This window comes from Amycolatopsis sp. cmx-8-4 (genome assembly GCF_046548675.1).
Lineage (GTDB): Bacteria > Actinomycetota > Actinomycetes > Mycobacteriales > Pseudonocardiaceae > Amycolatopsis.
In genome coordinates this window covers 52,796-143,322 of the sequence record NZ_JAEBDZ010000022.1, presented here as the reverse complement: position 1 = coordinate 143,322, position 90,527 = coordinate 52,796, and the positions used below count along the sequence as shown (strand labels likewise).

The following is a 90,527-nucleotide window of genomic DNA, read 5'->3' as shown; positions in this document are numbered from 1 at the left end:
CGACTCCGCCAGACCCACGCCTACTTCCGCAACCGCACCACCGAACAAACACTCACCACCGCAGCACCCTGGACCAGCCCCTGGCTACCCGAGAATTTCGGACAAGACTTCTGGCCAGGTGCTTAGCGGGCGGCGACCCACTCGGCGACGGTCGTGACGTCCGCCTGGTGCGGAAACACCTTCTCGGTCAGCACGCGGTGCACCTCGGGGTCGGCGTCGAGGCAGCCGTCGGCCAGGACGGTGAGGCCGAAGTCGAGGTCGGCCGCCTGGCGCAGGGTGGACAGCACGACGCCGCTGGTGGCGATCCCGGTGAGGACCAGGTGGTCGATGCCGCCCGCGCGCAGCACGACGTCCAGGTCGCTGCCGGCGAACGCGCTGACCCGGCGCTTGGTGACGACGACGTCGCCGGCTTCGGGGGCGACGTCCGGGTGCACCCGGGTGAGCTTCTCGTCGAACGGCGCCCCGGAACCCGCGAGCGCGCCGAACATCTTGTTGCGGGAGCTGATTTCCGGGAAACCGGGGCGGAACCCGACGACGACGTAGATCACGGGCGTGCCGCTCGTCCGGGCGGCCTCGATCGCTTCGCGCAGGCGGGGCAGGTAGGCGGGATCGGGGTACCGGTCCACGACGACCGGCTGGACATCCATGACGAGGAGAGCGTGCTTGGCCATCGTCGGCCCCTTCGTGCGTTAAGTCATCAAGTGATTACTTGAAGTCTAGTGGTGCCGCCGCGCGGCCACCGGATGGGGCTTTGACGCATTTCGAGTGTTGCTTGCGTACTAAAGGTTTCCGGACACGGCAGCCCGAACGCGGCCACGGCGTGCGAGCCTTCGTGGAACTCGCGGCGGCTTGAGTCCGGTCAGCCGATGCCGCGCAGGCCGGCGTCGAACGCCCAGCCCGCTTCCGTCGAGTATTCGGGAAGGTCGCCCGAGAAGTACCGCGGACCACCGTCGCAGGCCGGCGCGGGCGGGAGGAGCAGGCCGCCCCAGCGGTCGTGGAAAGCGACGGCCCGGTCGATCTCCGCCGCCGGGATGCCCAGCGGGAGCCACTTCTCGCGGTACGGCTCGATCGACGGCAAGGGAAGCCGGATTCCCTGGGCCTGCACGACGTACTGGCCGGGCCGCCCGGGAGCCGCGCGCTCCCGGACGGCCCGGGGCTCAGCTCACCTGCAGGTCGATGCAGGCGTAGAACGCGTTCACGGTGTCCGCGATGTTCCAGACCGCCAGTACCGTCTGGCGTCCCGTGCGGCCACCCAGATCCACCTGGTGCGAAACGGTGGCCGGCGGCTGCTGGTTGTTGCCCGGGACGCTCGCGATCTTCTCGCTGCCGATGTAGTAGTCGTAGCTGGCCGTGCTGTGGCGGGCCGTGAAGGTCCACGTGAACGTCACCGACCGGCCGACCGGGGCGGCGTTCCAGCCCTTGTTGTTGTCATTGAGCTCGGCGAACTGGGCGTTGCCGCCGTTGCAGGAGGTCAGCCCCTTCGGGCCTTCGACGCTCTGCGGTTCGTACTTGATCTCCCCGCAGGACACGGTGCCCTGGGCGCACTGCGCCTGCCGGCTGGCCGGAGAGTTGACGTAGCCGTGCGCGCTCGCGATGCCGGCCGGGTTGACCAGCACCAGCACCGGCGCCAGCAGCACACCCGCGGCGGCCGCGACCAGTTTCCGGTTCGCTTTCATACCAGCTCCTTCGGGGACGGGCTCGCCTTCCCGCCGCCGGGCACGGCGAAGTCGCGGTCCGGACCCCGCTGGGAGGCCCGCCCGCACCGGGAAGGTGTTCGAGCGAAGGAAATTTGTGGTCTAGACCATACGATGGAAACGGACATGGGTCAACAGGTGGCGACTCTCAAGTCATGTTGGTAAGACGCCAACCATCCGGTAATGTTCCACTGAGCGGGACTCACCCGATCGTGGCGGACCGGACCGGGCGGCGGCGCGCGCCGCGCCTACCACTAGGATTCCGCCCGTGACCACCTACGACGTCGATCCGTTCGAGCACCTGGACGCCACCGCCCTGCCCGAGCGGCAGCAACGGATCCTGGTGGCGATCCGGGACTGCGTGGTCCACCACGGTTACTCGCCGAGCAGCCGGGAGATCGCGGAGATCGTCGGGCTGCGGTCCTCGTCGTCGGTGTCGAAGCACCTGGCGGCCCTGGAGGACAAGGGCTTCCTGAGCCGCGGCGGCTCGGTCGCGCGCCAGCTCGACGTGCGCGCGTTCCTGCGTGACAGCGGCCCCCGCGAGAACGCCGACTCGGTCGCCGTGCCGGTGGTCGGCGACATCGCGGCCGGCACGCCGATCGCGGCCCAGGAGCACGTCGACGACGTCCTGAACCTCCCCCGCGACCTCACCGGCCGCGGCACCGTCTTCGGCCTGCGCGTGCGCGGCGACTCGATGATCGACGCCGCCATCTGCGACGGCGACATCGTCGTGGTCAAGCAGCAGAGCGAAGCCCACTCGGGCCAGATCGTCGCGGCGATGATCGACGAGGAGGCCACGGTCAAGGTCTTCCGCCAACGCGACGGCCACGTCTACCTCGAGCCCCGCAACCCGGCCTACGAGGTCATCGACGGCGACCGCGCGGTCATCCTCGGCACGGTCGTCTCGGTGCTGCGCAGCTTCTGACCGCACCCCCGGGCTCGTCGCTTCCGTGACCGGCGAGCCCGCCGGCTGCTACCAGGTGACGGGCAGCTCGTAGACGCCGTAGACCGACCCGTCGTGCTTGAACGGGACCTGGCCGACCTCGGTGGCCAGCGCGAGCGTCGGGATCCGGCGGTACAGCGTGCTGTAGACGACCTGCAGCTCCAGTCGGGCCAGCGGCTGGCCGAGGCACTGGTGGACGCCGAAGCCGAACGCGATGTGCCGGTGCGCGTCGCGGCTCAGGTCGAGGCGGTCGCCGTCCGGGAACACCTCCGGGTCGCGGTTGGCGATGTCGTTCGCCATGATCATGCCCTCACCCGCGCGCACGGTCTCACCGGCGATCTCGATGTCCTCCAGCGCGAGCCGGCGCCGTCCGTTGTGCGTGATGTTCAGGTAGCGCAACAGTTCCTCGACGGCCGAGGCGACCAGCTTCGGGTCGTCGGCCTCCCTCAGCAGCTTCAGCTGGTCCGGGTGCTCCAGCAGGGCCAGCGTGCCGAGCGCGATCATGTTCGCCGTGGTCTCGTGTCCGGCGATGAGCAGCAGGACACCCATCTGGGCCGCCTCCACCCGGGTCAGCTCCCCCGCGTTGACGCGGGTGGCGAGCCCGGAGAGCAGGTCGTCGGCCGGTTCGGCCAGCTTCTTGCCCATCAGCCCGTCGAGGTAGCCGATGAGCGCCCGGTGCCCGGCGGCGCGCTCCTCGGGCTTCGCGTCCCGGCGGATGATGACCTTGCTGTTCTCCTGGAAGAAGCCGTGGTCGGCGTAGGGCACGCCGAGCAGCTCGCAGATCACCAGCGACGGCACCGGCAGCGCGAACGCCTCGACGAGGTCGACCGGGTTGGGGCCGGCCAGCAGGACGTCGAGCTGGTCGTCGACGATCCGCTGCACCGCCGGGCGCAGCTTCTCGGTGCGCCGGATGGTGAACGGCGCCGTGACCATCCGCCGCAGCCGGGCGTGCTCGGGGTTGTCCATCAGGATGAAGCTGATGCCACTGCCGCCGCCCTTCGGCAGCGGCGCGGGGCTCGGGTACCCGGGCCGGGAGACGTCGGCGCTGACCCGCGGGTCGGCCAGCAGCGTGCGCTGCTCGGCGTAGCGGGTCACCAGCCACGGCGTGGAGCCGTCCCACAGCTTCACCCGCTTGAGCGGGGCCTCCTCCTGCAACGCGCGCGCGGCCGGCGGCGGGTCGAACGGGCAGCCCGCGGCGCGGGTCATCGGGAACTCCGGGATCCCGAGCGTGCTGGTCATCCGGTTCCTCCACAGTGGACGCGGGCGCGGGTCTGCTTGGGCGTGTTCCAGCCGAGGACCACCGTGCATCCTCCTCGTGGTGCGCCGTCAGTACGTCAGCAGTCAACCGAAGGCTGCTACGCTAGTCAAGCGGTTGCTTTAAATCGACCCGAACGCCCGATGCGTCCCCATTCGCGTCCCCGTTGGAGGACCCCGCCCGTGTCCAGACCTTCCGCCCCCGCCGGGGAAACCGCGCCGAGAGCGAACCTCGTCGTCGCGGTCCTCGCGTTCGCCGGCATCGTCGTTTCGCTGATGCAGACGCTCGTGATCCCCTTGATCCCGGCGCTGCCCGGACTGCTGCACGCGTCCGCCTCCGACGCGACCTGGGCCATCACGGCCACCCTGCTGGCGGGCGCGGTCGCGACGCCGACGGTCGGACGGCTCGGCGACATGTACGGCAAGCGGCGGATGCTGCTGGTCAGCCTCGGCGCCCTGGTCGCCGGCTCGGCGATCGGCGCGCTGTCCGACACCCTGGTGCCGATGGTCGCCGGGCGGACGCTGCAGGGCCTCGCGGCGGGCGTCATCCCGCTCGGGATCAGCATCATGCGCGACGAGCTCCCGGCGGAACGGCTCGGCTCGGCGACGGCGCTGATGAGCGCGTCCCTCGGCGTCGGCGGCGCGCTGGGGCTGCCCGCGGCCGCGCTGCTGGCCGAGCACGCCGACTGGCACGTGCTGTTCTGGACCTCGGCCGGGCTCGGCCTGGTCGTCACCGGGCTCGTCGTCGCGCTGGTGCCCGAGTCGCCGGTGCGCACCGGCGGCCGGTTCGACGTGCCGGGCGCGGCCGGGCTGTCGATCGCCCTGGTGTGCCTGCTGCTGGCCATCTCCAAGGGCGCCGACTGGGGCTGGGGCAGCGCGCCGACGCTCGGCCTGTTCGCCGCCGCCGTCGTCATCCTGCTGCTGTGGGGCCGCTGGGAGCTGCGGACCCGGCAGCCGCTGGTCGACCTGCGCACCACCGCGCGGCGCCAGGTGCTGCTGACCAACCTCGCGTCCGCGGTGTTCGGCTTCGCGATGTTCGCGATGTCGCTGGTCCTGCCCCAGCTGCTGCAGCTGCCGGCGGCCACCGGGTACGGCCTCGGCCGGTCGATGCTGGTGGTGGGCCTGGTGATGGCGCCGTCCGGTCTGGTCATGATGGCGCTCGCGCCGGTGTCCGCGCGGATCTCGCGCACCCGCGGCCCGAAGACGACGCTGATGCTCGGCGCGGTGGTCGTCGCGATCGGGTACGCGATCGGCATCGTGCTGATGAGCGAGGTCTGGCACCTGGTCCTGATCTCGTGCGTCATCGGCGGCGGCATCGGCCTCGCCTACGGCGCGATGCCCGGCCTGGTGATGGCGGCGGTCCCGGTGTCGGAAACGGCCGCGGCGAACAGCTTGAACACGCTGATGCGCTCGATCGGCACATCGATCTCCAGCGCGACGGCGGGTCTGGTGCTGGCGCAGCTGACCGTCCAATTCGGACCGGCGACGCTGCCCGCGGCGAGCGGTTTCCGCGTGGTGCTGGCCATGGGCTCCGGCGCGGCCCTCATCGCACTGGCGATCGCCGCGTTCCTGCCCAAGCACACGCGTGCCGCCACGGCGCCCGCGACGCCGGAACCGGTTGCGGCGGCACAAGGCTGACGCGCCTCGGTGCCGCCACACGAGCCGGCGCGCCGGTACCGGCCCCGGTTCGGTGCCGTCGCGTCAGTCGGCGCGGCGATACCGGCCCGGCTCCGCGATGCCGACCGCGTACAGGACCGCGTCTTCCCTCGAGTGGAACCCCGCCTTGGCGAAGAGGTTGTTGATGTGCGTCTTCACCGTGGCTTCACTCATCACCAACCGCCGGGCGATCTCCTGGTTGCGCAGACCTTCGCCGATGAGGTCGAGGATCTCGGTCTCGCGACCGGTCATCGTGAACTTCGCTGTGACACGCCAGCCGTTGCTGATGACCGGGGCTTCCTTCAGACTCACAGAGGCGTCATCGGCGCGGGAAGCCCAGTCGTTACACCAGGTTCCGGATGACCGGAGCGGACCTGTCGAAACTGTCGAACACCGTCCACATGGGACTGAACGTCACGGGACGAGGATCAGCCGGATGGGGTTGCCCGTCTTGTCCGCGAGCTGCTTCACCGCCCGGTCCGCCTCCGCCAGGGGGATGTGCGCGCTGATCGACCGGGACAGGTCGAGCCGGCCGTGACGGGCCAGCGAGACCAGTTCGAGCACGTGCTCGCCCGACGAGCCGAAGTGCCCGAGGATCCGCTGGCCGCGCACGCTCAGCCCGGCGCTGTCCGGGAGGTGCAGCGGCGCGTTCGTGAGCCCGGCGAGCACCATCGCGCCCTGCGCGCCCAGCACCGCGGCCGCCTGCTCGCGCACCGCCGCGTACCCGGCGAAGTCGAACGCGTAGTCCAGCCCGCGGCCACCCGTCAGCGCGCCGATCCGCTCGGCGAAGTCCGCCGCGGCGGGGTCGAGGGCTACGTCCGCGCCGAACGACAGGGCCCGCTCCCGGGCCGCCGGCAGCGGGTCGATCGCGACGATCGGGGCCGCGCCCGCGAGCCGCAGCACCTGCAGGCCATGGACGCCGAGGCCGCCCGCGCCCCACACGCCCGCCGAGTGCGCCGGGCGCACCTGGGCGGTCGCGACGACCGCCGCGTACGGCGTCGACACCGCGTCCGGGATGATCGCCGCCTGGTCGAACGGCAGGTCGTCGGGGATCGGGACGACCGTGTCGGCGCGGGCGAGCGCGTACTCCGCCCAGCCGCCGTCGTAGTGCACGCCCCGCACCCGCGAGCGCAGGCACGGCTGCCGGCGCAGGCAGCGGTCGCAGACCTCGCACGACTGCCCGGCCTGCAGCGTGACGCGCAGGCCGACGGTGAGGTGGGCCGGCACGTCCGGGCCGAGCGCCTCGACCGTGCCCGAGACCTCGTGGCCGAGGGTGACCGTGCCGGTGCCGGGCAGGGTGCCGTCGATGAGGTGCAGGTCGGACAGGCAGACGCCGGCCGCGGCGACCGCGATCCGCACCTCCCCCGGTCCGGGTACCGGAATCGGCACCTCTTCGACGCCGAACTCCCGCTTGTCCAGATCGAGCCGGCCCGCCAGCATCGTGTCGCCCATGCCGTCGATCACACCACAGCCGCCGCAGGAAAGCCGTGAAGGCCTCCTTACCGGCCGTAAGAGCCGGTAAGGAGGCCTTCACGGACAACGACGCTCGGCCTCGGTCCAGGTGATCGGTTGCTTGTGCGGGCCGGTCTCGATGTGGACGGCCGCGTCGAGCGCGATGGTGGGGTGAGGGGTCCGGCATGGCGGGCTCCTCACGAACGCGGGAAAACGGTGCCGTCGAACAACTTCCGTGCTGTGCGGAACACCGTCGAGCGTGCGACTCGCGGTGGCGTCACCGTGGTGTCGAACTCGATCCCGACGCCGAGCGTGCCGCTCGCGTGCTCGATCTCGATCGGCTCGCCGGCGGGTGGGCGGACCAGCAGTTCGTGGCCGACGGCGCCGTCGAGCAGCAGGGCCGTGACGACGCTGACCCCGCCCAGCACGCCGATCGCGGGGTGCGGCTTCACCGGGATGAACGTCCGGGTGGCGATCGCGCCGCCGGCGCGCGGGGCGGCGACGAGCGTGGTCTTGGGGACGGAGCTGCCGCGCACGTCGCCGAGGCCCATCAGCTTGCCCGCTTCGACGCGCAGGGCGTCGATCCGGTCGGCGAGGCCGGCCAGTTCTCCGACCGGTTCGTAGCCGGTGATGCCGAAGTCGGTGGCCCGAGCCACCACGACCGGCATCCCGTTGTCCACACAGGACACTTCGAGGCCGCCGACGTCGTCGCGGACGTGGCCGGTGGGCAGGAGACGGCCGCACACCGAGCCTTCGGTCCCGGTGAAGTCCAGTTCCACGGGCGCGGCCGTGCCGGGCACGCCGGAGATCGCGAGCGAACCGGCGTAGTCGACCTCGCCGCCGGGCGTGGCGAACGTCGAGACCGCGATCGAGCCGGTGTTGACCAGCAGCACGCGCACGGTGGTGCGTTCGCCGGCGGCCGGAACCAGGCCGCGTTCGACGGCGAACTGGCCGACCCCGGCGAGCAGGTTGCCGCAGGTCTGCCGGTCGGAGACGGTGGCGTCGTCGACACCGAGCTGCAGGAACAGGTAGTCGACGTCGCGATCGGGCCCACCCGGCGGGGACACGATGGCCACCTTGCTGGTGACGGGCTGCGCGCCGCCGAGGCCGTCGATCTGGCGCGGGTCGGGGCTGCCCATGATCCGCAGCAGCAGGTCGTCGCGTTCGCCCGGGTCGGCAGGTAGGTCCTCGGCGAGGAAGTAGGCGCCCTTCGAGGTGCCCCCGCGCATGAGCATGCAGCGCACGCCGGTCATCCCTGCTCCTTCTCGTACTCCTCGGCGGTGAGGTAGCGGACGCCCAGGGCGTCGAGCTTCTCGCGCAGGCCGTAGCGGTCGAGACCGAGTTGTCCGGTGGCGAAGGCTTCGCGTGCGGCGGCTTCCTTCTCCAGCCGGGCCTGGGAAGCCGTCAGGCCCGCTTCGACGTCCTGGCGCCGGACGCGCAGCACGCCGTCGTCGTCGGCCAGGATCGCGTCGCCTGGGTGGACGACCTGCCCGCCGAGCACGACCGGGACGTTGACCGCGCCGGCCGTCGCCTTGACCGTGCCCTGGGCGCTGACCGCCGCCGACCACACGGGGAAGCCCAGCGCGCGCAGTTCGGCGACGTCGCGGACGCCGGCGTTGATGATCAGGCCGCGCACGCCGCGGTGGCGCAGCGCGGTGGCGAAGAGTTCGCCGAAGAGGCCGTCGCGGGACGGCGAAGTCGTGGTGACGACCAGGACGTCACCCTCGCGGCACTGCTCGACGGCCGCGTGGATCATCAGGTTGTCCCCCGGCCAGCACAGCGCCGTGACGGCGGTGCCGCCGATCCGCGCGCCGTCCTGGATCGGCCGCAGGTCCGGGCCGAGCAGGCCGCTGCGGCCGAGCGCTTCGTGGACCGTGGCCACGCCGTACTCGGCCAGCCGGGTCACCTGCCCGGCGTCGGCGCGCGGCGGGTTCGTGACGATCACCGGGTTCATGCCCTCGACGCTAGATAGCGTCGACGAAATTGTCAACAATCTTGGCGACGACTGTCCCTCAGTGGAGGTGGGACACCTCGGCGGCGTCGGCCTCACGCAGGGCTTCGATGACGCTCTGCAGGTGGACCCGCGCGGCTTCGGCGGCCTCGACCGGGTGATGCGCGCAGACCGCGTCGATGATCGCGAGGTGCTCGGGCAACGAGACCTGCGGCCGGCCGGGGCGCATGGCCAACCGGAACTGGTGGCGGACGCTCTGCCCGCGCAGCCGTTCGAGGACCTGCGCGGCGGTGCGCTGCCCGCCGATCTCGCGGACCCGGCGGTGCAGCCGCTGGTTGAGCCCGGAGTAGCCGACGACGTCACCACCCGACACGGCGGCGCACATCGCCTCCCCCAGCTCGCGCAGCTCGGCGATCTCGGCGTCGGTGATGCGCTCGGCGGCCTTCGCCGCGCACAGCGACTCAAGCATCATCCGCACCTCGGAGATCTCGACGGCCTCTTCCAGCGAGACCGCGCGCACCCGCGCGCCGCGGTTCTGCACCCGCTCGACCAGGCCTTCGTTGGTGAGCTCGATGAGCGCGGACCGCACGCTGGCGCGGCTGGCCGCGAACTGGGCGGACAGGTCGGCCTCGACCAGCCGCTGGTTGGGGACGAACTCGCCGCGGACGATGGCGTCGCGGACGGCGGCCACCACGGATCGTTCCCCCGGCCCCTGGTCCGCGGCAGTCTCCGTCATACTTCCACCCCTGTTTGTTGACAATTTTGTCGAGCAGATCGTCTACTCGATCGTAGGTGTCCGGAAAGGATTGTGCTATGCGCGGAACCATCGCGGTACTGGGGCTCGGCGAAGCGGGCGGCGCGCTCGCCCGCGACCTGGCGGCGGCCGGCGCGGTGGTCCGCGGTTACGACCCGGCCGTCCCGGCGCCGGCGGGGATCGTCGCCACCGGCTCCGAGGCCGAGGCCGCGAGGGGCGCGGACGTCGTGCTGAGCGTGAACAGCGCGTCGGCCGCCCACGACGCCCTGGCCGCGGGTCTCGCCGGCCTGGAGCCGGACGCCCTCTGGGCCGACCTGAACACGGCGTCCCCCGGAGCGAAGCGCCGGCTGGCCTCGACGGCGGCGGCGCACGGCGCGGGCTTCGCGGACGTCGCGATCATGGCGCCGGTGCCGGGCCGCGGACTGCGGGTCCCGATGCTCGCCACGGGCCCCGCGGCTGCCGCGGTGGCCCGGACACTGAACGAGCTCGGCGCGGCGGTGGAGGTCATGCCGGGCGAGCCCGGGCTGGCCGCCGAGCGGAAGCTGCTGCGGAGCGTGTTCTTCAAGGGCATGTCGGCGGCGGTGGTCGAAGCCCTGCACGCGGCGCGGGCCGCGGACTGCGAAGACTGGCTGCGGCAGCTGATCACCGACGAGCTGACGGCCGCCAACGAGTCCACAGTGGAGCGACTGGTCACGGGCTCCCACACCCACGCGGTCCGCCGCACGGCCGAGATGGCGGCAGCAGCCGAGATGCTCACCGAGCTGGGCGTGCCATCGGACATCGCGGGCGCGGCACGGGACCAGCTGGCCAAGTTGGCGAAGGCGCCGGAGTAAGAGGTCGTGAGTGGTTAGGAGGGTTAGAACCCTCCTAACCACTCACGACCCCCGCGCCGAAGCCGGCGAATCGGCCCCTGCCGCGTACCGGAGCGGCCAACTCACCGCCCAGAGCGGCCAACACGGTGCCCGAGGCGGCCAACACACCAGCCGCAACGGCCAACACGCCGCCAACTGGGCGCGTTGGCCACTCCGGTCGCCGTGTTGGCCACTCCGGTCGCCGTGTTGGCCGCTCCGGTCGCCGTGTTGGCCACTCCGGTCGCTGTGTTGGCCGCTCCGGGCAGCGAGTCAGGCGGCGTGAACGAAACGCCGCGCGAGGATCACCCTCGGGCGGCAAGCCCGTCGAGGTGGACGGCGCCGTGGTGCTCGGCGACGAACTCCGGCCCCTTGACGACGAGCCGCGCCACGGCGGTGGCATGCCCGTGCCCCAGCCCGTGCTCAGCCTTGAGCCAGGCGACGATCTCCCCCTGCTTGGTCAGCCCCTGACCACCCACCAGCTCCAGAAAGCCCCGAGGGGTGATGCCAGTCTGCTTCTCGGCATTGTCGAGGTAGGCCTGAAAAGACACGTCCACTCCCAGAAGTCGAGGTCCCGTTACCCACAACACTCCCACCGACAACTTTTCTTGTCAAGCCCCGACCAGCACAAACCCCAAAGACAGCGGCCACAATATCCACAGTGGACACCATCGAGAAGGCACGAAAATGACCCGAAAGGGGGAACAACAAAAGCGAGCCACCAACCCAACGGAACCACACGCGGGGGGTCCGGGGGCTTGCCCCCGGCGGGGGTGTGGGGGCTCGGCCCCCACAAGACACAACGAGAAGAGCCCTGTTTGCGCAGTCCGCAAACAGGGCTCTACCGCGATTCGGGTGGGCGATACTGGGATCGAACCAGTGACCTCTTCGGTGTGAACGAAGCGCTCTCCCCCTGAGCTAATCGCCCGCGGTACGACCTCCGCTGTGAGGGTTGGGGAACCCTGGTGCGCGATACTGGGATTGAACCAGTGACCTCTTCCGTGTCAGGGAAGCGCTCTCCCGCTGAGCTAATCGCGCGCTCCGGAAGTCCGTACTCGCAGAAGCATATCGGACGGTGATGCGGGGGTCGCAGGGGGTTCCCCTTGCGCCGGAGTGACTGGGACCACGGCCGAAACCGCCGTGACACCGGGGCCGTGAGCCAGGCAGACTGGACGAGAGACCAGCGCACTTACCCCGACCGTCGCCGGCGCGGTGACCAGGAGTTCCCACCTCGATGACCGACACCGTGCACACCGCACCCACCGACGACCGGACGGACGCTCCGGCGGGCTCGGGGCTCCTCATCGGGGTACTCGTGCTGTCGGCGTTCGTGATGATCCTGAACGAGACGATCCTGAGTGTCGCGTTGCGGGACCTGACCGTCGACCTGCACGTGCCGACGACCACCGTGCAGTGGCTGACCAGCGGGTTCCTGTTGACGATGGCCGTGGTGATCCCGGCGACGGGGTTCCTGCTCGAGCGGTTCACGCCGCGGCAGGTGTTCCTCGTGTCGCTGACGGCGTTCAGCCTCGGCACGCTGATCTGCGCGCTCGCGCCCGGGTTCGGGGTGCTGATGGTCGGGCGTGTCGTGCAGGCGTGCGGCACGGCCGTGATGCTGCCGCTGCTGATGACGACCGTGATGCGGCTGGTGCCGCCGCAGCGGCGGGGCGCGACGATGGGCACGATCACGATCGTCATCGCCGTGGCGCCGGCGATCGGGCCGACGATCGGCGGCGCGGTGCTGTCGGGGCTGGGCTGGCGGTGGATGTTCTGGATCGTGCTGCCGCTGTCGCTGGCGGCGCTGGTGATCGGCCTGCTGCGGCTGCGGCTGCACAGCGAGACCCGCCGGGTGCCGCTGGACGTGCCGTCGGTGCTGCTGTCCGCGATCGGTTTCGGCGGGCTGCTGTACGGGCTGTCCTCGACCGGCGAGGCCGCCGGGGTGGAGCCGCCGGTGCCGGCGTGGCTGCCGATCGTCGTCGGGCTGATCTCGCTGGCGGTGTTCACGTGGCGCCAGGTATGCCTGCAACGCCGTGACCGCGCGCTGCTGGACCTGCGGCCGTTCACCCACCGCCCGTTCGTGGTGGCGCTGGTGCTGACGGCGTTGCTGTTCGTCTGCCTGATCGGCGCGGCCGCGATCCTGCTGCCGCTCTACCTGCAGACGGTGCTGAAGACGAGCACGTTCGTCAGCGGCCTGGCGGTGCTGCCGGGCGGGCTCGTGCTGGGCTTGCTGGGCCGTCCGGTGGGCGCGTTGTTCGACCGGGTGGGCGCACGCCCGCTGGTCATCCCCGGCGCGGCGGCCATGGCGCTGTCGCTGTGGCTGTTCACGCTGCTGGGGCCGGCGTCGCCGCTGATCGCGGTGATCGGGATCCACGTGCTGCTGATGGCCGGGCTGGGCCTGATGATGACGCCGCTGATGACGGAGTCGCTCGGCGTGCTGCCCGAGCACCTGTATTCCCACGGCAGCGCGATCCTCTCGACGTTGCAGCAGGTGGCGGGCGCGATGGGCACGGCGTTGTTCGTCAGCGTGGCCACGCTCGGCACCGCGGACGCGACGGCGGGCAGCCCGGACGCGTCGGGGCTGCGGATGGCGTTCGTCGTCGCCGGGTGCATCGGCCTGGTGGCCTTCGCGCTCAGCTGGCTGATCCGCCGCTCCAGTGGCACGTCCACCGAGCCGGCAGTGTCCACTTCGGACTGATTCCCGCTCGGCGAAAGCCCGGAGCGGCGCGGGTCAAGGGAGCATGCGGCCGAGGAGCGCGCCGAGCCGGTGGCGTTCGGCCGGGGTGAGGTCGCGGGTCAGCGGCGCCAGCAGCCCGGCGATCTCCGCCTCCAGTTTCCGGGCGAGGTGGTGCGCCTCTTCGGTCAGGCCGACGCGCACCGCGCGCCCGTCGTCTTCGCTGGCCGCCCGCCGGACCAGGCCGCGCTTGACGGCCCGGTCGACCAGACCGGTCACCGACGAGCGGTCCAGCCCGAGGTAGTCCGCCAGCTCCGCCATCTTCGGCGTGCGGTCGCGCAGGATCGCCAGCGCGCGCAGCTGCGTCAGCGACAGGTCGTGCGCGGCCGCCGCGCGGCTGAGCAGCGCCATCACCGTGAAGGACACCTGGACCAGGTGGTCCAGCACCTCGTCGGGCCCGGGTTCGGTCATGCCGCCACACTACCTTGAACTAGTTGGTAGTACCAGCTAATCTACTTGGCACTACCAACTACTTCTCGAGGAGTCACCATGCGCGCAGCGGTCGTCACGTCGTTCGGCACACCGCCGAGCTGCCAGGACTTTCCCGTCCCCGCGCCGGGAACGCCGGACGAGGTGCTCGTCGACGTCGTCGCCGTCGGCCTGCACCCGCGGGTGCGCTCGCAGGCCGACGGTTCGCACTACACCGAGTCCGCCGAGCTGCCGTTCGTGCCCGGCATCGACGGCGTGGGCCGCGCGCCCGACGGCCGCCTGCGCTACTTCGTCCTGCCGGACACGGCGATGGGCGCGCTGGCCGAGCGGACGGTCGTCGACCCGCGCCGCAGTGTCGTGCTGCCCGACGGCGTCGACCCGGTGCTCGTGGCCGCGGGCATGAACCCGGCGATGTCGGCGTGGATCGCGCTGCGACAGCGGATCGAGTTCACGGCCGGGCAGGACGTCCTGGTCCTGGGCGCGACCGGCAACGCGGGCCGGCTGGCCGTCCAGGTGGCCCGGCACCTCGGCGCCGGGCGGGTCGTCGCCGCGGGCCGGGACCCCGGCCGCCTCGCGACGCTGCCGGGCCTGGGCGCCGACGTCGCGGTCCCCCTCGCCGACGTCGGCGCGGCGGGCGCGGACGTCGACGTGGTCCTGGACTACGTCTGGGGCGAACCGACGGCCGAGGCGATGCGCGAGATCGTCACGCACCGCGGCGACCGGGCCCGCCCGCTGACGTGGATCGAGATCGGCTCGGTCGCGGGCCGGACGGCGTCGCTGCCCTCCGCCGCGTTGCGGGCCGCGCGGCTGCAGCTGGTGGGCAGCGGCCAGGGTTCGGTGCCGACGCGGGACATCGTCGCCGAACTGCCCGCCCTCGCGGCGGAAGTCGGCCGCGGCACCTTCCGGATCGACACGCGCACGGTCCCGCTGGAGGACGTCGAAGCGGCGTGGAAGGACGACGGCGACGACCGGCGCGTGGTGATCGTCCCCTGACCGCCGGGGCCGTAAGCCGTGAATGGCACATTGAGGGACTCTGAGTCCCTCAATGTGCCATTCACGGGCTTCAGGCGACCTTCGGGGTGGCTCGGACTCCGCTGTGCAGGTACCGCTCGCCCGTCGGGAGCTGGTAGAACGTCACCGACTGCCATGAGCGCGTGCCCGCCGGGCGCAAGGCGAACTGGGTCGCGCTGATCGGGATCAGGTCGTCCTCCGTCGTCGGTTCCGGGACCAGCTCGGCGAGCGGGCCCGTGACCGTCTGGCGGATGCGTAGGCCCGAGTCCGTGCTGAGGATCTCCGTCCGCACCGACTCCCGCTCGTAGGTCCCGAGGTACTCCGAGACGTCGACCGCGGGCGGTGTGGCAGCGGGCGAAAGCGGTTGCGGCATCGCCACTCCCGCCAGTTCCGCGAAGATCTCGCGGTACAGCTCCTCGTACAGGTCGTGCGTGCCACCGCCGTTGGCGAGCAGCGTGACCGCGAGGCCCTGGTCCGGCAGGATGCGGAGGAACGCCGCCTGGCCGATCGTGTTGCCGTCGTGGCCGTAGACGCGGTGGCCGTCCCAGTCGAAGCGGATCCAGCCCAGGCCCCACGAATCACCGAGCGTGTGCTTGTCCGGCATGTCCGCCTGCCACTGCGTCATCGCCGTGGCGGACGCCTCCGAGAGGACGCGCGTGCCGTCCGGGCCGAGGCCGCCCCGCAGGTGCAGGCGGGCGAACGCCAGGACGTCCGCCGGGGTCGCCGTGATCAGGCCGGCCGGGCCCGCCGAGCGCGGCAGGCCCCAGACCGGCGCCGGCCGCGGCTCCTCGTCGCCCGCCGCGACGTGGCCCATCGCCGCGCCGAACAGCAGCGCCTCCTCGGGCAGGGTGCCCGTGTGCGTCAGGCCGAGCGGGGTGAACAGCCGCTCCCGCAACGCCGCGTCCCAGGTCTTGCCGGTCAGCTTCTCGATGACGCGGCCGGCCAGGATGAAGCCCGAGTTGCAGTAGGACAGCGTCGCGCCGAGCGGGTGGGTCTGGGCGGCCTGGTCCAGCACGGCGACGTACTTCTCCACGCAGTCGTCGCCGCGGCCGGTGTCGGTGAAGACGTCGCCGTCGATGCCGCTGGTGTGGGTCAGCAGGTGCCGCAGCGTCACCTGCTTGGTGACGTCCGGGTCGGCCAGCCGCAGCTCCGGCAGCACGTCGGCGATCGGCGCGTCCAGGTCCAGCAGGCCCTCGTCGACCAGCTGCATGGCGACGGTCGCCGTCCACACCTTGGTGATCGAGCCGATCTGGAACACCGACTCGCCGGTGACGGCGACGCCAGTCGCCTTGTTCAGCACGCCGGTGTGCGCGAAGGCCTGCTCGTCACCGTCGAGGCGCAGGATGCCCAGGGTCGCGCCGGGGACGCGGTACTTGCGCGCGAGCGCGGTCAGCCGCCGCTGCCAGTGCGCGCCGTCGAGTGGGACCCGCCCCGGCGAGCCCGCGTACTGCTCGACCCAGTCGACGACGCGGCGGTTGAAGTCCGTGCGGTGCGAGGGTTTTCCCTCCAGGATGAACAGGTGTGACGCGCCGGGGTAGAGCACCAGCCGGGTCGGCACGCCCTGCTCGCGCAGCGCCGTGAACCACTGCTCGGCCTGCCCGACCGGGCAGCGGTCGTCGTCGGCGCCGTGCACCACGAGCGTCGGCGTGCGGACCTGCCCGACCCGGGCCAGCGGCGACGACGCGCCGAAGTGCGCCTCGTCCACAGAGGACGCTCCGCCCAGTTCGACGACGCCGAGGTAGTGCCCGCTGTCGGACGTGCCGGCCATGCTGACCGCGTCGCTGACGACGCCGCCGGCGACGGCCGCGGCGAACCGGTCGTCGTGGCTGGTCAGGTAGCACGTCATGAAGCCGCCGTAGCTGTAGCCGGAGACGGCGAGCCGCTGCGCGTCCGCGACCCCTTCGGCGACGAGCGCGTCCAGTGGCTCGAGGAAGTCCTTGGCGTCGGCGACACCCCAGGCGCCGACGGCCGCGGTGTAGAACGCTTCGCCGTAGCCGTCGCTGCCGCGCGGGTTGAGCAGCAGCACCGCCCAGCCGCGCGCGGCCAGCTGCTGGTGGTAGCTGTGGACGGCGTCGGCGGTGCCGCTCCACGCGTTGTGCGGGCCGCCGTGGATGTCCAGCAGCAGCGGCCGCGGGCCGGTGCGGGCGGGGTCGCGCACCAGCCAGCCGTGCACGACCGTGCCGTCCGAGATGGTGAACTCGCGCTCCTCGCGGGTGAACAGCTCGACCTCGGCCCCGCTGCCGTGCGTGGTGAGGACTTCGGGCGCTCCCCCGGCGACGGCGACCGTCGCGATCTCGCCGTACGACGTCGGCGTGGACAGGACGACCGCAACGGTGTCTCCGGCGACGGACACGTCGGACAGGGTGTTCCCGGTGCCCCCGGCCACCAGCCGCGGTTCGCCGCCATCGACGCCGACCGCGTAGACGTGGGTGTACCCGCGGTCGCGAACGCAGAACAGCACGGTCGCGCCGTCCCCGCTCAGCACCGGGATCGCGCCGGGGTAGCCCGGCCCGCCGGGCATCACGTTGCGGTCCAGCGGCGCGGCCAGGTCGACGGTTTCCCCGCCGTCCACGGGAATCCGCAGCAGGCCGAGGTGGCCGGGCGCGGTGTCGCGGCGGCCGGCGACGAGCAGCGCGGCGCCGTCGGCGGTCCAGGTGACCGTGCCACACATGCCGTCGCCGGAGCCGACCGGGCGCGGCTCGGCGAGGCGGTTGCCGGCTTCGAGGACGTAGGCGCCGGAGCGGAACGTCAGGTCGGCGTCGGCCTCCGGGCCGGCCGGGAAGGCCAGCAGCGCACCGTCCGGCGACCACGCGGGATCGCCCGCGTGCCAGTCCCCCGCCGTCACCTGCCGGACGTCGCCCGAGGCGACGTCGAGGACGTGGACGTGCTTGCGCAGGGTCCGCAGCAGCCCGGCGCCGTCGGCCTTGAAGTCGAGCCGGTCGGCGACCACCGGGGCACCCGCGCGGCGGCCGCGGGCGGCGTCGTCGTCACCTTCGTCCGCGGCCAGGTCGACCGGGGCGGAGAAGGCGATCTCGGCGCCGTCCGGCCGCCACACCGGGCTACCCGCGCCGAGCGGGAGCGTGGTGACCTGCTCGGGTTCGCCGCCGTCGGCGGGCAGCAGCCACAGCTGCGCCGGGCCGTCCGCGGCGCGCAGGAACGCGATCCGCGTGCCGTCGGGCGACCACACCGGGGCGAGGTCGGCGGTCCCGCGGGTCAGCCGGCGCGCCGGGCCGCCGCTCGTGGCGACCAGCCAGAGCGACCGGGTGTCGCGGTCCGCGTCGCGGTCGGCGGTGCGCACGACGTAGGCGATCCGCGTGCCGTCCGGGGAGAGCGCGGGCTGTTCCGGGAACTCCAGGGCGTACAGGTCGTCGGCGCTCAGGCGGCGGGTCATGCGGATCTCCTCGTGGGATTCGGCGCAGTGGGAATCGGTGCGGTCGTGGCGAAGTGGCACGCCGCGGCGTGGGGCCGTTCCGCGGCCGCGGCGGCCGGGTCGGCGCTGAGGCAGACGGTGCGGTCGGGGTGCACGAGCGGGCCGATCGGGCACCGCGGGTGGTAGTGGCAGCCGGACGGCGGGTGGTGCGGGTCGGCGGGTTCGGTGTCGGCGAGCGCGTCGACGCCGGGGTCGTCGAGCAGGCCGTGCGTCGCGGACGGCGCGGCGGCCAGCAGCTCCCGGGTGTAGGGGTGCCGCGGATCGGTGAGCACCTGCTCGGCCGGGCCGGCCTCGACGATCCGGCCGAGGTACATCACGGCGACGAAGTCGCTCACGTACCGCACCACGGCGAGGTTGTGGGAGATGAACAGCATCGACAGCGCGAGGCGCCGCTGGACGTCGCGGACCAGGTTGAGCACGGCGCCCTGCACCGAGACGTCCAGGGCGGAGGTGATCTCGTCGGCGATCAGCACCTTCGGCTGCCCGGCGAGCGCCCGGGCGAGGGCGACGCGCTGGCGTTGCCCACCGGACAGCTGACCGGGCAGCGTCGTGGCGCGTTCCGGGTCCAGGTTCACCAGTTCGAGCAGCCGCGCCACCTCGGCTCGCCGGGCAGCCGCGCCGCGGTGCGCGCCGCGCGGCATCGCTTCGGCGATGGACTCGCCGACGGCCATCCGCGGGTCCAGCGAGGAGTACGGGTCCTGGAACACCATCTGCAGCGGCTTGCGCCGGGGCAGGCGTCGCACGTCGACGCCGTCGAGCAGTACCCGGCCGCCGCTGACCGGGGCCAGCCCGACCGCGGCCCGGGCCAGCGTCGACTTGCCGGAGCCGGACTCGCCGACCAGGCCGACGACCTGTCCGGACGGGACGGTCAGGCTGCCCCCGTCCACCGCCGTCAACCGGCCGTATCGGACGCTCACCGTGTCGAACCGCAGCTCGCTCACGCGGCACCATCCTTTCGCGACTGTCCGGAAAGGACACTCACGGCGGTTTCGTGCGGGTGCCAGCACGCCACGCCGTGGCCGTCTTCGGTCCGTTCGAGCACGGGATCCTCGGTGAGACAACGATCGGTCGCCATGGGGCACCGCGCCGCGAAGGCACATCCGACGGGAACCTGGTCCGGCTCCGGTGGCCGGCCGGGGATCACGGCGAGGGGCTCGTCGCGGTCGGTGCCGAGGTCGACCGTGGTGGCCAGCAGCGCCCGGGTGTACGGGTGGCGGGCCGCGCCCGGGAGGTCCGCCGTCGGCAGGTCCTCGACGACGCGGCCGGCGTACATCACCAGCATCCGTTCGCACGTCTGGGAAACCACCGCGATGTCGTGGCTGATCAGCAGGATCGCCGCGCCCTCGGCGTCGCGCGTGCGGGCCAGCAGCCGCAGCACCTGCCGCTGGACCGTGACGTCGAGGGCCGTGGTCGGCTCGTCCGCGACGATCAGCTTCGGCGAGCCCATCAGGCCCATCCCGATCATCGCGCGCTGGCGCATGCCGCCGGAGAACTCGTGCGGGTACTGCCGGGCGCGCCGCCGGGCGGCCGGGACGCGCACCGCGGCGAGCCGGTCCACCGCGCGCTCGAACGCCGCGCGCCGCGACAGGCCGTGGTGCTGCTCGGACACCTCCGCCAGCTGCCCGCCGACGCGCCGCGCCGGGTTGAACGAGGTCATCGGGTCCTGGAACACCATGGCCAGCGACGTCCCGAGCAGGCCGCGCAGCTCGCGGTCGGACGCGGTGAGCAGCGACGTCCCGGCGAACTCCAGCCGGTCCGCCGTCACCACCCCCGGCAGCTCGATCAGCCGTGACACGGCCAGCGCCGTCAGGCTCTTGCCGGAGCCGGACTCGCCGACGACGCCGATCGCCTCGCCGGCCCGCACGGTGAAACTCACGCCACGCACCGGCACCGTCCACCCACCCGCTCGCGGGAACGCCACCTGCAGGTTCTCGACGACGAGCACCGCGTCGTCCGCCGGCGCCTCGACGACCGCGGGCCGCGGCACGGGCACCGGGCCGGACGCGCTCCGCGCGGCGCGGGAGCGGACCCCGACCACGGCGGCGACGGTCTCCCCGACCAGGTTGAACGCCAGCCCGGCGAGCACCACGGCGACGCCGGGCGCGATCGCGGCCACCGGCGTCACGTAGATCCCGTCCAGGCCTTCGCGCAGCAGCCGGCCCCAGTCGTAGTCCGGGGCCTGCACGCCGATGCCGAGGAACGAGAGCCCGGCGAAGGCGAGCAACGACGACCCGGCGCCGATGGTCGCGTTCACGACCAGCGGTTCGCCGATGTTCGGCAGCACGTGCCGGGCCAGCAGCCGGATCCGGCCGACGCCGGACACCCGGGCCGCGGCGACGAAGTCCCGCCCGGCCACCGACGCCGAGAGCGTCTGGACCAGCCGGGCGAACGCCGGCGCCATCGCGAACGCGATCGCCAGCACCGCACCGTGCGTGCCGACGCCGAAGATCACCGCGAAGAACAGCGCCAGCAGCAGCCCGGGGAACGCGACGGCGATGTTGATCGCCGCGGTGAGCAGCCGGCCGGCCCACCGGGGCAGCACCGCCGGCAACGACCCGAGGAGCACCCCGGCGCCCACGCCGATCACGGTCGCGAGCACCGCGAGGCCGACCGACAGCCGGGTCGCGACGAGCGTGCGCAGGAAGATGTCGCGGCCGAGGGAGTCGGTGCCGAACGGGTGCGCCGCGGACGCGCCCTGGCCGATCGCGTCGGTGTCGACCACCGCGGCGCCGTCGCCCCAGAACAGCGGCGCCAGCACGGACAGCGCGATCACCAGCACCAGCAGCACCGCCGAGCACGCGCCCACCGGCGTGCGCACGGCCGTCGTCCACACCGAGCCGCGCTTCTTCCCTGAACCACGCCGTGCGCGCATCGCCGTCACCTCAGCTCTCCCGGATCGTCGAACGCGGGTCGAGCAGCCCGAGCACGACGTCGACCAGCAGGTTCACCAGCAGCACGCCGATGCCGTAGACGAGCACGATCCCCTGCACCAGCGGGTAGTCCTTCTGCAGGATCGACTGCACGATCGTCGAGCCGAGCCCGGGCCAGGCGAACACGTTCTCCACCAGCACCGTGCCCGCCACCAGGCCGGTCAGCATCAGCCCGCCCAAGGTCAGCGTCGCGGTCAGCGCGTTCGGCAGGGCGTGCCGGACGTACACCAGCCGCGCGGGCAGCCGTTTCGCCCGCGCGGTGCGGACGAAGTCGGCGCCCAGCAGCGAAAGCAGCTCCACCCGGACGATCCGGGCGAGCACCGCGGCCGGCCCGATCGTGAGGGCCGCCACCGGCAGCACGTACGCGCCCGGGCCGTCCCCGCCCGCGACCGGGAACCAGCCGAAACCGACCGCGAACACCGCCACCAGCCCGACCGCCAGCAGGAAGTCCGGGATGGCGGCGAGCAGCACGCTCCCCGAGGTGAACGCCAGCTCACCGCCACGGCGACGACCGCCGCGCGTCAGCACCGCGAAGCACACCCCGACCGGCACCGCGACCACGACGACCACCACGAACGCCAGCACGGCCAGCTGCAACGTCGCCGGCAGCCGGTCGCCGATCACCTGGGTCACCGGCTGCCCGCTCGCCATCGACGTCCCGAAGTCGCCGGTGACCAGCCCGCGCAGGTAGTGCCCGTACTGCGTCCACAGTGGATCGTCCAGGCCGAGCTCGGCGCGGCGGGCCCGGACCAGGGCGGCGGGCGCGGTCATCCCGAGCGCGGCCCGCACCGGGTCGCCGGGGACCAGGTGGATCATCAGGAACGCCGCGGTCACCAGCGCCCACAGCGACACGGCGAACCGGGCCAGCCGGCGCCCGGCGAACGCCGGCCACGGGCTGCCCCGCAGGCCGGCGGGCGCCGTCGCCGTGGTCATTTCGCGTACATCCGGATCGAGGACGGCAGCACGGCGCCCTGGCTGAGCGTGAACTTCGTGCCGCTGCCGTAGATCGGGATGACGGAGTCGACGTAGGGCACCACGTCCACCCGCTTGATCAGCGCCGTCTCCGCGGCGATCCAGGTCGGGCAGCTGGCGTCGCCGCTCGTCGCGGCGGCCTGCTTCACACCCTGGTCGTAGGTGGGGTTGGCGATGTGCGCGAAGTTCGTCCCGTCCGGCGCGGCCGGGCCGGACACGAACGGCACCAGCTGGCTGGGCAGCGCGAGCCCGAGCGGGCCGAGCGAGACCTCCCACTCGCCGGTGCCGAACAGCACCTGGGACAGGCCGGGGCTGTCGACGCCCTTGAGCGTGACCTCGGCGCCGAGCGCCTTCCAGGTCTGCTGGAACAGTTCCGCCGTCGGCGCCATCGTCGGGCCGAGCTGGGTGCCGTAGATGACGTTCAGCGTCAGGCGCTTGCCGTTCTTCACCCGGACGCCGTCCCCGCCGGCCTTCCAGCCCGCGGCGTCCAGCGCGGACGCGGCCGCGGCGGCGTCGTGGGCCGGCAGGTTGCCGGTGATGGTGTCACCCGCGCACGCCTTGGGGTCGGCCGTGACCATGCCCTGCGACGGCTTGCCCGTGCCGCTGGTGAGCACCTTGCCCAGCTGCGCCAGGTCGAGCGACTGCGTCAGCGCGCGCCGCACGGCTTCGTCCTCGCCGGGCCGGCCCGCGGCCTGGTTGTAGTAGATCTCGCCGAGCGGCGCGTTGTAGTCGGCGTGGAACAGCTTGCGCGCGTCGAGGCGCTGGCGGTCCGGGCCGGTGATCGCCGCCGCGTTGAGCTCGCCCGAGAGCAGCAGGTTCGCCGCCGTCGAGGTGTTGGAGATGACCCGCAGGACGAGCTTGTCGGGCAGGCCCGGCTCGGCCTTCCAGTCCCCCGGGCCCCAGGCGTAGTCCTTGCGGCGGGTGAACGTGTAGTGGTCGTTCGGCACGGCTTCGGAGACGGCGAACAGGCCGGTGCCGCTCTCGCCCTTCGCGAGCAGCTTCCGGTCGGCCAGGCCCTTGCCGCAGACGATCGGCAGCGCGCCGATGTTGCGGAGCAGGAACGCGTCCGGCGCGCCGGAGGTGACGGTGATCGTGCGGGTGGCCTCGTCGGCGGTGGCCTTCGTGCCGGGCGCGATCGTCAGGCCGGCGAACGGCGACTTGTTCACCGGGTCGCCGACGAACACGATGTTCGCCGCGACGTCGGCGGCGGTCAGCGGGGCGCCGTCCGCGCAGGTGAGCCCGGGACGCAGGGTGAAGGTCGCGGCGATCGTCGAGGTGGCGGCCCACTTCTCGGCCAGCTCCGGCAGGGGCTTGCCGTCCGCGCTCAGCTCGAGCAGCGAGTCGTAGAGGAACTTGTCGACCTGGCCGGTCACCGACAGCACCGACATGTGCGGGTCGAGGTTGCCCGGGTCGGAGCCGATGGCGAAGGTGAACGTTCCGCCGTCGACGGGGGTCTGGCCCGAGCCGGTGTCTCCCGGTCCCGCGCAGGCGGTCGCCACGAGGGCGAGCCCGCCGAGCAGGACCACCGCGGTCCGTGTGGGGGTCATGGGGTTTCCTTCCGCAGGTGGTCCACGGCGAGGCGGGCGGCCGCGCCGATCGCGGCGTCGACGGCGGGCTGCCGTTCGTCGAGCGAGTCCGCGCGGGTGAAGACCGCGACGGCGAACCGGCGTCCGTCCGGAAAGGACAGCACGCCGGCTTCGTTGCGGACCGCCGGCAGGGTGCCGGTCTTGGCCGCGATCGTGACGTCCGAACCGAAGCCTGAGGAGATCCGGTGCGGCCAGATCTGGCGGGCCATCATCGAGCGGACGCGTGCGCAGGCCGCGGGTTCGGCGGCGCGATCGGTCCAGACGGCGTCGAGCAGGGTGGTGACCTCCCGGGGCGTCGACGACGTCGTGCGGTCCGGGTCGAGCACCGAGAGCTTCCACGTCTGCTCCGGGGTGGCCCCGGCGAACGCGGCGTCGAGATCACCGTCGGCACCCAGGTCGGCCATGACCGACGCGAACAGGTCCTCGCAGCAGCCGATCAACCGCGTCCGATTGAGGTCCAGGTCGGCGAGCACGCGGTCGACGGCGTCCTGACCGATCCGGTGGTAGATCACGTCGGTGGCGGCGTTGTCGCTCATGGTCAGCATGAACAGCGCGAGGTCGCGCCAGCTCATCTCGACGTCGTCTGCACAGCCGGCGGTGCCGATCCCGCCGATGCGGTAGCGCTGCCCGACGCGGGTGCGCTCGGTCTCGTCGAGACGGCCCGCCGCCACTTCCCGGGCGTAGGCGACGGCGACCGGGATCTTGAACACCGACGCCAGCACGACCGGGTCGTCCGCGCCGAGCGCCACCTCGCCCGGGCCGCCGCCGATCTCCCGCGCGTGGACGAAGCCCCGCGCGCCCGCCGCGGTGAAGGCCGCGGCGATCTCGTCTTCGACACCGGTCATGCGCGCACCCGCCGGTCGGCGCGGCCGGTGTGCAGGTACAGCGCGTGGCCGGTGCCGTCGTCGCCGACGAAGGCGTGCGGGATGTACATGCCCTGCATCGGCTCGGCGAGGATCAGCGTGTCGCCGTTCATCGCGACCAGTTCGCTCTTCACCGGGCCGCTCAGCTCGGCGAAGATCCCCTTCGGGACGCGCTCCACCCAGACGCGGCCGCTGTCGTCCTGGCTGACCACGATGTCCGCGACCGTCGAGGAGTACTCGCCGACGTACCGGGAGGCGTCGACGCGCGGCGCGGCCGGGTCCGGCACCGGCGGCGGGGTCAGCTCGATGCCGGTCAGCTCCCGCAGGACGTGGCCGATGATCTCGGTGTAGAGCGGGATCGGGTCGCCGCCGTTGGTCAGCAGTGCGACGGCGACGCCGTGGTCCGGGGCGACCCGCAGGAACGACGCCTGGCCGATCGTGTTGCCGTCGTGCCCGACCAGGGCACCGCCAGGTGAGTCGAACAGCGACCAGCCGAGCCCCCACGCGTCGCCCATCAGGCCGAGGTCGGGCAGCTCCACCAGGCGTTCCCGCATCGCGCGGGCGCTCGCCGCGCTCAGCACGCGGGTGCCGTCCGGGGCCTCGCCGTCACGCAGGTGCATGCCGGCGAACGTCGCGAGGTCGCGCGCCCGCATCGCGAGCATCGACCCGGCCGGCGCGTTCGACGGCGCCAGCGCCCAGATCCCGGCGGGCTCCGGCTCGGCGCCCGGCTCCGGCGTCAGGTGGCCGAGCGCGGCGCGGAAGCGGATCGCCTCGTACGGGCTCTGCGCCGCGTGCGTCAGTCCCAGGGGGACGAACAGGTGATCACCCAGGCACTGGTTGTAGTCCTTGTCCCGCAGCACTTCCACGACGCGGCCGAGCACGCAGAGCGCGGCGTTGTTGTAGGAGAACATCTCGCCGGGCGGGAAGAGCTGGGGCACGTCGTGGAGCGTGGCGACGTACTTCTCGACGCAGTCCTCGCCGCGGCCGGTGTCGGTGAAGATGTCGCCTTCGAAGCCGGAGGTGTGGCACATCAGCTGCCGGATGGTGATCCGCGCGGCCGCGTCGTCGTCGGCGAGCGCGAACCCGGGCAGGTACCGGCGGACGGGCTGGTCGAGGTCCAGCTTCCCCTCGTCGACGAGCTGCATCGCCAGCGTCACCGTCCAGACCTTGGTGACCGAGCCGATCTGGAACACCGAGTCGGCGTCCGCCTCGACGCCGGTGGCCTTGTTGAGCACCCCGGCCGCCCGGTCGAGGATCTCGCCGCCGGCGTACACGGCGACCGACGCGGCCGGCACGTGGTTTTCGGCCAGCAGTGCGGGAAGCCGGCTTTCGAGCCAGGCCCCGAGCTCGGTGAGTTTCGCCATGATTGCCTCTCGTCCGATGGTGAACCGGCGTTGCCGGGGATGCTATGACCTGCGCTTACCCCGCCGGTTCGTCGAATCCGACGAGACCGGGGGAAACTTTCATCGCGGCGGACGAACCGGTCAGGCCAGCCAGCTCTTCGCCGTGGTCACCTCGGCGAGCCGGCCCGCGATCGGCGTCACGCCGAGGCCGGGGCCGGACGGCACCGGCAGGTGCCCGTCCGCCAGCACGAACGGTTCGGTGATGTCCTCGGTGTAGAACCGGTCCGACGCCGAGGTGTCGCCCGGGAGCGTGAAGCCGGGCAGCGACGCGAGGGCGACGTTGGCCGCCCGGCCCAGCCCGGTCTCGATCATCCCGCCGCACCAGACCGGGATCCCGTGCGCGGCGCAGACGTCGTGCACCCGCCGCGCCTCCAGGTAACCGCCGACCCGGCTGGGCTTGATGTTGACGATCCGGCACGCGCCCAGCGTGATCGCGTCGGCGGCCGAACGCGCGGAGACGATGGACTCGTCCAGGCAGATCGGCGTCCGGATGTGCTTGGCCAGCTCCGCGTGCCCGAGCACGTCCTCCTCTTCGAGGGGCTGCTCGATCAGCAGCAGCTCGAACGGGTCGAGCCGGGCGAGCTGCGGGATATCCGACAGGGTGTACGCGGTGTTCGCGTCGACCTGAAGCAGGATGTCGTCGCCGAAGCGTTCCCGGACCGCGCGCACCGGCTCGACGTCCCAGCCCGGCTCGATCTTGAGCTTGATCCGGACGTACCCGTCGTCGAGGTAGCCACCGACGACGTCGAGCAGGTGCGGGACGGTCTCCATGATGCCGACGGACACTCCACACGGGACAGAGTCCTTTGTGGACCCCAGCGCGGCCGCGAACGACACGCCGTGCGCCCGCAGCTCGGCGTCGAGCACGGCCATCTCCAGCGCGGCCTTGGCCATCCGGTGGCCCTTGAACTTCGCCAGCAGCGGCGCGACCTTGTTCGCCGTCAGGTCGCCGGCCGCGGTGAGCGCCGGGACGAGGAAGGTCCGCAGCACGTGCTCGACGCCGTCGACGTACTCCGAGGAGTAGAGCGGGTCGACCATCGCACCGCACTCGCCCCAGCCCTCGCCGTCGGAGGTGACCGCGCGCAGGACCAGCAGTTCGCGCTCGGCCTGCGTGCCGAACGACGTCCGGAACGGCGCCACCAGGGGCATCCGGACACGCAGGAGCTCCACACCACTGAGTTTCACGGCTTCTCCTTGGCCAGAACGTAAAAACCGGCACGATCGAACCCGACGACCGCGGCGCCGCCGGCCATCAGGCCGCCCAGCACCTCCCGCAGCGCCACCCGCCACGACCGGCCCCGGCCGGGGTCGGTGCGGCGCAGCGCCTCGATGTCCGGCGGCACGGCGACGAGCACCAGCGGCCCGTCGGCGCTCCCGGTCACGGGCCCGCCGTCCGGGCCCACCGCCAGCGCCGTCGACGCGCCTCGCGCTCGCAGCGCCGCGGCGTCGAACCTCGCCGGCTCGCCGAGCGCGGCGGCGCGCACGGCGGGACTCGCCAGCTCCCAGGCGACCATGATCCGGTCGGTGTCACCCGAGCCGTTGATGCTGTCGTGCATCGGGCCGTAGAAGTCGGGCAGGTACTGCGCCGGGCGGGCGCCGAGCTTGGTCACGTTGAAGTGGGCGTTGCGCCGCACGAGCGGGTCGAACGTCCAGGAGATCACCGGGACGTCCTGGTGCAGCGCCCACGCGCGCTGGTGCAGCTTGAGCGCGAAGCCGAGCCCGCGGCCGAGCCCGGCCGGGAGGACCCCGGCGATGTGGCTGTGCAGCCCGCCTTTCGCGGGCCGGCCGAAGAACCCGAAGCAGGCGCCGAGCAGCCGGGGGCCGTCGAAGGCGCCGGCGACGTAGTTGCCCGCCGCGACCATCGCCTTGAGCAGCTCGGCGTTCACCGGCTGGCTGCCCGGTTCGGGCTGCCAGATCGTCTCGAAGAGCAGGGCCACCGCGTTCAGATCGGGGATCTCGGCGAGCTCACGGACCTCGGCCCCCGAAGCCGCGGCGGCGGCGGTGGCCGTGAGGGCCGCCTCGTCCCGCACGGACGGGACCGTGTTCGTCACAACGTCAGTCACGGGACCATCCTTTCCGGACCCGGCCGGCGCGTCACCGTTGTCCCGCACCGGATTCGCCCCCGGTGTTGGTCGTGGCGGACGAAGTCCCGTTCGCCAGCACGGTTTTGGTCAGCGAGACGAGCAGCGCGGTGCGCGGGAGCAGCTGGTCGACGACGACGTGTTCGTCGTCGGCGTGCGCGCCGCCGCCCACCGCGCCGAGGCCGTCGAGGGTGGGAATCCCCAGCCCGGCCGTGAAGTTGCCGTCGGACGCGCCGCCGACCGACGCGGACGTGAGCGTGCCACCGGCGAGGGAGTTCGCCAGGTCGAACAGATCCGCCGACGCGACGGCGTCGAGCGGCGCGCGGTTGATGCCGCCGGCGATCCGGAGCTTGGAACCGGGCAGCACCGGTTTCAAGCTCCGGACAGCTCGGTCGACGCGGTCCTGCTCGGCGGTGTCCCACACGCGTGCGTCGACCGCGACGCTGGCGGCGGCGGGCACGGTGTTGGTCGTCGTCCCGGCGGACAGCGCGGTCGGGACGACGGTCGTGCCCCGCTCGGCGTCGGCGAGCGCGGCCACCGCGAGGATCTGGTGGGCGATCTCGATCCCGGCGTTGACGCCCTTCTCCGGCTCGAGCCCGGCGTGCGCGGCGCGGCCCTCGACCTCGATCCAGTACCGGGAAACGCCCTTGCGGCGGGTCTTCAGCGCACCGCCGTCGGCGGCGGCTTCGAGGACGAACACCGCGTCACAGCCGCGGGCCTCCTCCTCGATCAGCGAGCGGGACAGCGGTGAGCCGATCTCCTCGTCGCCGGTGACGAGGATCGCCAGGCCGCTGCGGTCGGCCAGCGCCGCGGCGGCGTGCAGGGCCATCACCACGCCGGCCTTCATGTCGAAGCAGCCGGGGCCGCGCAGGACGCCGCCGGTGATCGAGAACGGGTGCGTGCGCAGGGAACCCAGCGGCCACACGGTGTCGTGGTGCCCGAGCAGCAGGACGCGGGGCGGGCCGTCGCCGAACCGCCAGCGCAGGTGCGTGCAGCCGTCGGTGACGATCCGGTCCGGCTCGGCGCCCAGCAGGCGCCGGCCGATCTTCGCGACGGCTTCGGCGCTGCGCGCGAGGGCGTCGTGGTCCTCGGACGGCGACTCGCACCGGACGAGCGTCTCGATGTCGGCGAGGAGGTCGTTCACCGCGGCTCACCCCGCAACGGCTTCCCCGGGAACGCGCCGGTGCGCAGTTCGCCGTCGCCGACCACGGCGACGCCGCCGACGAACAGGTGCCGGACGCCGTGCGACGGCCGGGTGGGATCGGCGTACGTGGCGGCGTCGGTGATCGTCGCCGGGTCGAGGACGACCACGTCGGCGTCGGCGCCCACCCCGAGGTGGCCCTTGCCGCGCGCCGCCGGAGCGACGTCGTCGAGCAGCCGCGACGGCAGGTAGGCGCAGCGGCGGAACGCTTCGAGCCACGTCCAGGCCCCGGTCTCGCGCACCATCAGGCGCAAGGTCTTGGCGAAGGTGCCCGCGGTCCGCGGGTGTGTGGTGCCGCCCGGCGGGAGCGGCCACTCGGTGCTCTCGGTGCGGCCGTCCGTCCAGTACACCGGCATCGCGTCGCTCGCGACGATCGAGTCGGGGAACGCGAGCGCCCGGCGCAGCGTCGCCCGGTCGCGGGGGTTGTCCTCGTCGAGGAACTCCAGCAGGCACGGCGCGCCGGGGTCGGCTTCGCGCAGCTGACGTAGGCGGGCCTCGTCCGCGACGCGCTCGCCGGTCTCGAGGATCACCACGCTCGACGGCGAAAGTCCCTTGAGCCGCAAGCGGTCCGGCTCGATGAACGCGGCACCGACGGCGGTGCTGCCGGCGCCGTACGGGTAGGCCTCGACGGTGACGCGGGAGCCCGCGCGACGGGACTTCTCCAGGGTGGCCAGGACGCGGTCGAGGTGGTGGCCGGAGGTGCTGTTGACGTGGCAGTGGTGCATCGCGGCGCCGGTCTCGGCCGCGGCGATGACGATCTCCTCGGAGCCGTCGACCGGGATCGCCGGGTCGACCTCGACCAGCTCGCGGACGTGGGTGTAGGTCGGCACCCCGGCCTTCGCGGCGAGGTGCGCGACGGCCAGGAACTCGCCGGGCTCGGTCGCGGGCGCGTACCCCATCAGGACGCCGATGCCGAGCGCGCCGGCGGCCAGCTCACCCTCCACAAGGGACAGCCAGGCCGCGAGTTCGTCCGCCGACGACGACCGTTGCCACGCCGGGTTGCCCAGCACGGCCAGGCCACTGTCGATCCGCGCGTCCGGCTCGATCCCGGCCAGCACCCGCGCCCGCGCGGCGGCCCAGCAGGCGGAGAAGCCGTAGTTCAGCGGCCGCCCGGCCGCGGCGGCCTCGGCGTAGGCCCGTTCGAGGGGCATCAGGCCGGCTTCGAGGTCGAGCGCGGTGGTCACGCCGTCCAGCGCCTGCAGCCGCTGCCCGGCGACGGAGTGCACGTGGCTGTGCAGGTCGACGAACCCGGGCCCGACGACGAGCCCGCTGACGTCCACCACGGCGGGCGCGTCGAGCCCGGTCCCGACGGCGGCGACCTTGCCGTCGTCCAGGAGCACGTCGGCGACGCCGTCGAACCCGGTCCCGGGGTCGACGACCCGCCCGCCCCGCAAGAGTGTCCGCACCGCTGCGCCTCCTCGTCGTCACGTACTCCGGTCGTGGCGACGATAGGAGGGATTCCGGCGGAGCCGTTGGTGCGCGGCGACGAACCGGGACGGTCCGGTCCATCCGCGCGGACGAACCCGCAGCTCCCGGTCGTGAGTGTTCAGGGCGGTTCTAACCGCCCTAAACACTCACGACCGGTGCGGGAGGGTCACCGGGGCCAAGAGCAGGCCGGTCACCGCGTCGATCAGGCCGGTGCCGGCGTCGTACCAGGTCGCGCGGGGCGTCGCGGTGTCCTCGGCCAAGGCGCGCTCGCGCTCGGCCGTCATGTGGATCATCAGCTGACGCGCCATGTCGCCGCGCTCGGCCCGGACGTCCGGCGGCAGGACCGAGAGGGTCCGGTTGAGCCCCGCGACCACCTTCGCGAGGCCCGGGGAGGTCATCGACTCCTCGGCGATGATCGCGCGCAGGGCCGGGTCGGTCAGCACCTGGGCGGTGAAGCGCGCGAACCACGTCGGGGAGCCCAGCTCCTGCAGGTACGTCGTGGTCGGCCGGATCAGGCAGGCCACCCAGTCGCGCAGCTCGCCCGGTCCGTCGATGGCTCCGGCGAGCTCGGCGCGCAGCTTCTCGACGCGTTCGGAGTGCTTGCGCACGATCGCGCGGACGAGGTCGGTCTTGGTGCCGAAGTGGTAGTTGACGGCGGCGTTGTTGCCCTGGCCCGCGGCCTCGCTGATGTGCCGGTTGGACACCACCTGCACCCCGTGCTCGGCGAACAGCCGCTCCGCCGTGGCGAGGATGGACTCCCGCGTGGCGCTCGCGCGCTCCGCCCGGACGGCCTTCACGTTCATCGGTGCCACCTCGTCTCCCCCGTGCTCGGCTGCCTTCACCTTACGGAGCCCCCGCCCCGGCCCGCCGGACGTCCCTGGCCAGCACCTCGACGATCGCCGTGCGGGCTCCCCGGCTTTCCGGCGACGTCAGGCGAACCCGCCCAGCCACGCCCGCGCGGTGGCGAGGTAGCCCCGGACGATGCCGGTGTCCGGGGCCCAGGACTCGAACCCGTGCGGCGCGCCCGGTTCGACGTGCACGGTCGTGCCGACGCCCGCCGCGCGCAGCCGGCGGGCGTACTCGACGTCTTCGTCGTGGAACAGATCGATGTCGCCGACGCCGATCCAGGCCGGCGGCAGGCCGGTCAGGTTCTCGCGGCGAGCGGGCGCGGCGTAGTGCGGGAGGACCGCCGCCCCGGGGTCCTGGCCGAGGTAAGCGCGCCAGCCGAAGCGGTTGAGGCGGTTGTCCCAGCCGCGGAGACGCCGCGCGTCGAGGTCGCGGCGGGCGGCGGTGCGGTCGTCGAGCATCGGGCAGAACAGCCACTGCGCGAGCGGCCGCTCCCCTTCGTCGCACAGGCGCTGGACCAGCGCGGCCGCGAGCCCGCCGCCGGCGCTCTGCCCGCCGACGACCACCCGGGCCGGGTCGGCGGCGTGGTCCCGCGCCGACTTCCAGGCGGCGTGGCAGTCGTCGAGCGCCGCGGGGTACGGGTGCTCCGGGGCGAGGCGGTACTCGGCCGACACCACGGTGATCCCGAGCTCCCGCGCCGTCTCCCCGCCGAACGCGTCGCCCTGCACGGTGTTGCCGATGACCAGGCCGCCGCCGTGGATCCACAGGAGCGTCAGGTCGGACCGCGGCTCGCGCGGCCGGTAGATCCGCAGCCCCGCGGTGACCTCGATGGCGACGTCCGGGACCGCGACGGGCCGCATCCGGGCCAGGGTCCGGCGCACCAGCCACAGCCCGAAGGGCCGGTCCAGCGGCAACCGGGGCAGCCACCGCGCCTTGCCCCGCAGCTCGGGCGCGATCTCCGAGAGCTTCACTGGGCCGACCAGCCGCCGTCCGACGGCAGCACGACGCCGTTGACGTTCGCGCCATCGTCGCTGAGCAGGAACGTGATCGACGCGGCCAGCTGCTCCGCCGTGGCGATCGGCGGCATCAGGCCGAAGAACGCGCCGAGCCGGCCCTGCCCGAACTCCGACGGCGTGCCGTTCCGCGCGATGCCGGTCGCCACCCCGCCGGGCGCGACGGCGTTGACGCGGATGCCGTGCGGCCCGTACATCACCGCGCAGTTCCGGGTGATCCCGACGACCGCGTGTTTCGAAGCGGTGTAAGCGATCCCGGCCGCCGAACCGCGCAACGCGGCTTCGGAGGCGATGTTCACGATGGAGCCGGAGCCGGCCGTCAGCATCGCCGGGATCACGGCGCGGATGAGCCGGAACGTGCCGTCGACGTTGACCGCGAAGACGCGCCGCCACAGTTCGTCGCTGACCTCGTGGGCCGGCGAGAAGTCGTCGGCGATCCCGGCGACGTTGGCCAGGCCGTCGATCCGCGTCCCGGCGGCGGCCAGGATCCGCTCGACCCCGGCGGCGTCGGTGATGTCCGCCGACACCGGGACCAGTGCGGGCGTCTCGGCGGCGAACTCGTCGAGCCGCTCGGCCGAGACGTCGACCGCGACCACCCGGCCGCCCTCGCGCGCGATGCGGGACGCCGTCGCACGGCCGATGCCGGACGCGGCACCGGTCACGACGACCGTGCGGCCGTCGAACCGGCCGGGGACGGTGCTCAGCGGAGCGCCGGTCGCGGCCGGCACGACACCGTCGTTGACGCGCGCCACCAGGTCGTCGACGACGTCCTGGCCGAGTTTTCCCTGGCTGAGCGCGACGAGCTGCCCCAGCGGCACCTGGCTGATCGGCGCGAGCACGCTTTCGTCGAAGCCCGCGGCGGCGAGCAGGGCCCGGATCAGCGGGCCGCCTTCGGGGTGGGCCACCCACTCGCCGATCGGCGTGTCCGCGGTGATCATGGCGCCAGCGTACCCCATATTAAATCACCTGCTTGACCGAAGTTCCCGAACTGGGTTTGCTGGAGGTGAGCCGATCACCGAACCCGGAAGGGCACCCATGTCCCCCACCTCGCCCCTGCCCGCCGAACTGGGCTTCGACCCGGACGCCCTGCGCGCGAAGTACCGCGCCGAGCGCGACCGGCGCCTGCGGCCGGACGGCAGCGCGCAGTACCAGCGGCCCACCGGCCGGTTCGGGTACTACGCCGAAGACCCGTACGTCGAGGGCGACCTCGTGCGCGCACCGCTGCGCGACCGCGTCGAGGCCGTGGTGGTCGGCGGCGGGTTCGGCGGCCTGCTCGCCGCCGCGCGGCTGCGCCAGGCCGGCGTCGGGACCATCCGCGTGATCGAGAAGGGCGGCGACTTCGGCGGCACGTGGTACTGGAACCGCTACCCCGGCATCCACTGCGACATCGAGTCCTATGTGTACCTCCCGCTGCTGGAGGAGGTCGGTCACGTCCCCGGCTGGAAGTACTCGCCGGGCGCGGAGATCCTGGAGCACGCCCGCGCGATCGGGCGGACGTTCGACCTCTACGGCGACGCCTGTTTCCGCACCGCGGTCCGTGAACTGCGCTGGGACGACGGCGAGTGGCTCGTCCGCACCGACCGCGAAGACGAGATCCGCGCGCGGTACGTCGTCGTCTCGAACGGGACGCTCGACCACCCGAAGCTGCCCGGCATCCCGGGCATCGAGACGTTCGCCGGGCACACGTTCCACACCAGCCGGTGGGACTACGGCTACACCGGCGGGACCGCCGACGGCGGCCTGACCGGGCTGGCCGACAAGCGCGTCGCCCTGATCGGCACCGGCGCGACCGCCGTGCAGGTCGTCCCGCACCTCGGGCGCGACGCGCGGGAACTGGTCGTCTTCCAGCGGACACCGTCCACTGTGGACGTCCGCGGGAACGGGCCCACCGATCCCGCGTGGGCCGGCTCCCTGACCCCGGGCTGGCAGCGGCGGCGCCGGGACAACTTCCTCACCGTCGTCACCGGCGGCCGCGCCGAGCAGGACCTGGTGGGCGACGGCTGGACCAGCAGCGCCCGCCTGCTGAAGGACCTGGTCGCGACCGACGCCTACGCGGACGTCCCGGCCGAGGCGCACGAAATCGCCGACTTCCGGAAGATGAACGAGCTGCGCGACCGGGTCGACGCGCTCGTCACCGACCCGGCCACCGCCGCGGCGCTCAAGCCCTGGTACCGCTACATGTGCAAGCGCCCGACGTTCAGCGACCACTACCTGCAGACGTTCAACCGGCCGAACGTCACCCTGGTGGACACCGCCGACAGCGGCGGCGTGGAGGCCGTCACCGAACGGGCCGTCGTCGCCGGCGGCCGGGAGTACGAGGCCGACTGCATCATCTTCGCGACCGGGTTCTCCGTCGGCGCCTCGGACGTCATGGCCGGGCGCCTGCCGATCGTCGGCCGCGACGGCGTCTCGCTGCTGGAACGCTGGCGCAGCGGCCCCCGGACGCTGCACGGCGTCGCGAGCCACGGGTTCCCGAACCTGTTCCAGCTCGGCTCGCTGCAGAACGCCGCCTCGGTGAACTTCGTGCACGTCCTCGACGAGCAAGCGAGCCACATCGGCGCGGTCGTCGCCGAAGCCCGCGAGCGCGGAGCGTCCCTTGTGGAGCCCACGGCGGCGGCCGAGCAGGCGTGGGTCGAGACGATCCGCCGGAAGGCGCCGGACCGCTACCAGTTCCAGCTCGAGTGCACTCCGGGCTACTACAACAACGAAGGCAAGCCGCGGGAACACAGCCAGTCGTTCGGCGACGGGCCGGTCGCCTTCCACGCGCTCCTCGCCGCGTGGCGGGAGAACGGCGGAATGGACGAGGTCATGTGAACGCTCCGGCACGGCGCCCTCGGCCTCGCCGGGAACACCTCGAAGCCTGACTGGCGAGAATCCGGCGGAGAATGGCAGAACAGCCACTGGCCGGTGCGGCCGCGGGTTCCTAGCGTGGTCCACCATGATCGCGGTACTGGCGCCGATCCTGGTCGGCCTCGTCTACGTCCTGCTCAACTCGCTGATCCGCGAGCCGCACCGGCAGCGCTTCAACGCGCTGATGGTCGCCGGCGCCGGGGCGGCCTACCTCTCCGGCGGTGCGCTCGGGCCGTGGGAGCTGGTGTTCTGCGCGGTGCTGACCTACGTCGCGTTCCGCGGGCTCGACTCGTGGACGTTCATCGGGATCGGCTGGCTCCTGCACACCGGCTGGGACGTCGTCCACCACCTGAAGGGCCAGCCGATCCTCCCGTTCGCCCACGACTCGTCGTTCGGCTGCGCGTTCTGCGACCCGGTGATCGCGATCTGGTGCTTCACCGGCGGCCGGTCCGTCGTGGCGTCGCTGCGCACCGCCCGGGCGTAGGCTGAAGGCCGTGTCCGACTCCCTCGACGTGCTCATCGAGCAGCTGGGCGAGCAAGGCGACCTCGCCGGCCTCCGCCGCATCGCCGACACCGGCGACCCGACGGCGCTCGACGTGCTCATCGAGGTGGCCACCGAGCAGGAGAACCTCGCCGAGCTGCGGCGCCTCGCCGACGGCGGCAGCACGACGGCCGCGGAAGTGCTCGCCGAGCTCACCACGGACTGACGCGGTTGCCGCCCCGGCCGGCCGGGTATCCCGGGTCCATGAGCGCCAGCCAAGACAGCACCGCCGTCGAACGCGCGGCGCACGCCTACTGCCCCCGCTGCAACCCGGACCCCCAGCCGGGTGACCGGGTCACCGCGTTGTGCGGAGCGACGCATCCGTACTGGGGACGTCGTGAGCGCCCGATGACGCGGTGCCCGGCCTGCGAAGCGCTGGCCGGCGCGGCGGTCCTGCACTGCGGCCACTCCGGCTGAGGCCTAGCCGCGTCACGGCGTGCGCCGAACGCGCCGCGCACGTCCGCGGACACCCCGTGACCAGTCACCCTGCGTCGCTCGGCCGCACAAGTGCGCCCGGCCACGCGCGGTGAGATCCGGACCACCGGAATCGGGTGTTCCGGAACCACCCGGCGAACCGACCACCTAGGCTGACCGGTGTGAAGAGGGTGGGGATGGCCGTCGCGGCCGGGTTCATTGCTGCGCTGGGGCTGATCGTCAGCCTCGGTCTGCTCGGCACTCCCAACGGCGCCGGCGACAACGGTGACGGTTACCGGCTGTTCTGCACCGCCGGGCTCAGCCCGGCCACCCCCGACCACAAAGCGAGCTGGCTCGGCGGCGTCGTGCTGGACTTCGGCCGCGGCACGCCGTGCCCCGACCCGCAGCCTTCGAGCGCCGCGGTGCTGTTCAAGGCGGTCGCGGACGGCGACGGGCCGTTCAGCCTCACCTCGCTCGGCTGGCTGTACGCGCTGCTGGTCTTCCTGGTCACCGGGCTCGCGGCCTGGGCGTTGCTCGCCCGCGGCTGGCGCCGTCTGGCGCTGCTGCTCCCGCCCGTGCTTCCCCTGCTCAACCCCGATTTCGCGCGGCTGTTCCTCTCGACGTTCGGCGAGCCCGCCGGGCTGTTCGGCGCGTACACGCTGCTCTGCGGGCTCGCGGTGATCGCCGGCACCAAGGTCGAGGACGGCTTCGAGCGGCTGACCGCACTGCTGCTGGTCGCGGCCGGCGGCGTCGTCGCGGGGCTGGCGAAGATCGGGTTCCTGCCGCTGTTCGTGCTGGCGGTGCTGGTCTGCGCGGTGACCGGCGCCCGGGCGGGGGCCGGACGCTGGTGGTCGGGCCGGCTCGTCGGGCCGCTGATCGCCGTCCTGCTCGTGCTGGAGATCATCGCGCCGATCCGGGCGAACCTCGCCTGGCAGGAGCGCAACTACGCCGACGTCAACGCGGTGAACGTCGTCTACACCCTCGGCCTGGTCGAGCTGCCGGGGTCGGCGGCCGAGCTGGGCCTGCCCGAAGCCGCGAACCAGAGCGCGGGCAAGGCGTACTACCCCGACGGGCCGGAGCAGCTGGCCGGCGCGGACGTGCTGCTGGAGGAGCCCAGCGCGGTCAAGGGCAAGGTCTGGAGCCTGCTGCTGGCCCACCCGGCGGCGCTGGCCCGCGCGATCGGCATCGGCCTGCAGGCCACGCACGGCCGCGACCTGCCGTACCTCCCGAACCACCCCTGGGGCGCGGCGACCAAGGCCCCGGACAACTCGGCCCCGGTCAGCGGCGACATGGGCGGCAACCCGCAGACGTTCCGCGAGTGGCTCGACAACATGAGCCTGCCGTGGTGGCCGTCCCTGCTGGTGCTGCTCGGCCTGGCCGGCGCCGTGATCGCCCTGCTGCGCCGCCGGGTGTGGACGAACCGCGCGGGCTTGATGGCGGGCGTCTCGGTGACGGCGGCACTGGGCATCGCGGTGATGGCGGTGGTCGGCGACGGGTACTTCGAGATCGCGAAGCACGTCTGGCTGGCGGCGTACCTGCTGGACGCGGCGGCCCTGTCGCTGTGCGTCATGGCGGCCCCGGTGGTCTACCGGTTCGTCCGCGAGCAGCTGACGCGACGTCGTCGCCCCGCGGCCCCGGTGGCCGAACCGGAGCCGCAGAGCGAGCCGACGCCCCAAGCCGGCTGAATCAGCTCGCCAGGGAGGACAGCGGCACCGCGAACACCGACCGGCCGCACGTCTGGCCCTGCGCGGTGCAGTCCGCCGTCGACCACTCCGACTGGGACCAGACCAGGCCCGTCGACCAGTCGTACGTCAGCGCCTCCGGGTGCACCGCCCAGCACGCCGTCGTCGAGGTCGAGCCGCAGGTGGCCGACGTGCTCTGCGTCGTCGTCTGGGTCCAGAGCTGGCCGTTGATCGTGGCCGAGCTGTGGGCGACGTACCACTTGCCACCGTGGGACAGGACACCCTGCATGTTGCCCACGGAGCTGCGGAACGCCTCCGTCGCGGTCCCGGTCAGCAGGTAGTCCGTCCCCATCGGGAAGCGGTAGAGCCGGCCGTGCAGGCTCTGGTCGGAGAAGTACTCCGTCGTCACCACCGTGGCCGGCGAGGTGCTGCGGTCCAGGGAGATCGACGAGAAGCACGGCACCCCGGCGTCGGAGGACATGCTGCACGTGCCGCCCGCGTAGGTGTAGTAGCCGACCTGCATCATCGCGTACTTGTACGTGTAGGCCGCATATCCGCCCGACGTCTTGCCGATCGCGTTCGACGTCGTGTCGGTCAGCTGCAGGATGTGCTGGGTGCTGAAAACCCGGATCGCGGTCGAGGTGTTCCCGACGGCGGTGACGTAGATCTTGTCGCCGTACCAAGCCATCCCGCCCATGTGGGCCTTCGCCGCCGAGAAGGTGCTGCCGGTGCTGTTCGGCACGGCCAGGTACATCATCCGGTGGGCGGCGGAGGCGGGGTTGTCGTAGTCGACCGCCTGGATCCGCGCGTCGTCGTAGCGGCCGAGCGCGTCGGTGCTGTGCCAGCCGGACAGGATGATCTTGTCCGCGCCCCACAGGCCGTCGTCGTCGGCGTCGCCGGACGTCGTGATGCCCTGCGGCACCCAGGTCGTGCTGCCCGCGCGGTCGGCGTCCCAGCACAGCGACTTCGTGGCGGCCGGCGCCTTGGGCAGCGCGGCTTTCTCCGCGCTGGTGCAGCCGGTCATCGCGTAGCTGGTGTCGTTGACGACGGTGTTGAGGCTGACGTTCGGCAGCGCGTTGTCCAGCGCGGTCAACGCGGCGGCCGGGGTCGCGTGCCAGACCAGGTTCTGCTTGGTCGTGGTCGTCAGCGGGTCGCTGTAGGCGGCACCGGCCGTGCCGGGGATCACCAGCGCGCCGGCCACCACGGCCAGCACGAGAACGAGCACTCGGGGAATTCGCATGGCGCCATTGCCGCACGCGCCGGTCAAAGTTTCGTACAACGGCGTTTGTACTGCTCCGAATCACGCCAGGCAGATCGCCGAGGCCCGCCCGCTCCGGCCACCCCGCGATCCGCAACGGCCAACACACCGACGGCAGGACCCCCACAGCCTGTGTTGGCCACTCCGGACACCATGTTGGCCGCTCCGGACACCATGTTGGCCACTCCAGGCACCGTGTTGGCCACTCCAGGCACCGTGTTGGCCGCTCCAGGCGCCGAGTTGGCCAGTCAGCGCGGCCGGAGGTGACCTTGCCCCCGGCCGCGCCGACCGGCCCTGCCGAGCCCGGGGGCAGCTCCGGCGAAACGCGGCATTCCTCCCGCATCGTGGTACTGCTGGCCGCGCGCCCGGCCGGGTCCCGATAGTGGTCCCGTGCTCACGCCCCGTGCTCCCCTGGCAGCGTTCGCCCTCCCCCGAGCCGAGCGCGCCGGGGCCCGGGTGGTCTACCGCGACGCGCTCGTGGCGCCGCTGCCCGGCTACCGGCCGCTGCTGCTGGACCTGGTCGTGCCGGCCGGCGCCCCGCCCGCGGTGGTGGTGTTCCTGGACGGCGGCGCGCTCGCGGCCGGCTCGCACAAGCACGGGCGGATCGGCGACCACGTCACCGAAGCGTTGGTGGGCAACGGTTTCGCGGTCGCGCGGGCACAGTACCGGCTGGGCCGGGAGGCGGCCTTCCCCGCGCAGCTGCACGACGTGAAGGCCGCCGTCCGGTGGCTCCGCCGGCACGGCACCGAACTGGGCGTCGACGTCGGCCGGGTCGCGGCCTGGGGTCACTCGGCGGGCGGGTACCTCGCCGCGATGCTCGCCGTCACGGCGGACCACCCGATCCTGGACGGCGACCTCGGTGTCACCGGCGAGCCGAGCGGGCTCGCCGCGGCCGTCGCCTGGAGCCCGCCGACGGACTTCACCCGCATCCCGCCCCCGCCCGAGGGAACGTCGTTGCACCGCACCGGTCACGACCCGCACGACTGGCTGCCGGACGCGACGGCGAGCCCGCTGCTGCACGTCTCGGCCACCGCCGCCCCGCTGCAGCTGGTGCACGGCACCGACGACTCCGGCATCCCGATCGCCCACAGCGAAGCGCTCGTCGCGGCGTACTGGCGCGCCGGAGCCGACGCCGACCTCATCCGGCTGGACGGTGCCGGCCACTTCTACAGCCGGCAGAAACTGCAGCAGGCCACCGAATCCGGCCTGGCCTTCCTGCGCGAGCGCCTCGGCTGAGCGCCCGCGCCGACACACCGCCGGGCGCGTCAGTCCTTCGCCGTCACGCCGAGGCCGCGGCGCAGAGCCGCCACCTCGTCCGCCAGCATGCGGCGTGACACTGCCGCGTCCTGGATGATCGCCGAGCCGTGGAACGTGCCCGGGTAGTGGTGCAGCTCCGTCGTGACGCCGGCCTGCAGGAGACGTTGCGCGTACTGGATTCCCTCGTCGCGCAGCGGGTCGAACTGGCAGGTCGTCACGAACGCCGGCGGCAGCCCGGTCAGGTCCGTGGCGCGGGCGGGCGCGGCGTAGGGCGAGACGTCACCCGGTTCGGGGCCCAGGTAGCTCGCCCAGCTGTAGACGGCGTTCGGGCGGTTCCACATCGGAGTGTCGACGTACGCCCGCATCGACGGCGTTTCCAGGCGGTCGTCCAGCTCCGGGATGCCGAGGTACTGGAAGCGCAGCGCCGGGCCGCCGCGATCGCGGGCCAGCAGGGCCGTCGCGGCGGCGAGGCCGCCACCCGCGCTCTCGCCGCCGACGCCGATCCGGTCCGGGTCGATGCCCAGCTCGGCCGCCTTCGCCGCCGTCCAGGTCAGCGCCGCGTAGCAGTCCTCGACCGGCGCGGGGAACGGGTGCTCGGGCGCGAGCCGGTAGTCCACCGACACGATCACGATGCCCAGCTCGTCGACCAGGTGCAGCAGCGAGGCGTGGAACATGTCCAGGTCGCCGAGGATGAACCCGCCGCCGTGGATGTAGACCAGCCCGGGCACGGTGCCTTCGCGGTCCGCCGGGCTGTACACGCGGACCGGGACGTCGGGGGCGCCGGACGGCCCCGGCACCGTCGTGTCGCGGACGTCGACCGGGTGCACCGGCTCGTAGGCCGGCATGACCTCCTGCAGCTGCGCCATCGAAGCGCGCGCGGCCAGGAGGGCGTCGTAGTCGGGCAGGGTCACCGCGGGGAGCATGTCCAGCCAGGGCAGCAGCTCGGGATCGATCGCGTAGGTCATGCTCCGATCTTCGGCTCGCGCCGCCGCCGTCGCCACCGCCACGCGGCGGGGGTTGGCGGCCCGGGCCTCGCCATCCGGCGGCGGACGCGCCTATCGTGGCCTCATGAAGGGCCTGCTGCTGAGGCTGTCCGGACTCGACGCCGATGCCGAGAACGCGGTGCGGGTGATCGGGTTCTTCGACCGCCTGATCACCGATCGGGCGAGTCTCGACGTCCTCGTGCGCAGCACGGCCCGGCTGGCCGACTGCCCGGCCGGGGTGCACGCCCCCGCCCAGGGCCTGGCTCTGCGGGCGGAGCCGGACGCCGACGTCGCGGCCGCGGGCCGGGTGCCGGCCGGGGCCGCCGTGCGCCGGCTCGAGGGCGGCGTCGTGGTCTGGGTGGCCCGCGCGGGCGCGCCCACCCCGCTCGACGACATCCTGCTGGAGCGCTTCGCGATCGCCACCGCCGTCCTGCTGGAGCACACCAGCGTGCCGCTGCCCGCGCTCGGCGACCCCGCGCTGGTCGAGCTGGTGCTGTCCGAGGGGATCGGGACGGCCGAGCGGTCGCGGGCGCTGCACCTGCTCGGCCTCGGCACGACGGCCCGGCTGCGGGTGCTGGCGGCCACCGGCGCCGACCTCGACGGCCGCGCCGCCACGTTCGGCGACGTGCGGGCCGTGCTCACCGCCGACGGACCCGAAGCGGCGCCGCCAGGCGCCCGGATCGGCGTCGGGCCCGTGGTGCCCGTGCTCGACCTGGCGCGGTCCTGGCAGGCCGCGCGCACGGCGCTGCGGTTCACCGCCGGCGCCGAGCCCGTGGTGTGGTGGGACCGCCTCGGCAGCCTCGCCGCGCTGGCCGGGGTGCTCGGTCCCGCGGATCTCGCCGCGCTCCCGGACGTCCAGGCCCTCGACCGCCTCGCCGGGGAACCGCACGGCGACGACCTCCTCGCGGCGTTGACGGCGCTCTGCGCGACGGGCTCGGCCCGCAAGGCGGCGGCCGTCCTGCACCGCCACCACAGCACGATGCCCGCACGCCTCGCCCGCGCCGGGGCCGTCCTCGGCTTCGACGTCGACTCCCCCGCGGGCCGCTTCCGGCTGCACCTGGCCCTGATGCTGCGGCGGTTGCGCGACGCCGGACCGTCCGAAGTGGACGCTGCGCCGAACGGGTGACGCCGGGTCCCGGCCTCAACCGGGCCGGGGTTCCCGGAGTGGACGGCACGCACATCCGGGATCCCCAGGAGGACAATGTGCCGAAACTGCCCACCCTCGCCGCGGCGAGCCTGCTGGCCGCCGTCGGAACCATCGCCATCGCGCCCGCCGCGTCGGCTCACGACGCGCTCGCGCAGGTCGTCGACTGCAGCTACCAAGGCGCGATCCGCTGCGGTTACGGCGGCATCACCAACGGCCACACGCGGGTGTACTCCTGCGACACCTTCGGTGACGGCTACGGCTTCCGCACGGAGTGGCGCACCCGCAGCGGCGGCGGAGGCGGCATCGACGACGCGAACGGCAGCAGTTCGGGCTGCAGCTCGAAGACCCCGGGCACCGCGGCGAACCCGATCACCATCTTCCGCGCCTGCCAGAAGACACCCAACTGGGAGTGCACGAACTGGATGAACGCCTGAGTCACGGCTCCAGCAGCGCCGCCGGGACGTCGGCGGGCCGGCTTCGCAGGTACTCGCCGAGTCCCTTGGCCTGCGGGTCCGGCCGCGTCGCCGACGCCACGCCGTCGCCCAGCAAACCGACCACCACGAAGTTCACCGCTCGCAGGTTCGGCAGCTCGAACCGGCGGATCTCCAGCTCGGCAGCCTCCGGCAGCAGCTCCCGGAAGCGGTCCACGTCGAGATAACCGCGCAACCACGAGTACTCCTCGTCGGTGCGGGTCCAGAACCCGACGTTCGCGTTGCCACCCTTGTCCCCCGACCGCGCGCCCGCGATCGTGCCGAGCGACACCCGTCGTGTCGGCCCGAAGTCCCGTGGTTCCCCAGCCACCACAGGCGAAGACACCGAAGCGCCAGTCGGCGGGTGCGGAATCACGAGTCGTGAACCATCCGGCAAGGTCACCCGGTGCTCCACCGAGGACGCGGGCACCAACGCCGGCCAGTAGACGCCGAAAGCGCTCTCCGCGGTCGGCGGGGTCGTCGTGTGGAAGCCCGGGTAACCGCCGAGCGCGAGTTCCATCGTGGTGTTGGCGAAGCGGCGGCCGACCTTGCGAGCGTCCGGGTCCTTCACCGTGATCCGCAGGTGCGCGGTCGCCTCGGCGTTGACCGGCGAACCCGGGTGGTCGAACCGCAGCAGCGTCACGTCGACCTCGGCGAACTGCTCCCGGCCGCCCAGCAGATCGAACAGCTGCTGCTCGGCCCAGGCGGCCTTCTCCTCGATGCGGTCGCCGGTCAGCACCAGCGTCATCGTGTTGCGGTAGCCGCCGTCGTGGTTCAGCGCGACCTTGAGCCGCTCGCCCGGCGGGCTGCCGCGGGTTCCGCTGATCCGGACGCGGTCCGGCGCCTCCTCGAGAAGCCGCAGGCTGTCGAAGTGCGCGACGGCGTCCGGCCCGGCGTACGCGGGTTCGGCGATCTCGTACAGCAGCTGCGCCGTGACCGTCCCGACCGAGACCAGTCCCCCGGTGTCGGCGTGCTTCGTGATGACGCTCGATCCGTCGGCCGTGACCTCGGCGATCGGGAAGCCCGGGTACCGCCGGTCGGTGACCTCGTCGAAGAAGGCGTAGTTGCCGCCGGTCGCCTGCGGGCCGCACTCGATCACGTGCCCCGCGGCCATCGCCCCGGCGATCGCGTCGACGTCGGAGGGTGTCCAGCCGTGCCACCACGCGGCCGGGCCGGTGACCAGCGACGCGTCGGTGACCCGCCCGGTGACGACGACGTCCGCGCCGGCGTCGAGGGCCGCGGCGATGCCCCAGCCGCCGAGGTAGGCGTTGGCCGTCAACGGTTCCACGCCGGCCTCGGAGAGCTTGCGGCCGGTGTCGAGGTGCACCAGGTCCGGCAGCCGGTCGACGATGTCGTCGCCGTCGACGTAGGCGATCTTCGGGTGCAGGCCCAGCGCGTCGATCCGTGCCGCCAGCCCGGCCGGGTTCAGGCCACCGGCGTTCGAGACGATCCGGATACCCCGGTCCAGGCAGGTGCCGAGCACGTGTTCGAGCTGGGTGAGGAACGTCTTGGCGTAGCCGGCGGCGGGATCCTTCCGGCGCGCCTTCCAGAGGATCAGCATGGTCAGCTCGGCGAGGTAGTCGCCGGTGAGGACGTCGATCGGGCCGCCCTCGACCATCTCCCGCGCCGCCTCCAGGCGGTCGCCGTAGAAGCCGGAGCAGTTCGCGATCCGGACCGGGCGCTTCACGCGCGTCCCCGGCCGGGGGCGCCCGCGAAGGCCTGGGCGATGCCCATCCACTCCTGCGCGACGGGTCCGCGCACGACCAGGTCGGTGTCCGAAGCGTCACGGCGCTGCGTGACCGCCAGGCAGAAGTCCAGCGCGGTGCCTTCGACGCGGTCGGCGGCGGCCCCGTCGCCCCACGTCCACTTGTCACCCGAGGGCGCGTGCAGGACGACCCGGATCGGGACGACCGGCGCCGGGCGATCATGGAGCCCGAAGCTGAACGCCGTCGTCGAGACGCCGAGGTGCGCGATGTGCCGGAGCCGGTCGGTCGGCACGCGCGTCACGCCGAGCGTGTCGGCGATGTCCTGCCCGTGCGCCCAGGTCTCCATGATCCGCGCGGTCACCGACGACGCGACGCTCATGTCCGGCCCGTACCACGGCAGCCGGGCCCGGGGGTCGCGCCCGCGGAACGTCGTGACGAACGCCGTCCGCGCGCGCCGGAACCACTCGCGGACCTCCGCCGCGCCCAACCCTCGGTGCTGAGCGGCGACGCGGTCGGGGAAGTCCATCCCGTCGGCCAGCAACGCGGCCGCCACGAGCCGGAAGCCCTCGGGGTCGACGGCGGCCTGCGTCGCGGTCTCGTCGAAGAAGGCCAGGTGCGTGACCTGGTCCCGGACGTCCCAGCCCACGGCGGGCGTCGGCCGGGCGATGCCGTCGTCGTCGAGCGGGGCGAGCATGGCCTCAACGTCGGCGGTCTCGGCGAGCAGGTCGTCGAGCAGAACGTCCAGGGAAACGGGCATGTCAGCGTCCTTCCCACACGGGCGTGCGTTTCTCGCGGAACGCCGCGGGGCCTTCCTGCGCGTCCCGCGAGCGGTAGACCGGCGCCCAGATCTCCTCGGCGCGGTCGTAGACGTCGTGGCGTTGCAGGTACGCCGTCTGCTTCGCCGCCCGCACGGACAGCGGTGCGTTGGCGGCGATCCGTTCGGCCAAGACCTGCGTACAGGACCGCAGCTCATCCAGCGGCACGACGTCGTTCACCAGCCCGACCTCCCGGGCGCGTTGTGCGGTCAGGGGGTCGCCGGTCAGCAGGATCTCCATCGCGATCCGCGGCGGCACCAGCCAGGACAGCGGCGCGGCCCACGGCGAGCCACGGCCCACCTTCACCTCGGTCACGGCGAACCGGGCGTGCGCCGCGGCCACGACGAGATCGCACTGCTGGGCCAGCAGGAACCCGCCCGCGTAGGCGACGCCGTTGACGGCCGCGATCGTCGGTTTCGGGATGTCGATGTTGCGGCCGAACTGCGGCAGGAAGTCCGGTGGCGGAATCTCCAGGGCCGTCTCGGCCATCTCCTTGAGGTCGCCGCCCGCGCAGAACGCCTTGTCGCCCGCGCCGGTCAGGACGAGCACCGCGGCCGAGTCGTCGGCGACGAACCGCCGGGTGCCTTCCCAGAGGCCGTCGCGGACCTCCTTCGACAGCGCGTTGCGGGCTTCGGGCCGGTCGATCGTCAGCCAGGCGACGCCGTTGCGGACCTCGTAGGAGACGCTCACGACACGACCGCCAGCACCTGGCCGGTGTCGACCTGGTCGCCTTGGCTCACCCGCAGGTCGGACAGGACGCCGTCGGCCGGGGCGGCGACGGTGTGCTCCATCTTCATCGCCTCCAGGACGACCAGCGGCTGCCCGGCCGTCACGGCGTCGCCCTCGCCCGCCAGGACGCGCACCACCGCACCGGGCATGGTGGCGAGCAACGACCCCGCGGCTGTCGCGGAGTCCGGGTCGGCGAAGCGCGGCACCTCGGCCAGCGCGGCCGACCCGTCCGAGCTGTCCACATAGGACACGCCCGCCCGAGGGTGCACGGCGTAGGTGCGGTGGACGCCGTCGATCTCCAGCTCCACCAGCGAAGGTGACGCGGACAGCAGCCGCACGGAACCACCGAGCGGCTCGCCGTTCACCGTGACGCGCAGGCCGGACCGGCCCAGCGAGTACGCGACCTCCAGGGTTTCCCCGTCCAGGGTGTACGCGATCCGTTGAGGGGCGCAGCCGACGTTGCGCCACCCGGACGGCATCTCGGGCACCACCCGCGCGTCACGCCGGTTGCGCGCCTGGGCCGCCAGAGCCGCGGCCACCGCCTGCCGGGCCCCGCCCGGGGACGCGCCGAGTGCGGCCGGATCGTGCCGGGTCAGGTAGCCGGTGTCGGTGCGCCCGGCCAGGAACTCCGGCTCGGCCAGGATGCCGGCCAGGAGGTTCCGGTTGGTCGTGACGCCGTGCAGTTCGGCCTGCCACAGCGCCCGCGCGAGGGTCCGCGCGGCTTCGCGGCGGGTCCGGCCGTGGGCGATCACCTTGGCGAGCATCGGGTCGTAGTGCGGGCCCACCACGGAACCGTCCTGGACGCCGGAGTCGACGCGGACGCCCTTCAGCGCGGGGACGCGGAAGCGGTGCAATGTGCCGGTGGCGGGCAGGAACCCGGCCGGGACGTCTTCGGCGTAGAGCCGGACTTCGATGGCGTGCCCGTCGATCCGGGCGCCGGTCGCCTCAGGCGGCAGCGGTTCGCCCTCGGCCACCCGCAGCTGCAGCTCCACCAGGTCCAGGCCGGTGACCAGCTCGGTGACCGGGTGCTCGACCTGCAGCCGCGTGTTGACCTCCAGGAAGAAGAACCGGCCGCTTTGGTCCAGTACGAACTCGACCGTGCCCGCGCCGGTGTAGCCGATGGCCTTCCCGGCGGCGACGGCCGCGGCGCCGAGTTCGGCGCGCAAGGCGTCGTCGACCGCCGGTGACGGGCACTCCTCGACGATCTTCTGGTAGCGCCGCTGGATCGAGCACTCGCGCTCGAACAGGTGCACGACCTCGCCGTGGGTGTCGCCGAGGATCTGGACCTCGACGTGGCGCGGGTCGACGACGAACCGCTCCAGGAACACCGAGCCGTCGCCGAACGCCGACGCGGCTTCCCTTCGCGCACCCTCGACGGCCTCGGACAGCCCGGCGGCGTCGTGCACGACACGCATGCCCCGGCCGCCACCGCCGAACGCGGCCTTGACCAGCACCGGAAACCCGATCGAAGCGGCCACCGCGGCGAGGTCGGTCTCGTCCGTGACGGTCGCCCCCGGCAGCACCGGCACCCCGGCCGCGTCCATCAGCGCCTTGGCCTCGATCTTCGAGCCCATCGAGGCGATGGCCTCGGGCGACGGCCCCACGAACGTCAGCCCGGCTTCGCCGCAGGCGCGGGCGAAAGCGGCGTTCTCCGACAGGAACCCGTAGCCGGGGTGGACGGCGTCGGCCCCGGTCGCTCGCGCGGCGGCGATCACCAGGTCAGCACGCAGATAGGTGTCACCAGGTGCGGACCCGGGCAGCCGGACGGCCTCGTCGGCGAGCCGGACGAAGGGCGCGCCCGCGTCCGGGTCGGAGTAGACCGCGACGGTGGAGATGCCGAGGTCGTGCGCGGTGCGCATGACCCGGGCGGCGATCTCCCCGCGGTTGGCGACGAGCAGTTTCGCGATCATCGGCTCACATCCGGAAGACGCCGAAGCCGCGACGGCCCTCGACGCGGTTGGAGTGGACGGCGGACAGCGACATCCCCAGGACGTCCCGGGTGTCGCGCGGGTCGACGATGCCGTCGTCGTACAACCGCGCGGTGACGGCGAAGGCGTGCGACTCGGTCTCGATCTGCGCCTCGATGGCGGCCGTGCGCGCCCGGTCGGCGTTGTCGTCGAACGGCTTTCCCTGCGACGCGGCGGAGTTGCGGCCGACGATCGACATCACCCCGGCGAGCTGGGCCGCGCCCATCACCGCGAGTTTCGCGCCCGGCCAGGCGAACATCAGCCGCGGGTCGTAGGCGCGCCCGGACATGCCGTAGTTGCCGGCGCCGAACGACGACGCCATGTTGACGGTCAAGTGCGGCACCGTGCTGTTGGTGACGGCGTTGATCATCTTGGCGCCGTCCTTGATGATGCCGCCCTGTTCGTAGCGGGTGCCGACCATGTAGCCGGTCGTGTTCTGCAGGAACACCAGCGGGACGTCGGTCTGGTTGGCGAGCAGGATAAACTCACTGGCCTTCTTGGCTTCCTCGCTGAACAGCACGCCGCGGTGGTTGGCGAGCACGCCGACGGGATAACCGTGGATGCTCGCCCAGCCCGTCACCAGCGAGGTGCCGTAGAGCGGCTTGTACTCGTCGAAGTCCGAGCCGTCGACGGTCCGGGCGAGGATCTCGCGCGGGTCGAACGGCACCTTCGGGTCCGGCGGGACGATCCCCAAGATCTCCTCGGGGTCGAACTTCGGCGGTTCCGGCGTCCGGCTGGGCGCGGGGCCGAGCTTGCGCCAGTTGATCCGGCTGATCACGCGGCGGCCGAGCCGGATCGCGTCCCGCTCGTCGACGGCGAAGTAGTCGGACAGGCCGGAGACGCGGGAGTGCATGTCGGCGCCGCCGAGGGACTCGTCGTCGGCCTCCTCGCCGGTGGCCATCTTGACCAGCGGCGGCCCGCCGAGGAACACCTTGGCCTGGTGGTCGACCAGCACGGCGTAGTCGCACATGCCGGGCACGTACGCGCCGCCGGCGGTCGAGTTGCCGAACACGATGGCGAGGGTCGGGATGCCCAGCGACGACAGCTCGGTCAGCTCGTGGAAGATCCGGCCGGCCGGCACGAACAGGTCGGCCTGCGTCGGCAGGTCGGCCCCGCCGGACTCGACGAGGTTGATCACCGGCAGCCGGTTGACGCGGGCGATCTCCAGCGCCCGCAACGTCTTGCGGAGCGAGTAGGGGTTCATCGCCCCACCGCGCACGGTCGGGTCGTGCCCGATGACCACACACTCCACATCGGACACCACGCCGATGCCGGTGAGCACGGACGCGCCGACCGTGAAGTCGGTGCCCCACGCGGCGAGCGCGGCCAGTTCCAGGAACGGGCTGTCCGGGTCGAGCAGCAGCTCCAGGCGTTCGCGGACCGGGAGCTTGCCGCGGTCGCGGTGGCGCTGGACGTACCGCTCACCACCGCCCGCGATGGCCAGCTCCAGCTGTTCTTCCAGCCTCACCAGCGCGTCGAGCTGGGCCTTCCGGTTGGTCGCGTAGCTCTCGGCGGAGACATCGAGCAGGGACTTGAGGACGGTCATTCCGCTCCCCCGTAATGCCCGGAGTGCTTGTCCCGGACCACGTTCTTCTGGATCTTCCCGGTGGACGTGCGCGGCAGCTCATCGGTGACGATCACGGCCTTCGGGACCTTGTAACCATCCAGGCGGTCCTTCAGCCGCAGCCGCAGGTCGTCGGCGTCGATCGTCTCCCCCGGCTTCGGCACGACCACCGCCGTGATGGCCTCGGTCCACCGCTCGTGCGGCAGCCCGACGACCACGACCTCGGCGACGTTCGGCTCGGTGTCGTAGACGGCCCGCTCGACCTCGATCGAGGCGACGTTCTCGCCGCCGGTCTTGATGACGTCCTTGGAGCGGTCGGCGAACCACAGCACGCCGTCCGGCCCGAACCGGCCGACGTCGCCGGAGTGGAACCAGCCGTGCCGGAACGCTTCCTCGGTCGCCTCGGGGTTGTGCAGGTACTCCTGCATCGTCGACGGCGCCCGGTAGACGATCTCGCCCTGCTCGCCGCGCGGCAGCAGCTTCCCGCCGGAGTCCATGATCCCGACCTGGACGCCGGTGAGCGGCGTGCCGACGGCGCCGACGTGCGAGAGCTGGTGCTCGGGCCGGAACAACGTCGTGATCGGGCTCATCTCGGTCTGCCCGAACAGCAGCGCGAAGTCGCAGCGGAAGCCGTCGAGGCACGCCTTGATCTGCGCCTCCGGCATCGGCGCCATCGCGTAGACCGCGCGCCGCAGCGACGACAGGTCGCGCCCGCCGAACGACGGGTGCTCCAGCGCCGCGCGGAACATCATCGGCAGGCCGAAGACCTGGGTGATCTTCTCGCGTTCGATCGTGTCGAGGAACCGCTCGGGGTCGAAGCCGCGGTGCACGAAGATCGTGGCGCCGAGGAGGATCGCGGGTGTGCAGAAGGCGTTCAGCTGCGCGGTGTGGAACATCGGCATCATCGCGACGAACCGGTCGTCGGGGCGCCAGCCGGAGTCCAGCGCGGCCGACATCGACTCCAGGTGGATCGCCAGGTGCGTCCCGACGACACCCTTCGGTGAGGCCGTGGTCCCGGAGGTGTACAGATAGGACAGTGGCGCGCGGTCCTCGATGACGACCTCGGGTGACGTCGTGTCGTCCGAGAGCACGTCGTCGACGGTCAGCCCGGTGACGTCGCCGCCGGTGCCGGGCGCGAGGATCACGTCGGCGACTCCGGGCACCTGGGCCACGGCCGGCGCGATGACCCCGGCCAGCTGACGCTCGACGACGATGCCACGAGCCTGCGAATGCCCTAGCACGTAAGCGACTTCGTCACTCCGCCAGCCGAGGTTGATCGGCACGCAGACGAGCCCGAGCTTCGCGCAGGCGTAGTAGACCGCGAGGAACTCGGCGCTGTTGGCCGACGCCAGCGCGAGGACGTCGCCGGTCGTGTACCCGCGCGCCTCCAGGCCGTGCGCGAGCCGGTTGACCCACGTGTCGAACTCGCCGTAGGTCCAGCGGCGGTCGCCGTCGACCACGGCGAGCGTCTCCGGGCGGGCGAACGCGACGCGGGTCAGCGCGTCACCGACGTTGACCCGGTGGACGAGGTTGTGGTTCGTCATCAGTCCTCCTAGTAGGACCGGGGCAGCCCGAGGCTGTGCTGGGCGACGAAGTTGAGGATCATTTCGCGGTTCACCGGGGCGATCCGCAGCAATCGGGCGAGCCCCCAGTACGGCAGCAGCCCGAAGTCCGCCGAGACGCCGTTGCCGCCGTGGGTCTGGATCGCGGCGTCGACGGCGGCCAGCGCGGCCTCCGCGGCCGCGTACTTGGCCATGTTCGACGCCTCGCCCGCGGGCTGCCCCGCGTCGTGCAGGGCCGCCGCGCGGTGCGTCATCAGGGCGGCCAGCTCGGTTTCGATCTTGGCCTTGGCCAGCGGGTGCGAAACCCCCTGGTGGACACCGATCGGCCGGTCCCACACGGTCCGCTCCCGGGCGTAGCGGGCGGCGACGTCGAGGGCGTAGCGCGCGATCCCGACGCAGAGCGCAGCGCCGGTGATGCGCTCGGGGTTGAGGCCGTGGAAGACCTGCCGGAAGCCCGCGCCCTCCTCGCCGACGAGCGCCGTGGCGGGCAGGCGGACGCCGTCGAAGTGCAGCGTGAACTGCTTCTCCGGGAGCATGACGTCCACCGGCAGCGGCGTTACCGTGAGGCCGGGCGCGTCGACCGGGACCAGGAACAGCGACAGCTGGGCCGTGCCGTCGGGGTCGCGGCCGGTGCGGGCGACGAGCAGCAGCGCGTCCGCGGTGTCGACGCCGGAGATGTAGTACTTCTCGCCGTCGACCACCCAGTCGTCGCCGTCGCGGCGGGCGGTGGTGGTCAGCTTGTGGGTGTTGGAGCCGGCGTCGGGCTCGGTGATGGCGAAGACGACCTTCGCGCGGCCGCTCGCGAGCCCGGGCAGCCACTCCTTGCGCTGCTCCGGCGTGCCGAACTCGGTGAGCACCTCGGCGGAGATGGCTTCGGTGACGAGCAGCAGCAGGATCGGCGCGCCCTTCGCGGCGCTCTCCTCTATGACGATCGTCAGCTCGGCCAAGCCGCGGCCGCCCCCGCCGTACTCCTCGGGGATGTTGACGCCGATGAACCCCGCGTCGCCGAGCGCGTGCCACAGCTCGGTGCACTCACGGCCTTCACGCGCGTGGTCGACGTAGTACTTGCCCCCGAACGGGGCCGCGATGGCGCCGACCGCGGCCCGCAGGTCACGGGCCTCGTCGCTCTCGAACACGTCCACGCCGACGCTCCTTAGTGATTCTTCATTCACTTATAGCGCACCGTAGCGCTCGTCTGCGAGGATGACAAGATGACGGCGACTCCCCCGGCCACCCGACGGCGGCGCGACCCCGAGCGACGCGAGCGGATCCTGACCGCCGCCGCCGAGCTCACCGCGCGGCGCGGGTTCCACGCGATCGGCATGGCCGACATCGGCGCGGAGGCGGGCATCGTCGGATCCGGCGTCTACCGGCACTTCGAGAACAAGGACGCGATCCTGGTCGCGCTGCTCGACCGCGTGATGACCCGGCTGCAGGACGGCGCCGCCGCGATCCTCGCCGGCGCCCCCGCCGATCACGCCGTGCTTTCCGGCCTGATCAGGGATCACATCCGGGTCGCCATCGAGGACCGCACCGTGCTGGCGGTCTACCACCGCGAAATCCACAACCTGCCCGAGGAGGACCGGCGGCGGCTGCGCCGGGCGCAGCGGCACTACCTCGAGGACTGGGTCCACGTACTGGCCCCGCTGCGCCCCGACCTCGCCGACGGCGAAGTGCGCCTGGCCGTGCACGCGGCGATCGGCGCCGTGCAGTCCACGCTGTTCTTCCGCAGCGGGCTCGCCCCGGAGCGGCTCGCCGCCCTGCTCGGCGAAATGGCGCACGCCTGCCTCGGCGTCCCGGCACCACCATCCCCGTGAGTGAATGGCGAATAACTTTCTCTTGATTTGGTGACCTGGCTCACGGCATGCTGATCGACGTCGGCGACGGCGAAGGAGCCCGGGATGACCACGACCAGTGCCCTGCCCCACCACCCGCACGGCGCCGCCTTGCCGGACCCGGCCGCCATCGACGTCGAAACCCTGCGTGGACGCCGCGCGGTGAACCGCTGGGAACGGACGTCGGTCGGCGACGTCTTCGAACGGCTCACCTGGAGCCGGCCGGACCAGGTGGCGATCAGCGCGGCCGAGGGCGCGTACGGCGAAGAGCCGTTCGCCTCCGTGACGTACCGCGAAGCCGACCGGATCGCGAACCGTCTCGCCCACGCGCTCGCCGCCGCGGGTCTCGCGCCCGGCGACCGCGTGCTGCTGTTCTGCGAAAACACCGTCGAGGCGTTCCTGGCCAAGATCGGCATCGCCAAGGCGGGCATGGTCGCCGTCCCGATCAACCCCGGCCTCGCCCCGGACGTCGTCGAGCACCTCGTGCGGCAGACCGAGCCGCGGCTGGCGATCGTCGACGCCGAACTCTGGCCGCGCCTCGAAAGCGTCGCGGACCTGCGGATCGGCGCCACCATCACGGTCGGCGGCGGCCCGGTCGCGGGCACGCCGTCGTTCGGCGCGTTCCTCGACGGACAGCCGGACACCGAACCCGACGTCGAGATCCACGGCGACGACATCTTCCAGCTGCTGTTCACCTCCGGCACCACCGCGATGCCGAAGGGCGTGATGCTCTCGCACAGCTACGCGCACCTGGCCGGGCTGAACTTCGCGCTGTCGCTCACGCGCGGCCTGCGGCACGAGACCGACCTGCGGGTCTGCACGTTCCTGCCGATGCTCTACCACGTCGGTGACGCGCTGTTCACCTACTCGACGTTCCTCGCCGGCGGCACGCTCGTCCTCGGCCGCCGCCCGGTCCCCGGGCCGGTCGCGGTGTCGCTGGCGCGGTCGCGAGCCACCGCCGTCTGGGCCGGATCGCCCCAGTTCGTCGGCGCGCTCGCCGACGCGATCGACGCCGACCCGTCGCTGGACCTGACGTCGCTGACCACGCTCGTCTACGGCTGGGGTGCGCTCGCGCCCGAGTTGCTGCGGCGCCTCGAAGCCCGGACCGCGCCCGGGTTCGTCACGGTCGGGATCTTCGGGCAGACGGAAGCCATCGCCTGCCACCGGTTCTGGCCGTCGGCGTGGCCGGAGGTGCACGCGCGCACGGCCCCCGCGATGAACTACGTCGGCGTGCCGAGCGGGCTGCTCGCCTCCGACGTCGTCGACGAGCTGGGCGAACCGGTCCGCGGCGTCCCGGGCGAGGCGGTCTACCGGTCGCCGGTGATGACGGCGGGCTACTACCGCGACGCGGAGGCGACCCGCGAGGCGTTCCGCGGCGGCTGGTTCCACTCCGGCGACTCGGCCGTGGTGGACGAGGACGGCCTGCGCGTGATGGTGGACCGCTACAAGGACATCGTGAAGACGGGCGGCGAGAACGTCTCGAGCATGCGCGTCGAGGCGGTGCTGGGTCAGCACCCGGCGGTCCTGCGGGCCGCGGTGATCGGTCTCCCGCACGAGCACTGGGGCGAAGCGGTGACGGCGGTCGTCGTCCTCCGCACTCCCGCCACCGAAGCCGAGCTGATCGCGTTCTGCCGCGAACGCTTGGCCGGCTACGAAAGCCCGAAACGCGTGGTGTTCGCGGAGACCCTGCCGGACACGGTGGGCGGCAAGATCCTCAAGTACAAACTCCGCGCCCAGCACGCGGCTTTGTACGGCTAGGGTTGTCGTGAGTGTTTAGGGCGGTTAGAACCGCCCTAAACACTCACGACAACTTGCACCGAGCGTCAGCCGAGCGCCCAACGCTGCAGCGCCGCTCCTGTGTCGGCCTGCTGGGTGACCGCCGCGCCGTCCACTGTGGACGCCGTGGTCAGCACCAGGCCGCTGTGCTGGGCCTTCAGTGTCGAGCCCGTGACCAGCCAGCGCTGGTTGGCGCCGCCCGTGCACGTCCACTGGATGACCTTCGCGCCCGCCGACGTCGAACCGTCGGCGACGTCCAGGCACAGCCCCGATTCCGCGTTCGCGATGCGGTAGCTGCCGTCGGCCTGGTGGGTGAAGACCCACTTCTGGTTGGCGCCGCCGTTCGGCGTCCACGTCACCAGCGCCGTGCCCGCGGTCGTCGAGTGGGCCGGGACGTCGAGGGCCTTGCCGGACGCGGTCAGCGTGTGCGTCCCGTCCACAGTGGACGAGGCGGTGAACGTCAGCGTCTGCTCGGCTGCGGTACGACCCCCGCCCGACCACGCGCGGAACGGTGTGGTGTCGGCCGCGCCGGAGAGACTGAGCGACAGCCCGCTGTAGCGGTTGACCAGCCGGAACCCGCCACCCTGGGCCGGAATGGCGAACCACTGCTGCCCGACCGACGTCCCCGTCGTCACGACCGGCTTCGTGCCCCAAGCGCGGTTCGCGGGTGACGTCGGCACGCCGAGCGCCTGCCCGGTGGCCGCGTTGGTGATCCGGTAGGCGCCGTCGCCGGTCGCCGTGAACGTCCAGGCGGCCAGGTCGGAGGTACCGGTCGTCGACGTCGTCGCGGAGCTGCCCGAAACCTGGGCCAGGACGCGGCCGGCGCCGCTGCCGATGCGGTAGGTCTTCGCCGGGTCGACCGGCGGCGCGGCGGGCGTGCCGGTGACCGTGATGTTCGCGTACTCGCCGTCCGACGACGCGCAGGCGATCGAGCAGTACGACCGGAACGTCTTGCCGACGATCGTGGCGCTGGTCTTGTTCGCGTCGTCGGCGAACCAGCGGTACCAGGAGCCGGACTTGTAGGCGCCGGAGTCGCCGATCAGCCGCCACTTCTGCGTGGCCAGGTCGTCGGTGACGTAGAACTTCTGCGGCGCGGTGCCGGTGACCACCTCGGGCTCGCCGATGTAGACGCCGAGGTGCGCGTCGTAGGCGATGTTCATGACGAACAGGTCGGACTTCGGCGGCAGCTGCCCGGCCGCGACCTGCTGGTCGACGTTGCCGGTGTTCGCGGGGTCGTAGTCGTCGGCCGGTGGGGTGTAGCCGGTGGCGGTGGTGCCGGTCGGCACCATGTTGCTCTCCTTGCCGCCGACGCCGGGCTGCGTCCACTTGCCGTCGTACCACTTCTGCCACGAGCCGGTCGCCATCTTGGCCGACATCGGCGACCGCGCGACGTGCGCGAGCCCGGCCATGCCACCGCCCGCGCCGGCCTTCGGCACGATCCGCGAGCCGTAGTAGACGTAGAAGTAGCCCGACACGGGGTCGGCGAACAGCCGCGGGTCGCCGTCGCCGTAGTCGAAGGTCTGGTTCGGGAACGCCGCCGTGTCGCCGCGCTTCGTGCTGTACGGCGAGGTGATGGCGTGGCCCTTGATGCTCCAGGTGTGACCCTGGTCGGTGGAGACGGCCCAGTCGATCGCGTCGTAGTGCGAGAACGAGTACGCGCCGAACGGCTCGGGCGTGAACTCGTTGTGCACCAGGCCGTACCAGGCGCCGGTGTCCGGGTCGACCCAGGTGCCGACCAGGTCGCAGAAGTTCTTCTGCGCGTAGCTCGACCCGGCCGGCGGGTCGGTCGCTTCCTTGCCGGTCGGGCTCGTGTTGCAGCGCCAGGTGGTGTCGTTGTTCTTGTCGCGGGACTCGGCCGGGTTGACGGCGTTGCTGAGCGCGCTCGACTTCGCCGCCGAGTCGAAGTCGGCGCCGGTGTAGAACTCCCACTCGCGCGGGCCGTCCGCGCCGTAGAGGGCGGCCGACTGCTGGAAGTAGAACGTGCCGTCCTTGTCGATGAACGCGCCGGCCGGCGTGTCGGTCGGGTAGGCGTACGTGCCGGTGGACCCGACGGTGACGGTGTAGGCGGCGGCCGCGTCGGCCGGAGAGGCGGCGACGAGGCCCGCGGCAAGAGCCGCGGCGGCGAGCGAAGCGCTGAGCGATGACATGACCACGGTCGTCTCCTCGGGGACCTGAGCGAGCGATCGAACAATATCGAACAGCTTCTGTGTCGTTTTCTGATCTGTCAAGGGCCGTTATGAGCATGTTTGCTCATTCGGCCGTGATCTACGATCGGAGCCGTGACGAACGACGTGGCCCCCGGCCTGCCCGACCTGTCCGGCACGGTCACCTGCGTCACCGGCGCGTCCGGCACGATCGGCCGCGGAATCGCGCGGCGGTTCGCCGAGGCGGGCAGCACGGTGGCCGTGCACCATCGGCGTCCCGGCGCGGCCGACGACCTCGTGGCCGCGCTCGGCGGCCGGGCCCGCGCGTTCGCCGCCGACCTGACCGACGACGACGCCTGCCACGCGATGCTGGCCGCCGTCGCGGACTGGGGCGGCCGGCTCGACGCGCTCGTCAACAACGCCGGCGTGCAGCCCGTCGAGGACCTCGACGGGCTGCCGGTCGAGCGGTGGCGGGCAATGCTGGACGCGAACCTGACGAGCGCGTTCTCCTGCACCCAGGCCGCGGTCCGCCTGATGGGCGACGGCGGGAGCGTCACGCACATCGCGTCGATCGAGGCGAAGCAGCCCGCACCCGGGCACGTCCACTACAGCGCGGCCAAGGCGGCGCTGGTGATGCACGCGCGCGGCGCCGCGCTGGAGTACGGGCCGCGCGGGATCCGCGTCAACACGGTGTCGCCCGGGCTGATCGACCGCCCGGGCCTGGACTGGCCCGAGGGCGTCGAACGCTGGCGCCGCGCCGCGCCCCTGGGACGGCTGGGCACCCCCGAAGACGTCGCGAACGCGTGCGTTTTCCTGGCTTCACCGCTGGCTTCCTGGGTGACCGGCCACGACCTCGTCGTCGACGGCGGCGTCTCGGCCCGGCCGACCTGGTGACGGCCGGCCCCGTCGAAGCCCAGTTCCGGGCGGCGGTCACGCGGTTCGCCGGGCCGGCGCGGGCGGTGGCGACCGGGCTCGTCGGCACGTTCGGCGTCCTCGCCACCCCGACCGGCGCGCTGCCCCTGGCGTTCGGCCTGCTCGCGCTCACCCTGGTCGCGGGCGCGGCCGACGTCTTCGCGGGCCGCGGGACGGCGTTCGTCCTGTCGGTGCTGCGCGCGGGGGCGGTGTGCGCGTGCCAGCCGTGGACGACGAACCTGTGGGCGGTCAACGTCCTGACGATCACGGCGATCACGTGGCAATGGGAGTACCGGCCGCGCTTGACCGGGCCGGTGGTGGCGGGACTGCTGGTGCTAGCCGCGTTCACCGGCTTGGACGACTGGCTCCCGGTCGCGCTGCGGGTGGTCGTGGAGAGCGTCCTGGCGCGCTTGGCGTTCGTGCTCTTGGTCCGCTCGACGGCCCGGACGGACACGCTGCGCGCCGACCGGGCCGCGCTCGAGCGAACGGAAACCCTGGCCCGCGACCGCCGCCGCCGCGAACGCGAGTACCTGGCCCTGCTGCACGACACGGCGTCGGCGACCTTCCTGACGGTGGCGGCGGGCGCCACGGCCGACCCGGCGGCGGTGGCGGGCTACGCCGCGCGGGACCTGGCCATCCTCACCGGCCAGGAGGACGCGCCGGCCGAACTGGAAGCGGGCCTGCGGGCGGTGGTCGCGAACCGCGCGTTCCGCGTGGAGGCGGTCTGGGAGCAGGTCCCCCTGATTCCGGCCGCGGCGGCGCTGGCCCTGATCCGCGCGGCGGACGAGGCGCTGCGCAACGCCGAACGCCACTCCGGTGCGGCGTGCGCGGCCTTGTGCCTGGCGCCGACGCGGGACGGGGTCGTGGTGACGATCTCCGACGACGGCGAGGGCTTCGACCCATCGGGAATTCCGTTGTCCCGCCGGGGAGTCCGGGTCTCGGTGGTCGAGCGCATGCGCGCCGCGGGCGGGACGGCGGAGGTCCGGTCGCAGCCGGGCGCGGGCACGACGGTGACCCTGCGGTGGCCCGATGACTGAGCACGAAACGGCGATCTCCGGCGAACGAGCCCCGCACCGCGCCGCACCCACGGCGAACCACGCCACCGGGCACGCCGACGGCCGCGCAACCGAAGTCCCACCCCACCCCGGCACCTCCGCCACGGCGACGACACACCCGACCGGCCCCACCACCGGACCACCACTCCACACCACCGGCCGCGCTGTCGGCCACGCCTCCGAACCGCCGCCCCGCCCCGGCACCTCCACCACGGCAGCGACACACCCGACCGACCCCACCACCGGACCACCACCCCACACCCCCGCCGAAGCGGCCGGACACCCCACCGGACCGCCGACCTCAACCGACACTGCCGACACCGCAAAGCACCCGGCCGGCACCGGACCGCTCGCTCTCGCCGATCCCGCGGTGCGGCTCGCGGCGGCCGTGCGGATCGTGGTGGTCGGCGTGGCCGCCATCGTCCAAATCGGACTCTGCCTCGCTCCCCTGCTCCGTCACCCCTCCCTCGCCGCCGTTCTCGCCTACGCGACTTTCGCCGTCGTCACGTCGGCCTCCGCCTTCTGGCTGCTCCGCCGGCGGCCGCTGCCCGGCGTCATCGCCGTCGCCGGCACCGTTCTCGTGCTCGCCGCCTCGTCGGCCGCCACCGCCGTCGTGCCCGCCAATGACTTCTTCCGGGACCGGCACTGGTCGTTCGGGCTCGTCGGGTGGCTGCTCCTCGTCCTGCTGTCCGATCGGCCGCCGCTCCTGGGCGGCGCGCTCGCCCTGCACGCCGCCGCCAGCGTCACGCAGTTCCTGCTCGCCGGAACGCCCGCGCGCACCGAAGTCGGCGACGCCGCGATCGTGCTGTTCGCCGTCACCGCGTTCCAGCTCGCCATCGGCGGGCTGATCCGGCTGGTCGACCGGCGCACCGGCGAGGCCACCGCCGTCGCCGCCGAGCGGGAACGCCTCGAAACCCGCGCCGCCCTCGCGCGGCAGGCCGGGCGGGACCTGCGGGCCGGGTTCGCCGAACAGCTCGGCGCGACCCTGCCGCTGCTGGCCGGGCTCGCCGACGGCACCGTCGACCCGCGAAGCGACGCCGCGCGCGCCCGGTGCGCGCTCGCGGCCGCGCAGCTGCGGCGGCTGTTCGCGGAGAACGACGACGTGCCCGACCCGCTCGTCCACGAGGTCACCGCCTGCCTCGACGTCGCCGAGCGGCGCGGGGTCGCCGTGACGCTCGCGGTCAGCGGCGATCCCGTCGACGTCCCGCCCGCGCTGCGCCGCCACCTGACCGGCCCGGTCCTCACCGCGCTGACCGGCGCCCGCACGCGGGCCCGGGTGAGCGTGCTGCGGACGCCCGGCTTGGTCCGGGTCGCCGTAGTGGCGGACACCACCGGCGACGGCCACGATTTCGCGGGAGCGACCGGCGTCGTCGTCACGTCCCACACCCAGGACGGGCAGACCTGGATGGAGGCGCGATGGCAACCCGCGTGACGGCCGTCGTCGTCGACGACCACCCGGCGGTGCGCGCCGGCGTGGCGTACTGGCTGGCGGGCGGCGACCCGCCGATCGACGTCGTGGCCGACGGCGAGGACGTCAAGGTCGCGTGGCTCGGCGACGGCGCCGCGGCCGACGTCGTGATCCTCGACCTGCACCTCGGCGGACCCGCGCCCGCGTTCGGCGACCTGCGGCGGCTCGCCGAGGCCGGGCGCCGCGTGGTCGTCTACTCGATGCGCGCCGACGACGACGTCGCCCTGCAGTGCCTCGAGCTCGGCGCGCTGTGTTACCTGACGAAGGCGGAGGGGGCCGGGCACCTCGTGGAGGCGACGCGGGCCGCCGCGCTGGACCGGCCCTACACCCCGCCGTCGCTGGCCGGCGCGTTCGCCGGGGACCGCTCCGAGACGCGGCCCGCGCTCTCGGCCCGGGAGGCCGAGGTGCTCGTCGAGTGGTTCCAGTCGGAGTCGAAGGAGTTCGTGGCCCATCGGCTGGGGATCTCGGCCAGCACGGTGAACTCCCACCTCGAGCGCATCCGCGTCAAGTACGCGCGCATCGGCCGCGAAGCGCCGACGAAGGCCGCGCTCGTCGCGCGGGCCATCCAGGACGGCCTGATCGGCGTCGACGACCTCTGACCCCGCGTGTGGTGCGAACGGCCCACACCGGACGCCGCCGAAAGGGGCTACGTTCCCGGCGACGGGAGCCGCGCGGGTGCCCCGTACGGGCCGCCGCGACCGCCCTGGGGGCGCGATCGCGGCGTTCGCCCGGCTCCCCACCCGCGCCGGAAACCCGTCCGGCGGGCCGCACGAGGAGATCCATGAAGCACGTCCGCACCACCCTGCTCGCCGCCGCCGGATCTGCCGCCGCCCTCCTGCTTTCCGCCTGTGGCGGGGAATCCGGCACGGCCGCGCCCGCCGGGCCGACCGGGACGACGGAGGCGCCTGCCACGGCGGAGCCGAGCGCGGCGGAGTCGTCGGCCGCCTCCCCCGCGGGCGACGCCACGAAGCCGGGCACCGAGCTGAAGGTCGGCGACCGCGCGGTCGTCCCGTTCAAGTACGGCACGACCAAGTCCGGCACCATCGCGATCACCGTGACGGCCATCGACAAGGGCGCGAACGCCGATCTGGCCAAGTACGGCGACAAGGCCAAGGGCATCACGCCGTACTACCTGCGCGCGTCGATCGAGAACGTCGACGGGGCCGACCTTTCCTACGCCTCGGTGAGCTTGCGCGCCCTCGGCACCGATGGACGGTCCACAGGCGTGATCATCACGGGCAGCACGGATCAGTGCAAGTCGGGCACCGCCCCCAAAGAGTTCGCCGCGCCGGGCGCGAAGTTCGAAACCTGCACGCTGCAAGGTGCGCGAGAGGGCTCCGAAGTGGCCGCGGCGACGTTCGACAAGGGAGACGGCTACGACAAGGCGCCGATCGTCTGGAAAAACTGACACCGATCACACTCGGTGACAACCACGCGAAAGAACCTCATGATCCACTGAGTGGGAAATCGAGCTATATTCAGAAAAACGCATGGTTGAGCTTCCTTATCAGCCGCGCTGATCACTGTCTGTATCCGGGGGTGCTTCGGCGGCCTTGATCATCGCGGTACGTTTCGCGGCGTTCCTCGCGGGCCCCGACGACGCGGCCCGCGCCACTCCTCAAGCGGCCCGCGTCTCCGGCGTGCGCCGCTTCGCCGTGCCGAAAGGAAGTTCCTTGACCGCCACGACGTTGACGCAGGTGCTTCGTGACACCCGCCCGACCACCGGGACCACCCGGCTGATCGTGCGCTGGGACCGCGAAACGGGCTGGGCGCACCTGGCCATCGCCGTTCCGGGCACCGAGCAGGCCCGCTTCGCCGGGTTCCACCGGTTCACCGGCGGTACCACCGACGCCGTCGCCGCCGAGCTGGCGGCCGCGGGGTGCGTTTCCGCTCCCCCACTGCACATCGACGACACGCTGTCCGAGATCGAAGCCGTGCTCGCCCACCGGGAGGTGACCCCCGATGCGGCTCGATGACCTGTACCTCAACGGGATCGGCTGCGACGTCGGTGCGCTGATCCCGGTCTCGGCGCCGATCGCGGCCGGGGAGTTCACCCATGACGACGCCGCCCGCACCGGGCAGCTGTCCACCGCCGTCGCCGAACGCCCCGGCCCGGAACTGGCCGTCCGGGCCGGGCGGCAGGCACTGGCGCAGGCCCGCGCCACGACCGGCGAGCCGGTCTGGCCGAGCCTGTGCCTGCACGCCGGGATCTACCACTCCGGCATCGACTTCTGGCACGCCGCGTCGTACGTGCGCGACCAGCTGGGGGTCGGCGCCGGGCCGGGACTGACGCTGGAGCTCGGCGCGATGAGCAACAGCCTCGTCGCCGGGATCGACGTCGCGGCCAGCGTGCTGCGCGGCCGCCCGGACCACGAAGCCGCCCTCATCACGGCCGGCGACCGGTTCGGCGCGCCCGGGTTCCCGCACTGGAGCACGGACATCGGGATCGTCTACGGCGACGCGGGCAGCGCCGTGGTGCTGACCCGGCGGCCGGGCCTCGCCCGGATCCGGGCGATCGCGTCGTACACCGACCCGTCGCTGGAAGGCCTGCAGCGCGGGGACGAGCCGTTCCGCGCGGCGAGCGTCGCCGCCCACCGGGGCATCGACATCCGCCGCCGCAAGCGCCAGTGGCTCAGCCGCCAGGGCGGGCCGGCGCACGTCGCGACCCGCAACGGCGACGCCGTCACGACGGTCGTGAAGACAGCGCTTTCCGACGCCGGGGTCGACCTGCCGGACATCGCGAAGATCTGCGCGCCGCACTACGGCAGGCGGCTGGTGGAGACGCAGATCCTGCGTCCGCTCGGGATCACCGAGGACCGCACGATGACGGAGTTCGGGCTGCGGGTGGGCCACCTGGGCGCGAGCGACCAGGTCGTGGCGCTCGAGCACCTGCTGGCCAGCGGCGACGCGGGTCCGGGTGACACGGTGCTGCTGCTCGGCATCGGCGTGGGCATGACGTGGACCGCGGTGGTCCTGGAACTCTGCTGAACCGGATGGGGTGGCCCCGGCCACCCCATCCGGGGCCCGACCGGCACCGAATCCCGGGAAACCGCTCTCCGAAGGGACGTGCCCGTGCCGCGTCGGACGTGGTCGAGCCGCTTGCTCGACGTCTCGGCCAAGGTGGTGCCCGGCATCGGCCGGGTCCGCGCGCAGAAGGAACCGTTCGCGCGGGCCTGGGCGGCGGCCAACCGCGTCGCGCTCGAGTCCGGCCGGCCGCTGTGGGTGGCGCTGGGCGACTCGATGACCCAGGGCATCGGCGCCCACGACGTCGACGGCGGCTGGGTCCCGCGCCTCAACGCCCGCCTCGGCGAGCCGTTCGCGGTGGTCAACCTGTCGGCGTCCGGCGCGCGGGTCCAGGACGTCCTCGACGACCAGCTCCCGCGGCTGCCGGCCACCCCGGCCTTGGTCACCGTGCTGGTGGGCGCGAACGACATGCTCACCCGGGGCCGCCGCCGCGACGTCCCGGCCCGGTTCGCCGAGCTGCTGGACCGGCTCCCGGCGGGGCGCTCGGTGGTCGCCACGCTGCCGCAGGGCAACCCGCAGGCCCTGGCGGTCAACGCCTTGCTCGACCGAGCGGGCGCGGCCGGCCGCATCGACGTCGCCGACCTGCGCGGCCCGGCGCTGGGCCCGCTGCGCGGCAGCCTGGCCGACGACTGGTTCCACCCGAACGACGTCGGCTACGAGCGGATGGCGGGGCTCTTCGAAGGCCCGGTCCGCGCCTGCCTGGCCCGCTGGGCCCGCGACTGACCCCGGCTCCCGGTCGTGAGTGGTTAGGGCGGTTCTAACCGCCCTAACCACTCACGACAAGCCGCGGCAGCCCCCTCACGCGAGCGCGCGGGCGATTTCCGCGGCCACCAGGGCCATCGTGGTGCGGGCGCGCTCCGGGTCCTCGGTCAGGAAGTAGTGGTCCACCCCCGGCGTCCGGTCGTGCAGCACCTCGACGCCCGCCGCGCGAAGCCGGGAGACGTAGTTCTCGCCGTCGGCGCGCAGGGCGTCGCGCTCGGCGGTCAGCACCACCGCCCGCGGCAGGCCGGCGAGGTCGTCGGCCAGCAGCGGGGACGCGTACGGGTGCCGCCGCGTCACCGGGTCCGGGAAGTACACCCGGCGGACGAGGTCGCGCAGGCCCGGCGCGATCATCCCGCCGGCGGCCGGGTCCGGGTCGGTGGCGAGGTCCAGCGCGGGCACGCCCAGCACCTGCAGCCGCGGCCGCCACCCACCGGCGTCCCGCGCCTGCAGGCAGACCGCCGCCGCGAGACCGCCGCCGGAGGAGAACCCGCCGACGGCGACCCGGTCCGCCGCGGCCCACGAAGCGACGTCGAAACACTGGTGCTGCGCCACCGGGAACGCGACGTAGGGACCGCAGCGGTAATCGACGTTGTACACCGTGACCCCGGCGGTGGCCGCGACGTACCGGCACCACCAGTCGTCCATCGCCGGGTAGCGCATCAGCCAGGCCCCGCCGTGGAAGTGGACGTACGCGCCGCCGGAATCGCCGGCGGGACGGTAGACGTGCACGCGGACCGGTCCGTGCCGGGTCGGGGCCCGGACCACCGAGGGCGCCGGGAGGTCGGTCCCGGCGAAGCGCAGATTGTCGCCGTAGCGCACGGTCCACCGCGCGGTGCCGTGCATGACCATCGCCGCGAGCCGGTCCCGGAGCCTCATACCCGGGGTTCGGAACCGGCGCCGCGGCGGACGGGCTCAGATCTTGCAGAAGCCCGTGTAGTGGTCCGGCGAGCACAGACGACGCCGGTGGTGCTGGGGTTATCCCTTGGCCTTCCGCGTCGTGTCGGCGCAGCGGGTTCGCGTGCAGGTGCTGCACACGGTGGCGCCGGCGACCGGCCACGGTGGTGACGGCCCCCGGTAACGCGTGTCAGGCCCTCCGCGACGATCATCGCCGCACCGCCCGAGCGCGAGCCACGACCAAGTCGTCGCGGGTCCGTCCCCACCCCCGCTCCGCGCCGGCGCGGTCGCACCCGGCCCCTGGATCACTACCGGGCCGGGGGCGTGGTCCACGGGCCGTTCACCTGAAGGTGGCGCCCCCCTCCGGCTTGTCAACCCGCAGATAGTGTTGGGAAATCACCAATCGCGAGGCCCTACGGAAGTCGGCTCCGGCGGTGTGTGTCCACGGGGTAAATTCCCCAAGCGCGCGCAAATCCGGCAAATCCCCGTCCCCCAACGAGGAGTCTTCCGATGTCCAGGAAGTTCGCTCTGACCGGCGCTGTCGCGCTCGCGATCGCCCTCACCCCGCTCGCCGCGGGCACCGCGACCGCCGCACCGGCCTCCACTCAGCAGGAAGCCGCCGTCACCACGGTGTACTACAGCACGTCGGGCGCCCCGTCGTTCCGCTCGCAGATCAACCAGGGCGCCGCGAACTGGAACAGCAGCGTGACCAACGTCAAGCTGGTCGAGCGGGCCTCGGGCGCCAGCCTGCGCTACGTCGAGGGCAACGACGCCCGCGGCTCGTACGCCCAGACCAACGGCCACGGCAGCGGCACCATCTTCATCGACTACACCCAGGCCCAGCAGTACTACCCGGTCCGGATCACGGCCCATGAGACCGGCCACGCCCTCGGCCTGCCGGACCACTACTCGGGCCCGTGCTCCGAGCTGATGTCCGGTGGCGGCCCCGGCACGTCCTGCCGCGTCGCGGTCCCGAACTCGACCGAGCGCAGCCGGGTGAACTCCCTGTGGGCCAACGGCTTCGCCGCGAACAACGCGCCGGAGCAGCGCATCTACGAAGACGGCACGGTCCTGACCTTCTGACCGGCCCCGGCACCACCGACGGCCCCCGGGGATCCGCTCCCCGGGGGCCGCTCGGCATCCCCCCGCGCTCGCGCTCGACGTGCGGGACCGGCGCGCGTGATCGACGATCGGGACGTGCAGACACCGCAGCCCCACGTGCTCGTCCTGTTCGGAGCCACCGGTGACCTCGCGCGCCGGAAGCTGTTCCCCGGGCTCTTCCGGCTCTACACCGCGAAGATGCTGCCCGACGGGTTCGCGATCGTCGGGTCGGGGCGGCACTCGCCGGGCACCGACGACGAGTTCCGCGACCGCATCGGCGACGCCCTGCGTGACACCCTCGGGGACGACTTCGACGACAGCGCCTGGCGTGAGTTCGCCCACCGGCTCTCCTTCCGCGTCTCCTCCGCCGACGACGGCTCCGACCTGGCCGGACACGTCCGCGAGCAGCGCGAAAGCCTCGGCGACGACGCCCGGACCCTGCTCTACCTCTCGGTGCCGCCCGGCGCGATGACCGGGATGGTCGGCATGCTCGGCGAGACCGGCCTGGCCGACGGCGCCCGGCTGGTGCTCGAGAAGCCGTTCGGCAGCGACCTCGAGTCGTCGCGCGAACTCACCGCCGCGCTGCACGAGGTGTTCACCGAGGACCAGATCTTCCGGATCGACCACTTCCTCGGCAAGGAGGCGGTGCAGAACATCCTCGTGTTCCGCTTCGCCAACGGCCTGGTCGAGTCGCTCTGGAACCACGACCACATCGCCTACGTCCAGATCGACATCCCCGAGGCGATCGGCATCGAAGGCCGCGCGGCCTTCATGGAGTCGACCGGGACCTTCCGCGACATGGTCTCCACGCACTTGCTCCAGGTGCTCGGCTTCCTCGCGATGGAACCGCCGCCGGAGATCAGCGCCGAGTGGCTGCGCGCCGAGAAGCACAAGCTTTACCGCAGCCTCCGGCCGCTCGACCCGGAGCAGGTCGTGTTCGGCCAGTACGAGGGCTACCGCGACGAAGAGGGCGTCGACGACGGCTCGGACGTCGAGACGTTCGTCGCGCTGGAAGCCCGGATCGACAACTGGCGCTGGCAGGGCGTGCCCTTCTACCTGCGCACCGGCAAGGCCCTGGCCCAGACCCGCCGCACCGTGACCATCGGGCTGCAGGAGCCGCCGCTGGCGATGTTCACCGGGGCCGACGACCTCGGCGGCGGCAACGAGCTCGTCTTCGAGCTCACCGAGCAGCCGCAGCTGACCCTCGAACTGCGGGCGAAGCAGCCCGGCGCGGACCTGTCCGTCGGCAAGGCCGCGCTGACCCTCGACATCGCCGGCACCTTCGACGGCGTCGAGCCGCTCGAGGCCTACCAGAAGCTGCTGCTCGACGTCATGCGCGGCGACCACACGCTGTTCAGCAGCGCCGAGGAGATCGAACGGCTCTGGCAGGTCTGCGAGCCCGTCCTGCGGAACCCGCCGAAGACCCAGCCGTACGCGAAGGGGTCGTGGGGCCCCGAAGCGGCGTTGCGCCTGCCCGGCGAACGCGGCTGGCGGGTGCCCGAGTGAGCTATCTGCCGATCGCCGAGCACGGCCTGGTCGGCGACCTGCGCACCGCGGCCCTCGTCGGCACCGACGGCCGGGTGAGCTGGTTCTGCGCGCCGCGGTTCGACTCGCCGAGCGTCTTCGGGGCGCTCGTCGACGCCGAGCGCGGCGGTGACTGGGAGCTGGCGCCGGTGTGCGAGGTCACCGCACGCCACCAGTTCTACTTTCCGGACACGAACATCCTCATCACTCGGTTCCTCACCGAGGACGGCATCGTCGAGCTGCAGGACTTCATGCCGATCCTGCGCCCGCACGACGACGAGCACCGGCAACGGCTGGTGCGGCGCGTGGTCAACATCCGCGGCGAGGTCCGGATGCGCACCCGGGTCCGGCCGTGCTTCGACTACGGCCGCGACGTCCCGGAAGTGTCCGAAAAGGACGGCCGTATCTCCTTCCAGGGCAAGGAAATACGCGTCTGCCTCGACTCGTCGGTCACCCTGGAGACCGGCGACGGCGCGGCCACGGCCGAGTTCGACGTCCCCGCCGGCGACACGGAGCTGTTCGTGCTGGAGGTCGCCGACGACACGGCCGACCACCCGGCCGCCGACGCCGCCGAGGCCCAGGACCTGTTCGACGCGACCGTCGGGTTCTGGCGCGACTGGCTGTCCCGCTCGTCCTACACCGGCCGGTGGCGGGAGATGGTGCACCGCTCGGCGTTGACGTTGAAGCTGCTCACGCACGAGCCGAGCGGCGCGATCGTCGCCGCGCCGACCCTCGGCCTGCCGGAGCGGATCGGTGGCGAACGCAACTGGGACTACCGCCACGTCTGGCTGCGCGACGCCGGTTTCTCGCTGTACGCGTTGCTGCGCCTGGGGTTCACCGACGAGGCCGAGGCGTTCGTCGGCTGGCTGACCGACCGCGTCTCCGACGACCGCGACGGCGATCTCGGCCCGCTGCGCGTGATGTACTCCATCGACGGCGACGCCGACCTCATCGAGCACGAGCTGGCGCACCTCGAGGGTTACCGCGGCTCCCGCCCGGTGCGCGTCGGCAACGGCGCGGCCGAGCAGCTGCAACTGGACGTCTACGGCGAGGTCATCGACTCGATCTACCTGTTCGACAAGTACGGCAAGGGCATCTCGCACGCCAGCTGGGCGAGCCTGTGCACGATGCTGGACTGGCTGCTGGAGAACTGGGACCGGCCCGACCACGGCATCTGGGAAACCCGCTCGGGGCAACGGAACCACACGTTCTCCCGGCTGATGAGCTGGGTCGCGGTGGAGCGGATGGTCCGGGTGGCGCGCCGCCGCGGCCTGCCCGCCGACCTCACGCGCTGGACGTCGGTGCGCGACGAGATCTACGCGCGGATCCAGGAGCACGGCTGGAACGAGGAGATCGGCGCGTTCGTCCAGCACTGCGAGCCCGAGCCCGGCACCGCGCTCGACGCGTCACTGCTGCTGATGCCGATGGTGAAGTTCTGCTCCCCCACCGACCCGCGGTTCCTGTCCACTGTGGAACGCATCGGGGAGGAACTGGTGCTGGACAGCCTGGTGTTCCGCTACAACCCGGAGGAAGCACCCGACGGCCTCGACGGCTCGGAGGGCACGTTCTCGCTGTGCTCGTTCTGGTGGGTGGAGGCGCTGACCCGCGGCGGCCGCACCGACGACGCGCGGCTGGCACTGGAGAAGATGTTCACCTACGCCAACCACGTCGGGCTCTACGCCGAGCAGATCGGATTGACCGGGGAACAGCTGGGCAACTTCCCGCAGGCGTTCACCCACCTGGCGCTGATCAGCGCGGCCCTCAACCTGGACCGAGCCCTGGACACCTAACCCACACTCCCGACGCCGTATCGGCCGTGTTGGCCACTCCGGCCGCCGTGTTGGCCGTTCCGGCCGCCGTGTTGGCCACTCCCGTCGACGTGTTGGCCGTTCCGGGCACCGTATTGGCCGCTCCGGGCGCCGTAGTGGCCCTTCCGGCTGTCAGCGGGACACCGCAAGCGGCGGTGGCCGCGTGTCTGACCCGAGCCGGAACTCACGTGACTCGGCCCGGGACTCGCGTGACCCGGGCCGGAACTCGCGTGATCAGCGGGCGAACTCGCGTGTCCGGAGGGGCATCACGTGTGATCGGAGAGGCATCACGGCGCCAGCCGGCCGTTCACGAACGGCCACCATGACGACCGGAGTGGGCAACACGGTGCCCGGAACGGCCAACACGGCGACCGGAGTGGCCAACACGGCGGCCGTCGGTGCCGAGCGGGCCCGCGGCGCCGCCGGGCTACCAGGGGTTGTTGCCGAAGCCGTCGTCGTCGTCCGGGTCGGCCGCGCGGTGACGGCGGCCGCGGCGGGGCTCCGCCGGAGCCGACGGCGGGGCCGGGGTGGGCGCGAACGGCGACGCCGCGCCCGCACCCTGCTCCCCCGCGAAACCCTCCGGCTCGAAGCTCTGCGGGCCGCCGCTGTCGTCGCGGACGCCCCAGCCGGACTTGGTCTTGCGGTTGGCCATCTCCCGCACGTGCTGGACGTACCGCTCGGCCGCCTGCACCTGCTTGGTCATGTACTCCTGGGACTTGGCCTTGATCTCCTCGCCCTGCTGCTCGCGCAGGGAGCGGCGCTCGGCCTGTTCGCGGACGAGGCCGTCCAAGCCGGCCTTCATGCCCGCCATGTCGTCGCTCATGCGTCCTCCTCAGCCCGCGCTCACCACCGGCGGGGGGCCGGTGGCTCCTCGTCGTCCAGCGACCCGACGATGCGGCCGGTGGGTTCGGCCATCGGCTCGAAGACCGCGCCCTCGATCCGGTACGCGCGGTTCGAGCGCTCCTGGTCACCGCCGCCCTGGCCGCCGCCGCCCATGCCGCCCATCGGCATGCCGCCGCCCATCGACTGACCGGCCTGGCCGTTCGCACCGGACATGGCCGCCGAGGCGAACGCGGGCGCCGCCGGCTGCTGCTGGCTCGCACCCACCCCGCTGTGGACGCCCTCGGACAGCGACGGCGACTCGCCGAGCGAGCCCGTCACCGAGCCGCCACCCGTGTCGAGACCGGCCGTGGACAGCGCGTGCGCGCCACCCCCGCCGCCGCCCGACGCGCCGGCCCCGTCGAGGGTGCCGCTGTGCTTCGGCAGGTCGTCGGGCTTCGCGTCGGGGGTGTCGCCGAGCGCGTGCGACGCCGTGTCGCCCTTGGTCTCGCCGCTGAGCGCGTCGTCGAGGTGCTTCTTGGCGTCGTCGTCCAGGCCGCCGGGCGACGTGTCGTCCTCGCCGAGGGTGTAGGTCGTCGGCTTGCCGGTGCCGTCGTCGACGGTCACGACGGTCGGGCCGTCCGCACCGTCGGGCCGCTCGGCGGTGATCTTGACGTCGCCGTCCTGGATGTGGATCTTGCCGTCCGCGCCGGGGTGGTAGACGCCGTCGGCGTCCGGCTTCCCCGGGTCGTCCGATCCGACGCCGAGGTCGGTCTTGGCGGCGTCACCGTCGGGCCAGTCGAGCTTGAAGTCCTTCGCCGGGCCGTCGCCTTCGCCGACCTTGATGTCCATCTTGCCGTCGGAGTCCGGCTCGGTCATCTCGAAGGTCTTGTCGCCCTGCTTGACCTTCAGGTGGTCGAGCTTCTCGTCGCCGTCGGGCTTGCCGTCGCCGTCCTTGTCGGTGTCGGGCTTGCCGTCGCCGTCGGTGTCGGGCTTGCCGTCGTCGAGCAGGCCGTCGCCGTCCTGGTCGGTCTTGATGCCGTCGCCGCCCAGCTTGTCCAGGGCGTCGGACGCCTGCTTCTTCGCGTCCTCCGCGGCCTTTTCGGCCGCGTCCTTGCCGTCCGCGGCCGGGTCCGACCCGGAATCCGAGCCCGACCCCGAGCCGGAGCCCGCGTCGTCGCCACCGCCGCTGCCGCCGAGCCCCGAACCGCCACCGGAGTCGGTCTTGATGCCCTCACCGCTGAACTCGCTCAACGCGTCGGCGGCCTTCTTCTTCGCCGCTTCCGCCGCCGCGGCGGCCGCGTCCTGACCACCGCCGGCTCCCGAACCCGAACCGGCCCCGGACGGCGACGTGTCGCTGCCGCCGCCGGCACCACCGCCGGTGTCACCGCCACCGCCACCGCCGAGGGCGCCCGCGCCGTCGCCGGAGTCGGTCTTGATGCCCTCGCCGCTGAACTGGCTCAACGCGTCGGCGGCCTTCTTCTTGGCGGCCTCCGCCGCCGCGGCCGCGGCCTCCTGACCGTCCGAAGACGACGGTGGCGGCGTCGAAGACGGCGTCGTGTCGTCGCCACCGCCCGAGCCCCCGCCACCGGACATGTCCGGAATGGACGGCATCGGGCCACCCCCGCCGGAACCCGAGCCGGAACCGCCGCCCGAACCGGACCCGGAGCCCCCGGACGTGTCCGGGATCGGCGGCACCGAACCGCCGCCACCGGAACCCGAACCCGAGCCCGAATCGCCGGAGCCCGAGCCACCGCCGGAAGCACCGGACGGCGTGTCGAAGTCCGGGATCGGCGGCACGTTGCCGCCGCCACCCGAACCCGAGCCGCCGGAACCCGAGCCGGATCCCGAGCCACTGCCGGAGCCGGACCCGCCGGAACCCGAGCCGGAGCCGCCGGAACCGGAACCACCGGCGCCCGAACCGTCACCGCCGCCCGAGCCGCCACTGCCCGAACCCGAGCCGCTGCCCGAGCCGGAGCCACCGCCGTAACCACCGTTGCCCGAACCCGAGCCGGAACCACCGGAACCCGAACCTCCACCGGACCCGCCGGTGCCGGACCCCGAGCCCGAACCGCCGGGCATCGTGACGCCCTCGAACTCGTTCTTGACCTTGCCCATGACCTTGTCGAGTGCGTCGTAGGCCTGGTCGACGAGGTCTTTGGTGTCCTTGCAGGTCTTCGCGAAGCCCTGGTAGAGCCGGTCCCACATGTCGGGGTTGAACTGGTTCTGGATCCACTGCTTGGCCAGGTCCTGGCCGTGCTTCTTGATCTCGTCGCCGTCGCAGCAGCCCTGGTCGTTGAGCGTCTTGACCAGGTTGGTGCCGAAGTTGGCGTCCATCCAGCCCGCGATCTGGGCCAGGTCCTTCTCGTTGCCGTGCTCGCCGCTGGCGACCGCGACGACCTTCTGCGCCATCGTGTAGTCGGCCTTGCCGACCAGGTCGGTGTACATCCCGATGACCGCGTCGGCCTTGCCCTTGCACAGCTGGAAGACCGTGGTCGCGGTGCTGAGCGTCGCCTCGCCCGCGTTGCCGAGGGTCTGGGACAGCTTGTTCGCCTTGGGCAGGATCTTGTCGTTGTAGGTGTCCGACGCGGCGTCGGCACCGGCACCGGTCCAGCTCTGGTACAGGCTGGACAGCTCGGTGCCGGTGTTCTCCACCGTCTTGTCGACCGTGGTCGAGCCGGTCTTGAAGTGGTCGGCGTCCTCGACGAAGTTCTGGAAGCTGATGCCGCGCTGCTCGTCGAACGGCTTCCGGATGTCCTTGTCCAGGTCGAGCGCGCGGGTGTTGCCGCGGCAGTCGTCCGGGAGCTTCGCCAGCAGCGAGCCGAACGTCTCGAACAGCTTGAGCGCGGGCGCGGCGGCGTCGAAGATCTCGTCGGACGTCTTCGTGCCGGTGCTGGCCCCGCCGCCGGACTCGTCCGAGGCGGGCGGCTTGGTGTCGTCGAGCTTCTTCTTGCCGTCGTCGACGGCCTTCTTCTCCTGGTCTTCGTTGTAGCTGGCCTGGTCGCCGGCCTTCTTCGCCGTGTCGTAGGCCTCGTCGAGCGGGACGCCGGCGAAGAGCGGGTTCGCGTTGTAGGCGGTGGCCAGCTTCTCGGCTTCCTGCCGCTTCGCCTTGATGTCGTCCGGTTCCTGGTCGGCCAGGAACGGCGGGGGCGGCGGGTTCTCCCGCATCCAGCTGCTGATCAGCACGCTCTTGGTCTGGGCGGGCACGCTCGGGTCGTCGAGCACCGCCTTGACCTCGGTCCAGGTCTTGGCCATTACAGGTCAGCCCCCGCGGTGGTGATCGCGCCCGACTGGTTGTCCTCGTTCGCACCGTAGGTGCTGCCCGCGGTGCCGAGGTTCGTGCCGAACGAGCCCAGCGTGCTGCTGTACCCGCTGACCGCGGCCCACAGCGCCGTCACCCCGGCGGTGTACTTCGCCGCGTGCTCACCGTGGGCCTGGCCGAAGCCCGCCGCGTCGACCGGCGTGCTCGACAGGTCCGGGTTGTCGTCCAGCAGCTGTTCCGACAGCCGGCCGATGTTCTTCGACGCCGACGACAACGCGTCGGTCGTCGCGGTGTACCCCCCGCTCATTTCAGAGCCTCTCGTCAGATCCGCCGGTCACGCCCGCGAGCGCTTCCTTGAGCACTTCGGCCACCGAACCCACGTCGGTGAACCGGTCGAGCTGGTCCAGGTCGATCGTCACCCGGAAGTAGACCTCCAGCGCCGCCAGCAGCTTGATCCGGCCCTTGGAGTCGATGCCCAGCTCCTCGAGGGGAGCGTCGGGCTCGACGCCGGCGGGGTCCAGCATGAAGGTCTCGCTGACGACCTTCGTGACCTCGGCGCGGTGATCACCCACGGAAGTCACCATAACGCGCCTTGGCGGCCGACCGGGCGACCTTGCCACTGGAAGTGCGCGGAAGTCCGCCGGAAGGGACCAGACGTACCGAACGCAGCGTGAGGTCGTGCTCGCGCGACACCGCGCGCAGCACCGCCCTGGTCACTTCTTTGACATCCACACCGTCGGTGTCACGCACCCACTCGGCCACGACCACCGCACCCTCGCCGGCGTCGTCGGCCACGCCGAACGCGGCGACGCGGTCCCGGCGGACGGCCGGGTGTGCTTCCCCCGCCGCCGCTTCGATGTCCTGCGGGTGGAAGTTGCGGCCGTCAACGACGATGAGGTCCTTGATCCGGCCGGTGACGTAGAGGTCGCCGCGGTGCACGACACCGAGGTCACCGGTGCGCAGCCAGCCGCGCAGGCCGTCGAGGGTGGCGCCGAACGCGGCGGCGTCACCGCGGCCCCAGTAGCCGGTGGCCACGTTCGAGCCGTAGATCCAGATCTCGCCGACCTCGCCGTCGGGCCGCGTCCGTCCATCCCGGACGATCCGCACGCGCTGCCCGACCGGACGCCCGACCGACACGAGCTCCTGACCGCCGACCACTTCGACGGCGGTGCCCTGCGCGAGGGCGTCCCGGTCGAACACCGCGCCGCGCGGTCCTTCGGGGCCCGCGCTCGTGACGTAGACGGTGGCTTCGGCCAGGCCGTAGGACGGGCAGTGCGCCCCGGGGCGGAACCCGCGCGGGCCGAACACTTCCCGGAAGCGCTCGACCGTGCGCGGCCGGACGGGTTCGCTGCCGTTGAGCGCGACCCGCACGCCGGACAGGTCGAGGTCGTCGCCGGCCTCGGCCGCCGCGTCGGCCGCGAGGTCGAAGGCGAAGTTCGGGGCGGCGGTGAACACCGCCGGGTAGTCGTGCAGCTGCCGCAGCCACCGCTGGGGCCGGTGCACGAACTCGGCCGGGGCCATGAACACCGAGCGGCCGCCGGCGAAGACGGGCAGGCACAGCAGCTGGATCAGGCCCATGTCGTGGAAGAACGGGATCCAGCCGGCGCAGGTCGTGCCCTCGTCGACGGCGTAGGCGCGGCTGCCCTGCCAGCAGGCGGCGACGATCGCCCGGTGCGGGATCACCGCGCCGGCAGGCTCCCGCGTCGAGCCCGACGTGTATTGCAGGTACGCCGGGGTTTCCGCCGTCACCGGGACCGGATCCGCGCCCGGGCCGGACACTTCGTCGGCCACGACGAGGTGGTCGAAATCGCCGGCTTCGCGCACCCGGGCCGCCGCGGCCGACGACGTCAGCCAGACGCGGGCGCCGCAGTCGGCCAGCACGCCGGTGAGCCGGTCGCGCTGACCGCGGCTCGCCGGCGCCATCAGCGGCACCGCGACCAGACCGGCGGCGAGCGCGCCGAAGAACGCGAGCGGGTAGTTCAGGTCCTGGCCCGCGAGGATCGCGACGCGCTCCCCCGGTTCGGCGACGCGGCCCAGCGCGCCGGCCACCACGCGCACCCGTGCCGTAAACTCGGCCCACGTCAGCGTGTGCTCCGCGCCGGCGCTGTGGTCCTGGTGGGTGAACAGCGGACGCTCGTCGGCCGCACGCGCGAAGAGGCGCTCGACGATCGAGGTGCGCAGCACCTCTTCGGGCACGTTCACCGGCGGCTCGGGCGGACGGGACGCATACGGGCAACCTACCGCGCGCGGTAGCCGGGCTAGGCTCGGGTCGTGGCGCGGACGTTCCGCTTGGCGGTGGCCCAGAGCGAAGTAGTCGAAGATCCGGCCGACGTGACGGCGCTCCGCGCGTCGGCGGCCCGGCTGCGCGAGCTGATGACCGAGGCGCGGGACGCGGGCGCCCGGCTGGTGCAGTTCCCGGAAGGGGCGATCACCTACCCGCACAAGCGGGTGATGTCGGTGCACGGCCCGGAGCGGGTCGGCCCGGCCGACTGGACGCGCGCGGCGTGGCCGGTGCTGCGCGCCGAGGCCGAGGCGATCGCCGACCTGGCCGGCCGGCTGGGGATCTGGGTCGCGTTCGGTTCGATCCACCCGCTGAGCGGCGCGAACCGCCCGCACAACAGCCTCTACGTCGTGTCGGACACCGGAAAGCTGGTCGGGCGCTACGACAAGCGGTTCCTGTCGAACACCGAGCTGCGGTACCTCTACTCGCCCGGCGCCGAGCCGCTGGTCTTCGAGGTCGACGGGATCCGGTTCGGCTGCGCGCTGTGCATCGAGGTCAACTTCCCCGAGCTGTTCGCCGAGTACGAGCGCCTCGACGTCGACTGCGTCCTGGTGTCGGTGATGGTGGACGACGCGGCCCGGGCCACGGTCGCCCAGGCGTACGGGACGCTGTACAGCTACTGGCTCGGCTACTCGGTCCCGGCGCAGTTCGCCGCCACCGTGCCCGCCGGTGTCGTCGCGCCCGGTGGCCGGTGGATCGCGCGGGCGTCTTCGAGTCCGGAGCCCGGTCTGGCCATCGCGGACCTCGAGCTGTCGGATCCGGACATCGCCACGGCGGTGCAGCTGGCGCGGCCCTGGCGCCGCACCGCGCAGGCCGGGCTCTACGACGACCACGTCGTCCACGGCGACCCGCGAAGTGACGACCGCGGCTCGTTCTGACCGGCCATACACAGCTCCCGCGACCCCGCAGGGCACGGAAATCGAATCCGTCGAACGCCGTGGCGGTCACATCACTCCCCGTGTTCGCCGCGCTCCGGCCGAGTAATCACTCGGACGTGTCATAACGGCCGGTGAACCCCCTCGAATGCCGCAACGGGCACTACTCGCCGTCGATCATCGGCACACTACCCCGGGCCGAAATGGCCACTTCGAGTTGTTTGTTTTCCGGAAGATCACGTTTCGCGAACTCGGGTAACCACCGCGGAACTCGAGTCCCTTGGCAACAAGCGCGATTTTGATAGCGTGGCCGAGCTTTCCTCCGCGGACCGAGTCACGCTCGGCCCGCCGTCGCCGCACGTTTTCGCGGCCCATTTCTTTGAAAGGACCTCGTTCATGCGCACAACCATGCTCCGAGCCGGGAGCCTGGCCGGCCTGACCGCCGTCGTCCTGGCCACCGGAGCCACCGGCGCCACCGGTGCGCCGGCCGGGGACGCCGGGGTGACCGGCTCCGCTTTCGGTGCGTCCGCCGCGGTCTCCCTGCTGCCCGGCGTGCTGAAGGATCTGGCCGGTGGCAAGGGGATCACCGTCGAGACCGGCAAGCTGGCCCCGTCGAGCAGCACCGGCCCGACCTCGGCGAACGTGGCCGACGCCCCGCTGAAGGGGCTCGTCACGGCGAAGGCGATCTCCAGCTCCGTCGTCTCCGACACGGCTTCGGTCGCGAGCAAGGCGAGCATCGTCGAGGCGACGCTGCCCGTGCTGGCCGCGGTCGCCGGCCGGGTGCCGTCGGCGCGGGTGATCAGCGCCCGCTGCGCGTCGGCCGACGGCAAGGTCGTCGGCAGCAGCGACCTTGCCGGGGTCAACCTGGGCCGGCTCGGCACGATCCCGGCGGAGGCCGCGCCCAACACGCGTCTCGGCATCCCCGGCGTGGTCGAGGTGATCGTCAACGAGCAGGACCAGCGCTACGACGGCGGCCTCGACGTGACTGCGCTGCACGTCAAGCTGCTCGGCGGCGACGTCACCGGCGCCATCGGCAGTGGCGACGTCAAGCTCGCGTCCGTTTCCTGCGGCCCGGCGAAGGAACTGGCCCCGCAGGCCCCGCCGCGTCCGCAGAACCCGGGCCAGGTGACCGTCGTGCCCGCCGGTGCCCCGCAGACCGGCGACGGCAGCCTCGCGACCGAGGGCTGAGCCGATGCGCCGCGCACTTCTCTTCGTCCTCACCGCGCTGCTGCTCGCCGGGTGCGGCGCCACGACGCCGACCGCGGCCGGGAACCCGGCGCCCGCGCCCGCCGCGGTCGCCCCCGCCGGGCTGTCGCGGTCCCTGCCCACCGCGATCGACGTCCCCGCCATCGACGCGCAGTCGTCGCTGGTTTCGCTCGGGCTCAACGCCGACAAGACCGTCGAGGTCCCGCCGGTCGACCAGCCGCTGCAGGCCGGCTGGTACGAGTACGGGCCGACGCCCGGCGAGGTCGGCCCGGCGGTCATCCTCGGCCACATCGACGGCGACCACCAGAAGGGCATCTTCTGGCGGCTGCACGAGATGAAGGTCGGCGACCAGGTGCACGTCGACCGCGCCGACGGCGGCAAGCTCACGTTCACCGTGGCGAAGGTCGACCAGATCGCGAAGAAGGAGTTCCCCACGGAAGCCGTGTACGGGAACACGAACGAGCCGGAACTGCGGCTGATCACCTGTGGTGGCAAGTACGACGCGGCGAGCCGCAACTACCTCGACAACGTGATCGTCTACGCGAAACTGGTGCAGTAGCCCACCGGTCGTGAGTGGTAATGAGGGTTAGAACCCGCATTGCCACTCACGACCACTCGGGACGGGATGAGCCGCGCGGCACCAGGACCGTGCGGTAGTGGCCCGGCGTCGCCGACATCCGGACCTGGTCGGTGACGCCCTGGTAGTGCCCGAGCGGGGTGTCCGCGGTGAACGTCTCCGGGTCGAGGTAGGCGTGCGCCTCGCCGCGGCCGGCGGTGTCGAGCGCGTAGGCCTTGTCGAACACGCCCATGCTCAGGATCCACAGCGCCGCACGGGTGAGCGAGACGTGCACGCGGTAGCTGCCGCCGTCGGTCGCCCGCCGCGTCAGCGCTTCGACGATCCCCGCGGCCATCAGCCACGAGACGATGTAGTCGTTGACGACGAGGATCGGCGGCAGCGCCGGGGTTTCGCCGTCACCCTCCAGGTGCATCATGCCGGTGAGGCTGCCGGCGGTCTGGTCGAACCCGATCCGGCCGGCCCACGGCCCGTGCTCCCCGTTGAGCGACGCGGTCGCGTACACGATCCCCGGCCGGGTTTCCGCGGCCTGCTCCGCGGTCAGCCCGATCTTCGCGAGGTAACCGGGCCTTCGGTTGGCGTAGAAGACGTCCGCGGTGCCGAGCAGCTCCCGGATCTTCCGAGCGCCCTCTTCTTTGTACGGGTTCACGATGGCCGACCGCGTGCCGACGTTCGCCGTCACGTAGGTGACGTCGTGCTCGAGTTCGCCCGGGCGCCACAGGTTGAGGACGTCGGCGCCGTGCAGGGCGAGCGCGCGGCCGACGCCCGCGCCCGCGATCACGTGGCCCATGCCTAGCGCGCGGACGCCGGACAGCGGATCGGCGGCGCCCGCGGGCAGCGGCACCGGATCGCTGTCGGCGATCTTGGTGATCTCGATCAGCGGCAGCCCGGCCAGGCTCTCCCGGTAGTGCGGCTCGGCGAGCAGTTCGGTGGTGGTGCGCAGCATCGGCAGCACGGTCCCGGCCGCGACGGCGGCCTCTTCCAGCTCGATGCCCTTCCATCCGGCGACGGCGGCGGCCACCCGGTCCGGGTCCTCCGGGACGTCGAGCAGCCGCTGCGCGGCGATCTTGATCTTCGGGTACGGGTTGAGCGGCATCACCCAGCGGTCGTCGGCGGTGCGGTAGAACCGGAATCCCAGCGCCTGGCTCGGATTGGCCGCCGCGCTCTGCGGGAAACCGTTGACCAGCTCCCACTTCCGGTCGTAGAACGGGCACAGCCGGTGCGGCGCGACCCGCAGGTCGACGCCGATGTCCTGGCCGTCGCCGCCGCGCAGCCGCCAGAGTTTCGCGATCGCCGCCGACTTCGCGGCCAGCGCGATCGCCGACGCGCCACCGAGGCGCAGCGTGCTCGGGACGACCGGGTCGGCGCCGTCGAAGGTGATCGTGCCGCCGGTGTCGGCGGGGCTCATCCCGATACCGGACAGCAGGTCGGCGAGCTCGGCGTGCGGGTCGAAGGCGTCGCCGGTCGCCGGGTGGGCGATCGCGTGCGCGACCCGGTCGGTGAGCGTCATCGGGAGTCCTTCCGCTGCAGGAGTTCTTCGGGGACGGGCACGAGCCGGGCGCGCAGGTACTCGCCCACGGCCTTGCCGACCTGGTCGACGCGCAGGTTCGCCGAGCCGCCGGTGCCGAGCAGCCCGCGCAGGACGAAGTGCACGGCCCGCAGGTGCGGGAACTCGTGCCGGACGATCTCGAGTCCGGCGGTCTCCGGCAGCAGCGTGCGGAGCCTGGCCGTGCTCAGCGTCCGCCGCAGCCACGGCCAGGCGTCCGGGTCGGCGGTCCAGACGCCGAGGTTGCAGTTGCCGCCCTTGTCGCCACTGCGGGCGTGCGCGACCGTGCCCAGCGGCACGAGCCGGGTCCCCTCCGGCTCTTCGGTGGGTTCCGGGTGCGCTGGTTGGTCCACAATGGACGTCCGAGGTGGCGGCGGGACGTCTTGTGTTTGCCCGTCGGTGAAAACGACGCGGTGCGGGACGACGTCGGCGTTCAGCACCGCGGGCCAGTAGTCGATCCGCGGCCGGGGGCGGACGGCCAGTTCGCCACCGCCGTCGTGGAAGAAGCCGGGGATGCTCTGGAGATAGAGGCTGCCGATCCGCTTCGCGAGCCCGAAGCGTTCGAGGGGTTCTTTCTCGCGGGAGGTCGCCATGATCCGGACGGCCGCGGTGGCGTCCCACTGGCTGCCGGGGTCCGCGGCCGGGACGCCGATCCGCGTGACGTCGAGGTCGACGCCGTCCGCGCGGCCGAGTTGCTCGCGCAGCAGGGCAATCTTCGCGTCGACGTCGAGGCCGGTGACGTAGACGGTGTTGACGACGCTGTACCCGATCTGCCCGAACAGCGCGACCTTGGTCGTCGGGGGCGGCGGCGAGCCGGTCGCGCCGGTGATCGCCACCCGGTCGGGGCCGGCCGGGGTGAGGCGGACGTCGTCGAGGTGGACGGTGACGTCGGGGTTGAGGTAGCGCGGGCCCTGGATCTCGTAGACGAGCTGGGCCGTGACGGTGTCGGCGGTGACCATGCCGCCGTCGCGGGCGTGCTTGGTGATCACGCAGCCGCCGTCCGCGGCGATCTCGGCGATCGGGAAGCCGGGTTTCGTCATGCCCGGGACGCCGGTGAAGCCGGAGAAGTTGCCGCCGACCGCCTGCGGGCCGCATTCGATGACGTGCCCGGCGACGACGGCGCCGGCGAGGCGGTCCCAGTCGCCGGCGGCCCAGCCGTGCCACCACGCGGCCGGCCCGGCGGCCAGCGACGCGTCGGTGACCCGCCCGCACACGACGACGTCGGCGCCGCCGGCGAGCGCGGCGGCGATGCCGTGGCCGCCGAGGTAGGCGTTGGCGGCGATCGGCGTGGTGCCCCAGCTCGACAGCGGACGTCCGGTGTCGAGGTGGGTCAGCGGGTGCGCGGCGGCCAGCTCGTCGAGGTCCGCCAGGAGGTTGTCGCCTTCGACGTGCGCAACGGAGAGAGTCACCCCGGCTTCGGCGGCGGCCGCGCGGACGACGTCGGCGAGCCCGGCGGGGTGGAAGCCGCCGGCGTTGGTGACGACCTTGACGCCGCGCTCGGCGATGGTCGCGAGGTGGGGCCGCAGCTGGTCGAGGAAGTATTCGACGTAGCCGCGCGAAGGATCGCGCCGGTGCCGCGCGGCGAGCATGGCCAGGGTGATCTCGGCGAGGTAGTCCCCGGCGAGGACGTCGACGGGGTCGCCGTCGAGGGCTTCGGCGAGCGCGGTGAAGCGGTCGCCGAGGTAGCCGGAGAAGGTGCCGATCCGGATCGCCCGGTCCCGCATTCCCCGCTCCTCCCGCCGACGGCTGGTCGGTTCCGACGCTAGCCGCCCACGGCGGGCGCGGCATCCCGGCGGGCGGATGCGGGCGCGGAGATCGATTCACTCGTTCGGCGATCACCCGGTGTCCGCGGCTGACCTGCGGATTCAAGGTCTTTGCAAGGTTTCGCCACGGTGCGCGGGGCATTCTTGTGGGGTACGCCGGACCGGGCCGCCGAGGGGGCGGCTCCGGTCCGGCTGCGTGGCCTGCACGGTGACGACCAGGTCGGCGTGCCGTTCGGTCACGTCCCGGACGGCGCCTGGAGGATCCACGTGCGCCCGTCGGGATCCCGGACGCTCATCTCGCGCGTCCCGAAGTGGGTGTCGGCGAACGGGCTGACGACCTCGACCGGCGCGCCGGCTTCGAAGGTGTCCTCGGCGGGGACCTTGATGACGACCTGCATCCCGGTCGGCTGGTCTTCCGGCACCTCGGCGACGAACAGGTAGGCGCCGTCGCCGTTGCGCAGCAGTCCCGAGCTGTGGTCCGTCGCGAAGTCGATCTCGAAGCCGAGCGACTGGAAGAACTTGGCCGACTTCCCCCAGTTGTGCGTCTCCAGGTACAGGGCTTCGACGCGGTCACTCTTCATCGCTGTTCTCCTTCTGAGTCGGCCGTGGCGGCGAGGTACCGGCGCAGCGCCTCGGTGACGAGGGCCGACAGCGACTGCTCGGTGTCCACGGCGTGGTGCTTGACCTCACGGATCAAGTCCGTCGGCAGGTACACGTTGAACTGCTTGACGTCCTTGTCACTCATGACAGGATGCTAGCACGCTAGCTAACTAGACGACTAGACTGCCGTGAAGGGCACCTTCATGGCGGTTAGGTCCATGAAGGTGCCCCTCACGGCACTTCAGGTCGGATCAGCTCGCCAGGACGACCGAGCGGGTCAGGTGGGCCGGGCGGTCCGGGTCGCGGCCCGCCGCTTCGGCGAGGGCCACGGCCAGGCGCTGGACCAGCACCAGCTCGGCCAGCGGGTCCAGCCCGCCCTGCCGCAGGTAGCCGCCCGTCGCCTCGATCTGGCGGACCAGGCTCGCGTCCAAGGGCGCCAGGCTCCAGACCGCCCGGCCCGGCGCGGCCACCGCGATCGGGCCGTGGCGGTACTCCATCGCCGAGTACGACTCCGTCCACCAAGCCGCCGCTTCACGGACCTTCAGCGCCGCCTCGTTCGCCACCCCCACGTGCCAGTCCGCACCCAGGAACGAGAGCTGCGACGCCGCGAGCAGCTCCGGGGCGAGCGGTGTCGTCAAGGCGCGGGAGACGTCGGCCAGCGCCCGGTCCGTCGGCAGACCCAGGTGCGCGCGCAGGAGCAGCAGCTGCGTCGTCGGGAACCGCGTCTGGACCACCGAACGCTCGTCGGCGTACGGCAGGCAGACGACGTCGTCCGACAGCGCCGCCGCCGGTGAGTCGGCCACCGCCGTGATCGTCGTGACGCGGGTGCCCGGGCGCGTTCGTTCCAGCGCGGTCAGGATCTCCGTCGTCGTGCCGGAGCGGGTCATCGCCAACACGCGGTCGTACGGCCGGTCGAGCTTCGCCTCCGACGCCGCGAAGACGTCGGTCAGGCCGTGGCCGGCGTCCTCGCGCAACTGGGCGTAACTCTGCGCCATGAACCACGAGGTGCCGCAGCCGATGACGGCGACGCGCTCCCCCATCGCGGGCAACGCGGGCGCGTGCAGCGGCAGGTCCCGGACCACGCGCGCCCAGCACTCCGGCTGGCTGGTGATCTCGTCGAGGGTGTAGGACATCGTTCTCCTGAATCAGTGGCCGAGAAGGGTACGCAGTGCGGGCTGGAGACGGTCGCCGTGCGCGCGGACCAGGTCGTCGCACAGCTCCCAGATCCGCTCGACCGGCAGCGATGCCGCCGTGGCGGGGTCGGTCATCGCGGCGTGCCGGATGTGGCGCGGGTCGTCCTCGACGGCCGCGCGCACGACCAGGTCGTTCATGCTCAGGTACGTCCGGTTGAGCGCGGCCAGCTGCGGCGGCAGCGCACCGATCCGCGTCGGCCGGACGCCGGTGCCGTCGACCAGGCACGGCACCTCGACCACACCGCCGGCCGGCAGGTTCTCGATCAGGCCGCGGTTGACGACGTTGCCGTAGACCGTGCGCGGGGTGCCGGTGACGATGCTGTGGATGACCTGCGGCGCGTACTCGTTCGTGCCTTCGACGGGCAGCGGCTCGCCGGCGGCGACGGCGTGGCGCGTCCGCTCGTACTCGGCCTCGTTCTCCGCCACGATCTCCAGGTACGCCCCGACCGGCAGCCGCAGCCGCTCGATCTCGCTGTCGTGGTGCAGGTACCAGGGCACGTACTCGGCGGAGTGCTCGCTGGTTTCGGTCGGGTAGTAGCCGAGCCGCCGGAACATGTCGAACCGGACGCGCCGCCGGAGCTGCTCGTCGCCCTCGGCCAGCGCCGCCAGCCGCGGGTACAGGTCGGCGCCACCGTGCTCGAACCGCAGCACCCAGGCCTGGTGGTTGACGCCGGCCGCGACGTAGGTGACCTCGTCGAACGGCACCCCGACCAGCTCGGCGAGCCCGTGCACCGTCCAGTACACCGAGTGGCACAGCCCGACGACCCGGGTCAGCCCGGTGACCTCGCTCAGGTACTGGACGTTCATCGCCATCGGGTTGGTGTAGTTGAGCAGCCAGGCGTCCGGGCAGACGTCGGCGATGTCCGCACCGAGTCCCTTCAGGAACGGGAACGTCCGCAGGGCGCGGAAGATCCCGCCGATGCCGAGGGTGTCGCCGATGGTCTGGCGCAGGCCGTAACGGGCCGGGACGGCGAAGTCGATGCGCGTCGACTCCCCCATCCCGATCTGGACCATGTTCACGACGAAGTCCGCGCCCGCCAGGGCTTCCCGGCGGTCGGCGTGCGCGGTGAGCAGGGGTTTGACGCCGCGGGCGGCGGCGATCTGCCGGGCCGCGGCCAGCGCCGTCGCCAGCCGCTCCGGGTCGATGTCGTGCAGGGCGACGTGCACGCCGTCCAGCTCGGAGTAGGTGAACAGGTCGGCGAGCAGGCCTTGGGTGAACACGACGCTGCCCGCGCCGACGAAGGTGATCTTGGGGGTCATGCGTGATCCGATTCGGTGCGTTCGAGGTGGACGAGGACGTCGTCCCACGTGGCCTGGCCGGCGGTGCCGCCGCGGGCGCGGACCGAGAAGCCGCCGCAGACGACGCCGCAGCGCAGCGCCGTCCCGAGCGGCAGCCCGGCCAGGACGCCGGCGAGGAACCCGGCGTTGAAGCTGTCCCCGGCGCCGACGGTGTCGACGGCCGTCGCCGGGATTCCCGCGGTGAACGCGAATTCGCCGGCACGGCAAGAGAAAGCGCCGTCGGCGCCGTCCTTGACGACGACGGTCGGGCCGCGTGCGGCCAGCAGCCCAGCGGCCTCCCGCGCGTCGGCCGCGCCCGTCAGCCGGCGTGCCTCCGCCGTGTTGGGCAGCAGGAAGTCCGCCTCCCGCAGCAGCTCCCCGACGTCCCAGGTCCCGGCCGGGTCGTCGTTGGTGTCGACGGACGTCGTCGCGCCGTGCCCGCGGGCGGCGCGCAGCAGACCCGGCAACGCGGGCGCGAGCTTCGGGAGCAGGAAGTACGACGACGAGTGGACGTGCCGGCTCGCGGCGAGCAGGTCCGGCGGGACGTCGTCGGCGCTGGTCGTGGCCAGGGTGCCCGGTGCGGTGACGATCGCGCGGTCGCCGTCGCGGGTCAGGACGGTGGTCAACGGCGTCGGCAACGCCGGGTCGATCCGCAACGCGCTGGTGTCGACGCCGCGTTCGCCGAGCGCGTCGCGGACGAACCGGCCGCCGGCGTCGTCGCCGACGCGCCCGGCGAAGGCGACCTTCAGGCCCAGCCGGGCGGCGCCGGCGGCGGTGATGGCGCCGGAGCCGCCGAGGGTGAGCACGCCGGAGTCGGCGAGCTGCTCCCGCTGGCCGAACGCCAGGTCCGTCCGAAGTGGACCGATGATGACGTCGGGGTTGGCGTCGCCGACCACGAGCAGGTCGAAACGGTGCATGACGGCCCTAGCCCTTGAGGCCGCTGGAGGTGATGGACTGGATGAACGTCTTCTGCGCGCCGAGGAAGGCGAGCAGCACCGGCAGCACGGTGATCACGTTGCCCGCCATCACCGCGGCCCAGTTGGTGTGGTGCTGGCCCTGGAACGTCGTCAGGCCCAGCTGCAGCGTGTAGACGGTGTCGTGGTTGAGCGCGATCAGTGGCCAGGTCAGGTCGTTCCACGTGCTCAGGAACGTCAGCACGGCCACCGTGCTCAACGCGGGCCGCGACAACGGCAGCACGATCGTGAACAGCACGCGCAGCCGCGAGCAGCCGTCGATCCAAGCGGCCTCTTCGAGCTCCCGGGGCAGGGACAGGAAGAACTGGCGCAGCAGGAACACCGCGAACGGCGTCACCAGCGACGGCACGATGAGCGCGCCGAGGCTGTCGATCAGGCCGAGCTTCTTCATGACCAGGAACGTCGGGATCATGGTCAGCTGGAACGGGATCGCCATCGTCGCGATCATCAGCGCGAGCAGCGCCCGCGACCCGGCGAACCGCATCCGTGCGAACGCGTACCCGCCGAGCGCGCCGAACAGCAGGTTCGACACCACGGTCACCGCCGACACGATCAGCGAGTTCGTGAACCAGCGCACGAACAGGGCGTTGTCGAGGACGTACCGGTAACCCGAGAAGTCCACGTGGGACGGCCAGAGCGCGGGCGGGAACCGGTTGATCTCGGCGTTGCTCATCACCGAGCTGAGCAGCAGCCACACCAGCGGCGCGGCGAACACCACGGCCAGCGGCACGAGCAGCAGGTGCCAGGGGCTGAACGGCAGTCGCGGGCGGCGCAGCACGGGCAGGACGCGTGGCGCGGGCACGCTGTCGATCCGGGCGGTCATCGGAGTGCCTTCCGGGGCCGGCGGAGCAGGCGGACGGCGATCACGACGACCAGCAGGGCGACAGCGAGCACGTAGGCCGACGCCGCGCCGTAGCCGGCGGTGAAGTTCTTGAACGCCTGCTCCCAGACGAAGTAGACGATCACCGTGGTGGAGCCGAGCGGGCCGCCCTTGGTCGTCACGTACACCAGGTCGAACACCTGCAGCGACGTGATCAGCTGCCACACCACCAGGAACGCCGTCACCGGCATGATCGCCGGCAGCGTGACGTGCCGCAGCACGCGCCAGGTGCCCGCGCCGTCCAGCCGCGCGGCCTCGACCAGCGACGGCGGGACGTCCTGCAGCGCGGCCAGGTACACGATGACGCAGAACCCGGTGCCACTCCACAACGTGATGGCCACGAGCACCAGCAGCGCCTGCGCGGGATCGGTCAGGAACCCTTGCGGGGACACGCCGAGGTGGTGCAGCAGCGAGTTGGCCGCGCCGAACTGCGGGTCGAGGATGAAGGAGAACAGCACGCCCTGCGCGGTCGCCGAGAGCACGAACGGCACGAAGACCAGCGTCCGGTAGACGCCGATCAGCCGGATGCGCCGGTTCAGCGCCTGCGCCAGCAGGAAGCCGAAGAAGATGCTCAGCGGGACGTAGAGCACCGTGTACAGCACGGTGTTCCCGACCGCCTGAGCGAAGTTCGGGTCCTGGGCGAGCGCCGCGTAGTTGTCCCAGCCGACCCACCGGCTGGGCGTCACGAGGTCGTCGACCTGGAACGACAGCAGCAGCGACCACGCCACGGGCACCACGCCGAGGCCGAGGATGATGAGCACGGCGGGTGAGACGTAGGCCCACGCGGCGGTGGTCTCGCGCCGACGTCGGCGCCGGGTGTGCTGGTGGGCGGGGGTGACGGTGATGGGCCTCGGCAGTCCGGGCATGACGGCTCCCTAGCGGGGGATGATGAGAGCGGCGTCGGCGGCCGCGGCGCAGTCGCGCAACGCGTCGGCCGGGGTGGCCTGGCCGAGCAGCACGGCGACGATCGCGGTGCCGACGGCCGCCGACACCTGCGGGTAGGCCGGGTGCACCGGCCGGACCCGCGCGTGTTCCAGAGCGTCGACGAACACCGGCAGCCCCGGCGTTGCGGCGGTTTTCTCCTGCCACGCGGGCAGTTCCTGCGTCCGGCGGCTCAGCGGCAGGCTGCCGGCGCCGTCGTCCCAGCGGACGTCCTGGGCCGGGTCGACCAGCCAGGCCAGGAACGTGCGCGCCGCCGCGACGCGCTCCTCGCCGTTGTCGAAGAGCGTCCAGGTGTCCGGCCCCGAAATGGTGCCGGGACGGCCGCTGAAGCTTGGCAACGGCACGACCGCGTAGTCGACCCCGGCGTCGGCGATGTCGGGCAGCTGCCACGGCCCGGTGGGGACCATGCCGATGTGCCCGGCTTCGAACGCCTGGTACATCTGCTCGCTGCCGGTTTTCGGATCGAGGTAGACGGCCTTCGCCGCGGCGAGATCGCGGACGACTTCGAGGGCCCGCACCCCCTGGTCCGCGAACCCGATACCGCGGCCGCCGGCGCCGATCACGTCGCCGCCGAGGTCCCACACCATCGGCCACAGCCGCCACACGGTGTCCTCGTCGCCGGTGGCGGGCCAGGCCGTGCCGAAGGTGCCGTCGCCCGCGTCGGTGAGCTTCTTCGCCGTCTCGACGAAGTCGCCCCACGTCCAGCCCGCGGCCGGCAGCGGGATCCCGGCCCCGTCGAACAGCGTCTTGTTGCATACCACGGCCAGCGAGTCCAGCAGCGCCGGGACCGCGCGCACCCGGCCGTTGACCGTCACCGCTTCCCGCGCCGGGGCCCAGAAACCGGGCCCCGCGTCGACGAGATCGGTGACGTCGACGACGCTCGGGCTGCGCGCGACGCTGGCCAGATCCGAGCCGAAGACGTAGGCGACGTCGGGGAAGGACCCCGACGCGAGGGCCGCGGTGATCTTCTGCAGCATCGCGTCGGCGAGGACGCCGCCGCCGAGATCGATGCGGATCCCCGGGTGGGTCCGGTGGAAGTCCGCGACGAGCTCGTCGAGGACCTTCTTGCCGGTGTCGGTCTGGCCGTGCCAGACCTCGACCGTCACCGGCCCGCCGTCGCTCCCGGTGGCCGCGCCGCACCCGGCCAGCGCGGTGCCGAGGGTGAGGCCGCCGACACCGCGCAGGAAACCCCGCCGGTCCATCAGCAGGTCTTGCGGACGTAGCCGGACTCGCCCTTGGGCACGACGTCGAGGTCACGGCGGACGATGCTGAGCGAGCTCCACCGGCTGCAGGCGGTCTTGAGGCCGCTGTCGGTGTATTCGATGACGATCACGTGGTCGCCGAACGCGGGCGTGAACTCGCCGCAGTTCTTCTGCTGGCCGCACTCTTCGGCGATGGCGAAGTCGAGCCCGTTGGCCTGGCGCTGGCCGGCCAGCTCGGAGGTGTTCTTCTGGGCGATCGCGAGGCCCTTTTGGTGGGCGTGGGCGGAAAGCAGGCGGATGTAGGCCTGCGCGTCGCTGTCGGAGAGCAGTCCGCGGGAGCGCGTGAAGCTGTCGTAATTGTCCGGCTCGATCGCCTGGTAACCGCGCGCGGCGCAGTCGTCGACCCAGGCGTTGACCTTGGCCGCGACGCGGGTGCGCTTGTCCGCGGTGTGCAGGTCGAGCAGGGCCTCGTCCCAGTCCTCGTCGACGACGACGTTGCCGTTCGCGTCGCGCAGCAGCAGGTCGCCCCACTCCCCCTCGGCGCCGGGCTGGGACTGGAAAGCGTTGACGTAGCAGATGTTGTAGAGCCCGGCGGCCGGGGCGGCCGTGTGGTCGCGGCTGACGACCTTGACGCCGGCGGGCGGGGTGTAGGCGCCGCCGATCTGGTAGTCGAAGCCCGCCTTGACCGGTGGCGGGGTGACCGCGGCCGGGGCGGCCGAGGCCGTGCACGCGGTACCGCCGAGGACGGCGGCCGCGAGCGCGGCACTGGCGAGGAACTGAACGCGGGAGAAGGGCATCATCGAACTCCGGATGATGGTGGGCACGACCCCGCCTCGGACCACGAGCGCGTCCTGGCGACTCAGTCCGGGCTCGCGGCGGAGGCCGACATACCGGCTGGGCGTACCTCTGACGTCGGGCGTCCGTTCCGACGTGCCCAGAAGTAAAGCGAGCAGAACCGGGCATGTCAAGTGCTCGATACTGGGGTTTCTCCGTCGTTAATGGACAGTTTCGAGCAGTCATGGTTCAGCGCGCGCCGACTCCGCGCAGCAGGGTGGCGACGAGCAGGTCCGCCGCCTCCGGGGCACCCGACGGCTGCCGCGACGCCAGGTGCAGCAGCTGGATCACGACGTCGGACACCCAGCCCGCCGGGACGTCCGCCCGGAAGACGCCCTCCGCGGTGGCACGCGCGATGAACGCGTCCACCTCGGCGATCACCCGGCCGCGACGGTCCTGAATGGACGGTTCGGCCCGCATCCGGGTCAGCTCGACCGGCCACTTGCGGTTGACCTCGATGACGCCTTCGGCGTAGCGGTGCAGGGCCACCGGAACCGGCGCCTCGCGCAGCCGCGCGTGGCCGACGGCCTCCTCGACCGCCGTCAGCCGGGCGTCGTAGATCGCGGCCAGCAGC

81 protein-coding genes, 2 tRNA genes and 2 pseudogenes (1 of these 85 cut by a window edge) are annotated in these 90,527 nt (G+C 72.5%); 30 read left to right on the top strand and 55 right to left on the bottom strand.

From position 1 onward, the window contains the following. Positions 1–126, top strand: a pseudogene (locus ACLJQZ_RS35795) (IS630 family transposase); the annotation flags it as partial. Here ACLJQZ_RS35795 and ACLJQZ_RS35790 read toward each other — a convergent pair. The 3 genes from ACLJQZ_RS35790 to ACLJQZ_RS35780 form a co-directional block, all read right to left on the bottom strand. Next, positions 123–671 (bottom strand): cysteine hydrolase family protein, encoded by a 549-nt coding sequence (locus tag ACLJQZ_RS35790; RefSeq protein ID WP_410624557.1) that lies wholly within the window; start codon positions 669–671, stop codon positions 123–125. The pseudogene ACLJQZ_RS35795 and the gene ACLJQZ_RS35790 sit on opposite strands and share 4 nt — an antisense overlap. Positions 672–859: 188 nt before the next feature. Beyond that, positions 860–1,078 (bottom strand): hypothetical protein, encoded by a 219-nt coding sequence (locus tag ACLJQZ_RS35785; RefSeq protein WP_410624555.1) that lies wholly within the window; start codon positions 1,076–1,078, stop codon positions 860–862. Positions 1,079–1,157: 79 nt separating this feature from the next. Continuing rightward, complete coding sequence (locus ACLJQZ_RS35780; RefSeq protein WP_410624553.1) at positions 1,158–1,676, bottom strand: lytic polysaccharide monooxygenase auxiliary activity family 9 protein; 519 nt, start codon at positions 1,674–1,676, stop codon at positions 1,158–1,160. Between the two features lie 286 nt (positions 1,677–1,962). Here ACLJQZ_RS35780 and lexA point away from each other — a divergent pair, with 286 nt between their 5' ends. Then, on the top strand, positions 1,963–2,619 hold the full coding sequence (gene lexA, locus ACLJQZ_RS35775; RefSeq protein ID WP_410624551.1) for a transcriptional repressor LexA: 657 nt from the start codon (positions 1,963–1,965) through the stop codon (positions 2,617–2,619). Positions 2,620–2,667: 48 nt separating this feature from the next. Here the strand turns inward: lexA and ACLJQZ_RS35770 are convergent, their stop codons facing one another. Then, positions 2,668–3,876 carry a cytochrome P450 gene (locus ACLJQZ_RS35770; RefSeq protein WP_410624549.1) on the bottom strand — a complete coding sequence of 403 codons (1,209 nt, stop codon included), beginning with the start codon at positions 3,874–3,876 and terminating at the stop codon, positions 2,668–2,670. 198 nt (positions 3,877–4,074) lie between these two features. On the opposite strand from ACLJQZ_RS35770, the gene ACLJQZ_RS35765 reads away from it, so the two are divergent. Beyond that, positions 4,075–5,529 (top strand): MFS transporter, encoded by a 1,455-nt coding sequence (locus tag ACLJQZ_RS35765; protein ID WP_410624547.1) that lies wholly within the window; start codon positions 4,075–4,077, stop codon positions 5,527–5,529. 63 nt (positions 5,530–5,592) lie between these two features. Here the strand turns inward: ACLJQZ_RS35765 and ACLJQZ_RS35760 are convergent. The 5 genes and pseudogenes from ACLJQZ_RS35760 to ACLJQZ_RS35740 form a co-directional block, all read right to left on the bottom strand. After that, positions 5,593–5,799: pseudogene (locus tag ACLJQZ_RS35760) on the bottom strand (response regulator transcription factor); the annotation flags it as partial. A gap of 162 nt (positions 5,800–5,961) precedes the next feature. Continuing rightward, positions 5,962–6,999, bottom strand: coding sequence for a zinc-binding dehydrogenase (locus ACLJQZ_RS35755; protein WP_410624545.1), 1,038 nt, complete (start codon positions 6,997–6,999; stop codon positions 5,962–5,964). 197 nt (positions 7,000–7,196) lie between these two features. Next, positions 7,197–8,252: a 4-oxalomesaconate tautomerase gene (locus ACLJQZ_RS35750; RefSeq protein WP_410624543.1), complete on the bottom strand. Its 1,056-nt coding sequence runs from the start codon at positions 8,250–8,252 to the stop codon at positions 7,197–7,199. After that, the gene (locus tag ACLJQZ_RS35745) at positions 8,249–8,953 is read right to left on the bottom strand and encodes a 4-carboxy-4-hydroxy-2-oxoadipate aldolase/oxaloacetate decarboxylase (RefSeq protein WP_410624541.1); all 705 of its coding nucleotides are present in this window, start codon (positions 8,951–8,953) and stop codon (positions 8,249–8,251) included. The genes ACLJQZ_RS35750 and ACLJQZ_RS35745 overlap by 4 nt, the downstream gene beginning before the upstream one ends. A gap of 58 nt (positions 8,954–9,011) precedes the next feature. Continuing rightward, positions 9,012–9,686 carry a GntR family transcriptional regulator gene (locus ACLJQZ_RS35740; RefSeq protein WP_410624539.1) on the bottom strand — a complete coding sequence of 225 codons (675 nt, stop codon included), beginning with the start codon at positions 9,684–9,686 and terminating at the stop codon, positions 9,012–9,014. Between the two features lie 77 nt (positions 9,687–9,763). On the opposite strand from ACLJQZ_RS35740, the gene ACLJQZ_RS35735 reads away from it, so the two are divergent. After that, entirely contained in the window at positions 9,764–10,537 is a 774-nt protein-coding gene (locus tag ACLJQZ_RS35735; protein WP_410624537.1) for a DUF1932 domain-containing protein, read from the top strand. 320 nt (positions 10,538–10,857) lie between these two features. On the opposite strand, the gene ACLJQZ_RS35730 is transcribed toward ACLJQZ_RS35735, so the two are convergent. The 3 genes from ACLJQZ_RS35730 to ACLJQZ_RS35720 all read right to left on the bottom strand — a co-directional run bounded on the left by ACLJQZ_RS35730 (position 10,858) and on the right by ACLJQZ_RS35720 (position 11,590). Continuing rightward, positions 10,858–11,103: a DUF4287 domain-containing protein gene (locus ACLJQZ_RS35730; protein WP_328453997.1), complete on the bottom strand. Its 246-nt coding sequence runs from the start codon at positions 11,101–11,103 to the stop codon at positions 10,858–10,860. Between the two features lie 305 nt (positions 11,104–11,408). Then, positions 11,409–11,480 (bottom strand) — tRNA-Val (locus ACLJQZ_RS35725). A gap of 35 nt (positions 11,481–11,515) precedes the next feature. Next, positions 11,516–11,590: transfer RNA gene (locus tag ACLJQZ_RS35720), tRNA-Val, on the bottom strand. A 196-nt stretch (positions 11,591–11,786) separates the two neighbouring features. On the opposite strand from ACLJQZ_RS35720, the gene ACLJQZ_RS35715 reads away from it, so the two are divergent. Beyond that, positions 11,787–13,247, top strand: coding sequence for a DHA2 family efflux MFS transporter permease subunit (locus tag ACLJQZ_RS35715; RefSeq protein WP_410624535.1), 1,461 nt, complete (start codon positions 11,787–11,789; stop codon positions 13,245–13,247). A gap of 33 nt (positions 13,248–13,280) precedes the next feature. Here the strand turns inward: ACLJQZ_RS35715 and ACLJQZ_RS35710 are convergent, their stop codons facing one another. After that, positions 13,281–13,694, bottom strand: coding sequence for a MarR family winged helix-turn-helix transcriptional regulator (locus ACLJQZ_RS35710; RefSeq protein ID WP_410624533.1), 414 nt, complete (start codon positions 13,692–13,694; stop codon positions 13,281–13,283). Positions 13,695–13,772: 78 nt separating this feature from the next. Between ACLJQZ_RS35710 and ACLJQZ_RS35705 the strand changes: the two genes are divergently transcribed. Continuing rightward, positions 13,773–14,705: a quinone oxidoreductase family protein gene (locus ACLJQZ_RS35705; RefSeq protein ID WP_410624531.1), complete on the top strand. Its 933-nt coding sequence runs from the start codon at positions 13,773–13,775 to the stop codon at positions 14,703–14,705. A gap of 70 nt (positions 14,706–14,775) precedes the next feature. Here ACLJQZ_RS35705 and ACLJQZ_RS35700 read toward each other — a convergent pair whose 3' ends face one another. From ACLJQZ_RS35700 to ACLJQZ_RS35635, 14 genes are all read right to left on the bottom strand, one after another. Continuing rightward, positions 14,776–18,114: a serine hydrolase gene (locus tag ACLJQZ_RS35700; protein WP_410624529.1), complete on the bottom strand. Its 3,339-nt coding sequence runs from the start codon at positions 18,112–18,114 to the stop codon at positions 14,776–14,778. Continuing rightward, positions 18,111–19,094 carry an ABC transporter ATP-binding protein gene (locus tag ACLJQZ_RS35695; protein WP_410624527.1) on the bottom strand — a complete coding sequence of 328 codons (984 nt, stop codon included), beginning with the start codon at positions 19,092–19,094 and terminating at the stop codon, positions 18,111–18,113. The genes ACLJQZ_RS35700 and ACLJQZ_RS35695 overlap by 4 nt, the downstream gene beginning before the upstream one ends. Further along, positions 19,091–21,025 carry a dipeptide/oligopeptide/nickel ABC transporter permease/ATP-binding protein gene (locus ACLJQZ_RS35690; RefSeq protein ID WP_410624525.1) on the bottom strand — a complete coding sequence of 645 codons (1,935 nt, stop codon included), beginning with the start codon at positions 21,023–21,025 and terminating at the stop codon, positions 19,091–19,093. The genes ACLJQZ_RS35695 and ACLJQZ_RS35690 overlap by 4 nt, the downstream gene beginning before the upstream one ends. A gap of 10 nt (positions 21,026–21,035) precedes the next feature. Continuing rightward, positions 21,036–22,016, bottom strand: a complete 981-nt coding sequence (locus tag ACLJQZ_RS35685; protein WP_410624523.1) for an ABC transporter permease — start codon at positions 22,014–22,016, stop codon at positions 21,036–21,038. Continuing rightward, positions 22,013–23,602 carry an ABC transporter substrate-binding protein gene (locus ACLJQZ_RS35680; RefSeq protein WP_410624522.1) on the bottom strand — a complete coding sequence of 530 codons (1,590 nt, stop codon included), beginning with the start codon at positions 23,600–23,602 and terminating at the stop codon, positions 22,013–22,015. The genes ACLJQZ_RS35685 and ACLJQZ_RS35680 overlap by 4 nt, the downstream gene beginning before the upstream one ends. Further along, positions 23,599–24,486: a serine hydrolase gene (locus ACLJQZ_RS35675; protein ID WP_410624520.1), complete on the bottom strand. Its 888-nt coding sequence runs from the start codon at positions 24,484–24,486 to the stop codon at positions 23,599–23,601. The genes ACLJQZ_RS35680 and ACLJQZ_RS35675 overlap by 4 nt, the downstream gene beginning before the upstream one ends. Continuing rightward, positions 24,483–25,868, bottom strand: coding sequence for a serine hydrolase domain-containing protein (locus ACLJQZ_RS35670; RefSeq protein ID WP_410624518.1), 1,386 nt, complete (start codon positions 25,866–25,868; stop codon positions 24,483–24,485). The genes ACLJQZ_RS35675 and ACLJQZ_RS35670 overlap by 4 nt, the downstream gene beginning before the upstream one ends. Positions 25,869–25,988: 120 nt before the next feature. Beyond that, the gene (gene menC, locus ACLJQZ_RS35665) at positions 25,989–27,092 is read right to left on the bottom strand and encodes an o-succinylbenzoate synthase (protein WP_410624516.1); all 1,104 of its coding nucleotides are present in this window, start codon (positions 27,090–27,092) and stop codon (positions 25,989–25,991) included. Then, positions 27,089–27,970 (bottom strand): GNAT family N-acetyltransferase, encoded by an 882-nt coding sequence (locus ACLJQZ_RS35660; protein WP_410624514.1) that lies wholly within the window; start codon positions 27,968–27,970, stop codon positions 27,089–27,091. Before ACLJQZ_RS35660 ends, menC begins: the two co-directional genes overlap by 4 nt. A 31-nt stretch (positions 27,971–28,001) precedes the next feature. Beyond that, positions 28,002–29,132: a M20 family metallopeptidase gene (locus tag ACLJQZ_RS35655; RefSeq protein ID WP_410624512.1), complete on the bottom strand. Its 1,131-nt coding sequence runs from the start codon at positions 29,130–29,132 to the stop codon at positions 28,002–28,004. After that, the gene (locus ACLJQZ_RS35650) at positions 29,129–30,595 is read right to left on the bottom strand and encodes an amidohydrolase family protein (protein WP_410624510.1); all 1,467 of its coding nucleotides are present in this window, start codon (positions 30,593–30,595) and stop codon (positions 29,129–29,131) included. The genes ACLJQZ_RS35655 and ACLJQZ_RS35650 overlap by 4 nt, the downstream gene beginning before the upstream one ends. A gap of 168 nt (positions 30,596–30,763) precedes the next feature. Then, on the bottom strand, positions 30,764–31,420 hold the full coding sequence (locus ACLJQZ_RS35645) for a TetR/AcrR family transcriptional regulator (RefSeq protein WP_410624508.1): 657 nt from the start codon (positions 31,418–31,420) through the stop codon (positions 30,764–30,766). A 126-nt stretch (positions 31,421–31,546) separates the two neighbouring features. Continuing rightward, the gene (locus tag ACLJQZ_RS35640) at positions 31,547–32,434 is read right to left on the bottom strand and encodes an alpha/beta hydrolase (RefSeq protein WP_410624506.1); all 888 of its coding nucleotides are present in this window, start codon (positions 32,432–32,434) and stop codon (positions 31,547–31,549) included. After that, positions 32,431–33,414: an SDR family NAD(P)-dependent oxidoreductase gene (locus tag ACLJQZ_RS35635; RefSeq protein ID WP_410624504.1), complete on the bottom strand. Its 984-nt coding sequence runs from the start codon at positions 33,412–33,414 to the stop codon at positions 32,431–32,433. The genes ACLJQZ_RS35640 and ACLJQZ_RS35635 overlap by 4 nt, the downstream gene beginning before the upstream one ends. Positions 33,415–33,511: 97 nt before the next feature. Between ACLJQZ_RS35635 and ACLJQZ_RS35630 the strand changes: the two genes are divergently transcribed. From ACLJQZ_RS35630 to ACLJQZ_RS35610, 5 genes are all read left to right on the top strand, one after another. After that, on the top strand, positions 33,512–35,290 hold the full coding sequence (locus ACLJQZ_RS35630) for a flavin-containing monooxygenase (protein ID WP_410624502.1): 1,779 nt from the start codon (positions 33,512–33,514) through the stop codon (positions 35,288–35,290). Between the two features lie 124 nt (positions 35,291–35,414). Then, complete coding sequence (locus tag ACLJQZ_RS35625) at positions 35,415–35,810, top strand: DUF6010 family protein (RefSeq protein ID WP_326949163.1); 396 nt, start codon at positions 35,415–35,417, stop codon at positions 35,808–35,810. 10 nt (positions 35,811–35,820) lie between these two features. After that, complete coding sequence (locus ACLJQZ_RS35620; protein ID WP_326949162.1) at positions 35,821–36,033, top strand: hypothetical protein; 213 nt, start codon at positions 35,821–35,823, stop codon at positions 36,031–36,033. Between the two features lie 38 nt (positions 36,034–36,071). Then, a complete protein-coding gene (locus ACLJQZ_RS35615) occupies positions 36,072–36,284 on the top strand; it encodes a hypothetical protein (RefSeq protein ID WP_247051344.1) in 213 nt (70 codons plus the stop codon). A gap of 179 nt (positions 36,285–36,463) precedes the next feature. Beyond that, positions 36,464–37,966, top strand: a complete 1,503-nt coding sequence (locus ACLJQZ_RS35610) for a hypothetical protein (RefSeq protein ID WP_410624499.1) — start codon at positions 36,464–36,466, stop codon at positions 37,964–37,966. Between the two features lies 1 nt (position 37,967). On the opposite strand, the gene ACLJQZ_RS35605 is transcribed toward ACLJQZ_RS35610, so the two are convergent. Beyond that, positions 37,968–39,203: a hypothetical protein gene (locus tag ACLJQZ_RS35605; protein WP_410624497.1), complete on the bottom strand. Its 1,236-nt coding sequence runs from the start codon at positions 39,201–39,203 to the stop codon at positions 37,968–37,970. 408 nt (positions 39,204–39,611) lie between these two features. Between ACLJQZ_RS35605 and ACLJQZ_RS35600 the strand changes: the two genes are divergently transcribed. After that, positions 39,612–40,457: an alpha/beta hydrolase fold domain-containing protein gene (locus ACLJQZ_RS35600; RefSeq protein ID WP_410624495.1), complete on the top strand. Its 846-nt coding sequence runs from the start codon at positions 39,612–39,614 to the stop codon at positions 40,455–40,457. A 29-nt stretch (positions 40,458–40,486) separates the two neighbouring features. On the opposite strand, the gene ACLJQZ_RS35595 is transcribed toward ACLJQZ_RS35600, so the two are convergent. Then, a complete protein-coding gene (locus ACLJQZ_RS35595) occupies positions 40,487–41,443 on the bottom strand; it encodes an alpha/beta hydrolase (RefSeq protein WP_410624493.1) in 957 nt (318 codons plus the stop codon). Between the two features lie 103 nt (positions 41,444–41,546). Here ACLJQZ_RS35595 and ACLJQZ_RS35590 point away from each other — a divergent pair, with 103 nt between their 5' ends. Then, positions 41,547–42,587: a helix-turn-helix domain-containing protein gene (locus ACLJQZ_RS35590; RefSeq protein ID WP_410624491.1), complete on the top strand. Its 1,041-nt coding sequence runs from the start codon at positions 41,547–41,549 to the stop codon at positions 42,585–42,587. Positions 42,588–42,664: 77 nt separating this feature from the next. Continuing rightward, positions 42,665–43,042 carry a hypothetical protein gene (locus ACLJQZ_RS35585; RefSeq protein ID WP_410624490.1) on the top strand — a complete coding sequence of 126 codons (378 nt, stop codon included), beginning with the start codon at positions 42,665–42,667 and terminating at the stop codon, positions 43,040–43,042. 1 nt (position 43,043) lies between these two features. On the opposite strand, the gene ACLJQZ_RS35580 is transcribed toward ACLJQZ_RS35585, so the two are convergent. The 7 genes from ACLJQZ_RS35580 to ACLJQZ_RS35550 are packed head-to-tail and all read right to left on the bottom strand — an operon-like array spanning position 43,044 to position 52,563. Further along, on the bottom strand, positions 43,044–44,765 hold the full coding sequence (locus ACLJQZ_RS35580; RefSeq protein WP_410624488.1) for an acyclic terpene utilization AtuA family protein: 1,722 nt from the start codon (positions 44,763–44,765) through the stop codon (positions 43,044–43,046). Beyond that, positions 44,762–45,541: a TIGR03084 family metal-binding protein gene (locus tag ACLJQZ_RS35575; protein ID WP_410624487.1), complete on the bottom strand. Its 780-nt coding sequence runs from the start codon at positions 45,539–45,541 to the stop codon at positions 44,762–44,764. Before ACLJQZ_RS35575 ends, ACLJQZ_RS35580 begins: the two co-directional genes overlap by 4 nt. A 1-nt stretch (position 45,542) precedes the next feature. Beyond that, positions 45,543–46,289, bottom strand: coding sequence for an enoyl-CoA hydratase/isomerase family protein (locus ACLJQZ_RS35570; RefSeq protein ID WP_410624486.1), 747 nt, complete (start codon positions 46,287–46,289; stop codon positions 45,543–45,545). Next, a complete protein-coding gene (locus tag ACLJQZ_RS35565; RefSeq protein ID WP_410624485.1) occupies positions 46,286–48,238 on the bottom strand; it encodes a biotin carboxylase N-terminal domain-containing protein in 1,953 nt (650 codons plus the stop codon). Before ACLJQZ_RS35565 ends, ACLJQZ_RS35570 begins: the two co-directional genes overlap by 4 nt. Positions 48,239–48,242: 4 nt before the next feature. After that, complete coding sequence (locus ACLJQZ_RS35560; protein ID WP_410624483.1) at positions 48,243–49,841, bottom strand: acyl-CoA carboxylase subunit beta; 1,599 nt, start codon at positions 49,839–49,841, stop codon at positions 48,243–48,245. Beyond that, positions 49,838–51,403: an AMP-binding protein gene (locus ACLJQZ_RS35555; protein WP_410624481.1), complete on the bottom strand. Its 1,566-nt coding sequence runs from the start codon at positions 51,401–51,403 to the stop codon at positions 49,838–49,840. The genes ACLJQZ_RS35560 and ACLJQZ_RS35555 overlap by 4 nt, the downstream gene beginning before the upstream one ends. Positions 51,404–51,411: 8 nt before the next feature. Then, the gene (locus ACLJQZ_RS35550; RefSeq protein WP_410624479.1) at positions 51,412–52,563 is read right to left on the bottom strand and encodes an acyl-CoA dehydrogenase family protein; all 1,152 of its coding nucleotides are present in this window, start codon (positions 52,561–52,563) and stop codon (positions 51,412–51,414) included. Positions 52,564–52,632: 69 nt separating this feature from the next. On the opposite strand from ACLJQZ_RS35550, the gene ACLJQZ_RS35545 reads away from it, so the two are divergent. Both ACLJQZ_RS35545 and ACLJQZ_RS35540 read left to right on the top strand, forming a co-directional pair. Next, complete coding sequence (locus ACLJQZ_RS35545; protein WP_410624477.1) at positions 52,633–53,238, top strand: TetR/AcrR family transcriptional regulator; 606 nt, start codon at positions 52,633–52,635, stop codon at positions 53,236–53,238. A gap of 84 nt (positions 53,239–53,322) precedes the next feature. Next, positions 53,323–55,014 carry an AMP-binding protein gene (locus tag ACLJQZ_RS35540; RefSeq protein WP_410624475.1) on the top strand — a complete coding sequence of 564 codons (1,692 nt, stop codon included), beginning with the start codon at positions 53,323–53,325 and terminating at the stop codon, positions 55,012–55,014. A gap of 65 nt (positions 55,015–55,079) precedes the next feature. Here ACLJQZ_RS35540 and ACLJQZ_RS35535 read toward each other — a convergent pair whose 3' ends face one another. Further along, a complete protein-coding gene (locus tag ACLJQZ_RS35535) occupies positions 55,080–57,179 on the bottom strand; it encodes an RICIN domain-containing protein (protein WP_410624473.1) in 2,100 nt (699 codons plus the stop codon). 156 nt (positions 57,180–57,335) lie between these two features. Between ACLJQZ_RS35535 and ACLJQZ_RS35530 the strand changes: the two genes are divergently transcribed. The 8 genes from ACLJQZ_RS35530 to ACLJQZ_RS35495 all read left to right on the top strand — a co-directional run bounded on the left by ACLJQZ_RS35530 (position 57,336) and on the right by ACLJQZ_RS35495 (position 64,358). Beyond that, positions 57,336–58,070, top strand: coding sequence for an SDR family NAD(P)-dependent oxidoreductase (locus ACLJQZ_RS35530; protein ID WP_410624561.1), 735 nt, complete (start codon positions 57,336–57,338; stop codon positions 58,068–58,070). After that, on the top strand, positions 58,067–59,125 hold the full coding sequence (locus ACLJQZ_RS35525) for an ATP-binding protein (RefSeq protein ID WP_410624471.1): 1,059 nt from the start codon (positions 58,067–58,069) through the stop codon (positions 59,123–59,125). The genes ACLJQZ_RS35530 and ACLJQZ_RS35525 overlap by 4 nt, the downstream gene beginning before the upstream one ends. Then, a complete protein-coding gene (locus ACLJQZ_RS35520) occupies positions 59,118–60,575 on the top strand; it encodes a hypothetical protein (RefSeq protein ID WP_410624469.1) in 1,458 nt (485 codons plus the stop codon). Before ACLJQZ_RS35525 ends, ACLJQZ_RS35520 begins: the two co-directional genes overlap by 8 nt. Further along, positions 60,560–61,210, top strand: a complete 651-nt coding sequence (locus ACLJQZ_RS35515) for a response regulator (RefSeq protein WP_410624467.1) — start codon at positions 60,560–60,562, stop codon at positions 61,208–61,210. Before ACLJQZ_RS35520 ends, ACLJQZ_RS35515 begins: the two co-directional genes overlap by 16 nt. A 182-nt stretch (positions 61,211–61,392) precedes the next feature. Beyond that, positions 61,393–62,019 carry a hypothetical protein gene (locus ACLJQZ_RS35510; RefSeq protein WP_410624465.1) on the top strand — a complete coding sequence of 209 codons (627 nt, stop codon included), beginning with the start codon at positions 61,393–61,395 and terminating at the stop codon, positions 62,017–62,019. Between the two features lie 145 nt (positions 62,020–62,164). Beyond that, positions 62,165–62,587, top strand: a complete 423-nt coding sequence (locus ACLJQZ_RS35505) for a hypothetical protein (RefSeq protein ID WP_410624463.1) — start codon at positions 62,165–62,167, stop codon at positions 62,585–62,587. Beyond that, positions 62,574–63,599, top strand: a complete 1,026-nt coding sequence (locus tag ACLJQZ_RS35500; RefSeq protein WP_410624461.1) for a 3-oxoacyl-[acyl-carrier-protein] synthase III C-terminal domain-containing protein — start codon at positions 62,574–62,576, stop codon at positions 63,597–63,599. The genes ACLJQZ_RS35505 and ACLJQZ_RS35500 overlap by 14 nt, the downstream gene beginning before the upstream one ends. Positions 63,600–63,683: 84 nt before the next feature. After that, positions 63,684–64,358 (top strand): SGNH/GDSL hydrolase family protein, encoded by a 675-nt coding sequence (locus ACLJQZ_RS35495; RefSeq protein ID WP_410624459.1) that lies wholly within the window; start codon positions 63,684–63,686, stop codon positions 64,356–64,358. A 75-nt stretch (positions 64,359–64,433) separates the two neighbouring features. On the opposite strand, the gene ACLJQZ_RS35490 is transcribed toward ACLJQZ_RS35495, so the two are convergent. After that, on the bottom strand, positions 64,434–65,273 hold the full coding sequence (locus ACLJQZ_RS35490) for an alpha/beta hydrolase (protein WP_410624457.1): 840 nt from the start codon (positions 65,271–65,273) through the stop codon (positions 64,434–64,436). A 528-nt stretch (positions 65,274–65,801) separates the two neighbouring features. On the opposite strand from ACLJQZ_RS35490, the gene ACLJQZ_RS35485 reads away from it, so the two are divergent. The 3 genes from ACLJQZ_RS35485 to ACLJQZ_RS35475 all read left to right on the top strand — a co-directional run bounded on the left by ACLJQZ_RS35485 (position 65,802) and on the right by ACLJQZ_RS35475 (position 69,706). Continuing rightward, positions 65,802–66,374: a snapalysin family zinc-dependent metalloprotease gene (locus tag ACLJQZ_RS35485; protein ID WP_410624455.1), complete on the top strand. Its 573-nt coding sequence runs from the start codon at positions 65,802–65,804 to the stop codon at positions 66,372–66,374. A gap of 114 nt (positions 66,375–66,488) precedes the next feature. Further along, positions 66,489–67,898, top strand: coding sequence for a glucose-6-phosphate dehydrogenase (zwf, locus tag ACLJQZ_RS35480; protein WP_410624453.1), 1,410 nt, complete (start codon positions 66,489–66,491; stop codon positions 67,896–67,898). Beyond that, a complete protein-coding gene (locus tag ACLJQZ_RS35475) occupies positions 67,895–69,706 on the top strand; it encodes a glycoside hydrolase family 15 protein (protein WP_410624452.1) in 1,812 nt (603 codons plus the stop codon). Before zwf ends, ACLJQZ_RS35475 begins: the two co-directional genes overlap by 4 nt. 445 nt (positions 69,707–70,151) lie before the next feature. Here ACLJQZ_RS35475 and ACLJQZ_RS35470 read toward each other — a convergent pair whose 3' ends face one another. Genes ACLJQZ_RS35470 through ACLJQZ_RS35450 form a run of 5 tightly spaced genes read right to left on the bottom strand, consistent with a single transcriptional unit; the run spans position 70,152 to position 76,007 of the window. Then, a complete protein-coding gene (locus ACLJQZ_RS35470) occupies positions 70,152–70,547 on the bottom strand; it encodes a hypothetical protein (protein ID WP_410624450.1) in 396 nt (131 codons plus the stop codon). Between the two features lie 20 nt (positions 70,548–70,567). Further along, positions 70,568–73,798 (bottom strand): WXG100 family type VII secretion target, encoded by a 3,231-nt coding sequence (locus ACLJQZ_RS35465; protein WP_410624448.1) that lies wholly within the window; start codon positions 73,796–73,798, stop codon positions 70,568–70,570. Then, positions 73,798–74,112 (bottom strand): hypothetical protein, encoded by a 315-nt coding sequence (locus ACLJQZ_RS35460; RefSeq protein WP_410624446.1) that lies wholly within the window; start codon positions 74,110–74,112, stop codon positions 73,798–73,800. The genes ACLJQZ_RS35465 and ACLJQZ_RS35460 overlap by 1 nt, the downstream gene beginning before the upstream one ends. Before the next feature lies 1 nt (position 74,113). Further along, entirely contained in the window at positions 74,114–74,377 is a 264-nt protein-coding gene (locus ACLJQZ_RS35455) for an acyl carrier protein (RefSeq protein ID WP_410624444.1), read from the bottom strand. After that, a complete protein-coding gene (locus ACLJQZ_RS35450; protein WP_410624442.1) occupies positions 74,370–76,007 on the bottom strand; it encodes a fatty acyl-AMP ligase in 1,638 nt (545 codons plus the stop codon). The genes ACLJQZ_RS35455 and ACLJQZ_RS35450 overlap by 8 nt, the downstream gene beginning before the upstream one ends. A 69-nt stretch (positions 76,008–76,076) precedes the next feature. Between ACLJQZ_RS35450 and ACLJQZ_RS35445 the strand changes: the two genes are divergently transcribed. The 3 genes from ACLJQZ_RS35445 to ACLJQZ_RS35435 all read left to right on the top strand — a co-directional run bounded on the left by ACLJQZ_RS35445 (position 76,077) and on the right by ACLJQZ_RS35435 (position 78,726). Then, positions 76,077–76,964 (top strand): carbon-nitrogen hydrolase family protein, encoded by an 888-nt coding sequence (locus ACLJQZ_RS35445; RefSeq protein ID WP_410624441.1) that lies wholly within the window; start codon positions 76,077–76,079, stop codon positions 76,962–76,964. Positions 76,965–77,357: 393 nt separating this feature from the next. Continuing rightward, a complete protein-coding gene (locus ACLJQZ_RS35440; RefSeq protein WP_410624439.1) occupies positions 77,358–78,149 on the top strand; it encodes a choice-of-anchor P family protein in 792 nt (263 codons plus the stop codon). Between the two features lie 4 nt (positions 78,150–78,153). Then, positions 78,154–78,726 (top strand): class F sortase, encoded by a 573-nt coding sequence (locus ACLJQZ_RS35435; RefSeq protein WP_410624437.1) that lies wholly within the window; start codon positions 78,154–78,156, stop codon positions 78,724–78,726. Positions 78,727–78,772: 46 nt separating this feature from the next. Here ACLJQZ_RS35435 and ACLJQZ_RS35430 read toward each other — a convergent pair whose 3' ends face one another. From ACLJQZ_RS35430 to ACLJQZ_RS35375, 12 genes are all read right to left on the bottom strand, one after another. Beyond that, positions 78,773–80,251 (bottom strand): CoA transferase, encoded by a 1,479-nt coding sequence (locus ACLJQZ_RS35430; protein ID WP_410624435.1) that lies wholly within the window; start codon positions 80,249–80,251, stop codon positions 78,773–78,775. Continuing rightward, entirely contained in the window at positions 80,248–82,011 is a 1,764-nt protein-coding gene (locus ACLJQZ_RS35425) for an acyclic terpene utilization AtuA family protein (RefSeq protein WP_410624433.1), read from the bottom strand. The genes ACLJQZ_RS35430 and ACLJQZ_RS35425 overlap by 4 nt, the downstream gene beginning before the upstream one ends. 275 nt (positions 82,012–82,286) lie before the next feature. Beyond that, positions 82,287–82,631 (bottom strand): VOC family protein, encoded by a 345-nt coding sequence (locus ACLJQZ_RS35420; RefSeq protein WP_410624431.1) that lies wholly within the window; start codon positions 82,629–82,631, stop codon positions 82,287–82,289. After that, a complete protein-coding gene (locus ACLJQZ_RS35415) occupies positions 82,628–82,795 on the bottom strand; it encodes a ribbon-helix-helix domain-containing protein (RefSeq protein WP_410624429.1) in 168 nt (55 codons plus the stop codon). Before ACLJQZ_RS35415 ends, ACLJQZ_RS35420 begins: the two co-directional genes overlap by 4 nt. Positions 82,796–82,901: 106 nt before the next feature. Further along, positions 82,902–83,783, bottom strand: a complete 882-nt coding sequence (locus tag ACLJQZ_RS35410) for an SIS domain-containing protein (RefSeq protein WP_410624427.1) — start codon at positions 83,781–83,783, stop codon at positions 82,902–82,904. Positions 83,784–83,795: 12 nt separating this feature from the next. Continuing rightward, complete coding sequence (locus ACLJQZ_RS35405; protein WP_410624425.1) at positions 83,796–85,103, bottom strand: alpha-glucosidase/alpha-galactosidase; 1,308 nt, start codon at positions 85,101–85,103, stop codon at positions 83,796–83,798. Beyond that, on the bottom strand, positions 85,100–86,038 hold the full coding sequence (locus ACLJQZ_RS35400; RefSeq protein WP_410624423.1) for a carbohydrate kinase family protein: 939 nt from the start codon (positions 86,036–86,038) through the stop codon (positions 85,100–85,102). Before ACLJQZ_RS35400 ends, ACLJQZ_RS35405 begins: the two co-directional genes overlap by 4 nt. Before the next feature lie 7 nt (positions 86,039–86,045). Further along, a complete protein-coding gene (locus tag ACLJQZ_RS35395) occupies positions 86,046–86,918 on the bottom strand; it encodes a carbohydrate ABC transporter permease (protein ID WP_247051293.1) in 873 nt (290 codons plus the stop codon). Continuing rightward, entirely contained in the window at positions 86,915–87,841 is a 927-nt protein-coding gene (locus tag ACLJQZ_RS35390) for a carbohydrate ABC transporter permease (protein ID WP_410624421.1), read from the bottom strand. Before ACLJQZ_RS35390 ends, ACLJQZ_RS35395 begins: the two co-directional genes overlap by 4 nt. 9 nt (positions 87,842–87,850) lie before the next feature. After that, the gene (locus tag ACLJQZ_RS35385) at positions 87,851–89,119 is read right to left on the bottom strand and encodes an ABC transporter substrate-binding protein (protein WP_410624419.1); all 1,269 of its coding nucleotides are present in this window, start codon (positions 89,117–89,119) and stop codon (positions 87,851–87,853) included. Next, positions 89,119–89,943 carry an endo alpha-1,4 polygalactosaminidase gene (locus ACLJQZ_RS35380; RefSeq protein ID WP_410624417.1) on the bottom strand — a complete coding sequence of 275 codons (825 nt, stop codon included), beginning with the start codon at positions 89,941–89,943 and terminating at the stop codon, positions 89,119–89,121. The genes ACLJQZ_RS35385 and ACLJQZ_RS35380 overlap by 1 nt, the downstream gene beginning before the upstream one ends. 199 nt (positions 89,944–90,142) lie before the next feature. Beyond that, positions 90,143–90,527, bottom strand: partial view of a TetR/AcrR family transcriptional regulator gene (locus ACLJQZ_RS35375; RefSeq protein ID WP_410624415.1) — the 3' portion only. Its footprint extends 152 nt past the window's final position; the window shows 385 of its 537 coding nt (coding positions 153–537); its start codon lies beyond the right edge, outside the window — the gene reads right to left on this strand; it ends in the stop codon at positions 90,143–90,145.

Excerpts from the sequence above, each read along its gene's own strand:
- ACLJQZ_RS35790 (WP_410624557.1), bottom strand. The coding sequence starts at position 671 with ATGGCCAAGCACGCTCTCCTCGTCATGGATGTCCAGCCGGTCGTCGTG.
- ACLJQZ_RS35780 (WP_410624553.1), bottom strand. The coding sequence starts at position 1,676 with ATGAAAGCGAACCGGAAACTGGTCGCGGCCGCCGCGGGTGTGCTGCTG.
- ACLJQZ_RS35770 (WP_410624549.1), bottom strand. The coding sequence starts at position 3,876 with ATGACCAGCACGCTCGGGATCCCGGAGTTCCCGATGACCCGCGCCGCG.
- ACLJQZ_RS35755 (WP_410624545.1), bottom strand. The coding sequence starts at position 6,999 with ATGGGCGACACGATGCTGGCGGGCCGGCTCGATCTGGACAAGCGGGAG.
- ACLJQZ_RS35750 (WP_410624543.1), bottom strand. The coding sequence starts at position 8,252 with ATGACCGGCGTGCGCTGCATGCTCATGCGCGGGGGCACCTCGAAGGGC.
- ACLJQZ_RS35745 (WP_410624541.1), bottom strand. The coding sequence starts at position 8,953 with ATGAACCCGGTGATCGTCACGAACCCGCCGCGCGCCGACGCCGGGCAG.
- ACLJQZ_RS35740 (WP_410624539.1), bottom strand. The coding sequence starts at position 9,686 with ATGACGGAGACTGCCGCGGACCAGGGGCCGGGGGAACGATCCGTGGTG.
- ACLJQZ_RS35735 (WP_410624537.1), top strand. The coding sequence starts at position 9,764 with ATGCGCGGAACCATCGCGGTACTGGGGCTCGGCGAAGCGGGCGGCGCG.
- ACLJQZ_RS35715 (WP_410624535.1), top strand. The coding sequence starts at position 11,787 with ATGACCGACACCGTGCACACCGCACCCACCGACGACCGGACGGACGCT.
- ACLJQZ_RS35710 (WP_410624533.1), bottom strand. The coding sequence starts at position 13,694 with ATGACCGAACCCGGGCCCGACGAGGTGCTGGACCACCTGGTCCAGGTG.
- ACLJQZ_RS35705 (WP_410624531.1), top strand. The coding sequence starts at position 13,773 with ATGCGCGCAGCGGTCGTCACGTCGTTCGGCACACCGCCGAGCTGCCAG.
- ACLJQZ_RS35700 (WP_410624529.1), bottom strand. The coding sequence starts at position 18,114 with ATGACCCGCCGCCTGAGCGCCGACGACCTGTACGCCCTGGAGTTCCCG.
- ACLJQZ_RS35690 (WP_410624525.1), bottom strand. The coding sequence starts at position 21,025 with ATGCGCGCACGGCGTGGTTCAGGGAAGAAGCGCGGCTCGGTGTGGACG.
- ACLJQZ_RS35685 (WP_410624523.1), bottom strand. The coding sequence starts at position 22,016 with ATGACCACGGCGACGGCGCCCGCCGGCCTGCGGGGCAGCCCGTGGCCG.
- ACLJQZ_RS35680 (WP_410624522.1), bottom strand. The coding sequence starts at position 23,602 with ATGACCCCCACACGGACCGCGGTGGTCCTGCTCGGCGGGCTCGCCCTC.
- ACLJQZ_RS35675 (WP_410624520.1), bottom strand. The coding sequence starts at position 24,486 with ATGACCGGTGTCGAAGACGAGATCGCCGCGGCCTTCACCGCGGCGGGC.
- ACLJQZ_RS35670 (WP_410624518.1), bottom strand. The coding sequence starts at position 25,868 with ATGGCGAAACTCACCGAGCTCGGGGCCTGGCTCGAAAGCCGGCTTCCC.
- ACLJQZ_RS35645 (WP_410624508.1), bottom strand. The coding sequence starts at position 31,420 with ATGAACGTGAAGGCCGTCCGGGCGGAGCGCGCGAGCGCCACGCGGGAG.
- ACLJQZ_RS35635 (WP_410624504.1), bottom strand. The coding sequence starts at position 33,414 with ATGATCACCGCGGACACGCCGATCGGCGAGTGGGTGGCCCACCCCGAA.
- ACLJQZ_RS35630 (WP_410624502.1), top strand. The coding sequence starts at position 33,512 with ATGTCCCCCACCTCGCCCCTGCCCGCCGAACTGGGCTTCGACCCGGAC.
- ACLJQZ_RS35625 (WP_326949163.1), top strand. The coding sequence starts at position 35,415 with ATGATCGCGGTACTGGCGCCGATCCTGGTCGGCCTCGTCTACGTCCTG.
- ACLJQZ_RS35615 (WP_247051344.1), top strand. The coding sequence starts at position 36,072 with ATGAGCGCCAGCCAAGACAGCACCGCCGTCGAACGCGCGGCGCACGCC.
- ACLJQZ_RS35605 (WP_410624497.1), bottom strand. The coding sequence starts at position 39,203 with ATGCGAATTCCCCGAGTGCTCGTTCTCGTGCTGGCCGTGGTGGCCGGC.
- ACLJQZ_RS35595 (WP_410624493.1), bottom strand. The coding sequence starts at position 41,443 with ATGACCTACGCGATCGATCCCGAGCTGCTGCCCTGGCTGGACATGCTC.
- ACLJQZ_RS35590 (WP_410624491.1), top strand. The coding sequence starts at position 41,547 with ATGAAGGGCCTGCTGCTGAGGCTGTCCGGACTCGACGCCGATGCCGAG.
- ACLJQZ_RS35575 (WP_410624487.1), bottom strand. The coding sequence starts at position 45,541 with ATGCCCGTTTCCCTGGACGTTCTGCTCGACGACCTGCTCGCCGAGACC.
- ACLJQZ_RS35565 (WP_410624485.1), bottom strand. The coding sequence starts at position 48,238 with ATGATCGCGAAACTGCTCGTCGCCAACCGCGGGGAGATCGCCGCCCGG.
- ACLJQZ_RS35560 (WP_410624483.1), bottom strand. The coding sequence starts at position 49,841 with ATGACCGTCCTCAAGTCCCTGCTCGATGTCTCCGCCGAGAGCTACGCG.
- ACLJQZ_RS35555 (WP_410624481.1), bottom strand. The coding sequence starts at position 51,403 with ATGACGAACCACAACCTCGTCCACCGGGTCAACGTCGGTGACGCGCTG.
- ACLJQZ_RS35545 (WP_410624477.1), top strand. The coding sequence starts at position 52,633 with ATGACGGCGACTCCCCCGGCCACCCGACGGCGGCGCGACCCCGAGCGA.
- ACLJQZ_RS35540 (WP_410624475.1), top strand. The coding sequence starts at position 53,323 with ATGACCACGACCAGTGCCCTGCCCCACCACCCGCACGGCGCCGCCTTG.
- ACLJQZ_RS35535 (WP_410624473.1), bottom strand. The coding sequence starts at position 57,179 with ATGTCATCGCTCAGCGCTTCGCTCGCCGCCGCGGCTCTTGCCGCGGGC.
- ACLJQZ_RS35520 (WP_410624469.1), top strand. The coding sequence starts at position 59,118 with ATGACTGAGCACGAAACGGCGATCTCCGGCGAACGAGCCCCGCACCGC.
- ACLJQZ_RS35515 (WP_410624467.1), top strand. The coding sequence starts at position 60,560 with ATGGCAACCCGCGTGACGGCCGTCGTCGTCGACGACCACCCGGCGGTG.
- ACLJQZ_RS35510 (WP_410624465.1), top strand. The coding sequence starts at position 61,393 with ATGAAGCACGTCCGCACCACCCTGCTCGCCGCCGCCGGATCTGCCGCC.
- ACLJQZ_RS35500 (WP_410624461.1), top strand. The coding sequence starts at position 62,574 with ATGCGGCTCGATGACCTGTACCTCAACGGGATCGGCTGCGACGTCGGT.
- ACLJQZ_RS35490 (WP_410624457.1), bottom strand. The coding sequence starts at position 65,273 with ATGAGGCTCCGGGACCGGCTCGCGGCGATGGTCATGCACGGCACCGCG.
- ACLJQZ_RS35485 (WP_410624455.1), top strand. The coding sequence starts at position 65,802 with ATGTCCAGGAAGTTCGCTCTGACCGGCGCTGTCGCGCTCGCGATCGCC.
- ACLJQZ_RS35470 (WP_410624450.1), bottom strand. The coding sequence starts at position 70,547 with ATGAGCGACGACATGGCGGGCATGAAGGCCGGCTTGGACGGCCTCGTC.
- ACLJQZ_RS35465 (WP_410624448.1), bottom strand. The coding sequence starts at position 73,798 with ATGGCCAAGACCTGGACCGAGGTCAAGGCGGTGCTCGACGACCCGAGC.
- ACLJQZ_RS35460 (WP_410624446.1), bottom strand. The coding sequence starts at position 74,112 with ATGAGCGGGGGGTACACCGCGACGACCGACGCGTTGTCGTCGGCGTCG.
- ACLJQZ_RS35440 (WP_410624439.1), top strand. The coding sequence starts at position 77,358 with ATGCGCACAACCATGCTCCGAGCCGGGAGCCTGGCCGGCCTGACCGCC.
- ACLJQZ_RS35435 (WP_410624437.1), top strand. The coding sequence starts at position 78,154 with ATGCGCCGCGCACTTCTCTTCGTCCTCACCGCGCTGCTGCTCGCCGGG.
- ACLJQZ_RS35430 (WP_410624435.1), bottom strand. The coding sequence starts at position 80,251 with ATGACGCTCACCGACCGGGTCGCGCACGCGATCGCCCACCCGGCGACC.
- ACLJQZ_RS35425 (WP_410624433.1), bottom strand. The coding sequence starts at position 82,011 with ATGCGGGACCGGGCGATCCGGATCGGCACCTTCTCCGGCTACCTCGGC.
- ACLJQZ_RS35420 (WP_410624431.1), bottom strand. The coding sequence starts at position 82,631 with ATGAAGAGTGACCGCGTCGAAGCCCTGTACCTGGAGACGCACAACTGG.
- ACLJQZ_RS35415 (WP_410624429.1), bottom strand. The coding sequence starts at position 82,795 with ATGAGTGACAAGGACGTCAAGCAGTTCAACGTGTACCTGCCGACGGAC.
- ACLJQZ_RS35410 (WP_410624427.1), bottom strand. The coding sequence starts at position 83,783 with ATGTCCTACACCCTCGACGAGATCACCAGCCAGCCGGAGTGCTGGGCG.
- ACLJQZ_RS35405 (WP_410624425.1), bottom strand. The coding sequence starts at position 85,103 with ATGACCCCCAAGATCACCTTCGTCGGCGCGGGCAGCGTCGTGTTCACC.
- ACLJQZ_RS35400 (WP_410624423.1), bottom strand. The coding sequence starts at position 86,038 with ATGCACCGTTTCGACCTGCTCGTGGTCGGCGACGCCAACCCCGACGTC.
- ACLJQZ_RS35395 (WP_247051293.1), bottom strand. The coding sequence starts at position 86,918 with ATGACCGCCCGGATCGACAGCGTGCCCGCGCCACGCGTCCTGCCCGTG.
- ACLJQZ_RS35390 (WP_410624421.1), bottom strand. The coding sequence starts at position 87,841 with ATGCCCGGACTGCCGAGGCCCATCACCGTCACCCCCGCCCACCAGCAC.
- ACLJQZ_RS35385 (WP_410624419.1), bottom strand. The coding sequence starts at position 89,119 with ATGGACCGGCGGGGTTTCCTGCGCGGTGTCGGCGGCCTCACCCTCGGC.